This is a genomic window from Bradyrhizobium sp. 215_C5_N1_1 (genome assembly GCF_052075935.1).
GTDB classification, from domain to species: domain Bacteria; phylum Pseudomonadota; class Alphaproteobacteria; order Rhizobiales; family Xanthobacteraceae; genus Bradyrhizobium; species Bradyrhizobium barranii.
In genome coordinates this window covers 6,226,311-6,336,246 of the sequence record NZ_CP197228.1, presented here as the reverse complement: position 1 = coordinate 6,336,246, position 109,936 = coordinate 6,226,311, and the positions used below count along the sequence as shown (strand labels likewise).

At 64.9% G+C, this 109,936-nt stretch carries 119 protein-coding genes, 3 pseudogenes and 1 riboswitch (2 of these 123 only partly in view); of the genes and pseudogenes, 74 read left to right on the top strand and 48 right to left on the bottom strand.

Translation table 11 applies throughout. The features are described from left to right. The 16 genes from AB7G19_RS30545 to AB7G19_RS30470 form a co-directional block, all read right to left on the bottom strand. On the bottom strand, positions 1-238 hold the 5' portion of the coding sequence (locus tag AB7G19_RS30545; RefSeq protein WP_063984604.1) for a TIGR03808 family TAT-translocated repetitive protein. It extends 1,133 nt beyond the left edge of the window; only the first 238 of its 1,371 coding nucleotides appear in the window; its start codon is at positions 236-238; its stop codon lies off the left edge, out of view. Positions 239-469: 231 nt separating this feature from the next. Next, the gene (locus tag AB7G19_RS30540; RefSeq protein ID WP_085403860.1) at positions 470-1,126 is read right to left on the bottom strand and encodes a pyroglutamyl-peptidase I; all 657 of its coding nucleotides are present in this window, start codon (positions 1,124-1,126) and stop codon (positions 470-472) included. Further along, positions 1,123-2,112 carry a methylmalonyl Co-A mutase-associated GTPase MeaB gene (meaB, locus tag AB7G19_RS30535; protein WP_085403859.1) on the bottom strand — a complete coding sequence of 330 codons (990 nt, stop codon included), beginning with the start codon at positions 2,110-2,112 and terminating at the stop codon, positions 1,123-1,125. Before meaB ends, AB7G19_RS30540 begins: the two co-directional genes overlap by 4 nt. Before the next feature lie 51 nt (positions 2,113-2,163). After that, complete coding sequence (locus tag AB7G19_RS30530; protein WP_085403858.1) at positions 2,164-3,675, bottom strand: tripartite tricarboxylate transporter permease; 1,512 nt, start codon at positions 3,673-3,675, stop codon at positions 2,164-2,166. 4 nt (positions 3,676-3,679) lie between these two features. Then, on the bottom strand, positions 3,680-4,174 hold the full coding sequence (locus AB7G19_RS30525; RefSeq protein WP_039151132.1) for a tripartite tricarboxylate transporter TctB family protein: 495 nt from the start codon (positions 4,172-4,174) through the stop codon (positions 3,680-3,682). Positions 4,175-4,365: 191 nt separating this feature from the next. Further along, positions 4,366-5,358, bottom strand: coding sequence for a tripartite tricarboxylate transporter substrate binding protein (locus AB7G19_RS30520; RefSeq protein ID WP_028146998.1), 993 nt, complete (start codon positions 5,356-5,358; stop codon positions 4,366-4,368). 131 nt (positions 5,359-5,489) lie between these two features. Then, positions 5,490-6,263 (bottom strand): RsiV family protein, encoded by a 774-nt coding sequence (locus tag AB7G19_RS30515; RefSeq protein WP_085402697.1) that lies wholly within the window; start codon positions 6,261-6,263, stop codon positions 5,490-5,492. Positions 6,264-6,295: 32 nt separating this feature from the next. Next, on the bottom strand, positions 6,296-6,592 hold the full coding sequence (locus AB7G19_RS30510) for a nucleotidyltransferase family protein (RefSeq protein ID WP_085402698.1): 297 nt from the start codon (positions 6,590-6,592) through the stop codon (positions 6,296-6,298). A 37-nt stretch (positions 6,593-6,629) separates the two neighbouring features. Continuing rightward, positions 6,630-8,786 (bottom strand): methylmalonyl-CoA mutase, encoded by a 2,157-nt coding sequence (scpA, locus tag AB7G19_RS30505; RefSeq protein ID WP_085402784.1) that lies wholly within the window; start codon positions 8,784-8,786, stop codon positions 6,630-6,632. A 24-nt stretch (positions 8,787-8,810) separates the two neighbouring features. After that, a complete protein-coding gene (locus AB7G19_RS30500; protein ID WP_085402699.1) occupies positions 8,811-9,275 on the bottom strand; it encodes a GFA family protein in 465 nt (154 codons plus the stop codon). Continuing rightward, a complete protein-coding gene (locus AB7G19_RS30495) occupies positions 9,272-11,143 on the bottom strand; it encodes a methylmalonyl-CoA mutase family protein (RefSeq protein ID WP_441268718.1) in 1,872 nt (623 codons plus the stop codon). The genes AB7G19_RS30500 and AB7G19_RS30495 overlap by 4 nt, the downstream gene beginning before the upstream one ends. A gap of 81 nt (positions 11,144-11,224) precedes the next feature. Continuing rightward, a complete protein-coding gene (gene folK / locus AB7G19_RS30490) occupies positions 11,225-11,716 on the bottom strand; it encodes a 2-amino-4-hydroxy-6-hydroxymethyldihydropteridine diphosphokinase (protein ID WP_085402701.1) in 492 nt (163 codons plus the stop codon). Between the two features lies 1 nt (position 11,717). Next, positions 11,718-12,086, bottom strand: a complete 369-nt coding sequence (gene folB, locus AB7G19_RS30485; RefSeq protein WP_008553485.1) for a dihydroneopterin aldolase — start codon at positions 12,084-12,086, stop codon at positions 11,718-11,720. Then, positions 12,083-12,943: a dihydropteroate synthase gene (gene folP, locus AB7G19_RS30480; protein ID WP_135214856.1), complete on the bottom strand. Its 861-nt coding sequence runs from the start codon at positions 12,941-12,943 to the stop codon at positions 12,083-12,085. Before folP ends, folB begins: the two co-directional genes overlap by 4 nt. A 231-nt stretch (positions 12,944-13,174) precedes the next feature. Next, positions 13,175-13,582 carry a DUF4332 domain-containing protein gene (locus AB7G19_RS30475; RefSeq protein WP_071915663.1) on the bottom strand — a complete coding sequence of 136 codons (408 nt, stop codon included), beginning with the start codon at positions 13,580-13,582 and terminating at the stop codon, positions 13,175-13,177. Positions 13,583-13,606: 24 nt separating this feature from the next. Continuing rightward, positions 13,607-13,972: a hypothetical protein gene (locus AB7G19_RS30470; RefSeq protein ID WP_063984593.1), complete on the bottom strand. Its 366-nt coding sequence runs from the start codon at positions 13,970-13,972 to the stop codon at positions 13,607-13,609. 348 nt (positions 13,973-14,320) lie between these two features. Here AB7G19_RS30470 and AB7G19_RS30465 point away from each other — a divergent pair, with 348 nt between their 5' ends. From AB7G19_RS30465 to AB7G19_RS30455, 3 genes are all read left to right on the top strand, one after another. Then, the gene (locus tag AB7G19_RS30465; RefSeq protein WP_085402703.1) at positions 14,321-15,946 is read left to right on the top strand and encodes a helicase HerA-like domain-containing protein; all 1,626 of its coding nucleotides are present in this window, start codon (positions 14,321-14,323) and stop codon (positions 15,944-15,946) included. A 189-nt stretch (positions 15,947-16,135) separates the two neighbouring features. Next, positions 16,136-17,464, top strand: coding sequence for a glycosyltransferase family 87 protein (locus tag AB7G19_RS30460; RefSeq protein ID WP_167768053.1), 1,329 nt, complete (start codon positions 16,136-16,138; stop codon positions 17,462-17,464). Between the two features lie 24 nt (positions 17,465-17,488). Next, positions 17,489-18,883, top strand: coding sequence for a M20/M25/M40 family metallo-hydrolase (locus AB7G19_RS30455; protein ID WP_085402705.1), 1,395 nt, complete (start codon positions 17,489-17,491; stop codon positions 18,881-18,883). Positions 18,884-19,206: 323 nt separating this feature from the next. On the opposite strand, the gene AB7G19_RS30450 is transcribed toward AB7G19_RS30455, so the two are convergent. Both AB7G19_RS30450 and AB7G19_RS30445 read right to left on the bottom strand, forming a co-directional pair. Further along, complete coding sequence (locus tag AB7G19_RS30450) at positions 19,207-19,986, bottom strand: class II aldolase/adducin family protein (RefSeq protein WP_028153549.1); 780 nt, start codon at positions 19,984-19,986, stop codon at positions 19,207-19,209. Between the two features lie 176 nt (positions 19,987-20,162). Next, positions 20,163-21,812 (bottom strand): glycosyltransferase family 39 protein, encoded by a 1,650-nt coding sequence (locus tag AB7G19_RS30445; protein ID WP_085402706.1) that lies wholly within the window; start codon positions 21,810-21,812, stop codon positions 20,163-20,165. Between the two features lie 312 nt (positions 21,813-22,124). Here AB7G19_RS30445 and AB7G19_RS30440 point away from each other — a divergent pair, with 312 nt between their 5' ends. Together AB7G19_RS30440 and AB7G19_RS30435 are read left to right on the top strand one after the other, a co-directional pair. After that, positions 22,125-22,982: a hypothetical protein gene (locus AB7G19_RS30440; protein WP_085402707.1), complete on the top strand. Its 858-nt coding sequence runs from the start codon at positions 22,125-22,127 to the stop codon at positions 22,980-22,982. A 158-nt stretch (positions 22,983-23,140) separates the two neighbouring features. Next, positions 23,141-23,557: a MucR family transcriptional regulator gene (locus tag AB7G19_RS30435; RefSeq protein ID WP_063984587.1), complete on the top strand. Its 417-nt coding sequence runs from the start codon at positions 23,141-23,143 to the stop codon at positions 23,555-23,557. A gap of 5 nt (positions 23,558-23,562) precedes the next feature. On the opposite strand, the gene AB7G19_RS30430 is transcribed toward AB7G19_RS30435, so the two are convergent. After that, entirely contained in the window at positions 23,563-23,991 is a 429-nt protein-coding gene (locus AB7G19_RS30430; protein WP_028149946.1) for a SufE family protein, read from the bottom strand. Between the two features lie 68 nt (positions 23,992-24,059). Beyond that, positions 24,060-24,485 (bottom strand): DUF5330 domain-containing protein, encoded by a 426-nt coding sequence (locus tag AB7G19_RS30425; RefSeq protein WP_063984586.1) that lies wholly within the window; start codon positions 24,483-24,485, stop codon positions 24,060-24,062. Between the two features lie 409 nt (positions 24,486-24,894). Between AB7G19_RS30425 and AB7G19_RS30420 the strand changes: the two genes are divergently transcribed. The 3 genes from AB7G19_RS30420 to AB7G19_RS30410 are packed head-to-tail and all read left to right on the top strand — an operon-like array spanning position 24,895 to position 27,877. After that, positions 24,895-26,766, top strand: a complete 1,872-nt coding sequence (locus AB7G19_RS30420; protein WP_085402708.1) for a PAS domain-containing sensor histidine kinase — start codon at positions 24,895-24,897, stop codon at positions 26,764-26,766. Next, complete coding sequence (locus AB7G19_RS30415) at positions 26,759-27,475, top strand: peptidoglycan-binding domain-containing protein (protein ID WP_085402709.1); 717 nt, start codon at positions 26,759-26,761, stop codon at positions 27,473-27,475. The genes AB7G19_RS30420 and AB7G19_RS30415 overlap by 8 nt, the downstream gene beginning before the upstream one ends. A gap of 57 nt (positions 27,476-27,532) precedes the next feature. Further along, positions 27,533-27,877, top strand: coding sequence for a DUF1491 family protein (locus AB7G19_RS30410; RefSeq protein WP_063986550.1), 345 nt, complete (start codon positions 27,533-27,535; stop codon positions 27,875-27,877). On the opposite strand, the gene AB7G19_RS30405 is transcribed toward AB7G19_RS30410, so the two are convergent. Next, positions 27,874-28,848, bottom strand: a complete 975-nt coding sequence (locus AB7G19_RS30405; RefSeq protein ID WP_085402710.1) for a DUF2336 domain-containing protein — start codon at positions 28,846-28,848, stop codon at positions 27,874-27,876. The two genes, AB7G19_RS30410 and AB7G19_RS30405, sit on opposite strands and share 4 nt — an antisense overlap. A 255-nt stretch (positions 28,849-29,103) precedes the next feature. On the opposite strand from AB7G19_RS30405, the gene AB7G19_RS30400 reads away from it, so the two are divergent. After that, a complete protein-coding gene (locus tag AB7G19_RS30400) occupies positions 29,104-29,292 on the top strand; it encodes a hypothetical protein (RefSeq protein WP_014496746.1) in 189 nt (62 codons plus the stop codon). 15 nt (positions 29,293-29,307) lie between these two features. After that, positions 29,308-30,069: a hypothetical protein gene (locus AB7G19_RS30395; RefSeq protein WP_085402711.1), complete on the top strand. Its 762-nt coding sequence runs from the start codon at positions 29,308-29,310 to the stop codon at positions 30,067-30,069. On the opposite strand, the gene AB7G19_RS30390 is transcribed toward AB7G19_RS30395, so the two are convergent. Further along, the gene (locus AB7G19_RS30390) at positions 30,066-30,929 is read right to left on the bottom strand and encodes a LysR family transcriptional regulator (protein WP_441268717.1); all 864 of its coding nucleotides are present in this window, start codon (positions 30,927-30,929) and stop codon (positions 30,066-30,068) included. The two genes, AB7G19_RS30395 and AB7G19_RS30390, sit on opposite strands and share 4 nt — an antisense overlap. Positions 30,930-31,024: 95 nt before the next feature. On the opposite strand from AB7G19_RS30390, the gene AB7G19_RS30385 reads away from it, so the two are divergent. Next, positions 31,025-31,852, top strand: a complete 828-nt coding sequence (locus tag AB7G19_RS30385; RefSeq protein WP_135214853.1) for an MBL fold metallo-hydrolase — start codon at positions 31,025-31,027, stop codon at positions 31,850-31,852. Positions 31,853-31,874: 22 nt separating this feature from the next. On the opposite strand, the gene AB7G19_RS30380 is transcribed toward AB7G19_RS30385, so the two are convergent. From AB7G19_RS30380 to AB7G19_RS30370, 3 genes are all read right to left on the bottom strand, one after another. Continuing rightward, the gene (locus AB7G19_RS30380) at positions 31,875-32,954 is read right to left on the bottom strand and encodes a Cj0069 family protein (protein ID WP_085402714.1); all 1,080 of its coding nucleotides are present in this window, start codon (positions 32,952-32,954) and stop codon (positions 31,875-31,877) included. A gap of 160 nt (positions 32,955-33,114) precedes the next feature. Continuing rightward, complete coding sequence (locus AB7G19_RS30375) at positions 33,115-33,522, bottom strand: GFA family protein (protein WP_085402715.1); 408 nt, start codon at positions 33,520-33,522, stop codon at positions 33,115-33,117. Positions 33,523-33,660: 138 nt separating this feature from the next. Further along, positions 33,661-36,009, bottom strand: coding sequence for a TonB-dependent receptor (locus tag AB7G19_RS30370; RefSeq protein ID WP_244623169.1), 2,349 nt, complete (start codon positions 36,007-36,009; stop codon positions 33,661-33,663). 200 nt (positions 36,010-36,209) lie between these two features. Beyond that, positions 36,210-36,417, bottom strand: a riboswitch (cobalamin riboswitch). Between the two features lie 231 nt (positions 36,418-36,648). On the opposite strand from AB7G19_RS30370, the gene AB7G19_RS30365 reads away from it, so the two are divergent. The 4 genes from AB7G19_RS30365 (at position 36,649) to AB7G19_RS30350 (ending at position 42,194) form a co-directional block, all read left to right on the top strand. Continuing rightward, the gene (locus tag AB7G19_RS30365) at positions 36,649-37,014 is read left to right on the top strand and encodes a hypothetical protein (RefSeq protein ID WP_085402716.1); all 366 of its coding nucleotides are present in this window, start codon (positions 36,649-36,651) and stop codon (positions 37,012-37,014) included. Between the two features lie 102 nt (positions 37,015-37,116). Continuing rightward, positions 37,117-37,509, top strand: a complete 393-nt coding sequence (locus AB7G19_RS30360; RefSeq protein WP_085402717.1) for a FixH family protein — start codon at positions 37,117-37,119, stop codon at positions 37,507-37,509. Between the two features lie 84 nt (positions 37,510-37,593). Next, positions 37,594-39,027, top strand: coding sequence for an efflux RND transporter periplasmic adaptor subunit (locus AB7G19_RS30355; RefSeq protein ID WP_085402718.1), 1,434 nt, complete (start codon positions 37,594-37,596; stop codon positions 39,025-39,027). Further along, on the top strand, positions 39,024-42,194 hold the full coding sequence (locus AB7G19_RS30350; RefSeq protein WP_085402719.1) for an efflux RND transporter permease subunit: 3,171 nt from the start codon (positions 39,024-39,026) through the stop codon (positions 42,192-42,194). The genes AB7G19_RS30355 and AB7G19_RS30350 overlap by 4 nt, the downstream gene beginning before the upstream one ends. 81 nt (positions 42,195-42,275) lie before the next feature. Here AB7G19_RS30350 and arsC read toward each other — a convergent pair whose 3' ends face one another. The 4 genes and pseudogenes from arsC to AB7G19_RS30330 form a co-directional block, all read right to left on the bottom strand. Then, positions 42,276-42,695: an arsenate reductase (glutaredoxin) gene (gene arsC, locus AB7G19_RS30345; protein ID WP_071915639.1), complete on the bottom strand. Its 420-nt coding sequence runs from the start codon at positions 42,693-42,695 to the stop codon at positions 42,276-42,278. Then, entirely contained in the window at positions 42,692-43,393 is a 702-nt protein-coding gene (locus AB7G19_RS30340) for an aquaporin (protein ID WP_085402720.1), read from the bottom strand. Before AB7G19_RS30340 ends, arsC begins: the two co-directional genes overlap by 4 nt. Then, a pseudogene (locus AB7G19_RS30335) lies at positions 43,393-43,912 on the bottom strand (arsenate reductase ArsC). The gene AB7G19_RS30340 and the pseudogene AB7G19_RS30335 overlap by 1 nt, the downstream one beginning before the upstream one ends. Further along, positions 43,905-44,267, bottom strand: a complete 363-nt coding sequence (locus AB7G19_RS30330; RefSeq protein WP_063984569.1) for an ArsR/SmtB family transcription factor — start codon at positions 44,265-44,267, stop codon at positions 43,905-43,907. Before AB7G19_RS30330 ends, AB7G19_RS30335 begins: the two are co-directional and overlap by 8 nt. 98 nt (positions 44,268-44,365) lie before the next feature. Here AB7G19_RS30330 and AB7G19_RS30325 point away from each other — a divergent pair, with 98 nt between their 5' ends. The 5 genes and pseudogenes from AB7G19_RS30325 to AB7G19_RS30305 all read left to right on the top strand — a co-directional run bounded on the left by AB7G19_RS30325 (position 44,366) and on the right by AB7G19_RS30305 (position 48,814). Further along, entirely contained in the window at positions 44,366-44,566 is a 201-nt protein-coding gene (locus AB7G19_RS30325) for a GDCCVxC domain-containing (seleno)protein (RefSeq protein WP_080586512.1), read from the top strand. 90 nt (positions 44,567-44,656) lie between these two features. Further along, positions 44,657-44,974: an ArsR/SmtB family transcription factor gene (locus AB7G19_RS30320; protein ID WP_085402786.1), complete on the top strand. Its 318-nt coding sequence runs from the start codon at positions 44,657-44,659 to the stop codon at positions 44,972-44,974. A gap of 50 nt (positions 44,975-45,024) precedes the next feature. Then, positions 45,025-46,395 (top strand): NAD(P)-binding domain-containing protein, encoded by a 1,371-nt coding sequence (locus AB7G19_RS30315; protein WP_085402722.1) that lies wholly within the window; start codon positions 45,025-45,027, stop codon positions 46,393-46,395. Next, positions 46,392-47,612, top strand: a complete 1,221-nt coding sequence (locus AB7G19_RS30310; RefSeq protein ID WP_167768055.1) for an MFS transporter — start codon at positions 46,392-46,394, stop codon at positions 47,610-47,612. The genes AB7G19_RS30315 and AB7G19_RS30310 overlap by 4 nt, the downstream gene beginning before the upstream one ends. Positions 47,613-47,640: 28 nt before the next feature. Beyond that, positions 47,641-48,814 (top strand): annotated as a pseudogene (locus AB7G19_RS30305) (MFS transporter). A 7-nt stretch (positions 48,815-48,821) separates the two neighbouring features. On the opposite strand, the gene AB7G19_RS30300 reads toward AB7G19_RS30305, so the two are convergent. Then, positions 48,822-49,604: a sulfite exporter TauE/SafE family protein gene (locus AB7G19_RS30300; RefSeq protein ID WP_049831723.1), complete on the bottom strand. Its 783-nt coding sequence runs from the start codon at positions 49,602-49,604 to the stop codon at positions 48,822-48,824. A gap of 712 nt (positions 49,605-50,316) precedes the next feature. On the opposite strand from AB7G19_RS30300, the gene AB7G19_RS30295 reads away from it, so the two are divergent. The 3 genes from AB7G19_RS30295 to AB7G19_RS30285 all read left to right on the top strand — a co-directional run bounded on the left by AB7G19_RS30295 (position 50,317) and on the right by AB7G19_RS30285 (position 52,713). Next, positions 50,317-51,213 (top strand): DUF1259 domain-containing protein, encoded by an 897-nt coding sequence (locus tag AB7G19_RS30295; RefSeq protein ID WP_085402723.1) that lies wholly within the window; start codon positions 50,317-50,319, stop codon positions 51,211-51,213. 27 nt (positions 51,214-51,240) lie between these two features. Next, positions 51,241-51,837, top strand: coding sequence for a superoxide dismutase (locus AB7G19_RS30290; RefSeq protein ID WP_441268716.1), 597 nt, complete (start codon positions 51,241-51,243; stop codon positions 51,835-51,837). 129 nt (positions 51,838-51,966) lie between these two features. Next, positions 51,967-52,713, top strand: a complete 747-nt coding sequence (locus AB7G19_RS30285; RefSeq protein WP_085402725.1) for a sulfite exporter TauE/SafE family protein — start codon at positions 51,967-51,969, stop codon at positions 52,711-52,713. Positions 52,714-52,786: 73 nt separating this feature from the next. On the opposite strand, the gene AB7G19_RS30280 is transcribed toward AB7G19_RS30285, so the two are convergent. Further along, positions 52,787-53,725 (bottom strand): transcriptional regulator GcvA, encoded by a 939-nt coding sequence (locus AB7G19_RS30280; protein WP_085402726.1) that lies wholly within the window; start codon positions 53,723-53,725, stop codon positions 52,787-52,789. A 207-nt stretch (positions 53,726-53,932) separates the two neighbouring features. Beyond that, positions 53,933-54,145: a hypothetical protein gene (locus tag AB7G19_RS30275; RefSeq protein WP_161495875.1), complete on the bottom strand. Its 213-nt coding sequence runs from the start codon at positions 54,143-54,145 to the stop codon at positions 53,933-53,935. On the opposite strand from AB7G19_RS30275, the gene AB7G19_RS30270 reads away from it, so the two are divergent. After that, positions 54,132-54,824 carry a glutathione S-transferase family protein gene (locus AB7G19_RS30270; protein WP_085402727.1) on the top strand — a complete coding sequence of 231 codons (693 nt, stop codon included), beginning with the start codon at positions 54,132-54,134 and terminating at the stop codon, positions 54,822-54,824. The genes AB7G19_RS30275 and AB7G19_RS30270 overlap by 14 nt on opposite strands. Before the next feature lie 347 nt (positions 54,825-55,171). On the opposite strand, the gene AB7G19_RS30265 is transcribed toward AB7G19_RS30270, so the two are convergent. The 3 genes from AB7G19_RS30265 to AB7G19_RS30255 are packed head-to-tail and all read right to left on the bottom strand — an operon-like array spanning position 55,172 to position 58,626. Then, entirely contained in the window at positions 55,172-55,756 is a 585-nt protein-coding gene (locus AB7G19_RS30265; protein ID WP_063984559.1) for a DUF1254 domain-containing protein, read from the bottom strand. Next, on the bottom strand, positions 55,753-56,331 hold the full coding sequence (locus AB7G19_RS30260) for a DUF1214 domain-containing protein (protein WP_028149914.1): 579 nt from the start codon (positions 56,329-56,331) through the stop codon (positions 55,753-55,755). Before AB7G19_RS30260 ends, AB7G19_RS30265 begins: the two co-directional genes overlap by 4 nt. A 9-nt stretch (positions 56,332-56,340) precedes the next feature. Further along, the gene (locus tag AB7G19_RS30255; RefSeq protein ID WP_135214850.1) at positions 56,341-58,626 is read right to left on the bottom strand and encodes a transglycosylase domain-containing protein; all 2,286 of its coding nucleotides are present in this window, start codon (positions 58,624-58,626) and stop codon (positions 56,341-56,343) included. Between the two features lie 292 nt (positions 58,627-58,918). Here AB7G19_RS30255 and AB7G19_RS30250 point away from each other — a divergent pair, with 292 nt between their 5' ends. Beyond that, a complete protein-coding gene (locus AB7G19_RS30250) occupies positions 58,919-59,434 on the top strand; it encodes a YcgN family cysteine cluster protein (RefSeq protein ID WP_085402729.1) in 516 nt (171 codons plus the stop codon). 156 nt (positions 59,435-59,590) lie between these two features. After that, positions 59,591-61,174, top strand: a complete 1,584-nt coding sequence (locus AB7G19_RS30245) for an MDR family MFS transporter (RefSeq protein ID WP_441268715.1) — start codon at positions 59,591-59,593, stop codon at positions 61,172-61,174. A 3-nt stretch (positions 61,175-61,177) separates the two neighbouring features. Here the strand turns inward: AB7G19_RS30245 and AB7G19_RS30240 are convergent, their stop codons facing one another. The 8 genes and pseudogenes from AB7G19_RS30240 to ku form a co-directional block, all read right to left on the bottom strand. Further along, a complete protein-coding gene (locus tag AB7G19_RS30240) occupies positions 61,178-62,878 on the bottom strand; it encodes an alpha/beta hydrolase (RefSeq protein WP_441268714.1) in 1,701 nt (566 codons plus the stop codon). Positions 62,879-62,899: 21 nt separating this feature from the next. Next, a complete protein-coding gene (locus AB7G19_RS30235; RefSeq protein WP_085402732.1) occupies positions 62,900-65,416 on the bottom strand; it encodes a GAF domain-containing protein in 2,517 nt (838 codons plus the stop codon). Positions 65,417-65,518: 102 nt separating this feature from the next. Next, positions 65,519-67,162: pseudogene (locus tag AB7G19_RS30230) on the bottom strand (thiamine pyrophosphate-requiring protein); the annotation flags it as partial. A 191-nt stretch (positions 67,163-67,353) separates the two neighbouring features. Further along, positions 67,354-67,788 (bottom strand): hypothetical protein, encoded by a 435-nt coding sequence (locus AB7G19_RS30225; RefSeq protein ID WP_085402734.1) that lies wholly within the window; start codon positions 67,786-67,788, stop codon positions 67,354-67,356. 350 nt (positions 67,789-68,138) lie between these two features. Then, the gene (locus AB7G19_RS30220) at positions 68,139-68,303 is read right to left on the bottom strand and encodes a Flp family type IVb pilin (protein WP_014496710.1); all 165 of its coding nucleotides are present in this window, start codon (positions 68,301-68,303) and stop codon (positions 68,139-68,141) included. A 217-nt stretch (positions 68,304-68,520) separates the two neighbouring features. Then, a complete protein-coding gene (locus AB7G19_RS30215) occupies positions 68,521-68,706 on the bottom strand; it encodes a hypothetical protein (RefSeq protein WP_085402735.1) in 186 nt (61 codons plus the stop codon). Between the two features lie 198 nt (positions 68,707-68,904). After that, on the bottom strand, positions 68,905-69,141 hold the full coding sequence (locus tag AB7G19_RS30210; protein ID WP_085402736.1) for a hypothetical protein: 237 nt from the start codon (positions 69,139-69,141) through the stop codon (positions 68,905-68,907). A 60-nt stretch (positions 69,142-69,201) separates the two neighbouring features. Continuing rightward, the gene (gene ku, locus AB7G19_RS30205; protein WP_085402737.1) at positions 69,202-70,188 is read right to left on the bottom strand and encodes a non-homologous end joining protein Ku; all 987 of its coding nucleotides are present in this window, start codon (positions 70,186-70,188) and stop codon (positions 69,202-69,204) included. A gap of 235 nt (positions 70,189-70,423) precedes the next feature. Here ku and AB7G19_RS30200 point away from each other — a divergent pair, with 235 nt between their 5' ends. The 13 genes from AB7G19_RS30200 to AB7G19_RS30140 all read left to right on the top strand — a co-directional run bounded on the left by AB7G19_RS30200 (position 70,424) and on the right by AB7G19_RS30140 (position 83,830). After that, positions 70,424-70,579, top strand: coding sequence for a hypothetical protein (locus tag AB7G19_RS30200; protein WP_166351390.1), 156 nt, complete (start codon positions 70,424-70,426; stop codon positions 70,577-70,579). A gap of 235 nt (positions 70,580-70,814) precedes the next feature. Further along, on the top strand, positions 70,815-71,489 hold the full coding sequence (locus tag AB7G19_RS30195) for a response regulator transcription factor (RefSeq protein WP_014496705.1): 675 nt from the start codon (positions 70,815-70,817) through the stop codon (positions 71,487-71,489). A gap of 92 nt (positions 71,490-71,581) precedes the next feature. After that, positions 71,582-72,958 (top strand): sensor histidine kinase, encoded by a 1,377-nt coding sequence (locus tag AB7G19_RS30190; protein WP_085402738.1) that lies wholly within the window; start codon positions 71,582-71,584, stop codon positions 72,956-72,958. A gap of 161 nt (positions 72,959-73,119) precedes the next feature. Continuing rightward, a complete protein-coding gene (locus AB7G19_RS30185; RefSeq protein ID WP_085402739.1) occupies positions 73,120-74,523 on the top strand; it encodes a hypothetical protein in 1,404 nt (467 codons plus the stop codon). Positions 74,524-74,622: 99 nt separating this feature from the next. Beyond that, positions 74,623-74,892 (top strand): hypothetical protein, encoded by a 270-nt coding sequence (locus tag AB7G19_RS30180; RefSeq protein WP_085402740.1) that lies wholly within the window; start codon positions 74,623-74,625, stop codon positions 74,890-74,892. Positions 74,893-75,023: 131 nt separating this feature from the next. Next, on the top strand, positions 75,024-76,133 hold the full coding sequence (ccmI, locus tag AB7G19_RS30175) for a c-type cytochrome biogenesis protein CcmI (protein ID WP_441268713.1): 1,110 nt from the start codon (positions 75,024-75,026) through the stop codon (positions 76,131-76,133). Positions 76,134-76,170: 37 nt separating this feature from the next. After that, positions 76,171-76,680: a cytochrome c maturation protein CcmE gene (gene ccmE, locus AB7G19_RS30170; protein ID WP_085402741.1), complete on the top strand. Its 510-nt coding sequence runs from the start codon at positions 76,171-76,173 to the stop codon at positions 76,678-76,680. Further along, positions 76,677-78,656, top strand: coding sequence for a heme lyase CcmF/NrfE family subunit (locus AB7G19_RS30165; protein WP_441268712.1), 1,980 nt, complete (start codon positions 76,677-76,679; stop codon positions 78,654-78,656). The genes ccmE and AB7G19_RS30165 overlap by 4 nt, the downstream gene beginning before the upstream one ends. A gap of 4 nt (positions 78,657-78,660) precedes the next feature. Further along, positions 78,661-79,143: a cytochrome c-type biogenesis protein gene (locus AB7G19_RS30160; RefSeq protein WP_135214846.1), complete on the top strand. Its 483-nt coding sequence runs from the start codon at positions 78,661-78,663 to the stop codon at positions 79,141-79,143. A gap of 108 nt (positions 79,144-79,251) precedes the next feature. Further along, positions 79,252-80,595 (top strand): methyl-accepting chemotaxis protein, encoded by a 1,344-nt coding sequence (locus tag AB7G19_RS30155; protein ID WP_085402744.1) that lies wholly within the window; start codon positions 79,252-79,254, stop codon positions 80,593-80,595. Positions 80,596-80,814: 219 nt separating this feature from the next. Continuing rightward, positions 80,815-82,392, top strand: coding sequence for a Do family serine endopeptidase (locus AB7G19_RS30150; protein WP_028149896.1), 1,578 nt, complete (start codon positions 80,815-80,817; stop codon positions 82,390-82,392). A gap of 274 nt (positions 82,393-82,666) precedes the next feature. Next, the gene (locus AB7G19_RS30145; RefSeq protein WP_063986547.1) at positions 82,667-83,347 is read left to right on the top strand and encodes a response regulator transcription factor; all 681 of its coding nucleotides are present in this window, start codon (positions 82,667-82,669) and stop codon (positions 83,345-83,347) included. A gap of 144 nt (positions 83,348-83,491) precedes the next feature. Continuing rightward, on the top strand, positions 83,492-83,830 hold the full coding sequence (locus AB7G19_RS30140; protein WP_439034364.1) for a helix-turn-helix domain-containing protein: 339 nt from the start codon (positions 83,492-83,494) through the stop codon (positions 83,828-83,830). A gap of 35 nt (positions 83,831-83,865) precedes the next feature. Here AB7G19_RS30140 and AB7G19_RS30135 read toward each other — a convergent pair whose 3' ends face one another. The 4 genes from AB7G19_RS30135 to AB7G19_RS30120 form a co-directional block, all read right to left on the bottom strand. Continuing rightward, positions 83,866-84,093, bottom strand: coding sequence for a helix-turn-helix domain-containing protein (locus AB7G19_RS30135; RefSeq protein ID WP_441268711.1), 228 nt, complete (start codon positions 84,091-84,093; stop codon positions 83,866-83,868). Positions 84,094-84,201: 108 nt separating this feature from the next. Beyond that, positions 84,202-84,396 (bottom strand): hypothetical protein, encoded by a 195-nt coding sequence (locus tag AB7G19_RS30130; RefSeq protein WP_441268710.1) that lies wholly within the window; start codon positions 84,394-84,396, stop codon positions 84,202-84,204. A gap of 196 nt (positions 84,397-84,592) precedes the next feature. Further along, entirely contained in the window at positions 84,593-85,066 is a 474-nt protein-coding gene (locus tag AB7G19_RS30125; protein ID WP_441268709.1) for a phospholipase, read from the bottom strand. 93 nt (positions 85,067-85,159) lie between these two features. Next, complete coding sequence (locus AB7G19_RS30120) at positions 85,160-85,786, bottom strand: S24 family peptidase (protein WP_441268708.1); 627 nt, start codon at positions 85,784-85,786, stop codon at positions 85,160-85,162. Between the two features lie 57 nt (positions 85,787-85,843). On the opposite strand from AB7G19_RS30120, the gene AB7G19_RS30115 reads away from it, so the two are divergent. The 12 genes from AB7G19_RS30115 (at position 85,844) to AB7G19_RS30060 (ending at position 91,913) form a co-directional block, all read left to right on the top strand. Next, entirely contained in the window at positions 85,844-86,125 is a 282-nt protein-coding gene (locus AB7G19_RS30115) for a hypothetical protein (protein WP_441268707.1), read from the top strand. Between the two features lie 165 nt (positions 86,126-86,290). Next, positions 86,291-86,455 carry a hypothetical protein gene (locus AB7G19_RS30110; protein ID WP_441268706.1) on the top strand — a complete coding sequence of 55 codons (165 nt, stop codon included), beginning with the start codon at positions 86,291-86,293 and terminating at the stop codon, positions 86,453-86,455. Next, on the top strand, positions 86,452-86,742 hold the full coding sequence (locus tag AB7G19_RS30105) for a hypothetical protein (protein WP_441268705.1): 291 nt from the start codon (positions 86,452-86,454) through the stop codon (positions 86,740-86,742). Before AB7G19_RS30110 ends, AB7G19_RS30105 begins: the two co-directional genes overlap by 4 nt. Beyond that, on the top strand, positions 86,742-86,939 hold the full coding sequence (locus AB7G19_RS30100) for a hypothetical protein (RefSeq protein WP_441268704.1): 198 nt from the start codon (positions 86,742-86,744) through the stop codon (positions 86,937-86,939). The genes AB7G19_RS30105 and AB7G19_RS30100 overlap by 1 nt, the downstream gene beginning before the upstream one ends. Then, positions 86,936-87,133: a hypothetical protein gene (locus AB7G19_RS30095; protein WP_441268703.1), complete on the top strand. Its 198-nt coding sequence runs from the start codon at positions 86,936-86,938 to the stop codon at positions 87,131-87,133. The genes AB7G19_RS30100 and AB7G19_RS30095 overlap by 4 nt, the downstream gene beginning before the upstream one ends. Next, entirely contained in the window at positions 87,130-87,390 is a 261-nt protein-coding gene (locus AB7G19_RS30090) for a DUF2312 domain-containing protein (protein WP_441268702.1), read from the top strand. Before AB7G19_RS30095 ends, AB7G19_RS30090 begins: the two co-directional genes overlap by 4 nt. Then, complete coding sequence (locus AB7G19_RS30085; protein ID WP_441268701.1) at positions 87,390-87,899, top strand: HNH endonuclease; 510 nt, start codon at positions 87,390-87,392, stop codon at positions 87,897-87,899. The genes AB7G19_RS30090 and AB7G19_RS30085 overlap by 1 nt, the downstream gene beginning before the upstream one ends. Beyond that, complete coding sequence (locus AB7G19_RS30080; protein WP_441268700.1) at positions 87,892-90,192, top strand: hypothetical protein; 2,301 nt, start codon at positions 87,892-87,894, stop codon at positions 90,190-90,192. Before AB7G19_RS30085 ends, AB7G19_RS30080 begins: the two co-directional genes overlap by 8 nt. Then, complete coding sequence (locus AB7G19_RS30075) at positions 90,189-90,719, top strand: phosphohydrolase (protein WP_441268699.1); 531 nt, start codon at positions 90,189-90,191, stop codon at positions 90,717-90,719. The genes AB7G19_RS30080 and AB7G19_RS30075 overlap by 4 nt, the downstream gene beginning before the upstream one ends. Then, complete coding sequence (locus AB7G19_RS30070; RefSeq protein WP_441268698.1) at positions 90,716-90,919, top strand: hypothetical protein; 204 nt, start codon at positions 90,716-90,718, stop codon at positions 90,917-90,919. Before AB7G19_RS30075 ends, AB7G19_RS30070 begins: the two co-directional genes overlap by 4 nt. Beyond that, the gene (locus tag AB7G19_RS30065; protein ID WP_441268697.1) at positions 90,916-91,704 is read left to right on the top strand and encodes a DNA cytosine methyltransferase; all 789 of its coding nucleotides are present in this window, start codon (positions 90,916-90,918) and stop codon (positions 91,702-91,704) included. Before AB7G19_RS30070 ends, AB7G19_RS30065 begins: the two co-directional genes overlap by 4 nt. Beyond that, positions 91,701-91,913, top strand: a complete 213-nt coding sequence (locus AB7G19_RS30060; RefSeq protein ID WP_441268696.1) for a cytochrome C — start codon at positions 91,701-91,703, stop codon at positions 91,911-91,913. Before AB7G19_RS30065 ends, AB7G19_RS30060 begins: the two co-directional genes overlap by 4 nt. A 14-nt stretch (positions 91,914-91,927) precedes the next feature. On the opposite strand, the gene AB7G19_RS30055 is transcribed toward AB7G19_RS30060, so the two are convergent. Continuing rightward, positions 91,928-92,518, bottom strand: coding sequence for a hypothetical protein (locus AB7G19_RS30055; protein ID WP_441268695.1), 591 nt, complete (start codon positions 92,516-92,518; stop codon positions 91,928-91,930). 133 nt (positions 92,519-92,651) lie between these two features. Here AB7G19_RS30055 and AB7G19_RS30050 point away from each other — a divergent pair, with 133 nt between their 5' ends. The 23 genes from AB7G19_RS30050 to AB7G19_RS29940 form a co-directional block, all read left to right on the top strand. Next, positions 92,652-93,800 (top strand): helix-turn-helix domain-containing protein, encoded by a 1,149-nt coding sequence (locus tag AB7G19_RS30050; RefSeq protein WP_441268694.1) that lies wholly within the window; start codon positions 92,652-92,654, stop codon positions 93,798-93,800. After that, positions 93,797-94,471 (top strand): transcription termination/antitermination protein NusG, encoded by a 675-nt coding sequence (gene nusG / locus AB7G19_RS30045; protein WP_441268693.1) that lies wholly within the window; start codon positions 93,797-93,799, stop codon positions 94,469-94,471. Before AB7G19_RS30050 ends, nusG begins: the two co-directional genes overlap by 4 nt. Positions 94,472-95,135: 664 nt before the next feature. Further along, a complete protein-coding gene (locus AB7G19_RS30040) occupies positions 95,136-95,807 on the top strand; it encodes a P27 family phage terminase small subunit (RefSeq protein ID WP_441268692.1) in 672 nt (223 codons plus the stop codon). Positions 95,808-95,813: 6 nt separating this feature from the next. Further along, positions 95,814-97,580, top strand: coding sequence for a terminase TerL endonuclease subunit (locus tag AB7G19_RS30035; protein WP_441268691.1), 1,767 nt, complete (start codon positions 95,814-95,816; stop codon positions 97,578-97,580). Then, complete coding sequence (locus tag AB7G19_RS30030) at positions 97,577-98,914, top strand: phage portal protein (RefSeq protein ID WP_441268690.1); 1,338 nt, start codon at positions 97,577-97,579, stop codon at positions 98,912-98,914. Before AB7G19_RS30035 ends, AB7G19_RS30030 begins: the two co-directional genes overlap by 4 nt. Then, entirely contained in the window at positions 98,911-99,717 is an 807-nt protein-coding gene (locus AB7G19_RS30025) for a head maturation protease, ClpP-related (RefSeq protein WP_441268689.1), read from the top strand. The genes AB7G19_RS30030 and AB7G19_RS30025 overlap by 4 nt, the downstream gene beginning before the upstream one ends. Before the next feature lie 80 nt (positions 99,718-99,797). Then, complete coding sequence (locus AB7G19_RS30020) at positions 99,798-101,045, top strand: phage major capsid protein (RefSeq protein WP_441268688.1); 1,248 nt, start codon at positions 99,798-99,800, stop codon at positions 101,043-101,045. A 91-nt stretch (positions 101,046-101,136) separates the two neighbouring features. Beyond that, positions 101,137-101,493 (top strand): hypothetical protein, encoded by a 357-nt coding sequence (locus AB7G19_RS30015; RefSeq protein WP_441268687.1) that lies wholly within the window; start codon positions 101,137-101,139, stop codon positions 101,491-101,493. Positions 101,494-101,524: 31 nt separating this feature from the next. Next, positions 101,525-102,229 carry a head-tail connector protein gene (locus tag AB7G19_RS30010; RefSeq protein ID WP_441268686.1) on the top strand — a complete coding sequence of 235 codons (705 nt, stop codon included), beginning with the start codon at positions 101,525-101,527 and terminating at the stop codon, positions 102,227-102,229. Then, on the top strand, positions 102,229-102,540 hold the full coding sequence (locus AB7G19_RS30005) for a phage fiber-tail adaptor protein (RefSeq protein WP_441268685.1): 312 nt from the start codon (positions 102,229-102,231) through the stop codon (positions 102,538-102,540). Before AB7G19_RS30010 ends, AB7G19_RS30005 begins: the two co-directional genes overlap by 1 nt. A 4-nt stretch (positions 102,541-102,544) precedes the next feature. After that, positions 102,545-102,958 carry a hypothetical protein gene (locus tag AB7G19_RS30000; protein WP_441268684.1) on the top strand — a complete coding sequence of 138 codons (414 nt, stop codon included), beginning with the start codon at positions 102,545-102,547 and terminating at the stop codon, positions 102,956-102,958. Between the two features lie 6 nt (positions 102,959-102,964). Continuing rightward, a complete protein-coding gene (locus tag AB7G19_RS29995; RefSeq protein WP_441268683.1) occupies positions 102,965-103,339 on the top strand; it encodes a hypothetical protein in 375 nt (124 codons plus the stop codon). After that, complete coding sequence (locus AB7G19_RS29990) at positions 103,339-103,755, top strand: DUF3168 domain-containing protein (RefSeq protein WP_441268682.1); 417 nt, start codon at positions 103,339-103,341, stop codon at positions 103,753-103,755. The genes AB7G19_RS29995 and AB7G19_RS29990 overlap by 1 nt, the downstream gene beginning before the upstream one ends. A 47-nt stretch (positions 103,756-103,802) precedes the next feature. Next, positions 103,803-104,303: a hypothetical protein gene (locus AB7G19_RS29985; RefSeq protein WP_441268681.1), complete on the top strand. Its 501-nt coding sequence runs from the start codon at positions 103,803-103,805 to the stop codon at positions 104,301-104,303. A 59-nt stretch (positions 104,304-104,362) separates the two neighbouring features. Beyond that, entirely contained in the window at positions 104,363-104,785 is a 423-nt protein-coding gene (locus AB7G19_RS29980; protein WP_354099643.1) for a phage tail tube protein, read from the top strand. Next, positions 104,785-105,177, top strand: a complete 393-nt coding sequence (locus AB7G19_RS29975) for a hypothetical protein (RefSeq protein ID WP_441268680.1) — start codon at positions 104,785-104,787, stop codon at positions 105,175-105,177. Before AB7G19_RS29980 ends, AB7G19_RS29975 begins: the two co-directional genes overlap by 1 nt. A gap of 3 nt (positions 105,178-105,180) precedes the next feature. Further along, the gene (locus tag AB7G19_RS29970; protein ID WP_441268679.1) at positions 105,181-105,330 is read left to right on the top strand and encodes a hypothetical protein; all 150 of its coding nucleotides are present in this window, start codon (positions 105,181-105,183) and stop codon (positions 105,328-105,330) included. Next, positions 105,327-105,788 (top strand): gene transfer agent family protein, encoded by a 462-nt coding sequence (locus AB7G19_RS29965; protein ID WP_441268678.1) that lies wholly within the window; start codon positions 105,327-105,329, stop codon positions 105,786-105,788. The genes AB7G19_RS29970 and AB7G19_RS29965 overlap by 4 nt, the downstream gene beginning before the upstream one ends. Before the next feature lie 127 nt (positions 105,789-105,915). Beyond that, positions 105,916-107,979, top strand: coding sequence for a hypothetical protein (locus tag AB7G19_RS29960; protein ID WP_441268677.1), 2,064 nt, complete (start codon positions 105,916-105,918; stop codon positions 107,977-107,979). Then, positions 107,979-108,701 carry a hypothetical protein gene (locus tag AB7G19_RS29955; RefSeq protein WP_441268676.1) on the top strand — a complete coding sequence of 241 codons (723 nt, stop codon included), beginning with the start codon at positions 107,979-107,981 and terminating at the stop codon, positions 108,699-108,701. The genes AB7G19_RS29960 and AB7G19_RS29955 overlap by 1 nt, the downstream gene beginning before the upstream one ends. Before the next feature lie 7 nt (positions 108,702-108,708). Beyond that, the gene (locus AB7G19_RS29950) at positions 108,709-109,317 is read left to right on the top strand and encodes a hypothetical protein (protein WP_441268675.1); all 609 of its coding nucleotides are present in this window, start codon (positions 108,709-108,711) and stop codon (positions 109,315-109,317) included. After that, positions 109,314-109,739, top strand: a complete 426-nt coding sequence (locus AB7G19_RS29945) for a DUF6950 family protein (protein ID WP_441268674.1) — start codon at positions 109,314-109,316, stop codon at positions 109,737-109,739. Before AB7G19_RS29950 ends, AB7G19_RS29945 begins: the two co-directional genes overlap by 4 nt. Beyond that, positions 109,732-109,936 carry the 5' end (the start) of a hypothetical protein gene (locus AB7G19_RS29940; RefSeq protein WP_441268673.1) on the top strand. 1,337 nt of this gene lie beyond the right edge of the window, so the window shows 205 of its 1,542 coding nt (coding positions 1-205); the start codon lies at positions 109,732-109,734; its stop codon lies beyond the right edge, outside the window. The genes AB7G19_RS29945 and AB7G19_RS29940 overlap by 8 nt, the downstream gene beginning before the upstream one ends.

Here is a 109,936-nt window from a genome sequence, read left to right as displayed (position 1 = left end):
TGCGGTAGATGCCGGGTGGCAGCGCCAGCGGCATCTGTGCCCGCGCAGCGTCGTCGATGGCGCGCTGGAGCACGCGGGTCTGGTCCTCGCTGCTGCCGGGCCGCACGCCGTATTGCGTGGCATCGCGGCCGAGCAGGGACGTCAGCGGCGCCGCGCGCGCGGCGTCGGCCGGCATGGCGAGGGCGCCCGCGATGCCTGCGGTCGAAGCTCCGATGAGATGACGGCGATTGAGGTCCATGACGCATCCTTCGGCGGACGCGGGAGGTCCGCGACCGACTAGGTAGCGCAGGGTGGCTGGGGCAGTGAGGATTGTTCGCGGTAGGGTTAAATGTTTACCGCAAAGACGGTGCCGTAGGGTGGGCAAAGCGACTTGTCCGCCGTAGCTCGAAGAGCGAAGGCGGAAGCGTGCCCACCATTGTTACACGAATGCGGATGTATGGTGGGCACGGCGCGACGCGCCTTTGCCACCCTACGAAATCTGAGTGTTCCGCTGCTTCCTTGCCAGCCCCACCAGCTCCATCAGCATCGCTTCCCCCGCGTCCACCAGCTCCTCCAGCGTAATCCGGGCTGCGCCCTTGCGCCGCACCGCGCCGCTGCGGGCGAGCAGGGGAATGTGGATGAACGCCGCAAGCTGCGGTCCGCCCGCCCTCACATTCTCGATCGCGCGCCAGCTGAGATAGTTGCAGAGATAGGCGCCGGCATCGCGCGAGGCGCGCGCGTCGATGCCGGTGAGGCGCGCGGCGCGCAGCAGTCTTGCCGTGTGCGGACCGAACGTCATCGCGTCCGCATGGCCGGCGATCCCGCGCTTGCTGGAGCGGGTGTTGGCGGCATCGGGCCAGAGCATGGTGACGGCATTGCGTGCGCGGGTCTCGATGCGGAGGTAAGGCGTACGCGAGGCGAGGCCGAACATCAGCAGCGCGTCGGGCTGTTCCTTCGCGAGCACATCAGGCAATTGCCGGTCGACCGCGGCATAGGTGACCGGGAAGATGTGGCTCGCGAGCGCGACATCGTCGAGCGCCGGACGGCGCAATTGCGCCAGCCGCGCCACCAGTGGCTGGGTCGGGTTATAGGGCGCGCCGGGAAACGGTCCGAAGCCGGTGAGGAGAATGCGGAGCTTTTCGCTCATTGCAGCAACTCCAGAATCTGCTCGGCGGCGAGTGCCGGCGTGAGATGGCCTTCGGCCACCTCAGCCTCGATCTTCCTGACCTTGGTCCGCACCGACGCCTCGCTGCGCAGCCGCGCCAGCATGCGCTGCTCCAGCATCGACCACATCCATTTCACCTGCTGCTCGCGCCGCCGTGCGGCGAAATCACCGGACGCGTTCATCGCCTTGCGGTGATCCAGAACCTTCTGCCAGAGTTTTGCGATCCCGTCGCCGGTCAGCGCCGAATAGGTCTCGACCGGCGGGTGCCAATGCTCGGATCGCGGCGCCAAAATATGCAGCGCGCCGCGATAGTCGGCGGCGGTGATGTTGGCGCGCTTGAGATTGTCGCCGTCGGCCTTGTTGATCGCGATCATGTCGGCGAGCTCGACCAGGCCCTTCTTAATGCCTTGCAGCTCGTCGCCGCCGCCCGGCAGCATCAGCGCGAGGAAGAAGTCGGTCATGTCACAAACTGCGGTCTCGGACTGGCCGATGCCGACGGTCTCGACCAGCACGACGTCGAAGCCGGCGGCCTCGCACAACAGCATGGCCTCGCGCGTCTTGGCGGCGACGCCGCCGAGCGTGCCTGACGATGGCGAGGGACGGATGAAGGCGTCATTGGAGGCCGACAGCCGCGCCATCCGCGTCTTGTCGCCGAGGATCGAGCCGCCGCTGCGCGCCGAGGACGGATCGACCGCGAGTACCGCGACCTTGTTTCCCTGCTCGATGAGATACGTCCCGAGCACGTCGATGGTGGTGGACTTGCCGACGCCGGGCGAGCCGGTGATGCCGACGCGAACCGCCTTGCCGGTGTCGGGCAGCAGCATCTGCACCAGCTCGCGCGCCAGCGCCTGATGGTCGCCGCGCCGGCTTTCCACCAGCGTGATCGCGCGGGCGAGGGCTGCGCGACTGCCGGAGCGCAAGTCGCGGGCGAGGGTTTTGATGTCCAGCGAGGCCTTCTTCTCAGTCATGCCCTGCTTTACAACGCCCCGGCGGGGCAGGCGAGGGCCGCTCGCCCGATATCACCGAGTCGTTGCCGCCGCTGTCTGCACCGGCTTCACCTTGCGCCAGACCCACACCAGCACCGGCCAGAGCAGCGCGCCGATCGCCATGGCGGCGAGGATCGCCGCGACGGGCCGCTCGAAGAACGGCAGGATGCTGCCGTCCGACTTGATCAGCGAGGTCACGAAAGCCTGCTCGACCATGGTGCCCATGACGATGCCGAGCACCATCGCGGCCACCGGATAGCCGTTCGCCTCCATGACATAGCCGATGATGCCGAAGGCGGCGACGGTGACGACGCCGAACATGTTGTTGCCGATCGCGAATGAGCCGACCGCACAGCACAGCATGATGATCGGCATGATGGCGGAGCGCGGTGCCAGCAGGATGTAGGCGGCGATCCGGATCATGGCGATGCCGAGCGGGATCATCAGGATGTTCGCGATGATGAACATCAGATAGATCGCGTACATGCTCGACGCCTTCTCGGTGAACAGCGTCGGGCCGGGATTGAGGCCCTTCATGTAGAGCACGCCGATCGCGATCGCGGCGATGGTGTCGCCGGGGATGCCGAACAGCAGCGAGGGCACCCAGCCCGAGGCGATGCTGGCATTGTTGCTCGCGCCGGCCTCGACCAGGCCCTCGACGTGGCCGGTGCCGAATTTCTCCGGCTCCTTGGAGAAGCGTTTCGACATCGCATAGGAGACCCAGGCGGCCATGTCGGCGCCGGCGCCGGGCAGCACGCCGATGATGATGCCGATGATGTTTCCACGCGTCATCTGCCAGTGATATTTCTTGGTCAGCTTCCACTGGCCGGCCATGATGCTTCCGAATTTTCGCCGCGGCAGCGGCGGCGGCTCGGGCGTCAGCATCGCGCGCATCACCTGCGCCACCGCGAACACGCCGACCAGCGCCGGGATCGGCTCGATGCCGCCGAACAAATCGGTGATGCCGAAGGTGAAGCGCGGCACGCCGCCCGGATTCTCGATACCGATGCAGGACACCAGCAAGCCGAGGAACATGCCCGCGATCGCCTTCACCGGCGAGGAGCGCGCAACCAAAGTGGCGCACATCAGGCCGAGCAGCGCCAGCCAGAAATATTCGAAGGTCGAGAACGAGAGCGCGATCTCGGCGAGCGGCGGCGCCAGGATCATCAGCGACAGCACACCGGCAATGCCGCCGACGGCGGAGAACCAGACGCCGGCCCCCAGCGCCAGCTCAGCCTGGCCCTTGCGCGTCATGGCGTAGGCCTCGTCGGCATAGGCTGCCGAGGCGGGGGTGCCGGGAATGCGCAGCAGCGCGCCGGGGATGTCGCCCGAGAAGATCGCCATCGAGGAGGCTGCGACAATGGTTGCGATCGCCGCGATCGGCGAGAGGTAGAAGGTGACGGGGACGAGCAGGGCGGTCGCCATCGTCGCCGACAGGCCCGGCAGCGAACCGATGACGAGGCCGTACACGGAGGCTGCGAACATCGCGATGATGACCTCCCAGGTGGAGATCAGCGCGAATGCTTCAATGAGGGTCTTGAGCATGGGATCACCAGGGCGTCGGCAACAGGCCAGCGGGGAGCGGCACGCGCAGCAGCTTGCCGAAGATGAGGTGGATGGCGAACGGCGACAGCGCCGCGAGCGGCAGTGCCAGCTTCCACTTCGCCCCGAGCGCGGTCGAGGTGACGTAGACCATGATCGCCGCGGTGATGATGAAGCCGAGCCGGTCGGCGGCGGCGACGTAGAACAGCAGCAGCGCCGGCGGCAGCAGGGCGCGCAGGCCGTAGAGCTTGCCCTGCGGCGGCGGTGCGGCCGCCACCTGGCCGTCCTCGAGCGGGACCAGCTCTTCCTCCTCCTCGAAGGAATGGCCGATGCCGAACACGATCGCGAGCCCGCACAGCGCGAGCCCGATGCCGATCACGAGCGGAAATACGTTGGGGCCGACCGGCTGCCCCGGCACCGGCGGCAGGATCCAGCCGCCATAGGCAGCCGCCGCGCCGAGCACGACGAGAAACGATCCCGTGACGGAGTCGGGAAGACGCATGTGAGAATCCTATGCGAGGTATTCTCCCTCTCCCCGCGCGCGGGGAGAGGGTTGGGGTGAGGGGGGCTCTCCGCGGGGGAGGTGAGAATTGGACTCGTAGAGAGTCCCCCTCACCCGAAACCCGCGCTTCGCGCGAATTCCGGCCTCTCCCCGCAAGCGGGGGGAGGCGATCAGAGCATCGCAGGTCCGGATCACGCCTTGCTCAGGCCGGCGGCCTTCATCGCCTCGCCCATCTGGGCGTCGCCCTTGTCCATGAAGCTTGCGAACTGACCGGCATCGCCCCACACCGTACCGAAGCCGCGGTTGCTCATGAAGTCCTTGAACTCGGCGGAGTCGTAGACCTTCTTCAGCGCTGCGGTGAGCTTCGTTGCGATCTCCGGCGGCAGGTTCTTCGGTGCGCCGATGCCGCGCCAGGCGCCGGTTGCGTAGTCGATGCCCATCGCCTCCTTCAGCGTCGGCACGTCCTTGAAGATCGGGTTGCGCGCCGGCGCCATGATGGCAAGGCTCCTTGCCTTGCCCGCCTCGATGATGGCGCGCGCCTCCGGCACCGAGCACGTCGTGAGGTCGAGGCCGCCGGCGGCGAGATCCTGCATCGCGGGCGCAGCGCCATTCGACGGCACCCAGGCGACCTGGTTGGCGGGCAGGCCCATCGCCTGCATCCAGCCGACCAGCGCGAGATGCCAGATGCCGCCCTGACCGGTGCCCGACGCCTTGAACTTGCCGGGAGGCGCCGCCTTGATGGCTTCGGCGAGCTCCTTGACGGTCTTGTAGGGCGAGGAGGAGGAGACCTGGATGCCGGGCGGGTCCTCGTTCATCAGCGCCAGCGGCGTGTAGCTCTTCGGCGTCAGCTCGGTGAGGCCCTGCCAGTGCATCATCGAGATTTCGACGGTGAGCATGCCGATCGTGTAGCCGTCCGGCTGCGCGGTCGCGATCGCGCTATGGCCGACCACGCCTGAACCGCCGGTGCGGTTGACGACGTTGAAGGGCTGGCCGAGATCCTTTTCCAGGAGGGCTGCGACAATGCGCGCAGTCGCGTCGGTGCCGCCACCGGCGCCCCAGGGCACGATCACGGTGACCGGCCGGGCCGGATACGCCTGTGCGCGTGCGGGTGTGAGACCGAATGCGGCGGATGCGGCAATCGCGGCGGAAGAGGCCGCAAAAGTGCGGCGCGAAATCTTGGACATCAATGCCTCCCAGCGGCGCCCGTGACACCGGGCGCTCTTGTCAATGAAGGCATTCTAGTCGGCTTTGCGGCGCCGCTGCAAGGTAGCGCTACCACAGCGTTGTGAGCAATGTGTCGCTGCTCAAAACATCATCACTGCGGCTCCGCCGCGTCGCCCTTCGGTCGCGCACCGCCGAAGATACGCATGCCTTCCGCCGTGAGATAGGTCTTCAGCGTTTCCCACGTCACGAAGGCGACATATTCGCCCTCGGCGTAGGGGCCGACCGCGTAAGGCGGATAGTGGAAGGTGAGCCCGGAACTCTTGCCCGTTTCGGTTGACGGCGCGAGCGTCACCGCGCCGATCTTGAGCAGGCTCGGCTCGACGCTCTTGAACCACTCGTCGGTCGCGGTCTCGCTGGTGTCGCGCTTCTTCTTCTCGACTCTCAGCGAAGCGATCACGGCCTTCACCATCGCCTTCATAGTTGCCCCGTTGTCGGTGGTCTCGGTGAAGAACGGGCGGATCGAGATGCGCTTGCCCTCGCTCTTGTCCCACAGGATCGTGTTCACGTCCGAGTTGGGATGGGCGCCATGAGTGTCCATGTAGTCGTTGCGCAGGACGCTGACATAGCGATCTGCAACAACGGAGCGGATCGCATATTTGCGCTCGAAATCCCAGCCGCCGTCCTTGAAGAACTGCGGATCTTCCTTGCGCGAGGCGGCGGCCTCGGCCGCGTTCTTGTCGAGCCACTTCCTGCCTTCGGCCAGGCAATCCGCCGCGAGCGCCGCATCCGCCTTGATCCTGTCGTCGAGGAAGACGCGGGCGTCGATGCTCTTGGTCTTGATGATGGCGTCGGGCTTGGGGTCCGCGGCGAGGGCGGAGATCACGCACGTTGCGCTAAGCGCCATGGCGACGCTCAAACCGATCATGAACTTCAATGGGAGTGCTCCTTACGTGAGCGTCAGAATATTTCGAGGATGTGGTCTGCGATCTGCTGCGCAGAGTGGGGGGAGGCGGAGCGCCGGACAGTCGCCTGCGCCTGCAAGCCGGTCGCATCCTCGATGATCTGCTCGACGTCGATCAGGTTGAGCAGCGAGAAAGAGGCCTCCGGTTCGACCTCGACCAGGACATCGATGTCGCTGTGCGGGTGATAATCGTCGCCGTCCCGCGTGCCGAGGATGGCGAGCTTCGAGACGCCCTTGGCTTTGATGGCATCAGCGTTCTGGCGTATCGCAGCGATGACCTCATCACGTGTCATGGAGACAATCCGGCCGGTGATACGGCCAGCGTACCATCTACTCCGCCGCCTCGCTATGCCCGAGCCGGGCATTCAGCTTGCGGATCAGCTCCTCGGCGGCTTCCGCGATCACCGTGCCCGGCGGGAAGATGGCTTCGGCGCCGGCCGCATAGAGCGCGTCGTAATCCTGCGGCGGCACCACGCCGCCGATGATGATCATGATGTCGTCGCGGCCCTGTTTCTTCAGCGCGGCCTTGAGTTCAGGCACTGCGGTGAGATGGGCGGCGGCGAGCGAGGAGACGCCGAGGATGTGCACGTCGTTCTCGACCGCCTGCCGCGCAGCTTCATCGGCAGTTGCAAACAGCGGCCCGATGTCGACGTCGAAGCCGATGTCGGCGAAGGCCGAGGCAATCACCTTCTGGCCGCGGTCGTGGCCATCCTGGCCGATCTTGGCGACCAGGATGCGCGGCCGGCGGCCTTCCGCCTCCTCGAAGGCGTCGATCAGCGCCTGAACCTTCTCGACCTGGTTACCCATGCTGGACGCCTCCCGCTTGTAGACGCCGGTGATGGACCTGATCTCGGCGCGGTGCCGGCCGAACACCTTTTCCATCGCGTCCGAGATTTCGCCGACGGTCGCCTTCGCCCGTGCTGCGTCGATCGCGAGCGCGAGCAGATTGCCGTTGCCTTCGCCGGCCGAGCGCGTCAGCGCGGCAAGCGCCGCGTCGACGTCGGTCTGGTTGCGCTCGGATTTCAGCCGCGTCAGCTTGTCGATCTGGAGGCGGCGGACATTGGTGTTGTCGACCTTGAGGATGTCGATGGGAGCCTCATCCGTCGGCTTGTACTTGTTGACGCCGATCACCGCCTGCTTGCCGGCATCGATCCGGGCTTGCGTCTTGGCCGAGGCCTCCTCGATGCGCAGCTTGGGCACGCCGGCCTCGATCGCCTTGGCCATGCCGCCGAGCTCCTCGACCTCCTGGATGTGGCTCCAGGCCTTCGCCGCGAGGTCGCGCGTCAGCCGCTCGACATAATACGAGCCGCCCCAGGGATCGATGATGCGGGTGGTGCCGCTCTCCTGCTGCAGGAACAGCTGGGTGTTGCGGGCGATGCGGGCCGAGAAGTCGGTCGGCAGCGCTAAGGCCTCGTCGAGCGCGTTGGTGTGCAGCGACTGGGTGTGGCCCTGGGTGGCCGCCATCGCCTCCACCGTCGTGCGCATCACATTGTTGAACACGTCCTGTGCGGTCAAAGACCAGCCCGAAGTCTGGCAATGCGTGCGCAGCGACAGCGAGCGCGGGTCTTTCGGGTTAAAGGGCTTCAGCAGCTTCGCCCAGAGCAGGCGCGCGGCGCGCATCTTGGCGACTTCCATGAAGAAGTTCATGCCGATCGCCCAGAAGAACGACAGGCGCGGCGCGAAGCGGTCGACGTCGAGGCCCGCGGCAAGACCGGCGCGCAGATATTCGACGCCGTCGGCGAGCGTATAGGCGAGCTCGAGGTCCTGCGTCGCGCCGGCCTCCTGCATGTGATAGCCGGAGATCGAGATCGAATTGTATTTCGGCATCTTCGTGGAGGTATAGGCGAAGATGTCCGAAATGATCCGCATCGAGGGCGCGGGCGGATAGATATAGGTGTTGCGCACCATGAACTCTTTCAGAATGTCGTTCTGAATGGTGCCCGAGAGCTTTTCCGGCGGCACGCCCTGTTCGCCGGCGGCGGCGACATAGAGCGCGAGGATCGGCAGCACCGCGCCGTTCATGGTCATCGACACGCTCATCTGGTCGAGCGGAATGCCTGCGAACAGCGTGCGCATGTCGTAGATGGAATCGATGGCAACACCGGCCATGCCGACGTCGCCGCCGACGCGCGGATGGTCGCTGTCATAGCCGCGATGGGTGGCGAGGTCGAAGGCGACCGAGAGGCCCTTCTGTCCGGCCGCGAGGTTGCGGCGGTAGAATGCGTTGGAATCCTCCGCCGTGGAGAAGCCGGCATATTGCCGGACGGTCCAGGGCTGATTGACATACATGGTCGGGTAGGGGCCGCGCAGGTACGGCGCGATGCCCGGATAGGTCTCGAGGAAATCGAGCCCGGCGAGATCGGCCTCGCCATAGGCGGGCTTCACCAGAATGCCCTCGGGCGTCAGCCACGGCTCGGCGCTGCCTGACGGCGCGGCGGTAGCGATGCGCTCGAAGGCGACGTCGGCGAAATCAGGAATGCGGCTCATGGTTTCAACCATATCATTAGACGCTCAATCATGATCCGGATGCTGATGGCTGACGATGGTCGCCATCTTCTCCGGTCCGTAATTCTGTTGCGTGGTCTGGCTCGGCAAATTGGAGATTCCGACCACCCAGCCGAGCCGGGATTCGGATCCGTATTGGCGCGTCGGCACCAGCTGGTCGGGGCGGTCAAAGGCGCCGGTCATGATCTCGATCCGGTCGCCGTCGATGCGGCCAAAGCTCAGCGGCGTGCCGCAGGCGGCGCAATAGCCGCGATCAGCGATCGAGGAGGAGCGGAAGAACGCCGGCTGCCCCTTGCTCCAGGCGAAGTCCGTCCGGTTGATGTCGGCGAAGGACGCGAACGGCGCGCCGCTCGCCTTCTGGCACATACGGCAATGGCAGATCGAAACCCTGTTGGGGGTTGCCGAAATCGCAAAGCGCACCGCGCCGCATTGGCAACCGCCGGTGAAAACTGGTTTGCCCGCCTCGCTCATGCCTGCTCCATCCGTCGGTAGGCGTCTTGCAGTGTCGCAAGCGCATCGCCTCCGGCGAAGACAAAACCCGTGACGCCGGCCGCACGGAGTGCCGCCTCGGCATCGGTCGGACGGCCTGCCAGATAGATATGTCGCGCGCCCGCCGTTTGCAGGGCCTTCGCCGCGGCGTCGGCGTGTTCCGGATAGACCTTGTCGCTGGAACAAAGACAGGCGAGCTCGGCGCCGGAGGCCTTGAATGCGGCGGCCAATTTGGCCGGATCGGCAAAGCCCTCGCTGTCGACGGCCTGGATGCCGCCGGCCTCGAACAAGCTCTTGGCAAAGGTCGCCCGCGCCGTGAAATCGGCGGGCGTGCCGAGATTGGCCAGAAACACCTTTGGCCGCGCACCGCGCGCCTTCAGCGCCGCATCGGATTTGTCGCGCAACGCCTCGAACGGTTCCGCCAGCCGGATCGGCGGCAGCGCATCGAACTTGTATTTCTGCTCGCCGTAGGGAGCGAGCTTGACCGGCGTCGCCGTCAGCACCGCCGTCTCGCGCTCATGCAGGTTGGGAAACTCGCTGGCGCCTGTCAGCACGTCGCGGCGCTTTGCGATGTTGGCGTCGCGGGCCTTTCGCGCGGCCGCGACCTTGCTTTGGAACAGGCCTTGCTGAAGCGCGGCGAAGGCGCCGCCGGCTTTCTCGCTGTCCTGGAACAGCGCCCAGGCGGCGTCGCAAAGCTGCGCCGTCAATGTCTCGATGCCGCCCGCGCCGGCGGCGGGATCGCTGACCTTGGCGAGGTTGCTTTCTTCCAGAAGCAGGGCTTGCGTATTGCGCGCCACGCGCCGCGCGAATGGATCAGGTAGCCCGAGCGCCAGCGTATGCGGCAGCACGGTGATCGCATTGGCGCCGGCGAGCCCGGCCGCGAATGTCGCGATGGTCGCGCGCAGCATGTTCACGTAAGGGTCACGCTGGATCAGCATGCGCCAGGCCGTATCGGCGGCAATGAACAGCGGCTTCGGCGTCAGCCCGCACGCCGTCTCGATGCGCGCCCACAGCAGCCGCAGTGCGCGGAATTTTGCCATGGTCAAAAACTGGTCGGCATCCGCAGAGAGCCGCGCATAGATCATGTCCTGCGCCTGCTCCAGTGGAACGCCGGCGCCCTCGATCGCGCGCAGATAGGCGACGCCGCAGGCCAGCACGAACGCGAGCTCCTGCACCTCGGAGCCGCCGGCATCGTGGATCACGCGCCCGTCGGCGGACGCGAACGGTCCCTTGAAGCCGAGCGCGGCGAGCCCCTTGATGGCGCCAGTGACGGCCGGAACGATCTCGTCCCATGTGTAGGGGCTGTGACCCCACACCGCGCCGGCCGCAAGCGGATCGAGCCCGAAGCGGATGTTGCAGGCGGCGGGATCGAGGCCGTTGCTCTTCACATATTCCGCGACATGGATCGCCGCCATCCGCGATTGCGGACCGATCTGGAGCTCGATGCCGATGCCGGCATCGAGATGAATATCCTTGAAAACCTTGGCGACCGCATCGGCCGAAGGTTCCAGCCCGAACCCGTGAGCGCCACTGCCGCCGGCGAACACCAGCGCGAGCCCCGTCGCGCCATTTTCGAGATCGGTCAGCGCCTGCGCATTCGCGAGCGCCGCATCGGGATGGTCGATCCGCTGCATGATCTGCCACGGCGCGGCGGCAGGCCGTCCCACCACGGGCGCAACGCCCCGGGCGCGCGGATAGAGAGGGTCGATCTTGAGGCCGTCATAAGTCTTGCCGACCAGCTTCTCGAACGGCGCGCCCTTCAGCACGCCGTCGACCAGCTTGCGCCAGTCGTTGACCGTGGCCTTGGGGAAATCCGCCGCCAGCGGCAGGTCGTCAGTCACGGAGGTCATACGGCCAAGGGCTCCCAAAAATCTTGTTGTTCGCGGGCGAAATTGCCACGGCCGGCCGTCGCTGCAAACGGTTGTTTTTGGTTAACCGGTATCCGGAAGCCGCTCAATGCCTTGCGTCGAGGCGCTGGCAAGCCCGTCACGCACACGAATGCCTGAGATCACGCGGTCGGGCGCGATTTCGGCCAGCGGCACCAGCACGAAGGCGCGCTCGAACAAGCGCGGATGCGGCAAGGTCAGGTCGGGTTTCTGCAAGCTGACATCGTCATAGGCGATCATGTCGAGATCGAGCGTGCGCGGGCCCCATTGCCTCTCCTTGTTCCGTGTGCGGCCGAATTTCTGCTCGACCTTATGCATCACGAACAAGAGCGCATGCGGATCGAGGCTGGTTTCGATCTCGACGCAGGCATTGATGAAGGGATCCTGGTCCTCGTCACCCCAGGGCGGCGTCGCATAGTCCGAGGAGCGCGCGATCAGCGCAGCTTGCGCCATGCCGCAGATGTGCGAGATCGCCTTCCGGAACGTCGCGCGGACATCGCCGACATTGCCGCCGAGTGCGATCAGCACGCTCGCCATCTTACGGATGCCGCGAGCGCGTCAGCATGATGCCGACGTCGTCGAAGATTGCGGCGATCGGCGCATGCGGCTTGTGCACGGTGATCTTCACGGCGCGGATGCGCGGGAAGTGCGACAGGATGGCATCGGCGACCGCGCCGGCCGCTCGCTCCAGCAGCTTGTAATTTGTATTCTTGAACGCCGCCGTCGTGGTCGCCACGACTTCGGCGTAGGACACGGTGTCGGCGAGCCGGTCGCTACGCGACGGCTCCGACAAATCGGTATAGAGCTCGAGATCGATGACGAAGCGCTGGCCGACTTCGGTCTCGTGATCCATCACGCCGTGGCGGGCGTGGATCGACAGGCCGGTGACGAAGATCGTATCGGTCATTGCTTGCTCTCGATTGCATTCGCGACCCGCAGGGCCTGCAAGGTCTCGGCGACGTCATGGGTGCGGATGATCTTGGCGCCGCGCTGTGCGGCGATCAGATGCGCGGCGATCGAGCCGGCGAGCCGTTCCTTCGGCTCCGAGGGCGACACCGAGGCGATGAAGCGCTTGCGCGAAGCGCCGACCAGGATCGGCAGGCCGAACGTGTCGAATTCGCGCAGCCGCGCCAGCGCGGTCATGCTCTGCTCGGCCGTCTTGCCGAAGCCGATGCCGGGATCGAGCACAATCTTGTCGCGCGCGATGCCGGCCTTGGCGGCGATATCGAGCGAGCGCAGGAAGAACGCTTTCATGTCCGCGACGATGTCGATGGCGGAATCGACGGCCTCGCGGTTGTGCATGACGATGACGGGGACGCCGCGCGCGGCGATAAGCTGTGCCATGCCAGTGTCGCGCTGCAGGCCCCAGACGTCGTTGGCGATCGCAGCGCCCTGGTCGAGCGCAAAGGCCACCACCTCAGCCTTCATGCTGTCGATCGACACGGGAACGCCCAACGCCACCACGCCTGACAGCACCGGCTTCAGCCGGGCCAGCTCGTCCGCCGCCGTCACCGGCCGGGCGCCCGTGTAGGGCCGGGTGGACTCGGCACCGATGTCGATGATGTCGACGCCGGCCTCGATCATCGCCCGCACCCGCGCAAGCGCCAGCTCGGGCGCGATGAACTCACCGCCATCGGAGAAGGAATCCGGGGTGACGTTGAGCACGCCCATCACTGCCGGAATCGGCCGCTCCAGCAGCGTCCGCAGCACGTCGGGCCCGGCCGAGCCGGCCGGCGGGACGGATGGGGAGGGCGAGGCATTCATGCGGCCCGCTTTAGCGGTCGGGGAGGGGGGATTCAAGGTGGGATTGGGGGCGAATGTCGATGTGTTCGCGGAGCATCGATCGCCTCCGCTGTCATCGCCCGCGAAAGCGGGCAATCCAGTATTCCGAGGCCGTGCGGTGATATGGAGGAGCCGCTGCGTACTGGATACCCCGCCTTCGCGGGGTATGACACCGAGAGCTAACGCGGCAGGTCGTATGCCGAGGGAGATGCCCTAATACGTAATCTTCGGCGGCAGCTTCTTCGCCTTGGCGATGATGTCGCCGACCGATTTTTCCGAGGGCAGGATGCGGACGAGCTTCTTCTTCACGTTGGCTTCCCGCATGCTCTGGGCCAGCCGTGCCGGATTCCGATAGGCGAGCTCGCGCACGGTGGTGACGCCGGCGGCGCGGACGAGGCCGACCTTGGCCCGGCCCATCCCGGGAATGCGCATGTAGTCGGAGACGTTGGCCCATTCCAGCAACTGCTGCTCGCTGATGCCGGTCTTGGCGGCGAGCGCCTTGCGACCCTTCACGGTCGAGGCCGCCTCGAGCAGCGCGTCGGTCGTGCGGATTCCTTGCGCCTTCAATTTGTTGGCGGCAAAGGCTGGCAGGCCCTCAATCTCGGAGATCGGATATGTCATGATACTCGATATGAAAAGCGTCGCTCAGGCGAACTGGCTGAGGCCCGGCGTCCCCGCGATGATCTTGCCCATCTGATCCGCTCCGATTTTGTCTCGGCCGTAGCGGAAAAGTTCACGGGCAACGTTCTGAATCTCGGACATGCCAAGTCCCAGGCCCATCAGGCGCGTGCCGACGGCCATCAGGCCGCCGCCCATCAGCCGCGACAGTCCGCCGCCGCTCCTGGACGCTTCTATCGCCGCTTCTGCACCGGGAATCTGATCGATCAGCGCTTCGACGTTCTCGGAAGGACCTTCGCTGCGGAGGAAGCCCAGGATAATGCCGACGGTCTTTTCAGCCACAGCACCATCTATGCTGGCGTTCGACGCCAGCCGCCCGATCAGCTCGTCCATAAGGCCCGCCCCTCAGCCGGTTTGCATGCCCGAGTATTGCTTCCGAAATGATCTTGATCCGGAGCGATGTGAAATACAAGCGATGAACGTACGCAAGGTTCCGATTCACTCTCGAAGGCGCGAAAAGTGTTGCAACGATGCAAGAGCGGAGATGGATTCAGCGAAAAATTGCCGCGGTGCGAACGCGTCATTCCTACTTTCGGCTGATGTCGGCGGTATGTTTCCGACAATGTCGCATGCTCGGGGCGCGTTGAACGGTTTTAATCCGCACGCGACATGCGTTAAACTACGGAGCAGGTGCATTCGAGTTTCAATAGGCGAAACACGGCAGAGAGATCAGAGAGAAGCATGACCGCACAGGACAGCAAGCTCGGCGACACCGACGACAAGATCTTCGTCGGCAAGGGAGACGAGCAGGCATGGCTGACGCTGGCGCTTGCCAATCGCCACGGCCTCGTCACGGGTGCAACCGGGACCGGTAAGACGGTATCGCTGCAAGTCATGGCGGAAGGATTTGCGCGCGCCGGCGTTCCGGTCTTCGCATCCGACATCAAAGGCGACCTCTCCGGCATCTCCGAGGTCGGCGAGGCCAGGGATTTCATTGTCAAGCGTGCCACCGAGATGGGGCTGACGTTCCAGCCCGACCAGTTCTCGACAGTGTTCTGGGACGTGTTCGGCGAACAGGGCCATCCGGTGCGGGCGACCGTCACGGAGATGGGGCCGCTTCTGCTTGCGCGCATGCTCGACCTGAACGACGTGCAGGAAGGCGTGCTCAACGTCGCCTTCCGCGTCGCCGACGACAACGGGCTGACCCTCATCGACATGAAGGATCTGCGCGCGCTGCTCGATGCCATCGTGCCGGATGCCGGCAAGAAGGGGGCGGACGCCGAGGAAGGCCCGCTTGCCGACATCAAGAAGGAGGCTCAGGGTTTTGGCAACGTCACCAAGGCCACCGTCGGCACCATCCAGCGCCAGCTTCTGGTGCTGGAAAACCAGGGCGGCACCAAATTCTTCGGCGAGCCGGCGCTGACGCTGAAGGACTTCCTGAAGACCGACCGCGACGGCCGCGGCATGGTCAACATCCTTGTTGCCGACAAGCTGCTGCAGAGTCCACGGCTTTACGCGACATTCCTGCTGTGGATGCTGTCAGAATTGTTCGAGGAGCTGCCCGAGGCCGGCGACCTGCCGAAGCCGAAGCTGGTGTTCTTCTTCGACGAGGCACATCTGTTGTTCAACGACGCGCCGAAGGCGCTGATGGACAAGATCGAGCAGGTGGTGCGTTTGATCCGATCCAAGGGCGTCGGCGTCTATTTCGTGACGCAAAACCCCGTCGACGTGCCCGACCGTGTGCTCGGGCAATTGGGCAACCGTGTCCAGCATGCGCTGCGTGCCTTCACCCCGCGCGACCAGAAGGCGGTCGCCGCCGCGGCCCAGACCTTCCGGCCCAACCCGAAGCTCGACACCGCCAAGGTGATCATGGAGCTCGGCAAGGGCGAGGCGCTGGTGTCCTTCCTCGAAGGCAACGGCACGCCGACGATGGTCGAGCGTGTCATGATCCGGCCGCCATCGGCCCGCATCGGATCGATCACGCCGGAAGAGCGCAAGGCGATCATGGATGCGAGCCCGGTGAAGGGCAAATACGACACCGCTGTCGATGCCGAATCCGCCTACGAGATGATCCAGAAGCGGATTGCCGGCACGGCTGCGACTGCCGATGCCGGTGCGGCCGACGGAGGTGGCGGCGGCATCCTCGGCCAGATCGGCTCGATGGTCGGCACCATCTTCGGCACCAACGTCAAGCGCGGCCGCCTGTCGGCGGGCCAGGTCATTGCGCGCGACGTGACGCGATCGGTCACCAACCAGGTGATCGGGGGGATGGCGGCCAATCTCGGCAAGTCGGTCGCCGGCCAGCTCGGTGGCTCGATCGGCCGCACCCTGGTGCGAGGCGCGCTCGGCGGGCTGCTGCGAAGGTAGGCAGGGAAGCCGGATTTGAGGCACTAAAGCCTCCACTGCGTCAAGCCCGGGCATGACGAAATCTCGCGAGTATTTGGATGCGATTGCCCCGCACGCCGGGCGAGGCCGAACACCATAAATTCAGGTGAGGGGGGTTCTCCAAGCGTCCGTCGGTCTGCTACGTGCTATTTGTTTCCGACGGGACATAATGTGACATCACCGAATCTATCAGACAAACTCGGCCCGCACAGAGCCTTGTCGCTGCGCGCGCCGCTCGATCTGCTCTTCCTGTTCTGCTGCGTCCTCCTGACCGCCGACGTGCTCGTTCCCGAGATCTTCGGCCACGGCAAGACCAAGGATTATGGGCTGTGGTACTGGGCCGGGCAGCAGGTGCTGCACGGTGGATCGCTCTATCCCGACGAGATCGGCGAGTATTTCGAATTCATTTATCCACCGCTGCCGGCGATCCTGCTGGCGATCCCGAGCTGGTTCGGCAAGATCCCGCTCTATGTCGTGCTGTCGATCCTGAACGTGGTGGCATGGTGGTACACGGGCAACTTCTCCAATGCCATGACGGGATCGGGCCGCAGGCCCGGCCCGTGGCTCGAAGCGCTGCCGGCCATCGTCACCGTGACCTTCGTGTTCGACATGTTCGACCTCGGCCAGCCGAACCTCGTCCTGCTGGCGATGATGCTGTGGGGCTTCTGGTTGTTGCAGCGTCAGCGGTCCTGGCTCGCGGGCTTCCTGTTCGCGCTCGCTACCGCCATCAAGGTGTTTCCGATCGCGGTGCTGCCCTATCTGATCTGGCGCAGGAAGTGGGCGGCCACCGTCGCGACGGTCGCTTTCACCGGCATCCTTCTTTATGTCGTGCCGGCACCGATCCGCGGCTTCGAGCGCAACGCGGCCGAGCTCAAGACCTGGTACCAGGGCATGGTCGGCACGAGCTCGGAAAAGGGCTTTGGCCAGCGCGACGAGCAGAACTGGTCGTGGGTCAACCAGTCCCTCATTGCCGTCACGCACCGTCTGGTCCGGCCGATCAACTACAATCAGGAAGATCCCAGCAAGTCACCGCGCACGATGAATGTCATCGACGTCGACTACAAGACGGCGAACTTGATCGTGCTGGCGTTGTCGGCGTTGCTCGGGCTCGGCTTCCTCGCGGTGATGCCGTCGCAAGCGCGGCGAACGGCGCGCTCGGATGCGGAGGAGCTCGGCATCCTGTTCTGCCTGATGACGGTGGCATCGCCGCTGGCGCGGCAATACTACTTCATGTGGCTGTTCTTCCCGATGACGGTGCTGATGCATCGCGCCGCTTTCGACGCGCGACCGAGCGTGCGGCTGGGAACCTGGCTCGCGCTGGGCGCTGCCGGCATCCTCATGCTGCTGTCGCTGCCGTGGTTTCCCAATGTCATCCAGGCCTGGGGCAATAACCTTGTCGCGACCGCCATTCTTGCAGGTAGCCTCGCATGGCACATCCGGCATCCGCCGGTTGCGGCTGGCTCCGAGGCGGCGGCGGCGCTAAAACCCGGTACCTCTTGAGACTCACAAGTCAGGAATACGACCATGGCCAATGCGCAGCTTCAATCGGTGCTCGATCACATTGACAAGGATTTCGACAACAGCCTGGAGCGTCTGTTCTCGCTGTTGCGGATCAAGTCGATCTCTGCGGATCCGGCCTTTGCCGCCGACTGCAAGGCTGCGGCCGAGCATCTCGCCAAGGACATCGCGAGCCTCGGTGTCGCCACTGAAGTCCGCCCGACCGCCGGCCATCCCGCCATCGTCGGCAAGACCGGGGCGGGCGGACGGCCGCATGTGATTTTCTACGGCCATTACGACGTGCAGCCGGTCGATCCGCTCGATCTCTGGCACCGTCCGCCGTTCGAGCCTGTCGTCACCGACCATGCCGACGGCCGCAAGATCATCGTCGCGCGCGGCGCCGAGGACGACAAGGGCCAGGTCATGACCTTCGTCGAGGCCTGTCGCGCCTGGAAGAAAGTGACGGGCTCGCTGCCGATCGACATCACCTTCCTGATCGAAGGCGAGGAGGAGGTCGGCTCGAAGAACTTTGTCCCTTTCATCGAGGCCAACAAGGACGAATTCAAAGCGGACTACGTGCTGGTCTGCGACACCGGCATGTGGGACCGCAACACGCCCGCGATCACGACGTCGCTGCGCGGCCTGCTCTATGAAGAGCTGAAGATCACCGCCGCCAATCGCGATCTGCATTCCGGCGTGTTCGGCGGCAGCGCGATGAACCCGATCCGGGTGCTGACGAAAATCCTGGGCGGCCTGTTCGACGACGACAACCGCATCACCATCCCCGGCTTCTATGACGGCGTGAAGGATCTGCCGCCTGATATCCTGGAGCAGTGGAAGAAGCTCAACCTCACGCCGGAGATGTTCCTCAAGCCGATCGGTCTGTCGATCCCCGCCGGCGAGAAGGGCCGGCTGCTGATCGAGCAGGCCTCCTCGCGTCCGACCTGCGACGTCAACGGCATCTGGGGCGGCTATATCGGCGAAGGCTCCAAGACGGTGATCCCGTCGCATGCCTCGGCCAAGGTCTCGTTCCGCCTGGTCGAAGGGCAGGACCCCCAGAAGATCCGCAAGGCTTTTCGCGACTACGTGACGGCGCGTATCCCCGGCGACTGCAAGGTCGAGTTCGGCGATCACTCCGCCGCGCCCGCGGTGGCGCTCGACTGGAACATGAAACCGCTCGCGGCCGCCAGCAAGGCGCTGACCGAGGAGTGGGGCAAGGAGACCGTGCTGATGGGCTCGGGCGCCTCGATCCCGATCGTCGCCGATTTCAAGCGGACGCTTGGGCTCGACTCGCTGCTGGTCGGCTTCGGATTGGACGACGACAACATCCATTCGCCGAACGAGAAATACGACCTCCGCAGTTTCCAGAAGGGTATCCGCTCCTGGGCGCGGATCCTCGCGGCGCTCGCGGACGTGAAATAGGCGCGGTGCCGTAGGGTGGGCAAAGGCGGTGCCCACCATCTCTCCGCGATCGCGATGGAAGAGGTGGGCACGCTTCCGCCTTCGCTCTTCGAGCTACGGCGGACAAGTCGCTTTGCCGACCCTACGAAGACTCTCTCCTCGTCATTGCGAGCGTAGCGAAGCAACCCAGAATCCCTCCACGGGCACAGTCTGGATTGCTTCGTCGCTTCGCTCCTCGCAATGACGGCGGGGCCAAATAAAAACGCCGCCCGGAATTGGGCGGCGTTTCATTCCGAAACGTGTAGAGGGTGTTGAGACCTACCCTACACGAAATCCAGAAAATCTCAAGACCGGTAGCCCGGCAGCTCGCGGTCGAGCTTGCGCAGCAGCGGCGGCCAGACCAGGTTGGTGGCGCGCAGCTCGGCGCGGTCGCGGTTGGCGAGCAGCTCGGTGTTCTTCTCGATCGCAATCTCCTCGACCGGATAGACCGGCGTGCCCAGCGCGCGCGTGCGCACCTGCATCGAGCAGGCGCGCTCGAGGTGGTACATGCGCTCGAACGCGGAGGCGACCGAGCGGCCGACCGTCAGCGTGCCGTGGTTACGCAGCAGCATGTGGTTGTGGTCGCCGAGGTCCTTCTGCAGCCGCGGCCGCTCGTCGTGGTCGAGTGCGATGCCCTCATAGTCGTGATAGGCGAGGTCGTGGGTGACGAGCTGGGCGGTCTGGTTGAGCGGCAGCAGCCCTTCCGCGCTGCTCGACACCGCGGTGCCGTCGAGCGTGTGGAGATGCAGCACGCAGATTGCGTCCTCGCGCACCTCGTGGATCGCCGAATGGATGGTGAAGCCGGCCGGGTTGATGCTGTACTCGCTCTCGGAGAGCTGGTTGCCGTGCAGGTCGACCTTGACGAGGCTCGATGCCGTGATCTCGTCGAACATCAGCCCGTAGGGGTTGATGAGGAAGTGATGGTCGGGGCCGGGCACGCGCGCCGAAATGTGGGTGTCGACCAGATCGTCCCAGCCATACAGCGAGACGAGGCGGTAGCAGGCGGCGAGATTGACCCGTTGCTGCCACTCCGCCTCCGTCATGTTCGACGGCACTTCCTTCAGGCGCGCTTCCGCTGGCGACATGGCTTATCTCTCCGAACATCGTTGTTGCGGGGAGGGAGCGTAGTCGCGGGTGAGGCTGGCGGCAAGGCGGTCAAATCGCAGCAGCCACGCGTAGCCCGCATGGAGCGCAACGTAATGCGGGGGCCGCTGTCCCCGGATTTCGCTTCGCTCCATCCGGGCTACAAGGGAGAAGAATTTTACGGCGCCGGGATCGACAGCAGGCTGGAAATGCTGCGGCCGCGGATGTCGTAGACGCGGGCGAACACCACGTCGTCGCGCTTGATCTCGACCATCACGGGCGCAGTGAGGCCCTTGCAGTAGAACTCGCCGAGCGTCATCGCGAAATCGGCCGCGTTGGAATCCCAGCCGATGGTGAAGTCGGGCCCGAGCGCGACCTGGGCCGGGCGCTGCGGACCGCACACCGCGACCTTCCATTTGCGGTTGCCCGGCGCCACTTCCTGCCGCTCGACGATCTGCTCGCGCAATTCGTCCGAGGCCTGCTTCAGCGCAAGGCCCCAATAGTCCAGCATGAAGCGGTCGTCGGCGCCGCGCACGGTGCCGGCGATGTGGTTGAAGTGCGTGTACTGATAGGGATGCAGCCGGATCATCTCGGCCAGCGAGAGCGCGAGGCCGAAGCAGAAGGTCGCGAGCACGACGGGCTGCCAGGTGCGGTGGTTGGTGCGCAGGCGCTCCATGGCCCAGGCAAAGGCGACGCCGCCGAGCACCGCCATCGGCGGGATCACGAAGACGAAGTGGCGGATGCCGTTGTACAGCGCCGGCCGCTTCACCATCGCGATCGCGAGCGGCAGGGTCGCCGCCAGCGTCAGCATCAGGAGGATGGTCTTGCGGCGCGCCGGAACCTCGCGGCGCGGCAGCATCGCGAAGGTGCTGACCACGGCGCCGCCCATCAGCACCAGCATGACCTCGGGAAGCTGCAGCGCGAACAGCGTCGGCAGATAGGACCAGGGCATGTCGGGCACGGACACAATCGCGCCGTCGAACATCTCCTTCCAGGGCTTCTCGAAGAAATGCGAGAAATAGGTCAGGGCCTCGAAGGGATTGCCGGGCTCCATGATCGACCACGGCCAGATCAGGCCCATCACGAGATAGCCGAACACGAGGCCGGGCAGCAGCACGTAGACGACATGGGCGAAGCGGCGGGCTGCTTCGCGGGCGCCTTCGGTGCGCAGCTCCTCCAGGAACAGCGGCATGAAGCCGATCATGGCGTAGACCAGCGCGAGGCCGCCGAGGACGCGGCAGCCGAGCGAGAGGCCGGCACCCAGGCCGACAATCAGGATCGTGCGCGGCGACGGCTGCGGATATTCCTCGGCGAGGCGGACGAGGCCCAGCATCAGGATGATCATGGCCACCGCGAAGGGCGCATCCTTCGGGTTCATGAACATGTGGCCATAGAAGATCGGGCAGAGCGCGAGCAGCAGGAGTGCGGCAAGACCGGCAAGGGGCCCGCCGATGCGGCGGCCGAGCCGCCACGTCACCGCAAGCCCGATCACGCCGACCGTGGCGCCGAGCAGGCGTCGCGTCTCGAACAGCTCGAGCGGAATGACCTTGTGCAGGAGAGCCGCGACCATGTCGAAGCCGCCGCCATACATGTAGAGATTCGCGAAGGAGAGCGCCGCGGTGTCCCTGAAGCCGGAACCGAACATGCGCAGCAGCAGGTCGGCATATTCAGCGTGGGTGTAATCGTCCCAGCCGAGCCCGTAGTCGCGGAAGGTCAAGCCTGCAATGACGGCGACCGCAGCCAGCACCAGCATGGCGAGATCGTCGCAAGTCCGTTCAACCGAGCGCCGCAGAGGCGTGTCGATCGCCGAAGTCGTGATGGATGTCATGGCTATTGGTGACCCGGAATCCCCTCTTGGCCCTGCTGGTGCCCGCGGGCCACTTCCCCGGAATCCCTATAGCGCAGTTCCATTACCAAGTAATTGGGCATTATGGCTAAAATCCTGATGCGACGCAGCAAATCCAGACAGTTGAGAGCAAGTTAGAAGTAGCGGGCCGTAGCTGAAGGGAATGTGAATAAGTCCCTGATATCCTTCCCTTTAGGAACGCAGGCTCTAATTCGCCGTTGGCGTGGAACACCGTATGACGGTATCGTGGCGCAACGGGTGTCGCGCACGGCTGCGCGACCAGGGGTGAGTTCGATGAGCTTGGCATTGTTGATTGTGGGGATTTTCGCCGTCCTGGCGGGCCTCCTTACGATCCTGTTCGGCTTCACCGTTAGGGAGGCCAGCCTCGGCAGCACCCTCATAATCTCCGGCACCATTGGCGTCTGCTCCGGAATGTTACTGGCCGGCCTCTACGTCGTGGTCGTGGAACTGAAGGGCATCGCCCGCCGGTTGGCCGGATCGGCCGCGCCGGGCGAGGTTCGGGTCAGGCCCGTGCTGCCAGGCCTCGCGGTGCCTGGCGTGCCAGTGTCCGAGCCGTTCCCGGCATCGGCGACGAAAACCGAGCCACCACCGGCCGCGGGTCTGCCGCCGTGGCAGAGCGAGGCCGCCGCGCGCGAGCGTCCGCGCGCCGAACCGCCGCCGGAGCCGGAAGCTCCGACACCGCCTGCGGCTCCGGAAGCGCCGCGCCGCCGCAACCTGTTGTTCGCATCGTCCTCCCGCAAGGAGCGCGAGCGCGCGGAGGCGAAGGCGACAGAGAGCTTGCCGCCGCAGCCTCATGACGAGCCCACGGAACCGGCCGGCCCGGAGAGTCAGCCGGCGAGCTTCGACGATGCCTGGCCGAGGCCGGACCGTATGCGGCCACCGGAACCGCCGGCCGCCGGGCGTCGCCCGCCGCCGCGCTCGCCGTCGATCTTTACCGAGCCCGGCCCGCCGCCTCCGCCCGAACCGACGCCGGTCGAGCAGGCGCCCGTGACCGTGCTCAAATCGGGTATCGTCGACGGCATGGCCTATTCGCTCTATTCCGATGGATCGATCGAAGCGCAGATGCCGGAAGGCATGATGCGCTTCGCCTCGATCGACGAACTGCGCGCCCATCTCGACCAGCGGTCCTGAGGCCGCTGCGTCCAAGTAGAGCGCCATCGTTCTTGTCACTTCGTCAGTAATCAGCTCATATTCGTCAGTCGTCTTATTTCGGCCGAATGTATTGTTGACACGAAATACTTCGGCGTCGTCAATCCGGCGAGACGCAAGGTCAGGGAGAGGTCGGGCCCATGTCGGATAACGGGGCTAAGAATTTCATCGAGCTAACGGCGAGCATCGTGTCCGCCTATGTCGGCAACAATCCGACGCCGGCGGCCGATATCCCGAACCTGATCAGCCAGGTGCATGGCGCCTTGGTGCGCGTCTCGTCAGGCCGCACCGAGACCGCGCCGCTCGAGCCGGCCAAACCGGCGGTGTCGCTGAAGAAGTCGATCGCGCCGGACTATCTGGTCTGTCTGGAAGACGGCAAGCGCTTCAAGTCGCTGAAGCGCCATCTGCGCACCCAGTACAACATGACGCCGGAGCAATATCGCGAGAAATGGGGCCTGCCGGCCGACTATCCCATGGTCGCGCCGAACTACGCGGTGGCGCGCTCGCAACTGGCAAAGCAGATGGGACTGGGACAGCAGCAGCGGAAGCGGAAGTAACCGCTTCAGGTGGCTTCCGCGAGCGCCTCTTTCGCGTCGGTCTTGATGCGCTCGACCATCGAGCGCAGGCCGTTGGAACGCTGCGGCGTCAGATGATCGCGAAAGCCGAACTCGTTGAACACCGCGATCGCGTCGGTCGCAAGGATCTGCTGCGGCGTGCGGCCGGAGTAAAGCGAGAGCACGATCGCGACCAGCCCGCGCACGATGTGGGCGTCACTGTCGCCGCGATATTTCAGGATCGGGGCGCCGCCATCGCGATCGACCAGCTTCTGGAGCCAGACCTGGCTGACGCAGCCATTCACCTTGTTCTCGGCCGAATGCTCGGATTCGGGCATCGGTTCCAGGGTGCGGCCGAGCTCGATGACGTACCGGTAGCGGTCGTCCCACTCGTCCAGAAGCTCGAAATTGTCCCTGATTTCGTCGATCGTCGTCATGCTGGCCCAATGTTTCCGTTCAGGCCAATATAAGGATGCGAGGAGGCGAAATCGATAGGGTTTGGGCGCTAATTCGCCGGCGCCGCCGCAGGGCCGCGCCATTCCAGCGCGAGGTCGTCCTGGCTCAGGGTGTCGCGCGGCGCCTCGCCCGAGGCGGCATCGCCTTCGCCGGCCAGCGCGATCGAGCCGGTATGATCGGGCGCCTTCTTGTCGGTCTTCTCGAGCTGCTCTTTCTTGTCGTTGATGATCTGGTAGATCTTCTTCGCGCCGTCCTGGGCGCGCTGGCCGATGATGGTCGCGGCCTGGCCGCCGACCTCGCAGGCCGCCGGCTGGCGCTTGCAGAACTGGGTCACGTCGGAGACGGCCGCGGTCGCAGCCTGCACCGCATCGGCGGCGCCGATCTGCGGCAGCTTCTCCGATTCGGGCGTCTTGTCCCGCGGCAGGAGCACCAGCACCAGCCCGAGCCAGAATGTGATGCGGAGCAGAAAGCGCATCTTATCGACCTGTATGTTAGATCCCGCCGCGGCGATGCCCGCGAGGCGCCGGACCTAGCAACTCTCGATAAATCGCAAGTGATTGCCTTCCGCTTAATTCGCGGAAAATCTGCGCAAGAATCTTCCCGAACCGCCACGTCGTAAATTTTCGATTGACGCCGGAGCCCCGTGATTCCGCCGGCGCCGCTTGTCCACCAATTCGAAACCATGCGGGGACTGGTGAAACCCTGTGTTCACCATCCCCGATGATGACGTGGTCAAATCGCTTAAAAATCTCCGCGATGACACAGTGTCCGGCGGCGGGCCGCATTGCCTTAGCACTCGTTTAAGGTCGCTCTGACACGGTGGCTCAACGATAAGGAGGCGTTCCGGCACGTCTTCTCGACGAGTGGGCCGAAGCGCGAGACCCGTGACAGTTTTGAGTATCATCCGCGATTGTCTCGATGCACTGCTGCATCCCTCCGCGCGTTACGACGCGCTGACGCGAGCGCGCCATCGTGCCTTCATGGCGCCGCGGCTGCTCGGCAGCCTGGCCGCGTTTGCCGCATTCCCGGTCTATCTCGCCACGCGCGGTGCGCCGAGCGCGATCGAGGTCGCCGCCTTCGCGTGGCTGATCGCCCCCATTCTCCTGTCATGGTTCCTGTCGCGCACCGGCCGCTATGAAGGCGCCCATGTGCTGTCGTCGCTGGCGCTCGCCGGCCTGATCATGGCGGTTGCCGGCACCACCGGCGGCATCGAATCATTCGCCGCGATCTGGCTGGTCGTGGTTCCCCTGGAAGCCGCGTTGTCGGCCTCGCGCCGCGTCGCGGCCTTCGCCTCCCTGCTTGCGCTGTCCTGCGCCGGCGTCCTGATCCTTGCCGGCCAGCTCGGCTGGCTGCCGGCCGGAGACGCCAGCTCCGCACAACGCGGCGTGCTGATGGCGTTCGGCGTCGCCTCGGCGACGCTCTATGCCGCGGGCCTCGCCTTCGGCGCGGAATCGCTCGCGCGCACCAGCGTTGCGCTGCTGTTGCGCGAGGAAGAGCGCTATCGCCTGCTGGCGCGCAACATGAGCGACGTGATCTCGCGGCATCGGCGCAACGGCGCGGTGCAGTTCATCTCGCCGGCGGTGGAAGCCATGCTCGGCATGCCTGTCGCGCAGCTGCTCGGCCACGGCCTGTTCGACCGCGTCCATGTCGCCGATCGTCCGGCCTATCTCACCGCGCTCTCCGATGCCGCGCGCGGCGACGTGCGCAGCGTCGAGTTCCGACTGCGGCGGGAGCCGGCCGGATCGGAGCGTGGCCAGGTCGATTTCATCTGGGTCGAGATGCGCTGCCGGCCGCTCGACCAGGATATCGGCCGCCAGGATATTGACGGTGACGCCACGCGCGAGGCGGAAGTCGTCGGCGTGATGCGCGACGTTACCGATCGCAAGCTCGCGGAGCAGGCGCTCGATCAGGCACGCAGCGCCGCGGAAACGGCCGATGCCGCCAAGACGCGCTTCCTCGCCACCATGAGCCACGAGCTGCGCACGCCGCTCAACGCCATCATCGGTTTCTCCGAGATGATCGCGCAGGAGCAGACCCTGATGCTGGGTGCGGCCCAGCGCAAGGAATATGCCCAGCTCATCAACGATTCCGGCCAGCATCTGCTGTCGGTCGTCAACGGCATCCTCGACATGTCGAAGATGGAATCGGGCAATTTCGAGATTGCGTCGGAACCGTTCGCGCCGCGCGCATCTCTGATGCATTGCTGCAATCTGCTGGCGCTGAAGGCGCGGGAGAACGGCATCGACCTCATCACCGATGCGCCGCAGGACCTGCCTGTCATGACCGGCGATCCGCGCGCCTTCAAGCAGATCGTGCTCAATCTCGTCGCCAACGCCATCAAGTTCACCGAGCGCGGTGGTCAGGTCACCGTATCGGCCGCGGTGTCCGGATCGCAGCTCGCGCTGCGCATCAGCGACACCGGTGTCGGCATTGCGGCGGATGATCTCAAGCGCATCGGCGCGCCGTTCTTCCAGGCCGGAAAGACTTATCAGCGCCGTCACGAAGGCACGGGTCTCGGGCTTTCGATCGTCAAGAGTCTGGTGGCGTTGCATCTCGGCGAATTGACTGTACAAAGCAGGCTCGGCGAGGGCACCTCCGTCACCGTCAGATTGCCGCTCGTCTACACGCCGCCGCAGGCCAAGACGTCCGATAGAATGGCGGCCGAGAGCAAGATCGCGACGCTGACACCGGTGCCGCGCCAGGAGCTTCAGGACCAATCTCACGACCAACCCGCTCTGGTGAAGAAAAGTGCCTAAGAAGTCTGCCAAGGACGAAGCCGCTCCGCGCCGCCGTGGCGCCAAGGCCGCGGTCATCGATGTCGAGACCGAGCGCAATCTTGCGATGCGCATCCTGCTGCACAGTCCCAAGGACACGCTGGCCGGTCTCGTCGGCGTCGCCGCAGTCAGCGCGATCGTTGCGAATGCGCTGTTCCTTCAGACCGGCCGGCATCCGGCGCCGATGTTCGGCACCGTGATCAATCTTCCCGCGCCGTCGTCCGTGCCGCTGTCGAACCCCTTGCCGCGTCCGCGCCCCGTCGGCGCGGATACCTCGCCGCTGGAGCCGAGAGCGACGGAATTCCGCGCCGAGCCCAAGCCTGTCGAGCGCGCCGCCGAGAAGGCCCCCGAGAAGCCGGTCGAGGCGACGGCATCGACGCCGCGCGCGGGCGATCCGATGACCAATCTGGTCAAGCAAACGACGTCGGCGCCGCCGCAATCCGTCGCCATCGCGCGTCCGCCGGCGCCGATTCCCGTCGCGCAGAGTCCGGCCGCGCGGCGTATCGCCGGCGTGCAGCGCGCGCTGTCCGAATACGGCTATGGCAATTTGAAGATCACGGGCACGATGGGCGCAGAGACGCAGTCCGCGATCCAGAAATTCGAGCGCGAGCACAAGATGCAGGTGACGGGTCAGGTCTCCGACCGCCTGCTGCGCGAGCTCGGAGCCGCGATCGGCCACCCCGTCGAATAAGCGTCATTGTTGTGCGAAGGCTGGTGCTGATTGCAGCACTGGCCTATCGTGCTCTTCATGCGTTTGAAATCAAACATTTGGGTTTCCGCCTACCTGCGCCGGTGCCAGACCGAAGGCGTGTTCGGGGCGGTGCGTCGTCGCGGTGCCGAGGAGGCGGGCGCGGTATTCGTGAAGGTGTCGCTGCTCGACGGCAACGCGATGCTGTACGTACCGGCGCCGCAGACCGTCTATGACGACGGCCGGCCGGTCGATCGCTTCTTCGTGCCACTTGCCGCGCAGCCGATGCCTGAGCCAGCGGTCGAGGAGCGCCTCACCAAGGAAATCCGCTTCGATCCGGACGCCTGGATCGTCGAGACCGAGGACCGCAAAGGTCGTCACTTCCTCGAATTGGCGAAGACCTAGCGGTCCGATCCGTCGGTGCCCGTCCGCACCGCGGGCGCGGAGCCCGGCTGCACGCCCGGCCGGGTCTGATTGGCGCCCGCACGCGCGCGCTGGCGTTCGCTCTCATGCAGCGACGACTGGTATTTTGCGCGCGTGACTGCGAGCGTCGAGCCGCGCCAGGCCGCCAGCATCACCAGCGCGGAGCGGTCGCTGAGCCGGTCGTAGAGCCGTGACAACCGGTACACCGCATCGACCGACGTGCCGATCTCCGGCTTGAAGAACAGGAGGATGCGCTGGAAGTTCGGGCTCGGCATGTCGAGCGCGCGCGCGGCGACCGCGAGCGCTTCGCCGCCGGCATCGTCGACGATCTGCGCTGCGACGCGCGAGGGCAGGATCAGGCTGTCGCCGAGCTCGTAGGTGAAATTCTCGACATCGTTGGCGATTGCCGCCATCTCCAGGATCTGGATCGCGCGCTTGGCACGCACGGTCGGAATCCGCGGCGCGGCCCTCAGCGGGGTCTGCCCCAGATTGTGCAGGACCAGCGCGCGCTGGGTCGCATCGGCGCGGAAGAACATCTCGTGGATCTCGGCCGCTTCCTTCGGCTGCATCGCCATGTTGGCGGCCATGCGCAACTCGGCGTCGGTCGGCGTGCGAGCAGGCGAAGCCGCCTGCTGCGAGCTGCGAATTTCGCGCGCGAGCGGAACCCTGCGGCCTTCCTGGGTCGCGACCAGCCCGAGTTTCTGCAGGACCGGGACGGGCGTCTGCGGATAGATCGCAAGCTTCGCCTTGACGGCCGCGCGCGTCGCATCGTCGACCTGGTCGATCAGCCGCGTCGCAAGCTCGATGAACTGGCGCTGCTCGTCGTCGCTGTGGGTGGGCGCCTGGACATAGAGGTCCGTCAGCACGCGCAGCAGCGTCGGGCGAACATCAACGCCTTCGCGACGGGAGAGGCTCATCAGCCCGTCGAATCCGGGAAACAGCGACTTGGTCATGGAGAGATACGCGACCTGGAAGAGATACTCGTCCGCGAGCCTAACGCAGGTTCCTTTAAAGGCTCGTTAAGGAAAACGAGGCGTGAAGTCGACCCCATCATTTCAGGTGTTGTCGTCCCGCAACGGGACGCGGGAGGCCGCCCGTGAAGTTACGGTCCGGCAGGCGCGTTTACACCCCGTTAACCATGAACTGATCTTAATGAACGCACGTTGCACCAGCGCGCTCGGTCGCGCGGCAATTGATAGAGAGCTGATATGGGGACCATTATCGAATTTCCGGCCGGTCGCCGGGCAGGCTCGTCGGGGGATGCCACGCCGCGTACGGAAACGGGAACGATTCTGATCCTCCCCGTGATCCGCATCGAGCGCCAGACGGAAGAAACCAGCGGCGATCGCGGGCCGGAGCAGGGCACAGCACCGGGGCGCCGTCGTCGTCGCCGCTAGCGTCCGGCTTTTGCAATGCCGGATGCCATCCGCCAGATTCGGCCTGTCGTAACGGCCGTCCTGCTCGCACTCGTCGGTGCGACGCTCGGCGCGTGCAGCGGCGGCGATTTCGGCCGCACCCGCGCTGACATGCGCAGCGACGACATGCATCGCTGGCTCGGGGCCGAGGCCACCGGCAGCGTTGGCCTGAAGTCGTCACAATTCCAGCTCACCGACGCGGAGCGCCAGCTTCGCGATCTTGCCTATCCCATGATCGAGCCGCCGCTGTCGCGGCCCGCCTGGAAGAGCGTATTCGGCGACTACAAGGCGCTGCCGTCGCCCTGGCAGCAGAAGGTCGTGTTCGACCGCACTATGTATGGGCGCACGCTGATCGACGAGCCGCATCGCTCGCATTCCTCGCGCTATGCGCAGCTGATCGAGGACGTGCGCAACGACATCACCCGTTTCGAGCCGTTCTTCGGCTCCGCGATCCGCGTCATCGATCTCGACAGGAAGCGCGATGCGACCATGGCGCGCGTCTCCGAGCTCTCGCCAAGGGAGAGGGAGGATGCGGTCGCGCGCATGCGGGAGAACTCGCTGATCATCCAGTGGGTGCAGCTGTGCCTCGAGCAGCGCGTCTCGTCCTATCGCTGGGCGCTGGAGCGTCTGGTGATCCAGGCGCCCGACGGCATGGCCGCCGATGCCGACCGCCTGATCGGCGAACTCGCAGCCCAGACCGCCAATCCGCCGGTTGCGGCCCAGCCGCCCTATGGCCGCGCAGTCATCTCGAAGGGCTAGGACTTCCTGCGTTTGTTGCGCCGTGGGCCGGTCGGATCCGGCTTGCGCCGCTGCTTCTGAAGTTTCCCGACAAAATCCTTCAGCGCATCCGCCAGCGGCTCTGAGGCGCGGTAGGCAAGCCCGACCTCGCGTTTGACCCTGACCTCGATCTCGCGCACCGCGACATCGGGATTGCCGCGCGCCACGCCTTCCGGGACGATCGCAATGCCGACGCCGGCCGCGACCAGCGCCATCGCCCAATCCTCCGATTGCGCGATCGCCGCGGTCTGCCTTCGTTGTGAACTCCGGCCGAAGAATTCGCTTTGCTCGCAATGGCAGCGGTCGATCAGGGGGACGCCGGCGAGATCGGCAGCCCGCAGCTTCTCCTTCAGCGTCAGCGGATGCGAGGGCGGAAGTGCGGCGACATAGCGCTCGCTCCACAGCGCGACGAAATGCTCGTCGGCGCGGAGCATGCTCTTTGAGATGATCCCCGCATCGGCGCCTTCGTCGCTGCCGACGAGGCGGAGCGCGATGTCGGTGCGCGCCGTCAGCGGCTTCAGCAGCGCGATCGTTCGGGGTATGTCGAGCGTGCGCATCAGTCCCAGCGTGACGGTGGTCTTCGTATTCGGCTTCCTGAAGAGGCTGCGTGCGGCGTCCGCCTCGTCGATGATGCGGCGGGCCAGCGCATGAAACTGCTCGGCCGAGGCGGTCGGCGCGACGCCCTTCTTGTGCCGGATGAACAGCGTGGTGCCGAGTTCGGCCTCCAGATGGGTGATCGCGGTCGAGATCGACGGCTGCGACACGAAGCAAGCGCGTGCCGCCGCGGTCAGTTTGCGCTCGCGATACACGGCGGCGAAGTAGCGAAGCTCGCGGATGTCCATAGGTTATGCCTAGAGATAGTATCAATATTCAATATTTTACTTATGGATTGCCCGGTGGCAAGCAGCGCCCTGCTCACAACAGGCAGGGAAGCGCCATGAAGATCCACCACCTCAACACCGGCACGATGTGCCCCATGGGCCGCCGCCTTGTGAACGGCACCGGCGGCCTGTTCCAGCGCGCCCGCCTGGTCTGCCATTGCCTGCTGGTCGAGACGAGGGACGGACTCGCTCTGGTCGACACCGGCATCGGTCTCGGCGATATCGCAACGCCCAATCGGCTGGGTGGCCGATGGCTGCGCCAGACCGCGCCGAGGCTGGACCCGGCGGAGACGGCGGTCGAGCAGGTGAAGGCGCTCGGCTACTCACCCGGCGATGTGCGCCACGTGCTCCTGACGCATCTCGACCGCGACCACGCCGGCGGCGTGCCGGACTTTCCCCATGCCGCGATCCACGTCCACCGCGCCGAATACGACATGGCGGTGCTACGCAAGCCCGCGCCGCCCGAAGGGCGCTATGTCACGGGGCAGTGGAGCCATGGGCCGGGCTGGACCTTCTATGGCGAGGCCGGCCAGGACTGGTTCGGCTTCAAGGGCGTGCGCGCGCTCGGCGACAAGGAAGCCGACATCCTGATGATCCCGCTCGCCGGCCACACGCTCGGCCATTGCGGCATCGCGGTGCGATCAGGTGACAAATGGCTGTTGCATGCCGGCGACAGCTATTTCCACCACGCCCAGCTCGACCCATCGCCGCGCGTGCCGTTGATGCTGGGTTATTTCCAGCGCCGCGGCGACATGGATCGCAAGATGCGGATCGCCAACCAGGCGCGGCTGCGCGCGCTGAAGCTCAACCACGGCGACCGCGTGAGCATCGTCAATAGCCACGATCCCGTCGCCTATGAAAGCTGCCGCTGCGCTGCGCATTAGGGTGTCGAAGCCAGGCCGCCGGTTATACGCCCGAACGCACTGCTTGAGTCCGGAGCAGGCGGTGCTTCACCGTTCGGGCGATTGCCGCCGGCGCGTCGTCGGGAATCGCGAAGCATGAGCTCGCGTTGATTTCGCACAGGACGTAGGTGTCGGTGCCGGCGGCGTCGCGGGGCCCGTACAGGAAGTCGGCGTCCCAGATCACCGGCAGCGACGGCTCGTCGATGCCGAGCGTGCCCATCAGCTGCGGCGTCCATTCGTCCTCCATCGCTCTTCGGAGCGCCTGGAATTGCGAAGCAGCGGGTCCGTGCATGATCCGTGGGCCCGGCTGAGCCTCGGGTGCGTCGGGGCCTTCCGGCGGCGGCGGGATCAGGGCCTTGATCAATTGATGCCCGAAGCCCGCGACCTTGGCGCCGCTCATGTAGCAGCGGATCATGCCGTCGGGTAGGCGGGGTTGGAACGCCTGGTCGATGATGCAGCCGCCCCATCCGAAATACGGTTCGCAGCGGGCGAGCAAGGCATCGAGCGGAATGTCCTCGGGTAGACTGCCGCGTTGGGCATGCAGCACGCGAACCATGGCGTCCACGTTGGGCAGGGCCTCCACCTTCCACACCCCCTGGCCACCATTGCCGCGATTTTGCTTGAGCACGCGCGGACCATTCGCCTGAAGGCGCGAAGGAAATTCGGCGCGGAAGCTTGCGGCGGTGTCATAGCGGTGCGTGTCGGCTCCCCAGCCGAGGTGACGCGTTCGGTAGAGCACGTCCTTGACGCCCATCTTCAGGATCACGTCGGGATGGGCGCTTACCCACGGCCCTTGCGCCGCAACGTCGCGAAGCAGCGGGTCGAGGGCCTCGCGCGTCTTGCCTTGATGGATCGGATCGACCCAGACGAGCACGCCATCGACGGCGAGCAGTTGATCGCGCGCGGCGTCGGCGAAAATCTCGTCGTAGATCACCGGCCGGGCTTCGATGCCGACCGCGGCGAGTGCTTCGAAAACGCGAACGAAGCGGCTGTTTTGCGCCGTCGCGTCCCGGCGCGCGGCTGCATCGCCGCGGGAGAGGATGGCAACGGTATGGCGGAGAGGAGGGTGGCGTTCGGTATCCATGCGCAAGCTCCACGAATGGCGTGCTGCGCAGAGCTTGGACCGAGGTCTCACGGGGAGTCTGCTTCGTCCCCACGCCGATGAATGTACGTGAAATCGTCCGGTCGTTGCAAGATGGTGCTTGTGCGGTTCCATCTAGACGGCGAACGCTTCGCGCGCGCCGCTACGGTGGCGGAGGATAGCGGTCGAATGTCGGCAGTTCGTGCGCGCGCTCCATCCATCGAAGGCGCTCTGCGACCTGGATGTGCATCGTCGCCGGTACGGCATCGGGATCGTCGTAGGTCGCGCTCTGGACGTCGATGACCCCGGGCAACATGTCGGCATTGACATAAAACAGGCCGGTTCCGCAGTCGCCGCAAAAGTGCCGCCGGGCATTTTCCGAGGAGTGATACACCTTGGGCTCGCCCTTGGTCACCTTGACGGCATCGTCCGCGTACATCGTCCAGCCGACGACGGGAGCGCCCGCGTGAAGCCTGCAATCGCGGCAGTGACACAGCGCGTGCACGATCGCTTCGCCCTCGACCTGATAGCGGATCGCGCCGCAGTGACAACCGCCGGTGATGGTGCTCATGCGTTCCTCCCGATGGAAGACAGGTCTCGTTGATCGATAGCTCTCGAGACCTGCGGCTTCAACGGCGCAATCGATTTGCGATTGCGTCCTACTGTCGCGTGACAACTCCTGCCACGGCGCGGGCGAGGTGATCCGCGACTACCACTTGAACGAAGCCGCGATCTCGTAGCTGCGCGGCGCGCCCAGGATGATCTGGTCGGTGTAACCCGGATCGCCCCAGGCCGCGTAGAGCTTGTTGGTCAGGTTCCTCACGCGAAAGCTGATCCGGGTCTGGTCGACGCCCGGGAAATAGGCTTTTGGAATATCGACGAACGCGTATGCGTCGAAGATCGTGTAGGCGTCCATCGTGACCAGATTGTCCTGGAAGTTGAAGCGGTCGCCGACGTGACGGACGAGGCCGCCGATCTCGACCGGCAGCTTCGTGTCGAAGCGATAGGAGGCGCCGGCGTTGGCGATGAAGTTGGGAACGTTGGGCGGCGTCTTGCCCGAATAGGACTGGAAGTCGCCATTGCCGTCGACATAGGTGAAGTCGATGAAGCGCGACTGCACGAAGGCGACGTTGCCCCATAGTTTCAGGCCCGCGACCGGATTGACCGCGGCGGCGATCTCGACGCCCTTGGAGGCCATCTTGCCGGCGACGTTGAAGAGGATGCCGCTTTCGGGGACGTAGACGTTCTTGCGCTCGATGTCGAAGGCCGAGAACGTGGCCTCCGCGCGCCTGTCGGCCGACAGCAGCTTCACGCCGGTCTCGTAGGTCCGCGACGTCGTGAGCAGCAGCGGCGTCGTGGGCCTGAGGATGAAGATGTTCGCCACCGTCGGGTCGGCTGCCGTCGCGTACTGGCTGTAAAGCATCACGCCGGGCGCGATGTCCCAGGTGTAGCCGATGCGTCCGGTGACCGGATTGAACGTCTTCGAGAAAGGATAGTTGGCTTTCAGGAGGCCATTCTCGTCGAAGCGGGTCCGCGACAGCTCGATATTCTCAAAACGGATGCCGCCGATCAGCGCAAAGGTCGAGGTCAGCTTGAGCCGGTCCTCGAACGACAGCGAGGCGGTGTCGAGATGGGTGTAGATCTTCTCGTCGCTGCGCGGGCCGTAGAGGCCGCGGTCCGGATTGAGGAGGTCGACGTAGTCATTGAAGAACAGCGTGTCCTGCGAGACGTTGAACTGGTTGCTGCTCGCCGCCACGGTGGCGACGAAGCGATTGTCCATTCCGCCGAGATTGGAATTGACGGTGAGGTCGGTGATGTTGCCGTAGAGCCGCTGCGCGTGATCGAGCGCCAGGCGCTCGCGGTAGATGCTCTGCGCGCCTGCGAAATTGCCTACGGTCTGGTCAAACGACGAGATCTCGTTGTTGAACCAGTGCCGGTGGGCGTCATAGCCATAGACCAGGCTCTTCAGCGAGATGTTGTTGGTGATGTCCCATTGAAAGCCGCTGCGCAGCCAGAGCTCGTTGGCGCCGCTGTGATTGTCGAGCACGTTGTAGTTCGTGGTCAGCGTGCGCGCGTCGATGGTGACCGGGACCGGCGTGCCGCCGCCGAGGTAATAGTTGCTCCAGAGGCCGGAGACGACGCCATACGTCGGCACGATGCCCGGCGCGTTCGCCGGCACCAGCGGCGTCCCCCAGTAGAAGCGGTCGTTGTCCTGCCTGTATTCGGTCGCGCCCCAGATCCTCAGGTTCTCGTTGACGCGATAGTTCAGCTGGCCCGAGACGTTGCTGAGCTTCGAATAGGTGTCGTCGATAAAGCCCTTGTTGTTGAAATGGCTGATGTCGAAGCGGTAGTCGAGGCCGTTGATCAGCGTGCTGCCGCCCGATCCGTAACCGGCGCGATAGCCGTTGAAGGAATCGTAGGAAGTGAAGGCGTCGTTGACGATTGGTCCGGTGTGCGGCGCCTTGTTCACGTAGTTGATGGCGCCGCCGGTCGCACCGAGGCCCGCCACCAGCGAGTCCGGTCCCTTGATGATCTCGACCTGCTGGAGACCAGCCACGTCCATGGGACGGCCGGTCATGGTCGACGGCCCGATCGGGATTCCGTTGTAGAGCGTGGAGATCTGGTCGCCGGAAAAGCCACGCATCGAGAAGATGGCGGGCGCGCCGGGCGCATCGCCGCCGGTGACGCCGACTGCAGCCTTGGCGACGTCGGTCGTGGTCCGGATGCCCAGGTTCTGCATCGTCTGTTGACCGATGACCTCGACGGTCGCCGGCATCTCGCGCGCCGTGATGCCGAGCCGGGAGCCGACGTCGGTGACGGCTGCCGTATTGAGCGGCGTCTGTACCGGCCCGCTCGGAGCTTGCGCGGCCGGAACGGCGACAGCAGGGGCGCCACGATTGCGTCCCGCGGCGCGCCGGGCCGCGCGCTGCTTCTGAGTGCCGGGGCTGACGGCAGGAGCCTGTCGCGGCGCAGGCGGCGACACGATCACCGGGCCGACCTCCCGGGAGCGGTTGTCCTGCGCCGCGCTTTGCGCGAGCGCCGCGGACGACAAGGACACCGACGAGAGCAGAGTAATCAGGAAAGCACGCGATAACGCTGGCCTTGCGCCAGCACGGAAATGAAGATTTTGCACGACAACGCTCTGCGGCGACGCAAACAAACCGTCACCGCGGTTGCCTTAGTCATCCACCTTCGCCCCAGGCGGCGGATGCACCGGCTACTTGTCCGACATCAGGGCACCCCGCCCAATGCGTTCGCGCGTGACCATGGCTGGTAGCAGGTTTCCTGGCTCGCGGGTCATCGCCTTCGACCACCTTCCCAGAGGCCCAAGCGGGGCTCCAGTGGTTCGTTTGGTCGTCGGCTATCCGCCTACAGTTGCGGGGGCAGCCGCGGAATTGCCCACTGAGGTGGACGCACCGCATTCCCTTGAAGAGTCCTTGCGGACACTACCGATCACGAAACTGGCATCAGGGGATGAGCGCGTCAACATCCGCGCGGGCTGCTGGACGGGCCGGTCGGTCGATGGTGGCCTTGTGTTGCTGTTTTGCACGATAGTCCGAAGGACCGCGTCGAAACGTCCAACCCGGCCTCCGGACGAGCCTGGGTAACGAACGCTTGACCACGATCAATAACTGCCTTTGGTGTCCGAGTATGCTACTGAGGCCGAGTTCCGGCCCGACAAGGTAAGTCGATATTGATGCAGTTCGTCCGTACCATCCTGGCAGTCGCCATCGCCATATCCTTGGCGATGCTGCCGGTTGGCGCGTCCGCGGCGAACCTCGCAATGTCGTCGGATGGCATGCAGACGGCCATGCACATGAGCGGCGACGCCGACATGTCGATGGACGATTGTTGTCCCGACATGAAGGGAACGGGCTCCCATAGCGGCGGCTACAAGTGCGGGATGGGCTTCTGCTGCGTCGGTGGGATCATCGCGCTCGGTGATGTCAGGCCCGTGGCGTTCGAACGTCTCGCCGTCATGGCCAGCACGATGGCTATTCCCCCGGATCAGGTCGTTTCCTTCCGCGGCGGCAGTCCTCCTTTCCGACCTCCTCGAATCTGATCTCGCAAAGCCCGAGACGCGAGCGGCGTGCCTGCTCGCGACGACGACTGACGTGCGCGCTTCACGCGCCACGGCGAAAGATCAATTCATGAGGACAGGACAATGCTTTCCAAAATCAGCACCGCGGCTCTCGCCGCCACCCTTTCGCTTGCCGCTTCCGCCGCGATGGCGGGCGCGGGCGACTACGCCTTCGAGCCCGTCACTCCGCAGATGAAGAAGGGCGAAGACGTCACGCTCGCCGTTCGCCTGACGAACAAGCAGACCGGCAAGCCGATACCGGACGCAGTCATCTTCAAAAGCCGCCTCGACATGGCCCCGGACGGGATGGCCGAGATGGAATCGGCGGTCGCGCCGCTGCCGTCCAGGGAGCCGGGTGTGTACGCCTTCAAGACGGACCTGCCGATGGCTGGACGCTACCAGATGACGCTGTCCGTGAAGGTGCAGGGCGAACCGGAGACCGTCACCGGCAAGGTGATCGTCACGGCGGTCAAGTGAGCGTTCGGGCGCTGCCCGGCGGCGCCCGACATTCCCCTTTTTCCTTCACACGGACGCGCGCTCCCGGGCGCGCGGATACACCATATGAAAACGCTGCGTCTCCTGACGGCTCTTGCGCTGGGCGGTGGCCTGGTCCTGGCCGGCTACTACTGGCATTCGAACGGTGCGGGCTGGCTCGCTGAGGCCGACATATCATCGGCTGCGGCTGGCGCGGAGCGAACGCCGCTTTACTACCGCGATCCAAGCGGTGCGCCGCTCTGGTCTGCGGGTCAGAAGAAGGACGACCGCGGGCGGGACTATGTGCCGGTCTACGACGACGATGGAGCGGCCGTCGCGCCGGCGCTACCGAAGGCGCAAGCGGCTTCGCCGCGAAAAATCCTCTACTACCGCAATCCGATGGGGCTGCCCGACACGTCGCCCGTCCCAAAGAAGGATCCGATGGGGATGGACTATGTCGCCGTTTACGAAGGCGACGACACCGACGACGGCACGGTGAAGCTGTCGCCCGGCAAGATCCAGCGCGCGGGCGTGAAGTCCGAGCCCGTCGCGCGGCGCCCGATCCGGGTCTCGGTGAAGGCGCCCGGCACGATCCAGCTCGATGAACGCCGCGTGTCGGTGATCGCGATGCGCGCCGAGAGCTTCGTGCAGAAGGTCGCCGACGTGACGACCGGCACGCGCGTGAAGGCCGGCCAGCCGCTGATGGAAATCTACAGTTCGGCGGTGGCGTCCGCGGCGGCGGAATATCTCGCGACGATCACCTCCAGGACGGTCGGCGGTGTCGAGATGTACGGCCGCGGCTCGCGGCAGCGGCTGGTCAATCTCGACGTTCCCGAGTCCGTCATCGCGGAGATGGACAAGACGCACACCGCGCCCGTGGCCATACGCTGGTCTGCGTCGCGCGACGGGGTCGTGCTCGAACGCAACGCGATCGAAGGCATGCGGGCCAATCCCGGCGACGTCCTGTTCCGGATCGCGGACACCTCGGTGGTCTGGGCGCTGGTCGACGTGGCCGAGCGCGATCTCGGCAACATCGCGGTGGGGCAGTCAGTCGCGGTGCGCGCGCGCAGTTTCCCCGGCCGAACCTTCACCGGGACAATCGCCGTCGTCTATCCGCAGGTGAACCGCGACACGCGAACCGTTCGCATCAGGATCGAGCTTGCCAATCCGGACGCGGTGCTGCTGCCCGACATGTACGTCGATGCCGATATCGACACGGCCGATGCCGCGCCCGTCCTGGCGATACAGGACAGCGCGGTGCTCGACACCGGCAGCCGGCAGGCCGTCCTCGTCGACAAGGGGGAAGGGCGTTTCGAACCGCGGGAAGTCAAGCTCGGCCGTCGCGGCGGCGGCTATGTCGAGGTGCGCCATGGTCTCGCGGACGGCGAGGCGGTGGTGACCTCCGCCAACTTCCTGATCGATGCGGAAAGCAACCTGAAGGCGGCGCTGAAGGGGTTTGGCGAGGCGGCATCCCAGGCCACCGACGCCGGCCCTGGCAATGCAACGGGAGATCACAAATGATCGCCCGCATCATCGCCTGGTCGGCGCGCAATCTGCTGCTCGTGCTGTTCGGGACCGGCTTCGCGGCCGCCGCCGGCCTCTATGCCCTGGTTCACCTTCCGCTGGATGCGATCCCGGATCTCTCGGATACGCAGGTCATCGTCTACACCGAGTATCCCGGCCAGGCGCCGCAGGTGATCGAGGATCAGGTCACCTATCCGCTGACGACGGCGATGCTCACGGTGCCGAAATCGAAGGTCGTACGCGGCTTCTCGTTCTTCGGCGTTTCCTTCGTCTACGTGATCTTCGAGGACGGCACCGACATCTATTGGGCGAGGTCGCGCGTCATGGAATTCCTGAACGGCGCGGCGTCCAGGCTTCCCGCCGGCGTCACCCCGACCATCGGACCCGACGCGACCGGCGTCGGCTGGGTCTACCAATACGCCGTGGTATCGAAGGAATTGAACCTGGCGGACACGCGCACGATCCAGGACTGGAATCTGAAATTCGCGCTGGCCAAGGCCGAAGGCGTCGCCGAGGTCGCCAGCGTCGGCGGCTTCGTCAAGCAGTACAACGTGGTCCTCGACCCGCAGCGGATGCGCGACCGCGGCATCAGCATGCAGAAAATACGTGAGGCGATCCGCGCCAGCAACGCCGACGTCGGCGGCCGCACCGTCGAGCTCTCCGAGTTCGAATACGTCATCCGCGGCAAGGGCTACATCAAGAGCATCAACGATCTCGGCAACATCGTGCTGAAGACGAGCAACGGCACGCCGGTGTTGTTGCGGGACGTCGCCAGCGTCGAGCTCGGGCCCGACGAGCGGCGCGGCATCGCCGAATTGAATGGCGAGGGCGAGGTTGCGAGCGGCATCGTGCTGCAGCGGTTCGGCGTCAATGCCCTCGACGTCATCGAAAACGTCAAGAAGCGCTTCAGGGAGATCGCGAGCAGCCTGCCGAAATCGGTCGAGATCGTGCCGGTCTACGACCGGTCGAACCTGATCTACGCGGCCATCGATACCCTCAAGCATACCCTGTTCGAGGAGAGCATCGTCGTCGGGCTCGTCTGCATCGTGTTCCTTCTGCATGTCCGCAGCGCACTCGTCGCGATCCTGATGTTGCCGGTCGGCGTGTTGATGGCGTTTGGCGCCATGAAGCTGCTCGGGCTGGGGTCGAACATCATGAGCCTCGGCGGTATCGCGATTGCGATCGGCGCCATGGTGGACGCCGCCATCGTCATGATCGAGAACGCACACAAGCACCTGGAACGGGCGAGGCCCGATCAGTCGCGCGTGCAGGTTCTGATCGACGCGGCATCCGAAGTCGGCCCCGCGCTCTTCTTCAGCCTGTTGATCATCACCGTGTCGTTCATGCCGATCTTCACGCTGGAATCGCAGGAGGGCCGATTGTTCAGCCCGCTGGCGTTCACGAAGACCTTCTCGATGGCCGCCGCGGCGTTGCTGTCCGTCACCCTGGTGCCGGCGCTGATGGTGATCTTCGTCCGCGGCAGGATCGTCCCCGAGAGCAGGAACGTCATCAATCGCGTCCTGATCTGGATCTACCGTCCCGTGATCAAGGGGGTTCTGCGCGCCAAGACGCTGGTCATCCTGGCTTCGCTCGTCGTGCTTGCGGTGACGATCTGGCCGGCGCGCCAGCTTGGCACCGAGTTCATGCCGGCGCTGAACGAGGGAACGCTGCTCTACATGCCAACGACGCTGCCCGGCATTTCGGTCACCAAGGCGGCCGAGCTGATGCAGATGCAGGACCGCATCATCAAGTCGTTTCCGGAGGTCGCTTCGGTCTACGGCAAGGCGGGACGAGCCGCTACTGCGACCGATCCCGCTCCGACCGAGATGTTTGAGACGATCGTCAACCTGAAGCCGAAGGAGCAGTGGCGTTCCGGCGTAACCGTCGACAGTCTCATCGCCGAGATGGACAAGGCGTTGCAGTTTCCGGGTGTCTCCAATGCCTGGACCATGCCGATCAAGGCACGTATCGACATGCTCTCGACCGGAATCCGCACGCCGGTCGGCGTCAAGGTCATGGGCAATGACCTCGCCGAGATCGACCAACTCGCGAAGCAGATCGAACGCGTCATCAAGACCGTACCCGGCACCTCGTCGGCCTACGCCGAGCGCGGCATCGGCGGCTATTATCTCGAGATCGTTCCCGACCGTGAGGCGCTCGCCCGTTACGGCATCCTGATCCAGGACGTCCAGGACACCATCGCGGCCGCGCTCGGCGGTCAGACGGTCACGACGACCGTGGAGGGACGGCAGCGGTTCACCGTGAACATGCGCTATCCGCGCGACCTTCGCGACAACCCCAAGGCCATCGCCAGCGACATCCTGGTGCCGATGCCGTCGGGCGGCGCCGTGCCGCTCGGCGAGGTGGCGAAGGTCGAGCCCGCGCGCGGGCCGACGTCGATCCGGACGGAGAACGGCCAGCTTGCGACCTACATTTACGTCGACATCCGGGATCGCGACATCGGAAGCTACGTCGCTGACGCGCAACGCGCCGTGACGGAGAGCATCCGGTTTCCCGCCGGCACCTACGTCGTGTGGAGCGGCCAGTACGAATATCTGCAGCGCGCCGCCGCCCGTCTGAAGATCGTCGTGCCCGTGACGCTCACGATCATCTTCCTGCTGCTGTACCTGAACTTCCGGGCGATGACCGAGACCCTGATCGTGATGCTGTCACTGCCGTTCGCGCTGGTCGGCGGCATCTGGATGATGTGGTGGCTCGGCTTCAACCTGTCCGTCGCCGTCGCGGTCGGCTTCATCGCGCTCGCAGGCGTCGCCGCCGAGACGGGTGTCGTCATGCTGATCTACCTTGACCATGCGCTGGCCGAGGTGAAAGCCAGGTGCAGCGCCGAAGGGAGGCCACTGACGCGCCGGGATCTCCACGACGCCATCATGGTGGGCGCGGTCGAGCGCGTGCGGCCCAAGATGATGACGGTGGTTGCCATCATGGCCGGTCTGCTGCCGATCATGTGGAGCACCGGGGCCGGATCGGAGATCATGCAGCGCATTGCGGTGCCGATGATCGGCGGCATGACGTCATCGACACTGCTGACGCTGGTCGTGATCCCCGCAATTTTCGGCTTGGTGAAGGGACGGGGGCTTCCATCGGGCGAGCGATCGGCTCCTGCCGACGAATGGACCGTGCGCGCGTCGCAAGCCGCCGAATAGGCGGGCCAGCGGAGATCGTCTTTCATGGCGACCGCCGCTCCGGCGTGAAAAAAAACCGCGGCGGATTTCGACTGAGGAGCGTTAGGGGCGGTGAGTTGCCTGGCGCGCTTCGACCACCTCGCCATCTTCCTTCGTGAACCGGCCGACCGGATTGTCGAGGAGATCGACGACGGCTTCGGAAGGGCGGCACAAGCGCGTGCCCTTCGAGGTCACGACGATCGGGCGGTTGATGAGAATGGGATGCGCGAGCATCTGGTCGATCAACTGGTCGTCGGTCCATTTGGGGTCGGCGAGGCCGAGTTCCTTGTACGGCGTGCCCTTCTCGCGCAGCAATGCGCGAACCGGAATGCCCATCGCTGCAATCAGCTGCTTGAGCGTCTCGCGCGATGGCGGGGTCTTGAGATATTCGATGACAGTGGGCTCCGCGCCGCTCTGCCGGATCATCGCCAGCGTGTTGCGCGAGGTGCCGCAATCGGGGTTGTGGTAGATCGTAACGTTCATCGGGTCGTCTCCGCAATTGGGACAGGGCCGCGCGACTTCGACTGTCCGAGCAGCCAGTTCATCAACAGCATGCCGGCGAATGCTCCGCAGAGCTCCGCAAGGATGAATCCGGGCAGGTCGGTCGGACGAATGCCCGAGAACGTGTTCGTCAGCGACCGCGCGATGGCCACCGCCGGATTTGCAAACGACGTGGAGGCCGTGAACCAATAGGCTGCCGTGATGTAGAGGCCCACCAGCCAGGGAACCGCGGTCCGCTGAAATCGGATGCCGGCCAGGATCGTCGCGACCAGACCGAAGGCGGCGACCGCTTCGGCGAACCATTGCGGCCCGCCCGTTCGAACCTTCGTCGAGAGATCGAGCAGGGGAAGTCCGAACATCAGATGCGCGGCCATCGTTCCCGCGATGCCGCCGGCGATCTGCGCGACCGCGTAGAGCACGGCTTCGTTGACCGGAAGCTCGCGCTTGCCGGCGAAGACGAGGGTCACCGCGGGATTGAAATGCGCGCCGGAGATCGGACCGAGCACGGTGATCAGGACAACCAGAATGGCTCCGGTCGGCAGGGTATTGCACAGAAGCGCCAGCGCCACGTCCTTGGTCAGCGTCTCGGCCATGATGCCGGAGCCGACGACGGTGGCGACGAGAATGCCGGTGCCGAGCGCTTCGGCTGCGAGGCGCCGTGGAAGATCGAAATTGTCCATCAGCCGGCCTTCGGCGTTGAATGTGTTGCGCCCTGGGAGCGTCCGATCTCGCGCAGCTTGGTGCCGAGGGAGAGCTTGTCGATGCTCCTGAGCGGCAGGCTCACAAAGGTGTCGATCCGATTCTTGAGGTAGCGGAATGCGGTGACTAACGCTGCCTGTTTCTCCAGATCGGTACCTTCGGCTGCGGCGGGGTCCTCGATACCCCAATGTGCGGTCATCGGCTGTCCCGGCCAGATGGGGCAGGATTCACCGGCCGCATCGTCACAAACGGTGAAGACGAAATCCATCACCGGCGCATCGGAAGCGGCGAACTCCAGCCAGCTCTTCGAGCGCATTCCGTCGGCGGGGTAGTCCATGCTTTCCAGCGTGCGCAGCGCGAGCGGGTGGACCGTCGGTGCTGCCGGCGGAGAAGGACTGAAAGCGGGCGGCTCCGTCCTTGCGAAGGATCGACTCGGCGAGGACCGAGCGCGCCGAATTGCCGGTGCACAGGAACAAAACATTGTACATCTGGTCAGGCACGGCTTCGCTCCTTTCGCTTTGGCGAGCAGCAGGCTTGAAGGCTCTCGACGACCGGTTCGCAAACCTCGGGCCGGCCGCCGCAGCAATCCCGAAGCAGGAAAACCGCGACGTCCCTGAACTCCGCAAGGTTGGCGCGATAGACGATCGAACGGCTGTGTCGCTCGGAGGTGACGAGGCGGGCACGCGTCAGGATCGAGAGATGAGCCGAAAGCGTATTCGGGGGGACTTCCAGCAGACGTGCGAGGTCGCCGGCCGCAAGGCCATCGGGCTCGTGTCGGACCAGCGTCCGGAAGGCCTCCAGACGGGTCGATTGTGACAGGGCAGCGAGCGCGAGGACTGCTTCTTCAGTTTCCATATATCCAGATTTATAGAAATGATGATAAAGCGTCAATTGAATTTCCGAACTGGGCGCGTTTAGAATGCATCCTGTCTTGCGATCGAGGAAAGCCGGCAATGCAAACCCAATCGGTCATTACGTGTCCGGTCTGTCATCACGCGTCAGCCGAAACCATGCCGACCGACGCCTGTCAGTTCTTCTACGATTGCAAGGGATGCGGGACCCGGCTCAAGCCGACGAGCGGCGATTGCTGCGTCTTCTGTTCGTACGGATCGGTCCCTTGTCCGCCGATCCAGCAGAACGGAAAGTGCTGCTGAAGCCGCCCCGCCGGGGGGCGGTCTCTCCCATATTTCCAATATTCTAGAAATATGGTTGACGGCGAGGGCGGATCGGCGCATCTTATGGTCATGAAGATCGACGACGCAGCAGCACGCTTGGAAGCCCTGGGTAACCGGACACGGCTTCAGATCTATCGGGCCCTGGTCCGCGCTGGCCGATCGGGCATGCCCGTCGGCCGCTTGCAGGACAAGCTGAAGATCCCGGCATCGACGCTATCTCATCACATCAAGTCTCTGGTTGCGGTCGGGCTGATTAGTCAGGTCCGCGAATCCACGACCCTGGTCTGCCACGCGAACTACGACGGGATGCGGGGCCTGGTGGATTTCCTGGTGTCGGAGTGCTGTGCGGACGAAACCGAATGCAAGGATGCCAAGACGGCGGCCTGATTTTTTTGTGCCGAATTATTCGATGATTCTAGAACAATCGGAGTAGCGAAATGAGCGGCGGAAAGACAGTTGCCATTATCGGGGCAGGACCGGTCGGCCTGGCTGCGGCCGCGCACGTGCTCGAGCGCGGCATGTCTCCCATTGTGCTCGAGGCCGGACCCGAAGCCGGACACGCCGTCCGCCAGTGGCAGCAGGTCCAGCTCTTCTCGCCGTGGGAGTACAATGTCGACAAGGCCGCCGCGCGCTTGCTTGCACCGACGGGATGGAATTCGCCGGACCCGCAATCCTATCCGACCGGCGGCGAACTGCTCGATCGATACCTGACGCCGCTTGCGACGCGAACGTCGCTGCGCGATGTGATCCGGACCTCCAGCCGCGTCTCGGCCATCAGCCGCGTCGGCTTCGACAAGGCGAAGACCAGGGGGCGCGAGCAGGCGCCTTTTGAAATCCGCTACCAGAACGGCAGGGGGCCCGAGGTTCTGCGTGCAGATGCCGTGATCGATACCTCAGGCACATGGTTCTCCCCCAATCCGGCCGGCCGCAATGGCTTGCCGGCGATCGGCGAGCCCGAATACGGCGACCGTGTCGCCTATGGCATGCCGGATGTCCGGGGTGTCGCTCGTTCCAGATATGCTGGCAAGACCGTTGCTGTCTTGGGCGCGGGCCACTCCGCGGTTGGTACTCTCATTGATCTCGTGTATCTCGCCGGCGAAGTGCCGGGTACGCAGCCTGTCTGGCTGTTGCGCGGCGCCGATCCCGCGAAGGCTTTTGGCGGCGGCCGTAACGATAAACTCGCGGCACGCGGCGAACTCGGCAGTGCCTTCGCCGCACTTGTGGCCTCCGGGAAGATCAAGGTCGAAACCGAATTCGGCGTCACGCACCTCTCGGACTCCGAAGGTCGCCTCAAGATCGCGGCAGGGTCCTGTTGCGGTGGGCGAAGCGTGGTCGTGGACGAACTGATCGTGTCGACGGGTTTCCGTCCAGACTTCTCCTTTCTGTCTGAACTGCGTCTGCGGCTCGATCCCGCCATCGAGGCACCGGTCGCTCTGGCGCCGCTGATCGATCCCAACGAGCATAGCTGCGGGACGGTGCGTCCACACGGCGCGCGCGAGCTCGCGCATGATGAAGCGGGCTTCTTCATGGCTGGCATGAAGTCCTACGGCCGCGCTCCGACCTTCCTGATGATGACGGGTTATGAGCAGGTTCGCTCGATTGCGGCCGATCTCGCTGGCGACAAGGAGGCGGCGGCGAGGGTGGAGCTTGTGCTGCCGGAGACCGGCGTCTGCACACGTGGCGGTGTCGAGGCCGCCGGGACCGCATCGGGATGTTGCGGCGGGCCGGCGAAGGAGGATTTGTCCGCCTGCTGTTCTGCCGACGAAACAGCCAAGAAGGCCGGCGGTTCGGGGTGTGGTTGTTCATGAAGCGAGTTCTCGCGGGCCAAGCCCGAGGCCCGCTCGGCGTCGTCGCCGCGCTCGGCACCGCGCAAACGGTTGCATGGGCGTCGAGCTATTATCTCCCGGCCATCCTGGCTGCGCCGATTGCGCGCGATCTCGGTCTCGCGCCGACTTACGTGTTCGGCGCGCTGTCGGGAGCGCTCGTCATCTCTGGCCTGCTCGGCCCGCGCGTGGGGCATGCCATCGATACGTTTGGCGGGCGCAGCCTGCTCGCAATCTCGAACCTCGTGTTTGTGGCAGGCTTGCTCCTGCTGTCCGTGGCCCATGGCATGGCGGTGCTGATTGCGGCCTGGGCGCTGCTGGGGATCGGCATGGGGATGGGCCTCTATGAGGCGGCCTTTGCGACGCTTGCGCGCATCTACGGTACCAATGCACGACGAACCATCACCGGCATCACGCTGATCGCCGGTTTCGCCAGCACGCTCGGCTGGCCCCTCACGACCTGGCTCGCGTCGGAGTACGGCTGGCGCGTCGCCTGTCAGATATGGGCGGCGATCCATATCGCTGTTGCGTTGCCGCTCAATCTCTCGCTGCCGCGCGCCGTCCCATTGGACCAGCAGGCTCGACCGGGGCCGGGTGCAATCCAGCAATCCGGACGCCAGAGCGAGACCTTCGCGATGGTGCTGCTGGCTTACATGTTCGCGGCAGCTAGCTTCGTCAGTTCGGGCATCTCGGCCATTCTGCCGACCATGCTGGTTGCGTTCGGCGCGACACCGGCTCAGGCCCTGCTCGCGGGCGCGCTGGTCGGGCCTGCACAAGTCGGCGCGCGTCTGCTGGAAGCAGGATGGCTCGCCCGGTTTCACCCGCTGCTGTCGGCGAGGCTGGCCATGCTGATGAATCCGATCGGCGTCGTTGCGCTGGTGATGGGCGGACCCTTGCTCGCGTCGACCTTCACGGTGCTGTACGGAGCGGGCAACGGCATCATCACCATTGCCCGTGGGACGCTTCCATTGGCGCTGTTTGGGCCGGCCGGATTCGGCAAGCGGGTCGGCATGATCTCGCTGCCTTCTAGACTGACGGGTGCCGCCGCGCCGCTCGCACTGGGGCTGATGGTGGAGCACTTCGGCAGCAGTGCGCTGTGGATCAGCGCGCTCGTCTCGGTCTCGGCCTTCTTCGCTCTCTTGCTGCTTCGTACGGAGCGGGCAAACTCAGCGCCGCTTCAGGTGGGAGAACAAAATTCGTAAGCTCGGCGGCCGGTCTCTGATTGCGGTGATGTGCATAGGGCAGGTCGGCAACCTGTTGCCGCATGTGACGTTGTCCGCAAATCTGGCGCAGCACCTGATGCCTGAGTGGGGACTGTCGGCGGCCGAAGGCGGCTTGATGGCAAGCGGTTATGCATTCGGCTACATGCTCGCGGTGCCCGTGCTGACGACGTTGACCGACCGGATCGACGCGCGGATTGTCCTGCTCTGGGGCTCGATCGTCAGCGGGCTCGCGACCGCAGCGTTCGGAATCTTCGCGCAAGGGTTCTGGTCGGCGACCGCGATCTGGTCCCTTGCAGGACTTGGTTTTGCCGGCGCCTACATGCCGGGATTGAAGGCGCTGACGGACCGGCTTCCCGCCGGCGACACCTCGCGCGCCGTTACTCTCTATACGTCGAGCTTCTCCGTCGGCGTCGGCCTCTCGTTCCTGGTCGCGCAACTGATCGCCGACCGCTGGGGTTGGCGGATCGCCTTCCTCGTCACTGGCTTCGGCCCCGTCGCCATGGTCATCGCGTGCCTTCTGATGCGGGAGCAGCGGCCCGCGCCGAAGGCGGGGCGTCTGCTCAACTTCGCGCCCGTCTTCGCCAACCGCGAGGCGCTCGGTTACATCCTCGGCTACGGCGCGCACTGCTTCGAGCTTTACGGCATCCGCACCTGGCTGGTCGGGTTCTGGACGTTCGTCGTTGCGCACCAGGGCGCGCCGTCTTGGTTGAGTCCCGTCGTGCTGAGCTTCTGCTTCGCGGTGATCTCGATGCCCGCAAGCATCCTCGGCAACGAGGCCGCGCTGAAATTCGGCCGCCATCGGGCGATCACGGTCGTCATGATCGCATCGGCCTGTGTCGCACTTATCATCGGGCTCAGCGCGACGGCGCCGGCATGGGTGCTCGCACTGCTGCTGCTCGCCTATGGCCTGACCGTGCCCGCCGATTCAGGTGCGTTGACTGCCGGCATGTCTGCCGCTGCGATTTCCGAACATCGCGGCGCGACCCTGGCCTTGCATTCGACGGTCGGCTTCGGTCTGTCGGCGGTCGGAGCCTGGGGAACCGGCGCCGCGCTCGACGCCGCCGGCGGCCCACAGAGCGCGACCGGCCTGGCTGCTGGCGTTCGTCGTTCTTGCGGCCGGCATTGCGCTCGGTCCGTTCGCGCTGCTCTGGGCGCGGATGGATCGAACGCATCACGGCTGAGCCAGCTCTACTCGTGCCGCCATATCTCCACGGCTGAGATGACCAGGATCGCAGCCAATCCCGGCAAAAGAATCGAATTCGGGACAACGCCGAGCAGCAAGCCGCCGATGAATGTACCGACGATCGATCCGATCGCCATTGCAAGCATGAACTGCCAGTTGGCGCGGAGCACTGAAAAATTCTGATCGCGGCTATAGCGCGCGAAGCCCACCAGCATCGTCGGAAGGCTTACCGCGAGTGAGAGGCTGCCTGCCAGCTTGACGTCCGCGCCGAACAGCAGGATCAGGGTGGGGATCAGGAACTCTCCACCGGCAACGCCGAGCAACGACGCCACGATGCCAATCACGAAGCCTGCCGCTACGCCCGCGATAATCAGGTACATGCCAGTCAGCGCCGGGGCGGGTGCTGCCGCAGTGCTGTGTGCGAACAGAAGCACACCTGCGATCAGCAGCAACAAGACGGCTATGACCTTGTAGAGCGTTTCGGACTTGAGGCGCGTCGCCCAGGATGCTCCGGCATAGGCGCCAACAAGGCTGCCCGCCAGCAGATTCAGGATGACCGGCCAATGCGCATATATTTCGGCAAAGGGAACGGCGCGGGCACGAAATGGCAGCGCGCTGGCCACCACGATCAGGCTCGTCGCCTTGTTGAGGACCACGGCTTCAAGACCGCGAAACCTGAACAAGCTGATGAGTAGCGGCAGACGAAATTCGGCGCCCCCGAGGCCGATGAGGCCGCCCAAGGTACCGATGATTGCGCCCGAGCCGAACGCGGCGGAATTGTTTCGCATGGTCACGACGGAAAAAATGCGCTGGTGCGCGAAACTAGACTTGCCCGTAATCCGTCGTGGCGGGGAGCTTCACACCTGCTTACGGCAGGGCGTGGGGCTGAAGAACAGGCTAGTCTAGAATCTTGGGCGTTGCAAACTTACGTCCAATCGGCTTCGAGCGGCAGGAGACGATGACGATCCTTCGATCATGGCTCGCTTTGCTCCGACATGAAAAAAACCGCGACGGATTGCTCCGCGCGGGTGTTACGAACTTTAGATGCTGCCGGTATGCCGGTCTTTTGCTCGACGTGCCAAAGGTTCCAAACCGTCGGCGCAATCCTCGTGACGTGCCTCCGATGACTTCTGCATTCCCCGACTTAAGCAGGTTGACAGTTCGGCCATCCGGGTTTTAATTCGCCGCTACGGGGATGTGCGATCTCCCCGTGAGGCGACATGCCCAAGTATCGCGTCCTTAATCACCAAGGGCGCAGCATGTCAGCATCATACATCCCCATTTCTTCCGGCAGATTATCTAGACTGATCGGCACGGCGAATACGCCGGCGCTTATCGATGCGCGCATTGACGGGGACGTCTCAGCCGACCCCCGCCTGATACCCGGCGCCGGGCGACGCTCGCGCGACGTCCAGGATTGGGCCTCCCGCTTGATGGACCGATGCGATCGATCTCGGGGCGTGATTAGCCGCAGCTGCTTCAAGACCTAGGAGCACATCAATGAGAAACACACTCTTCGCGTTCATCGGTCTCGGCGCCTGCCTCCTTGGCTCGGTCTCGACGGCTCAAGCGCAGAACATCGACTGGCAGAAGGTTGACGAGACGCTGGGCCGCAAGCCCGCCGTTTCGGACGACGTCCACCGCTACGGCTTTCCCCGCAGCGATCTCTCCGTGACGCTGGACGGGGTGACGATCAAGCCGGCGCTGGCGCTCGGCGGCTGGGTTGCGTTCAAGCCTGGGCACGGCGGCGCCATGGTCATGGGCGACCTCGTGCTGCTCGAAACCGAGATCAATCCTGTGATGGCGAAGATGATCGCGAACGGCCTCGAGATCACGGCCATCCACAATCATCTGCTGCGCGCGAGTCCGGCGACGTTCTACATGCATGTTGCCGGGCACGGGGACCCGGTCAAGCTCGCCGCTGCGATCCACGATGCACTCGCCGAAAGCAAGACTCCATTGACCGTCGCAGCGCCGGCGAGCCCGCCGCCGGCCGTGGACCTCGACACCGCGAAGCTCGACCAGATTATCGGCAGCAAGGGACAGGCCAACGGAGGCGTCTACCAATTCAACGTGAAGCGACGTGATCCGATCACGCAAGACGGCATGCCATTGACCCCCGTCGCTCCAATGGGCGTTGCGATCGGTATCAACTTCCAGCCGACCGAGGGCGGGAAGGCGGCCATCACGGGCGACTTCGTACTGACGGGCAACGAGGTCAACCCTGTCATTCTGGCGCTGCGCGCGCACGGCATCGAGGTGACCGCGCTGCATAGCCACATGCTGGATGAGCAGCCGCGGCTTTTCTTCATGCACTTCTGGGCGAACGACGATGCTGTGAAGCTCGCCGAAGGCTTGCGCGCGGCCTTGGACAAGACTGCCAGCACGAAGAGTTGAGCCAAAGATCGAGGGAGGAGACGCCCGATGCGTTACGAACCCAAGCCGATGCCGTTCGATCCAAAGTCGATCAGCGGCATCTCCGAAAAGGTGCTCGTCAGCCACTACGAGAACAACTACGGCGGAGCCGTGAAGTGGCTCAACGCGATTGGCGCTCAGCTCGCAGAGCTCGATTTCGCCAAGGCGCCGAACTTTCTCATCAACGGCCTGAAGCGCGAGGAGTTGATCGCAACGAACTCGATGATCCTGCACGAGATCTACTTCGACGGTCTTGGTGGATCCGAGAGGCCGAGCGGCGCTCTCGCCGATGCGATTGCGCGCGACTTTGGCAGCATCGAGCGCTGGCGTACGGAATTCGCAGCCATGGGCAAGGCCGAAGGCGGCGGCTCGGGGTGGGTGATCCTTGCCTATTCACCCCGTGACGGGTGGCTCATCAATCAATGGGCCGCAGATCATACCACAACGCTCGCCGGCGGTCGGCCGGTGCTGGTGCTCGACATGTATGAGCACGCCTATCACATGGATTTCGGCGCTGCCGCCGCCCGCTATGTCGACGTCTACATGGAGGCCATTCGCTGGGAGAACGCCGCCAAATTGTACGATCGATACGCCGGGGAATCCTGAAAGAGGCGGGAGGGGGATAGGACGCCGAGGTATTGCCAAACGAGCGATCGACTGCGGGGACCCGCGACCTCCCCATCAGATGGATATCCATCCAAGTGCTCGCCTGCATTGTTCTTGGGGAGACGAGCTATGGAAGGACCTGTCTTCGCTCTCTTCGCTCTTGCCGCGCTCGCTGGCGGCTTCGTCAGCGGCTTTTCCGGATTCGCCATGGGCCTCGTGGTGTCGGGCGTATGGCTGCACATCATCACGCCGATGCAGACCGCTACCTTGATCGCGGGCTACGGCTTGCTCACGCAGGGCTACGGCATCTTCAAGCTGCGACGTCTCCTCGACCTTCGGAAGGCTTGGCCGCTCGCGCTCGGAACTGTCATCGGCATCCCGATCGGCGTCAGCATTCTCGCTTACCTGAACCCCAGCTACCTCCGATTTGGTGTGGGGGTCCTGCTGGTGCTCTACGCAATCTACGGCCTGACGAAGCCCGTATTCGCTCCGGTAAAGATCGGAGTCGGGGCCGATATCGCCATTGGCGTCTCCAACGGCTTGCTTGGCGGCCTGACAGGGCTCGGCGGCGTCATCTCGACGATTTCCTGCCAATGGCGTGGCTGGCCCAAGGACGTGCAGCGCGCGGTATTTCAGCCGGTGTTGTTCGTGGCGTTCGTTGTCATCTCGAGCTCTCAGGCCGTAGCCGGTACCATTACCAGGGAGACGCTGGTGCTCTATGCGCTCGGCGTTCCCTTCATGGTCGCCGGCCTTTGGTCCGGTTTCAAATTGTTCGGCAAGATCAACGATGAGAACTTCCGCAGGACCGTGCTGGCGCTTCTGCTGCTCGCGGGATTGTCGCTGATCGCATCGGTGCTGTCGTTCGGACTGCGTTGATATCAGCCGAATCCCCGGCGGCTTACCACCTCGGACTATTCTCCGCGGACGAGAAAATCGCCGGAAAGAGGCCTTATCGCCGCCTCGCTGCCTTTGGTGTTCCGGTGACGGATTTAAGCAGGCGCAGGTCGCTCGACGCCTCCGCGAGCAGCCAGTCACGAAATGTCGCAATCTTCGGAAGTGACGCGGTCGCCTTGGGGCAGACGATCCAATAGCTCTTCGACAATGGCACCGACTCCGGGAAGGGCAGCGCCAGCCGTCCATTGATCAGGTCCCAGGCGCCTAATGTCGTGCGGGCCAGGGCGATGCCCTGGCCGTTGATTGCGGCATCGATGACCATGCTGGCGCGATTGAGCACCGGACCATGCGTGACATCGGCGTCGTCAATGCCGACGCCACGTAGCCAATCTGCCCAGTCGGATCTGCTGTCGAGGTGGATCAGGGGAAATCTCAGGATATCCGCGACCCCGCCGATGCGGCGGCGTCCCGACAGCAGCTTGGGACTGCATACGGCGAAGAGCCGTTCCGTGCAGAGCCTTGTGGCATCGAGGCCCGGCCAGTTTCCATCGCCATGGCGGACCGCAAGATCGACCTCCTCACGCGCAAAATCGACGTGATGCATCGTTGCCGAGACGCGGAGATCGATTCCCGAATGCGCTTCCGCGAAATGGCCGAGGCGATGCACCAGCCATTTGGCGGCAAAATCCGGGGACGTGCTGACCGTGAGCACGCCTGCGTTCTGTCGCTGCAACAGCCGCTCCGTTCCGGTGGCAATTCGATCCAGCGCATCGCGTATCACCGCGAGATAGTCGCGGCCCGCTTCCGTGATGATCAGGCGCTGGCGCTCGCGGCTGAACAGCTTGATGGCGAGCTCCGTTTCCAACGCCTTGACCTGATGGCTCACCGCACCTTGCGTGACGCACAGCTCTTCGGCGGCCCGCGTGAAGCTCTCGTGGCGGGCTGCGGCTTCGAAGGCCTTTAGTGCGTTCAGCGGTGGCAAACGCGGGCGCATGACGCACCTTCCTGAGGGACTTCATGAGAAAAATTGGGGCTGGCCCGAGAAACGATGCTTTGCGGACTTTGCCCTGCCGGCCCTATGCAGGCGGCCACGACACGAAATCATGGGATTTGGAGGCAATAAATGTCAATACCTATTGCCGATCGCGGTTTTCCGGCGCGAGTTCGACGCAGCGCGACGGCTGCGGATCATAAGCAAAATTCATGGCAGGCGTTGATCGGCGGATGGCTTGCCCGCATCGAGCGGGTAAATCAGCGCGACGATCTTCGCGCGATTGCCGACAATCCCCATCTCCTTGCCGATCTCGGGCTCACTCGGGAAGAGGCCTTGGAGCAAGCGAACAAGCCGTTCTGGCGCTGATCGAGCCCGATCGACGGCAAGCGAACCGGGAGGAGAAAAGATGTCCGAGACCATCGTTTACGGCTTTCCCCGCAGCACGTTCGTCAACATCGTGCGGCTCGTCCTCACCCACAAGGACGTGGCCTACCGCTTCGAGGACCTCGAGCCCGTGATGGGCAGGAGCGAGCATCTCGCGCTCCATCCGTTCAACCGCGTTCCGATCTTCCGGCACGGCGACTTCACCGTCTACGAGACGCGCGCCATCGTCGGCTACATCGACGAGGTGTTCGCGGGAGCACGGCTGACGCCGCAGAACCCGCACGCGCGGGCTCGCATGAATCAATGGATCGGTGTCGTCGATTCCTACGTCTATCCCTACATGATCTACCATGTGACCCACGAGCGGCTGGTGTTTCCCGAGCTCGGGATTGCATCCGACGAGAAGGTGGTGGCGCACGCACTGCCGAAGGTCGAGAACGCACTCGTGGCCATCGAGCGCGAGCTCGCCGATGGTCGGGACTACCTCCTCGGTCCAGAACTCTCGATCGCGGATTTCTACCTGTTGCCAAGCACCTTTGCGTTCAGCCTGACGGAGGAAGGCAAGGCCATGTACCCGAAATATCCGGCGTTCTGTCTATGGCGGGAGCGCATGGAGAGCCTGCCGACGACGCAGAAGCTGCGCGCGATCCTGCCGCCGCGCGCGCCCATTGCGCATGCCCGCGAGTGGGCGCACTCGCACCGCCCGAGATATTGAGCTAGGTGGACTGACACTGGGGGCAGGGACTTTCCGCCAGGTACCCGACGCAGTGGATTGCGTTTTCGAGCGGCGGGGGACGACGGTGATCCTTAGATCACGGCAACCTGTGCTACGACATGAAAAAAACGCGGCGGATTGCTCCGCCGCGGGTGTTACGAACTTTCGATGTTGCCATCATGCCAGTGTTTTGCCCGACGTGTCAAAGGCGGCCAAAATGGTCTCGCCGCTGAGGTCGCGCTGCTGCTGATCGGTCGTTCAGATTAGCTAACAGTTTCAACGCCCCCGCTACTGTGCATGGGGTTGTTTTTCAGTTCTTGTTTTGAGGGCGCCGAAATGGCCGCGTTTCAGCGCCGCCCGCGCGGCGCTTCCGCCTTGGCCGGCGCTTCTGTCTGCGGCGCGCAGGTCGCAGCCTGAAGCGAGTTTTGCGCCTGCTGCATCAGGCCGGGCTCGGCGGCGAGCGCCTTCATCACGATCAGGCCGGTGGTAGCAGGGGAATCGATGATCAGGCGGTCGGCCGCGGTGATCTCTTCGTCCTCGGGCAGCTCGTTATGCTGCGGCTCGGTCATGAGGTCGAGCTCGATCACCTTCTTGCCGGCGGAGCGGTCGTTGATGGCGTAATAGGCGATCTCGTTGCGGGTGTAGAACGACACCGAGGTGTAGGCCTGGCTCACCGGCACCGTAAGCTTGAGCGGCCCGCCGGTGAGATCATAGCGGCAGATCGCGATCGCGAAGGCCGGGTCCATGAACGGCATCGGCGAATTGTTGGGATCGGCGAGGGGAAGCTGCGTCACGGCGTTGAGCTTCGTCATCGGCGTCAGCCGCGAATAGGCGTCCTGTGTCGCGATCCGCGGCAGCGCCAGCACGCTGACGAGATGGACCACGAGGCCCAGCACCACGCCCGCGACGATGGTGAACATCAGGCGGATCATGAGCAGCCCACCGTCTTGATCGTGGGCATCGGCGCATCGCGCTGGGTGCGCGTCGCAACGCCGACAGGGGTGTCGTAGAGGCGCAGCATCAGCGCGTAACGCTCGATGCCGCCGGTCGGCAGCCAGTTGCCGGCGCGCGAGCGCGAGGCGATGCGGATCTCGAACGTCCCGTCGGACTGCCGCACGATCTCCTGGCTGGTGAAGCCATAGCGCTGCAGCGAATTGGCGACGAGGTGGCCCTTGCGGTCGTACAGCGTCAGCGTCCAGAACCGCGCCGGCGGCGTCACGCCGGAGACGACGACGTCGCAGCGGCCGTCGAGCGCCTTCTTCTTCTCGTCGGCGGTCGCCGTGAAGGCGACGCCGTCACCGGTGCCGATCGGCAGCTCGCCATTGCGCACGATGGTGGCGCGCGAATAGGGATCGACGTCGGCGGTGCCGGTGCGCGGGCGGGCGGTCCAGGGGCCGATGGTCAGCGCGCCGATCTCGGTGCCGCGCGTCGTCGTCATCCAGGTCGCGCCGACGCCGACCACGCTCGCGAGCAGAAGGGCCGTCAATGTGATCAGGATCAGCCGCACGGGTTTCGATCAGTTCTTGCGCGGGACGGATGCATTCGCATTCTCTTCCGCATAGTTCTGCGGGAAGGCGAGCGCGCTCGTCGACGAGGCCGGCTTGGCCAGCTTGTCGTCGTCGGCAGCCGCCTTGGTCGCGGTCCTGGCGGCGTCATCGAGCAGCTTCTCGACGCGCACCAGCACGTCGGCGCCGCGCTTGGTCAGCACGGGCGGCGGGCCGGGCTTGGTCTCCAGCACCTTCGGTGCCGCATTGGCCTGCGCTGCCATCGGCTGCGGCGGCAGCTTCTGGCCCATGCCGATGCCGGGGATTTCCCGGACCTCGACGCCCTGATGCGCGGTGACCATGATGTCGTGCCAGGTCTGCGCCGGCAGCGAGCCGCCGGTCATGCGGTTGGTCGGCGAATAGTCGTCATTGCCGTACCACACCGCGCAGGTGAAATTGCCGGTGTATCCGACGAACCAGGCGTCGCGATACGCATTGGTCGTGCCGGTCTTGCCGGCGGTCGGAATGCCGTCGAGCGCGGCGCGGCGCGCGGTGCCTTCGCTGACGACGTGGCTCATCATGCCGGCCATGTCGGCGGCAACGGAGGCCGGGATCGCCTGTCGCGGCTTCGGACCGTCGCGGTCCCAGCGCCAGACCGGATCACCGGCACCGGTGCGCACTTCCAGCACCGAATGCGGCGTCACCGCCTTGCCGCGGTTGGGGAAGGTGGCGTAGGCGACGGCGTGCTCGATCACGGTGACTTCGTCCGAGCCGATCGGCAGCGACGGCGTGTCGGGCAGCGGTGCCTTGAGGCCGAAGCGGCGGGCGACCTCGACGATCTTGGCGCGGCCGAGCTTGGCCGGGTTCGGCGCCTTCGGCTGTTCCTTCTGGCCGATGGCAATGGACAGCTTGACGGGCACGACGTTGATCGAGCGCGTGATCGCCTGCGTCAGCGTCACCGAGCCGGAATAGGAATGGCCATAGTTCTGCGGACACCAATTGCCGATGCAGACCGGACCGTCGACCACGATCGAGTTCGGCGTGAAGCCGTTGAGGAGCGCGGTGGTGTAGACGTAAGGCTTGAACGACGAGCCTGGCTGGCGATAGGCGTCGGTGGCGCGGTTGAACTGGCTCGCGCCGTAGTCGCGGCCGCCGACCATGGCGCGGATGCCGCCGTCGAGGTCGGAGACGACGGTCGCGGCCTGGGTCGCGTGATAATCGCGGCCAAACTGGCGCAGCTGGTTCTCGATGGCGTCTTCCGCGGCCTTCTGCACGTTGGTGTCGATCGCGAGGCGCACCACGAAGACGCGCTCGGTGTACGACTTCGGGAAGGTGTCGACCAGCTTGCGCATCTCGTCGAAGGCGTAGTCGAGATAGTAGTTCGGCGAGGCCTCGTCGCGGCGATCGACCGCGAAGGCCGGGTTGCGGCGGGCGCCGAACACCTGGCCCTCGGTCATGAAGCCGGCATCGACGAGATTGTCGAGCACGACGTTGGCGCGGGCACGCGCCGCGGGCAGGTTGATGTGGGGTGCGTATTTGGTCGGCGCCTTGAACAGGCCGGCGAGCATCGCGGCTTCTGCCAGCGTCACGTCGCGCGCGGATTTGTTGAAGTAGAAGTGGGCTGCGCCGTCGACGCCGAAGGTGCCGCCGCCCATATAGGCGCGGTCGAGATAGAGCTTGAGAATCTCGTTCTTGGTCAGGCGCCATTCCAGCCAGACCGCGAGGAAGGCCTCGTTGACCTTGCGCTCGATGGTGCGCTCGTTGCTCAAGAACAGGTTCTTGGCGAGCTGCTGGGTGATCGAGGAGCCGCCCTGGCGGACGCCGCCGGCCTGGGCGTTGGTGACGAGCGCGCGCGCGGTGCCGGCGATGTCGATGCCGAAATGCTCGTAGAAGCGGCGGTCTTCGGTGGCGAGCGTCGCCTTGATCAGCACGTCCGGAAAGTCTTCCAGCGGGATCGAGTCGTTGTGCTTGATGCCGCGGCTGCCGATCGGGTTGCCGTAGCGATCGAGGAACGACACCGCGAGGTCGGACTTCTTCAGCCAGTCCTCGTCCGCGGTCTCGCGGAAGGCGGGGATGGCCAGGGTGAGCATCACCACCAGGCCGCCGAGGCCCAGTGTCGCGGCCTCCGACAGCGGCTCGATGAACACCCAGCGCTTCCACCGCCCGACATAGAAGCGGTCCATGAAGGTCGAGTAGCGCTCGTAGAGCTCGCGGATGCCCTTGGCGGAGGAGAACAGCGAGGAATCGATGCGCGCGTCGAGGTCCAGAAAGAAATTCCGGATGCGGCTCTTCCAGTTGGATGGTGTGTTCTGGACCACCTAGAACCCTTGAGGCTCGGTTCGACAGCGTTCAGGCACCCGGCCGGGCGGCACCGAGACGTCTTGAGGGAATGTTACGGCAAACCCAAGGCGCCGGTTTCGCGTCCGAGGGGACTTGCTGTTCCTTCTAGCCGAGCAGGGCCCATAAACCAATGGTCAGGCTCGCGATTTTGAACAACAGGCCTAATTGACCCCGGTTCATTACGGGCCTCAATTGGGCGTTGCTTGCAGCGTCCCGGCCGCACGCCGTAGATGAACGAGCCGTAGCTCTTTCGAACCCTTGTTGAGGCGCATGACCGCAGCTCCCAAACGACCTTCAGGCCAGGAAGGATTCTTCTGGAAAACCAAGACGTTGGAAGAGCTGTCGACGGCCGAATGGGAGAGCCTGTGCGACGGTTGCGGCCGCTGCTGCCTGAACAAGCTCGAGGACGAGGATACCGGCGATATCTATTTCACCCATGTCGGCTGCAAGCTGCTCGATGCCGGGACCTGCGGCTGCAAGGACTATCGGAATCGCTCCGCCAAGGTTCCCGATTGCGTCCGCCTGACCCCGGCCAATGTCCGCACCCTGAACTGGCTGCCGCCGAGCTGCGGCTACAAGCTGGTCGCCGAAGGGCGCGACCTCTATTGGTGGCATCCGCTGGTCTCGGGCGATCCCAACACCGTTCATGAAGCCGGCGTCTCCGTCCGCGGCCGGGTCGAGGGCAGCGAGGAGGAGATCCCGGACGAGGAGCTCGAGGACCACATCGTGCAATGGCCGGCGCAGCTGCCGAAACGGGCACGCCTGAAGCGACGTCCGAAGGACTGACCCGCCTGCGACGTCGAATCACGTCATCGCGATGACCCCGCGGCGGGATGCACCCATGCGCCGCGGTGCCTGCCTGAGAAGAACTTTCCTCTCTACATTGCCTGCATAGAACGAATCCTCCGCGGCGTTTGCGCCTCCTCACGGCTTCCGATCGAGATGAACAAGTTCGACCGGCAGAGCAGTTCTGCCGACATTCAGGCTTTGCCTGACGACATTGCCGAAGAGCTGTCCCGCCTTCCCAGCGAGGTCTTGAGCGTCGACGACGCGCCTTCGCTCGCGCCGCCGGCGCCGTTGTCGCAGGACGAGGTCCGGACCATCGTGATCAGCCTGATGCTGACGATGTTCCTGGCTGCGCTCGACCAGACCATCGTCGCGACCGCGCTGCCGACCATCGGGCGCCAGTTTAACGACGTCTCCAACCTCTCCTGGGTCATCACCGCCTATCTGCTCGCCTCGACCGCGGTCGCACCGGTGTTCGGGACGCTGAGCGATATCTACGGCCGCCGCGTGATGATCATCATTTCGCTCAGCCTGTTCGTCGCCGGCTCCGTGCTGTGCGCGATCGCGCCGAACATGCCGATGCTGATCCTGGCGCGCGGCCTTCAGGGCCTCGGCGGCGGCGGCATCATGCCGGTCGTGCAGACCGTGATCTCCGACGTCGTCTCCCCGCGCGAGCGCGGCCAGTACCAGGCCTATTTCTCCAGCGTCTGGATGGTCGGCGGCATTTTGGGCCCGGTCATCGGCGGCGTGTTCGCCGAGCATCTGCACTGGTCGATGATCTTCTGGATCAATCTCCCGCTCGCGGCCGCCGCCATCGCGATGCTGCTGCCGAAGATGAAGAAGATCCCGGTGTTCCACCGCAAGCGCAAGGTCGACTGGCTCGGCGGCGTGCTGCTGATGGCCTCTGCGGTCGTCTTCATGCTGGTGCTGACCTGGGGCGGCACGCGTTATCCGTGGCTCTCGCCGACGGTGCTTGCGATGGTGGGCGGCGCTGTCGCGCTCGCGGTCACCTTCGTGTGGCACGCGCGGCGGGCCGACGAGCCGTTCCTGCCGTTGAAGCTATTGACGGGTTCGGTGGCGCCTTTCGCCATGACGGCCGGTGGCTGCGGGCTCGGTGCGATCACGGGCCTCACCGTGCAGCTGCCGCTCTATTACGAGTCGGTCTACCATCTCAGCGCCAGCGAGGCGGGGCTCGCATTGATTCCGCTCGCGGCGGTCTCGACCTGCGGCGCGGCGATTGCCGGCCGCACCATGGCGCGCGCAAAACACTACAAGCGCGTTGCCATCATCGGCACGTCCTGGGCCGCGCTGTGTGGCCTCGCGCTCACGGTCACCACCTTGCCGCTGTGGGGCTTGCTGATGCTGATGGCCGCGTTTGCGCTCGGCCTCGGCACGACCTTTCCGGTCTGCGTGGTCTCGCTGCAGAATTCGGTCGCGCGCCCGCAAGTCGGCACCATCACCGGCGCGATGAACTTCTTCCGCTCGCTGATGTCCTCGTTCACGGTCGCAGCGTTCGCGGCGATCCTGCTGATCGCGCTCGGCACCGACGTTCCGCTGGCCGGCGAGCATCACGCCGCGGGTGCCATCGCAATTCCCGCCGACGACATGCGCCACGCCTTCCGCTACGTCTTCGGCGCCGCCACCGCGCTGATGACCACCGCCGCGCTCTGCCTGATCATGATGGAGGAGCGGCCACTCGCCGGCCCCTCCGTCAGGCAGCAGGTGGAGATGGCGGAGTAGGGGTTAGCCGCCGCGATCGGGATCGTCGTCGGCATCACCTGCGCTCGTCTTTCGCGCCTTCGCCGCGAGCTGTTCCTTGAGCTTCGCGAGTGCTTCGGCGGACCAATCATTCACATCTGTCACCGCAACCCAGGCATCGACGTAATGCTCGGGCGCGTAGACATGGCCAAAGCCCATCGGCGTCGCGGTCGCGACCGCCATGTCGAGGGCGAGCTGCAGCATCGTCACGACAGGATACCATCGCAGCTCCGGCGACACGTCCGGCCCGCGCGGTGCATTCATCCAGTCCGGCGCCTGATAGGCGTCGCGGTAGGCGAAGAAGGTGATCGCGTCGCTGGCATATTGCAGATAGACGACGCGCATCGGCCCCCAGGGCGTATCCGGCGGCACCGTCGGTCCATTCTGGTTCATGAAGCGGACGAGGCGGCCGTCGCGGAATTCCGGGAGCCAGGCCGGCGATCCCGGATTGCGGTTCGCAGTGACCGAGCGCCAGATGCGGCTCTCGAATGGCGCCCCGCTCCACAGCGCGCCGCCAATGGGATCCCCGATCGTCTCGAACAGCTCCGCGGATTTCTCCGAGTTCATGGCGCCGAGGCTCAGTCCGTGCAAATACAGCATCGGCCGCTTGTCCTTCGGCAGCGTCGTCCAGCAGCCGTAGATCTCCGCGAACAACGCGCGCGACGCCTCTGCGCCGTATTCGGGCTGAAACAGCAGCGACAGCGGGCTGTTGAGATAGGAGTACTGCATCGCGACGCTCGCGACATCGCCATGGTGGAGATATTCGACCGTATCCATCGCGGCCGGATCGATCCAGCCAGTGCCGGTCGGCGTGATGACGATCAGGATTTTGCGGTCGAAGCCGTGCTGGCGCTTGAGCTCCTCGAGCGCGAGCCTGGCGCGCGCTTGCGCGGTGTTGCGGCTGCCGAGCCCCACATAGACGCGCACGGGATTCTGCGCGGGCCTTTCCGTGACGGCGCTGATCTCGGCTGCGGTCGGGCTTGAGGCGATGAACCGGCGCCCCATGCGCCCGAGCTCCGTCCACTTCACCAGCGATGCCGGGCTTCCCGTCCGGTCGGCTGCGGTTGGCTGCGGCCGCTCCGGCTCGAACAGAACATCGAGTTCGCGGAAGGAGGAATCGAGTGCGTTGAACGCCGTGCGGATCAGGACATTGCTGGCGATCGACCAGAACAGCAGGGCTGCGACGAGCACGCCGATCACGTTCGCGACCTTCCGCGGAACGAGGCGTCGTGTGCGCGCGGCGAGAAAGCGGGCGACAAGCGCGAACAGCCGCCCCAGCGCCAATAGCACGACGAACGTGATCAGGGCGATGGCGCAGACCTTGAGCGGATGGGCGGTCTCCACCGGCGCCATCTTCATCACGGTGCGGATCGAGTTCTGCCATTCGGCGGTGCGCGCGAGGGCGAGGATGACGACGAGCAAGCACCCGACTGCGACAAGCGCATTCGCAACTGATCTTGCGCGCGCCGAAGGCTCGGGCAGTTCGAGATAGTGCCACAGCCGGCGCCACAGGATTCCGGCGAAATAGCCGATCGCAAAGCAACCGCCGGCGAGGGCGCCTTGCGTGAGATAGCTGCGCGGGATCAGCGTCGGCGTCAGCGCGGCAGCGAAGAACAGCGCACCCAGCATGAGGCCGACGCCGGACAGCGACAGCAATTGTCGCCGAATGAACCGAGCTGGATTCATGAAAGCACCTCCCGAGCCACGCTATCCTCCGGTCGTGTCCGGAAAGCTGCTCTTTCGCGGCAACAGGATCGTGAACTCCGTGAACGCGCCGGGCTCTGTCGTGACGTCGATCGTGCCGCCGTGCTGCTTCACGATGATGTCGTGGCTCATCGACAGCCCGAGACCGGTACCTTCGCCGGCCGGCTTGGTGGTGAAGAACGGATTAAACATCTTCGCCTTCACGTCTTCCGGAATGCCGGTGCCGTTGTCGCGGATGCGGATCTCGATGCTGTCGCCGCGGTCGCGGGTCGCGGCGATCACCACCGGCTCGTAACCGGCGGCGCCGCTGCCCATCTGGCGCCTGGTCACCGCATAGAACCCGTTCGAGATCAGGTTCAAGAGCACCCGGGAAATCTCCTGCGGAAACACCTCCGCCGAACCTGCCGCCGGGTCGAGCTCGCTCTTCAGCGTCACGTCGAAGAGCGGCTTCTCGGCACGCGCGCCGTGATAGGCGAGGTTGAGACTCTCCTCGACCAGCGCGTTGATGTCGCTGAGCCGATGCTCGCCGCCGCCCTCGCGCGAATGCAGCAGCATGTTCTTGACGATGGAATCGGCGCGCCTTCCGTGCTGCACGACCTTTCCAAGATTGTCCCTCAGCAGCCCGGTCAGCTCGTCCACCTCCGCGCGCAGATCGTCGGCGAGCGGGACGGGCGCAAGCACCTCGTTCAGCTCGTCGGTCAGCTCGGCCGAGAGCGAGGCGAAATTGTTGACGAAGTTGAGCGGGTTCTTGATCTCGTGCGCGATGCCGGCGGTGAGCTGGCCGAGCGAGGCCAGCTTTTCGGTCTGGACCAGACGGTCTTGCGCCGCGCGCAAATCGTCGAGCGATCTGGCGAGCTCCCGCGTGCGGTCCTGCACTTCGTTGAACAGGCGGGTGTTCTCGACCGCGATCACGGCCTGGTCGGCAAAGGTCTTGAGCAGGCTGATCGCCTTGTCCGGGAAAGGGCCGGCCTCGCGGCGCGTCACGCCGATGGTTCCGATCGCAATGCCATCGCGCAACATCGGAATCACGAGGATGCTGCGATAGCCGCGCGTCCGCGCCAGCTCCCGCATGGCCTCCGTGAGGTCGGGCTCGTTCTGCATGTCGCTACGGAAGGCGTAGTCACCACTCGTCGCCACCCGGCTGTGAATGCCGGATGCCGCAAGCGGCGCCGGGAACGAGCTACGCAGCTCCGCGTTGCCGGCCTCGTTGTCGGTGGTGAAGGCGGCCAGATGCAGCATGCCGTTGATGACGCGGGTGACGGTGGAGGAATGTCCGCCGACCAGCGCCTTGGCACTGTCGGAGATGGCCTGGAACACCGGCGTGACGTCGGCGGGCGAGGCCGCGATCACCTTGAGGATGTCCGCGGTCGCGGTCTGCCGCTCCAGCGCTTCCCGGGTGGCGTTGAACAGGCTGACATTCTTGACCGCGATCACCGCCTGGTCGGCGAAAGTCTGCAGCAGCCGCACATGATGCTCGGCGAATGCGCCGGTCGTCCGCCGCGTGGCGATGATGACGCCTTTGGCCTCGCCCTCGCTCATCAGCGGCGTGAACAGCATGCTGCGAAAGCCGCGGGCGCGCGCGATGTCGCGTGCCGCCGGCTCGAGCTCGGTATCCGGCAGCTGCGCCGATTCACCATGGGCCGTGAGCTGGTACGCCGGGAACTGCGCGAACGGCACCGGAAACGAGGCCTGGAGCACGCGGTCGCCGGCCGGATCGCCCGGCGTGAATGCCACGAGGTGCGCGGCGCCGTCGACATAGCGCAGCACCGCGGTGGAGAAGCCGCCGATCAGCCGGTTGGCGTTGGCGGCGACGGCGTCGAACACCGGCTGCACGTCGGAGGGCGAACTCGCCAGCACTTTCAGAATGTCGGCGGTCGCGGTCTGCCGTTCCAGTGATTCCCGCGTCTCGTTGAACAGGCGCGCGTTCTCGATCGCGATCGCGGCCTGGTCGGCAAAGCTCTGTTGCAGCGCCATCTCATCATCGGTGAAGGGCGCGAGGCGGTCGCGGTAGACGATTAACGCGCCGATCGCCTTGCCTTCAAGCCGCAGCGGCGAGCCGGACATCGAACGCGTGCCGGCGGCGCGAGCGTGAGGCATGCCGGGCCAGTCGGCGATGGCCGGATCGACATTGTCGAGATCGGGAACATGAACCTGCCGGTTCTCGGCCACGATGGTGCCGGGCATGTTGCGGCCGCCGATCTTGAGCTGGGCGAGCGGCACGCCGGCGCCGACGCGCATGGAGCTGTCGCCGACCCGGATCACCCTGGACCACCCGTCGCCTTCCGCAATGTGAATGGTGGCGCTCGGCGCGCCGAACAGATGCATGGTCGCTTCCGCGATCTGTTGCAGCGAGCTCTCCGCATCGCCCGAGGAGTTGGCGATGGTGCGCAGGATCTCCATGCTGGCGTTCTGGCGGTCGCGCGCAATGGCAAGCTCGGCTCGCAGGCGGGCATTCTCGCCCGCTTGGGATCGCAATTGCCGTTCGAGCTCGGCGGCCTTGTCCTGGGGAGGCGCGGTCATTGATAATCCGGCTAAGCGCCGCGACGTACGCGGTACCAAGCCCGATTATCACATCTCCTGCGGCCGGAGCCAGCGCCGTGCCCCCGCCTTGGTGCAAACGGCTCACGTGCCCGGCCGCGACACCTCGGTCTCCTTGCTGGTGATGAACTCCAGCAGCACCGGCACGCCTTCCTTCGTCTTCTGGATGCCGCGCTTGATCGCGGGGATGATGTCCTCCGGCCGCGTCACCCGCTCGCCATGGCCGCCAAAGGCGCGCGCCATTGCGGCATAGTCGCCGGAGATGTCGGTCGAGCGATATTTCTCGGTCGAGATCGGCATCACCTTCAGTTCGATCGCCATCGAGAAATTGTTCAGCAGGATCGACATGATCGGGATGCGCTCGCGCACCGCGGTCTCGAAATCCATGCCGGTGAAACCGATGGCCGCGTCGCCCCAGACATTGATGCAGAGCTTGTCGGGCTTTGCGAGTTTTGCGCCCATCGCGAGCCCAAGGCCGTAGCCGAGCTGCGTCGTCTTGCCCCAGCCGAGATAGGTGAGGGGCTCGACCGCCTTCCAGAACGGCGAGAGCTGGTCGCGCGGACTGCCGGCATCGTGGGTGATGATGGTGTTCTTGATATCGACGGTGTGCTGGAGGTCCCAGAGCACGCGATAGGGGCTGAGCGGCGCGTCATTGCTGGTGAGTTTTGGCATCCATTTCGCCAGCCACTCCTTGTGCGAAGCGGCGATCTCGGCCGCGACCGCTGATGCATCGCGATCCTTCGTGACGGTCTTGCCGATCTCCTCCAGCAGCGCATCGAGCACGAGGCCGGCATCGCCGACGAGGCCGACCTTGGCTTCCACATCCTTGTTGAGATGGTTCGGATCGAGCGTGGAGTGGATGATGGTCTTGCCCTTCGGCATCGCGACGCCGAAACTGGTTTCCGTGAACGAGCAGCCGATGCCGAAGATGACGTCGGCCTCAGCGAGGAATTTGGGGACCGCGCGCGGCACCGCGAGGCCGCCCGAGCCGAGCGATAGCGGATGCGTTTCCGGGAACGATGATTTGCCCCCTAAACTGGTGGTGACGGGAATGGCGAGCCGCTCGGCGAGCCGCTTCAATTGCGGCCAGGCCTGCGCGTAGTGCACGCCCTGGCCGGCATAGATCACGGGACGCTTCGCGTTGACGAGCAGAGCTGCTGCCTCCTTCACATGAACAGGATCGGCGCCGTAGCGCGTGCGCAGCACCGGCGTGTAGTTCAGCGGCTCCGGCACCTCCTCGTTCCACATGTCGGCGGGGATCTCGACGATGACGGGCCCGCCGCGGCCGTTCTTGAGCTTGGTGAAGGCACGGCGAAAAATGTTGGTGACCTCCGCAGCCAGGATGATCGGCTCGGACGATTTCGAAAACGCCTTCATCGCCTCGCTGGAATTGAAGTTCGGCTCGATATGCGCAAGCCTGCGCTGATAGCCCATCGGCAGCACCAGCACGGGCACGGATTCGCCGTAGCATTGCGCAACGCCGCCCATCGCGTTTTCGGCGCCCGGCCCGTGCTGCATGCAGAACGCGCCGATCGATCGCCCCGACGTCACCCGCGAGATCGCGTCCGCCATGTGCACCCCGACGCGCTCCTGCCGCACCATCACCGGCCGGATCTCGGCCTTGGCCGCGTGCTCGATCAGATGGTTGACCGGATAGCCGCAGAGGATCTCGATCCCCTCGCGCTTCATGATTTCCGCAATGGCGGTGCCGAGCTTCATGGCGTCTCTCTCCTCAGGCTTGGCCGGTTGCTCCGGCCGATTGGGGAGAGAGGATCAGGAATTTGCAGGAGGGTAAAGCACGGGTGGGCGACGGGCGCGGTAGGTCAGCCATGCAGCGAGCTGCCGTAGCCTGGATAGGGCGACTTGTCCGCCGTAGCTCGAAGAGCGAAGGCGGAAGCGCAATCCGGGCTACAAACGTCCTACTTGCAGTTTTTGCAGATCGTCAGCTTTCGTTTCAGCGCCTCGTCTTCCTGATCGACCGATGACTGGCCGCCGAGGCCATTTGTATCGGGATTGGACGTGGAATTGGACTTGGCGCCCTTTGCTGCGCGTGACCTCACGGGCGGCGTCACCTGGCTTGAGGCGTCATTGTCGTCGACGGTGCCTACGCTGAAGCCATCGTAGTCGGCGGCCGGATTAGGCATCGGCGGAGGCCCGCCGATCACAGGGGGCGAAGCCTCCCTGCCGGATGTCGCCGGCGGAATTCTGGAAGTTTTGGCGCTCGCGCGCGGTGGCGATGCATTGGGCGGGGCAAGCGAAACCGGAGGCGCGACCGAAGTCTGTCCTCTCGCGCTGTCGTGCGACCAGGCGCCGACAAACATGAGGCTGAGAGCCAAGACCGTCGCGCTTCTCATCCGAATCCTTCAAATCGCTCTGGCCCAATGATTGAGCATGGCCCGTCGAACCACGCCGGGCCGAAGACTATCAGGACTCAAAAGGCCGTCAAAGCGCGGGAGCGCGAGGATGTGGTTGCTTGAAGGACGTTGCGTAGCGTCCGGGACACGATTTTGAGTGCTTTACGGGCCACCCACCGTCATTGCGAGCGCAGCGAGGTAATCCAGAATTCCTCCGCGGGAGGACTCTGGATTGCTTCGCTGCGCTCGCAATGACGAGATCGCGGAAGGAGCATGCGCCGACGGCCGCACCCGAGCCGGCGCGTGCAGGGACGTCGCCTCAGGCCAGGGCGGCCGTTACGAGGCGGCCGTTACTTCAGCGACGAGCTGATCGAGTTGAACTTGTTGTTGAGGAGCTGGCTGCCCGTGTTGTTCACGACGGTCACGATCGCCAGCGCAATGCCGGCGGCAATCAGGCCGTATTCGATGGCGGTTGCGCCAGTCTCATCGGCAAGGAAAGACCTAAGCAAAGTCATTGCCAACTCCTCTTCATCCGATCCAATGTGTGGCAGCGTCGTTTTCGGACTGGTAAATAGATCGAATAGATTTTTCTGCGCGACGGAAGAATGAAGCCCGGGCGGCCGCGCCTCCGTCACATACGATGGCATCCATTAAATTAAGGTTCCATCGATCCATCCAAATGGATTCAAATCGACCGCCCTCCGCAAGGACGCGCGGAAGCCGCGGTGTCTGTCAGGGCGTGATGGTCGGGCCCGGTGCGGCGGGGAGGCGGCGCTTCAGCACGGTCGCGAGACGGCCGACGAAGTCCTTCATCGTGCCCGGCTGCGGCTGCGGCCGCGGCGCGGTGCTCGCCGCCTGCTCGTGATCAGGCGCGTCGTTCACGATGCTGATGTAGTTCTTTCTGACGTCCTGCTGCACGGGGGCACGCGAACCTTGGCTCGATCGGAGCCGGAACCATGCTGCGCATAAGGGGAACCAACGGTTAATTTTGTCGCCCGTAGGAATACCCTGTCGTGCTGGACACGAGGGCGCCGATTAACGGTTTGTTGAGCCTGTTCGTCACGGTCGGCACGGATGCCTGCCCGGGATGACTACCAGGGACGACAACCAAGGCGCTCATCGGCCGCGGCCGTCCGCATTCAGCGCCCGCAACATCGCGATGCGGGCGAACATTACCCAGCCGCCGCCTGTCTCGGCTGCGTTGATCAAGGTCTCGATGGCGGTCTGCCAGTGCGTCTCGTGCTGCAAGTCTTCAGGCAGCTGCATGATGTAGTCCGCCGCGTCTTGCAGCGTCAGCAGCTTGCGCTTGTGGCTTACGCGAACAGGATCGTCGAACGCCGTCGACCAGGGCATGTCAGGCCGGCCGATCGGCGAGGGGAGACATCACGGCGCGATGGCAGACGCGGATTGCGTCTAACCGGCCTTCTTCGCCCGCGCCGGCGCGCGCACCGGCTTGTCGGCCTTCTTGGGCGGCGCTTCCTTGGCTGCTGCAGTCTTGCCGCCCTTGCCGGTGATCGGCAGCAGCATCTCGCGCTGGCCCTCGACGCGCTTCTTCGGCTTCTTGCCCTTGACGGTCTCCCTGACGGGCTCCTTGGCGGCCTTGGCCGCGGGCGCCATGTCCTTCTCGCTGGCGATGCTCTTCTTCAGCGCGTCCATCAGGTTGATGACGTTGCCGCCGGTCTTCGGCGCGGCCTTCGCCGCGATCGGTGCACCGCTGCGCTTCTTGTTGATGAGGTCGATCAGCGCCGTCTCGTAATGGTCCTCGAACAGCTCGGGCTCGAACGCGCCGGATTTCTTTTCGACGATGTGCTTGGCAAGGTCGAGCATGTCCCTGGTCAGCTTCACGTCCTGGATGTCGTCGAAATATTCCTTCTCGCTGCGGACCTCGTAGGGATAGCGGAGCAGCGTGCCCATCAGGCCGCTCTCGAGCGGCTCCAGCGCGATGATGTGCTCGCGGTTGGTCAGCACGACGCGGCCGATCGCGACCTTGTCCATGCTGCGGATGGTCTCGCGGATCACCGCGAAGGCGTCGTGGCCGACCTTGCCGTCAGGCACGAGATAGTAAGGGCGGATCAAATAGCGGCTGTCGATATCGGTCTTCGGCACGAACTCGTCGATCTCGATCGTGTGCGTGGAGTCCAGCGCGATGTCGTCGAGTTCGTCCTTGGTGACCTCGATATAGGTGTCGGTGTCGACCTTGTAGCCCTTGACGATGTCCTCGGAGGTCACCTCGTCGCCGGTCTCGGCGTCGACCTTGAGGTACTTGATCCGGTGGCCGGTCTTGCGGTTGATCTGGTTGAACGAGACCTTCTCGGTATCCGAAGTGGCCGGATACAGCGCGACCGGGCAGGTCACGAGCGACAGACGCAGAAAACCCTTCCAATTGGCGCGGGGGGCCATGGGCTACTCCAAACGCAACGGGGACAGAGGACGAGGATACCATCGGGGAACAACGAATCATAGCAAGGCGGATTGCGGAATCTTGCAACTGCGTTAACCGGCCGCCCGGCGCGCGGTTGCAGCCCGATGCAGCGGCAAAAACCGGAACATCATATCCAATCACGCGTTGGCTCAAGACATCAGGCCGCGAGGAGGTCGCGACCACCGCAGCCGACATCCAGAGATTGAGGGCATTATGGCAGCCACGCGAGAGCACGATCAGATCGTCGAAACCGCCACCGAGGCGCGTCAGGGCGAACCCGGGCCGTCAGTGGCGGCGCTGCTTACCATCTCGACCGGGCTCGCGATCCTGATCCTTGCCGTCATCTGGTTCGTGTTCTTCCGGACCTGACGGCCGATCGACGGGACGGTTCGGACCTTCCGACTCGCCGCGTAACGCGGCACATTGCGCCCGCCACGCCCGCCGGCTCGTCCGGTGGCGGCCTGGCGGGCGCCGTCGCGTCGGCGCTTGAGAAGCTCTATATGACCAAAAAGTAACGCGGCCGGTTCCCCGTGTTCATATTCAGTTCACGCCGGAATTGCTCATCTCTGGCGATCGATTGTGCAGTCTATTTCTGGAGAGAAGCGTGCGCCTGCTTGTTGTTGAGGACGACCCCGATCTCAATCGGCAGCTCACCAAGGCGCTGACCGACGCCGGCTACGTCGTCGACCGTGCCTTCGACGGCGAGGAGGGGCATTATCTCGGCGATAATGAGCCCTACGATGCCGTTGTGCTCGACATCGGCCTGCCGAAGAAGGACGGCATCTCGGTGCTGGAAGCCTGGCGCCGCAACGGCCGCACCATGCCGGTCCTGATCCTCACCGCGCGTGACCGCTGGAGCGACAAGGTCCAGGGGTTCGATGCCGGCGCCGACGATTACGTGCCGAAGCCGTTCCATCTGGAGGAGGTGCTGGCGCGCATCCGCGCGCTGCTGCGCCGCTCCACCGGCCATGCCCAGAGCGAATTGAGTTGCGGCCCCGTCACGCTCGACACCAGGACCGGGCGGGTCAGCGTCTCCGGCAATCCCGTCAAGATGACCTCGCACGAATATCGGCTTCTGGCCTACCTGATGCACCATTCGGGGCGCGTCGTGTCCCGCACCGAGCTGGTCGAGCACCTCTACGACCAGGACTTCGACCGCGACTCCAACACCATCGAGGTTTTCGTCGGCCGCATCCGCAAGAAGCTCGACGTCGACATCATCCAGACCGTCCGCGGCCTCGGCTATCTCCTGACCCCGCCGCCTGCTCCCGGCGCTTGAGGCGTCAGGACTTGACGGCCGGCCGAACAGGGGCCTTGGTCCGGTCATGACGTCCGACGCCCCGCCCCCCTGCGCCTGCCGGGATCCTTCCGATGGCCGCTAGCTCGCTTGCCAATCGCCTGTTCCTGTCGGCGACGGCGTGGCTCGTGGTGATCCTGGCCATCACCGGGGTGGTGCTGTCGTCGGTCTACAAGAGCGCCACCGAGCGCGCCTTCGACCGCCGGCTCAATCTCTATCTGCGCACCCTCATCGCCGAGGTCGCAACCCCCGACGAGCCGCCGGATCGTCAGTTCCAGTCGCTCGGCGAGCCCCTGTTCGAGCTGCCGCTGTCGGGCTGGTACTGGCAGATCACGCGGACCGATACCGAGAAGCCGGAGGTGCGCTCGTCGCGCTCGCTCTGGGACAAGAAGCTGCCGAAGCTGGAGGAGCAGGGCACCGAGCTCACCGCCGCCGGCATTCGCCTCGCCTATGTCGACGGGCCGGAGGGACAGAATCTCCGCATGGTGGAGCGGCCGGTCGATCTCGGCGCGGACGGCAAATATCTGGTCAGCGTCGCCGGCGACGACACCGAGATTTTCGACGAGACGCGGAGCTTCGACTACTACCTCGGCGGCACCTTCACCGCGCTCGGCATCGTGCTGCTGCTGACCACGGTGTTCCAGGTGAGGTTCGGTCTTGCGCCGCTCAAGCGCATCTCGGAATCTATCGCCGACATCCGCTCGGGGCGGGCGGAGCGGCTCGAAGGTGAATTCCCGGTCGAGATCGCGCCGTTGGCGCGCGAGACCAACGCGCTGATCGATGCCAATCGCGAGATCGTCGAGCGCGCGCGCACCCATGTCGGCAATCTCGCCCATGCGATCAAGACGCCGCTCTCGGTGATCGTGAATGAGGCCGGCACGCACGCCACCGAGCCGTTCGCAGCCAAGGTGATGGAGCAGGCGGACGTGATGCGCGACCAGCTCGCCCATCATCTGGAGCGCGCGCGCATCGCGGCGCGCGTCTCGGTGGTGGCGACCGTGACGGAGGTCGCGCCCGTCATCGAGGCGCTGCGGCGGACCATGGAGAAGATCCATCGCGATCGCGACATCGTGGTCGAGGCCAAGGCCGATCCGTCCGCAAAATTTCGCGGCGAGCGGCAAGATCTGGAGGAGATGGTCGGCAATCTCGTCGACAATGCCTGCAAATGGGCGGCCTCGCAGGTCTTCATCGAGGTTCTGGTGGAAGCGCCGCACCAGACGGGCGCCGGCCCGCGCCTGCGGATCATCGTCGACGACGATGGCCGCGGCCTGTCGGAGGCCGAGCGCGCCCAGGTCTCCCGGCGCGGCCAGCGGCTCGACGAGTCCAAGCCCGGCTCGGGGCTCGGCCTGTCCATCGTGACCGACCTCGCCGCGCTCTATGGCGGCAGCCTCTCGCTCGCGGGCGCCCCGACCGGTGGCCTGCGGGCGGAGCTGGTCCTCCCCGGAATATAATCCTTTGTTCCGGCACGACTATTTGGCTGGTCCGGTACCGATCCGGACCAAACCGGAGCTATTTCGGAGCGACTTCCTAAACGGCTTCTTAAGTGGGCCCCATCTATGATCGCGCAGGACGCATCCCACGTCTGCCATTTTATCGTGCATCACCCGGGCGCATGAGCCAGACATCGATCGAGCGGCTGAGGGAATATCTCGCGCAGCTCCCGCCGCAGTCGCAGGCGCTGCTGATGCGGGAGTTCGAGCGCGCGCTCGAGCGCGGCCAGGACACGGCGGTGGCGACGCTCGTGCTAGAGCAGCTGCGCAAGATCGTCCGCAAGACCGAAGTCGACGAGGCTGCGCCGCCGCGCACGGACGATCTGTCGCGGCTGTTGTTCCAGGTGCTGGAACCGTTCCTGGTCGAGACGGGCGCCCCTGTCAGGGTCGGCCAGATCCGTCGCTCCTCATTGCATCCGATCTGGCAATGGCTCGGCCGCGATGGCGCCCCCGACAAGGTCAACGAATTCGAGGCGGCGCTGGCGCGCATGCCGGCTTCAGACAGTGCAGGGCAGGTCGAAGCCCTCGCGGCGAGGCTCCAGGCCGTGGCCGCGGATGCCATCTTCGGGTTGACGGGTCCCGGCGGCGGCGACAAGTCGCGCGCGCTCGCCCGTGTCGGCCCGCCCAACGTGATCGAGGACCTCTATTCGATCGGAGCGGTGCTTCAGGTCCGGGAAGCCATCGCTACGCTGAACGAGAAGCTGCCGCGCTTCCTGCGTACCTTCGGCGAAGCCCAGATCGCATCTGTGACGTCCACACTCAACATCCCCGCGCTCCAGACGCCGCAGATGCTGGCCTTCGCGCTGTCGATGGTCGTGCAGCGGATGACCGCGCCGTGGCAGATCATCCGCCTCGCCATCAAGATTGCCGCGTCCGACGACGAGATCCGCGTCGCGGCCACGCCCTACGGTGTGGCCGTCACGATCGCCCTGCATGATTTGTCCTGCGTTGCCGCGATCCTGCGCATGGACATCAAGCGCGGCCATTTCGAGAACGTCGCCGACAATCTCAAGGCGCTGCATGACGGCGTGCGCGGTCTTCGCACGGAGCTCGATCTGCGCAACGATTCCGTCTGGGGCAAGCAGCTGACCTCGATCCGGGCCGACATCTCCAATGCGCTGCAATCGGAGATCGACAGCGTTCCCGGCCGCGTTCGCCGCATCCTGCGCCAGCGCGCCGAGAAGGACATTCCGCCGGGGGCGCGGATCGACAGCACCGAGGTCGAGGAAACCGCGGCGCTGATCGATTTCGTCGCGACCTGCCGCAACTACGCGAGCGAGCTTGCGATCAACGAGGTGACGTTGCGCACCTATTCCGATCTCCAGCAATATGTCGAACGCTCGACCGAGCAGTTGGTGCAGTCGCTGCGAGCGGCCGATCACAAGGTCCGCACCTATCGGCAGCAGCAGGTGCAGGCCGCGATCCGCTTCTGCCAGGTGCTGTTCGGCGATGATTACGCGTCGCTGATGAGCCGCGCCGCAGAGAACGCGGCCACGGGCGAGCGCAAATCGTCGCGGGCAAGCTGATCAAGCGCATTTTTTTGTGATCACAATTTGTGGTTGACGGTGCCGGTGGCGGGCCCTACGGTCGCCGTGCAAGATTTTGGAATTTCTATCTGTGGGCGCATGAAACCCCTTATCAGCTCCATCGAAATTGAAAACCGCGTCATTGTCGCCAAATACCAAAGGCTGATGGTTGGCGCGAAGGTGGTGCTGATCGAGAAGGCAAGCGGCCGCCAACTGCCTGAGACCGTCACCAGGGTCGCATCGACCGTTCCCGTCGGGGCGTTGCGCATCAGATTGCCTGAAGCAATCGAGCCGGGAACATACTTCCTGAGGGCCTTCAACGGGCACGGCGAGGACGCCGCTCAAAGCGCGGACTTCGAGATCCGTTAAGCCGTTGGATTTTCACAGTTTCGGGACTGTGTGCGGTCGCGCCGAATTGACAATTGTCAATTGCCGCATCGTCCGGCCGTGGTGTAAAGCCACCTATGGGCGCGGTTCGCGCGCCGCCGGAAGCTTGCCTGATGACGCTATGGTTCGTGTTCGCGCTGATGACGGTCGCGGCGAGTTTCGCCGTGCTTCTGCCGCTCGGCCGCAGCGGACGCGCGCAAAATCAGGGGAGCGAGGTCGCGGTTTACAAGGACCAGCTGGCCGAGATCGAGCGTGATCTCGCCGCAGGACTGATCGCCGCGCCGGAAGCCGAGGCCGCACGTGTCGAGATCAGCCGCAGGCTGCTTGCCGCGGCCGGGAGCGAGCCTGTATCGGAACCGACATCGAGCCTCAAATGGCGCCGCGCGGCGGCTGTGCTGGCGCTTGCCGGCCTGCCGCTCATTGCGATCGGCGTCTACATGCCGCTCGGCTCGCCCAGGCTCCAGGACTTTCCCCTGGCGCAGCGGGAGCGCGGGGCCGGGTCCGGCATGGCGCTCGAGAATCTCGTCGTGCAGGTCGAGCAGCATCTGGAAAAGAATCCGACCGACGGGCGCGGCTGGAACGTGCTCGCGCCGGTGCTGGTGCGGCTCGGCCGCTTCGACGATGCGGTGCGCGCCTATCGCAACTCGCTTACCTACAATGGCGAGAGTTCGGAGCGCCGGGCCGATCTAGGCGAGGCGATCGCGGCTGCTGCCGGCGGCGTGGTGACTGCCGAGGCCAAGACCGAATTCGAGCGCGCGCATGGCCTGAACGCGGACGATCCCAAGGCGAACTATTTCCTCGGGCTTGCCGCCGAGCAGGATGGCCGCAAGGACGATGCCGCCAACATCTGGCGCGCACTGCTGGCGAAAGCGCCGGCGGATGCGCCGTGGCGCCCTCTGGTGCAGACCTCGCTGGCGCGGGTCGGCGGCGGTGGCGCTACGATGCCGGCGCTGTCTGACGAGACGATCGCAGCCTCCAAGGACATGAACGAGGGCGATCGCAACGCGATGGTGCGCGGCATGGTCGAACGCCTGGCCACCCGGCTGAAGCAGAACGGCGATGATGTCGAGGGTTGGCTGCGCCTGGTGCGCGCCTATCTCGTGATGGGCGATCGTGACAGGGCAATGGGCGCTTCGACCGACGCCCGACAGGCTGTCGCCAACGATGCCGCGCGGCTGCGCCAGCTCAACGAAGGCCTCAAGACTCTCGGGCTCGACGGATGACGATGTCGGGACGAGGCGAGCGGAGAACGGATACGCGATGACGCGCAAGCAGCGACGTATGACCATCATCGGCGGCTCCCTCGCGGTGCTCGCGCTTGCAGCCGCGCTGGTGCTCAACGCTCTGCGCGACTCCATCGTGTTCTTCTCGACGCCGACGATGGTCGCCGAAAAGCACGTCGAGCCCGGCAAGCGGTTTCGTCTCGGCGGCCTAGTGCAGCCCGGCTCGCTCCAGCGCGGCGATAATCTCGCCGTGACCTTCGAGGTTGCCGATGGCGGCGCCAAGCTGCCGGTCGCCTACAAGGGCATCCTGCCCGACCTGTTCCGTGAAGGGCAGGGCGTGGTGGCCGAAGGCGCGCTCGACGCCAATGGCGTGTTCAAGGCCGACACCGTGCTTGCCAAGCACGACGAGACCTACATGCCCAAGGAAGTCGCCGATGCCCTGAAGAAGCAGGGGCATTGGAAGGACGATTACGGCGCCAAGGCTTCTGATAGCGTCAAACCCGCGGCGACGACCGCGCAGGGCAACTCGCAGGGAGCAGTGCGTTGATCGCGGAATCCGGACACTACGCGCTGGTGCTGGCCCTCGGCCTGGCGCTGATCCAGTCCATCGTGCCGCTGATCGGTGCGCGTCTGCGCGATGCCGCGCTGATGAACGTGGCGCGCTCCGCCGCGCTGGCGCAACTCCTGTTCGTCGGTGCGTCGTTCATCGCGCTCGTGATGCTTCACGTGAACTCGGATTTCTCCGTCGCCAACGTCTACGAGAACTCCCATTCGATGAAGCCGCTGATCTACAAGATCACCGGCGTGTGGGGGAACCATGAAGGCTCGATGCTGCTGTGGGTGTCGATCCTGGCGCTGTTCGGCGGAATGGTCGCCGCCTTCGGTAACAATCTGCCGCTGTCGCTGCGCGCGCATGTGCTGGCCGTGCAGGCCTGGATCGCCAGCGCCTTCTATCTCTTCATCCTGGTGACATCGAACCCGTTCCTGCGCATCGCCAATCCGCCGATCGAGGGACGCGATCTCAATCCGGTGCTCCAGGACATCGGCCTCGCCGTGCATCCGCCGATGCTCTATCTCGGCTATGTCGGCTTCTCGATCTCGTTCTCCTTCGCCATCGCGGCGCTGATGGAGGGGCGGATCGACGCGGCCTGGGCGCGCTGGGTGCGGCCGTGGACGCTGGTGGCCTGGATCTTCCTGACCCTCGGCATCGCGATGGGGTCGTACTGGGCCTATTACGAGCTCGGCTGGGGCGGCTGGTGGTTCTGGGATCCGGTCGAGAACGCCTCGCTGATGCCGTGGCTCGCCGGCACGGCGCTGCTGCACTCGGCGCTGGTGATGGAGAAGCGCAACGCGCTGAAGGTCTGGACCATCCTGCTGTCGATCCTGACCTTCTCGCTGTCGCTGCTCGGCACCTTCCTGGTGCGTTCGGGCGTCATCACCTCCGTGCACGCTTTTGCCACCGATCCGACGCGCGGCGTGTTCATTCTGCTGATCCTCTGCCTGTTCATCGGCGGCAGCCTCTCGCTGTTTGCAGCGCGCGCGACCTCGTTGAAGCAGGGCGGCCTGTTCGCGCCGATCTCGCGCGAGGGCGCGCTGGTGTTGAACAATCTTCTGCTCAGCGTGGCCTGCGCGGTCGTGCTGTTCGGCACGCTCTATCCGCTGGCGACGGAAGCGCTCGACTTCAAGATATCGGTCGGCGCGCCCTTCTACAATCTCACCTTCGCCCCGCTATTCGCGTTGCTGCTGCTCGCGGTGCCGTTCGGGCCGATGCTGGCGTGGAAGCGCGGCGATCTGCTCGGCGTCACCCAGCGGCTGCTTGCGGCGGGCGTTGCCGCGTTCGTTGTGATCGCCATCGTCTGGGCCTGGACCCGTGGTGGCAGTGCGCTGGCACCATTGGCAATTGGGCTTGGAGTCTTCGTCATCGCCGGTGCCGTGACCGATCTGTCCGAACGGACCGGTTTGTTCCGCCTGCCGTTCGCAACGACGCTGCACCGGGCCCGCGGCCTGCCGCGTTCGGCCTGGGGTTCTGTGTTTGCCCATGCGGGCCTCGGCGTCGCGCTGATCGGGATCGTCTGCGAGACCACCTGGAACAGCGAGTATATCGCGACCATGAAGCAGAACGACGTTGCACACGTCGCCGGCTATGATCTCAAGCTCGACGGCCTGTCCCAGCGTCAGGGGCCGAACTTCCGCGAGATGATCGCCGAGTTCAACGTCAGCCGCGACGGTGAGAAGATCAGCGTCATGACGCCGTCCAAGCGCAACTTCACGACGCGCGGGTCCTCGACCACCGAGGCCGCATTGCTGACGCGCGGCGCGAGCCAGCTCTACGTTTCCCTCGGCGACGCGACTGCCGATGGCGCCATTGCGGTGCGCATCTATCACAAGCCGCTGGTGCTGCTGATCTGGTGGGGACCGGTGCTCATGGCCTTTGGCGGCATGCTGTCGCTGTCCGACCGGCGCCTGCGGGTCGGCGCACCGAAGCCGGCGCGGGCCAAGCAGCGCCTTCAGCCGGCGGAGTGATCCGATGCGGCGGATGATGGTCACGATCGTTGCGCTCATGCTGCTGGCTTTGCCCGCCGCCCACGCCGTGCAGCCCGACGAGATCATGTCGGATCCCGTGAAGGAGGCACGCGCCCGCGACTTGTCGCGCGAGCTGCGCTGCATGGTCTGCCAGAACCAGTCGATCGACGATTCCGACGCGCCGCTGGCGCGCGATTTGCGGCTGCTGGTGCGCGAGCGGATCGCTGCCGGCGACAGCAATTCGCAGGTGCTCGACTTCCTGGTCGCGCGCTATGGCGAGTTCGTGCTGCTCAAGCCGCGCTTCGAGCGGCAGACCATGCTGTTGTGGCTGCTCGCGCCGCTGCTGCTGATCAGCGGCGGCCTGGCGCTCTGGCTGCAAATCCGCCGGCGCGCGCGAAGCGGTGCAGACCTACCAGCTCCGCCGCTCACTGCGGATGAAGAGTCGCAGCTCGCCGCCTTGATGTCGGACGAGACGAAGTCGTCCTAGGCTACGTAATGATACGTAGGCCGTCTGCCACAGCGTGTTTCATGCTCTGTTGACCTTTGTCTGGAAGCTTGTCGCGAAATTCAATTCCAGATTTTTGAGTCCTCAGCGATGTTCACGAACAGCAATCTGACGATCCGCTTCCTGATCGGCGCCGTCGTCGCTGCATTATTGTTCCTGCTGGGCATCGGCGGCGGCACCGGCTTCGTCGCGGTGCTCTACCTCAACAACGAGATCACCAGCCTGTCGTCGGATTTCGCCGCGCTGAGCGGCCCCGCGCGCGAGCATGCAATGCTGATCTACCAGCAGGCGCAGGCGGCATTCTCCTATTTCCTGATCGCCTGCGGCGTGATCACGGTGGTCGCTGTCGCGATCTGCCTCACTACCTGGTTCGCTGTGCGCAACGGCATCCTCAATCCGCTGGCGGCGATTGTGCACGCCATGCGTGAGGTCGCCGATCAGAAATTCGAGACGCCTGTTCCGGGCCTCGGCGTTACCAACGAGATCGGCCTGCTCGCCGGTGCACTGGAAGTGTTCAAGACAAACGGCTTGGAGCGGCGGCGCCTCACCGAGCAGCAATTACACGAAGCGCAGCATCAGGCCGAGCGGTCGAAATTCCTGGACGCCCGGATCAAGCGCTTCAACGATCTCGTTGCCAGCGTGGTCGACAGCGTGGCGTCCTCGGCCGCGCACCTGAAGAGCAATGCCGAAACGCTGTCACGGACGGCCAACGACACCAGCTCCAAGGCCAATGCGGTCGCGAGCGCGGCGAACCACGCCAGCGCCAGCGTGCAGATCGTCGCGGGCTCGGCCGAGGAGATGACGAACTCGATCGGCACGATCAGCCGCCGCGTCACCGACGCGACGCAGCGTGCCGAAGGCGCGGCGACGCAGGCCGAGAAGAGCCGCGACACCATCCACACGCTGTCGGATGCCGCCGACAAGATCGGCGAGGTCGTGCAGCTCGTGCAGGCGATCGCCTCGCAGACCAACCTGCTGGCGCTCAACGCCACCATCGAGGCGGCGCGGGCAGGGGACGCCGGCAAGGGTTTTGCCGTGGTTGCCTCCGAAGTGAAGAGCCTCGCGCACCAGACCAGCAAGGCGACGGAGGAGATCACCTCGCACGTCGCCAGCATCCAGGGCATCACCGCGGAGACGCGCGGCGCGATCGACGGCATCTCGAAGACGCTGTCGGAGATCTCGTCGATCATGTCGGGCATCGAGGTCGACACCGCCCAGCAGCGCAACGCCACGCAGGACATCACCCGCAGCGCGCAGGATGCCGCGCATGGAACGCTGGACGTCTCCAACCACATCGTCCAGATCACCTCGACGTCGGCGGAGACCGGCCGCATGGCGGCCGAAGCGCGCGATTCCGCCGTCGATCTGTCGCAGCAGGCCGAAACCCTGAAGCGTGAAGTCGACGAATTCATCGTCAGCGTGAGGGCGAGCTGATCTCGCCAAAGGCGTGGTCTACGCTCGTCAGGGGAACTCGATTAAGTTCCTGTAAGGCCACGACTTTCGGCGTGCGATAAACTGCCGCAACGGCGCGACCCTTCATTACAAAAGTTTAACCCCGCCGCCAGCGCACGGTAAGGCGGGAGCCCCCATCTTCATGTCCGTAACGTGCTGCCATCCGGCACCGAAAGAATTCAAGGCCTTGGAGATTCCTGCATGACCGACCGTCCCGACCTCACGAACCTTCCGTCCTACCGGCCGCCCCGCCGGTCGGTTTTCTCCGCGCGCAGGATCGCGCTGATGGCTTCGGTCGTCGCTGGCCTCGGGATTGCCGTCCACGGCTTCAGCCCGTCGACCTCGCCGAGCGAGCTGTTCTCCAGCCCGGCGCATGCGCAGGTCAACAACGAGGTCCGGAAGGTTGAGCGTCCGGTCGGATTCGCCGACATCGTCGAGCGCGTGAAACCGTCGGTGATCTCGGTGAAGGTCAATATCAAGGAGAAGACCGCGAGCAACGACGATGGCGATGATTCCTCCTCGCCGTTCCAGCCGGGCTCGCCGATGGAGCGCTTCTTCCGCCGCTTCGGCGGTCCGGATGGTTTCCCGGGCCAGAAGGGTGGCCGCGGCCGCGTTGTGCAGGGCCAGGGCTCCGGCTTCTTCATCTCCGCCGACGGTTTTGCCGTGACCAACAACCACGTGGTCGACGGCGCCGACAAGGTCGAGGTCACGACCGACGACGGCAAGACCTATACAGCCAAGGTGATCGGCACCGACCAGCGCACTGACCTCGCCCTCATCAAGGTCGAGGGCAGCTCGAACTTCCCGTTCGCCAAGCTCGCCGACAGCAAGCCGCGGATCGGCGACTGGGTGCTCGCGGTCGGCAATCCCTTCGGCCTCGGCGGTACCGTGACTGCGGGCATCGTGTCGGCCAGCGGCCGCGACATCGGCAACGGTCCCTATGACGATTTCATCCAGATCGATGCGCCCGTGAACAAGGGCAATTCCGGTGGTCCCGCTTTCGACACCAACGGCGAGGTGATGGGCGTCAATACCGCGATCTACTCGCCCTCCGGCGGCAGCGTCGGCATCGCGTTCTCGATTCCCGCGAGCACCGTGAAGAGCGTGGTGGCCCAGCTCAAGGACAAGGGCTCGGTCAGCCGCGGCTGGATCGGCGTCCAGATCCAGCCTGTCACCTCCGACATCGCCGACAGCCTCGGCATGAAGAAGGCCGAAGGCGCGCTGGTTGCTGAGCCGCAGGCGAACGGTCCGGCGGCCAAGGCCGGCATCGAGTCCGGTGACGTGATCACCTCGGTCAACGGTGAATCCGTCAAGGATGCCCGTGAGCTTGCCCGCACCATCGGCGGCATGGCGCCCGGCGCGACCGTGAAGCTCAACGTGCTGCACAAGGGCCAGGACAAGGTCGTGAACCTCACCCTCGGCCAGCTGCCGAACACGATCGAGGCCAAGGCCGACACCGACAAGGATAGCGGCAAGGGTGCGAGCCGTGGCACCGACGTGCCCAAGCTCGGCATGACCGTCGCGCCCGCCGACTCAGTGGCTGGCGCCGGCAAGGAAGGTGTCGTGGTCACCGAAGTCGATCCGAAGAGCGCCGCGGCCGAACGCGGCTTCAAGGAAGGCGACGTCATTCTCGAAGTCGGCGGCAAGAGCGTGAGCACCGCCGGCGAAGTCCGCGACGCCATCAACACGGCGCGGACCGACAACAAGAACAGCGTCCTGATGCGCGTGAAGAGCGGCGGCCAGTCGCGCTTCGTCGCCGTGCCCATCGCCAAGGGCTAAGCCTTCAGGAGGTCTACGAGATGAGGGGTGTCGCCGGCATCAGTCGCCCCCGCCGCCGACGCCCTTCGGGGGAGCAGCGTAAGGCCCGCTCCCCCAGCCTACCTTCCGGTGGAATTACGCCCCCCTCCGTCGGAAGGCCTAGGGCGGTGAGGTCCCCCCAGCTTCACCGCCCGCCTTTTTGCCTACCCAAGTCCCGTTTGCTTGGCTTGCATGCGATTGCCGCTCGCGCCATGTTCAGAGAAGGTTGACCCCCTTGACCGCCGCCGAACGCACGATGCGCCTCCTCATCATCGAAGACGACCGCGAATCCGCCGACTATCTCGTGAAGGCGTTTCGTGAAGTCGGACACATTGCCGACCACGCCGCCGACGGTGAGGAAGGCCTCGCCATGGCCGAGAGCGGCGATTACGACGTGCTGGTGGTCGACCGCATGCTGCCCAAGCGTGACGGCCTGTCCCTGATCGGCGCGTTGCGCGACAAGGGCGACTCGTCGCCGGTGCTGATTCTCTCCGCGCTCGGGCAGGTCGACGATCGCATCAAGGGTCTGCGCGCCGGCGGCGACGACTATCTGCCGAAGCCTTATTCCTTTGCCGAGCTGCTGGCCCGGGTCGAAGTGCTGTCACGGCGCCGCGGCGGTCCGGCCGAGGACACGCTCTACCGCGTCGGCGATCTCGAGCTCGACCGGCTGTCCCATCGCGTCGCCCGCGGCAAGGACGAGCTGACGCTCCAGCCGCGCGAATTCCGCCTGCTCGAATACCTCATGAAGCATGCCGGCCAGGTGGTGACGCGCACCATGCTGCTGGAGAACGTCTGGGACTACCATTTCGATCCGCAGACCAACGTGATCGACGTGCACATTTCGCGGCTGCGCTCCAAGATCGACAAGGGTTTTGAGCGGCCGCTGCTGCACACGATCCGCGGCGCCGGATACATGATCCGTGACGGCATCAGATAAAGCGAAGAAACATCAATCGCTTCGCTCCAAGGCCCGCTTGTGGCTTACCGTTTTCTTACCGGCCCGCAAGGGTGTGCCAGATATCAAACGTTCACGACTCGCGCTTACTTCGGACAGGCGAGATTCTGGCCGGAGAGGACCATCATGGGTGGCAAGAGGCATGCCTCGGAGGAGATTTCGGCCAAGCTGGCCCAAGCCAAAGAACTTGTAGCCAAGGGAAAGACCCAGCGCGAGATATCGAAGGCGCTTGGTGTCAGCATCATGACCTACCATCGCTGGAAGAAGATGCCTGGTTCGTCGGTGCCGGTTGATGGCCGGCGCGGGGAGGCCGAACGCCGGCCATCCGGTCTCAATGAGGCCAGCACCATGGAGACAATCAAGCGGTTAGAGCTAGAGAACGCGCAATTGCGACGTCTCGTGACCGACATGCTGCTGGAAAAGCTGAAATACGAAGAGGAGCTTCGGGCGCGCCAGACTTCCTGAATTTGCATCGCCAAGCCCATTCGCGCGGGCCTGTCTTATGCCGCGTCCTCATGCTTTGCATCGGGCAAGCTATCAAGCCAGGCCTTGATCTCAGCGGGCAGCACTAGGACGCGCCGGCCGTGCTTCTTGGCCTTTAACACGCCACCGCTGATCGCCTCGCGCACCGATGTAAGACCGATACCCGTTAGAGCGCTGGTTTCCTCGGGAGAGAGGGATAACCGCTCTGCAAGCGGCACTTTATCCCTTTGTCCAAAAGCGTTCATCTACCTTTGATCTCCTGATTGATCGGCTTCGGCTGAATTATGAGACCACCGCTGCCCGCGAGACGTAGGGTTTGCGCTCGCAGACGCATGGCGTGACGCGATGCGCCCTCATGTCGCCTCCGTCGCGTGTAGTTGCTCACCCCGGATCTCCGCGCGGCCGCTGGCGATCAGCCTGGCGACGACGCTGTCACCAATGCGTCGCGTGCCGAACCGCCAGCCGCCGCGCGGCGCCCGCTCAAAGGGGCTGAATTTGAGCAGGCGAAGGAAATAGGATTCGCTGTTCGTGTTGGCGCGTGTGCCCATCGTCACGCGCTCCGGATGACGGGCGTTGCGGCGAGTGGCGCCTCGATCGCGACGGCAACGAAATGCCGGCAAGCGAGCAGATCACGCCAGCGTGCTGCACGCGGTGTGGTCGCGGCGGGCAGTGGCAAGGGCGGTTCGCCGTCGCGACAATCAGGGCAGCCGCAAATGGATAGGAGGTCGGGGAAATAGATGCACATCAGGCTAGCGCCCCGTCCTGGCGCGCATAGGCCAGCGTTCGCGCGGCGTCGATGTGCTCGAACACCTGAGAGCGGCGCCAGCCCTTGCGGACCAGGTCGACGAGCGCGACGCCTTCGCTGGTCGTGGTGATGTCGATGAGGTCGGTTGCAAGCTGCGCGATGGCCGGGGCGCCCTCCAGCGTGGTGCGGGCCGCAGGCAGGACCGGCGGGGCAATCAGCGCGGCGGTACGCTCGCGCTCCATCTGGACGGCTTCGGCGGCGGCGGCTGCATCCTGGCGCACCTTGCGGGCGGCGAGCAGGGCGTCGAGCGTGGCCTGGCGGTTGACGCGCTTGCCACGCATCACGGCGTCCGTGCGCGGGCAGCCCTTGGCGCGGACGTCGGCGAAGCGATTCTCGGTGCGGATATAGAAAAAGCCGTGCAGCTTCAGCTGCTGGTCAAAGGCAGCGGCGGTGAGGTCCGTTAGGTGTTGCACGGCGACGATCTCCCGTGATCTTTTTCACGGGAAACATATCGTCGGAAATTTCCTACCGTCAACACCAAAAGTCGGAAACGTCCGACTTTTGTCCTAGAGGTCCAAAATCGTCCGCTTAACCCGGCCGATCACCTCGAGGTCGCGCGGCTTGAAAAACAGGGGCTTATTGAGGGGATTGGTCGAAAACGGGGCGAGGTGCGGGTTGGTGCCGCCTTGCCACATCTTGTAGGTCGTCTCGCCCTTGATCGAAAAGACGTAACAGCGGCCGTTGACCAGGCTGCGCTCGGCGCGGTTGACGACGATGATCGAGCCTTCCGGCGAATAGCGGTCCATTGAATCGCCGTCGACCGTCAGGGCAAAGAACTCGCCGCGGCCTAGATCGGCAAAAGCCAAGAGGGGGACGTCATCGATTGGAATTTGGCTCGCCGGGCTTCGCAATCTTCCGGCTGTCACACGATCGAGGAGGGGGACCATCGCAAGTTTGGGCGCGCCGGGGCTGGTGCGCCGAGGGGGCGGCCCCACTAGGTCGGCCACAGTCCATTGCAACGCCGCGGCCACCAGAGGCTGCTTGCCAGCACTGAATGATTGCTTCTTACCTTCCAAAAAATCCCGGATGAAATTCCGCTCAAGGCCCGGAATGGCTTTCGCAGCCTCGATCGGGCTGAGGTCAAGCTCGGCAAGCCGCGTCTTAATCCTTTGGCGCAGTTCGTTTTTCTCCATGGCGGATTTATCCGACGCGCCTTGTCCAAAGGCGAATGGGATCTTTCCGACGCATGAATGTCGACGAATCGGAAATTTCCGACTATCCGTCGAATCATGGAGCAGGAGCTGATTCGCAATTTGAAGGCCGTGGCTGATGCCTTCCGCGTCGCGCGGCCTCTCGCGTTTGGCACTCTGGGGCGGCTCGCGGCGGGTGATTGGCGCTTCTTCGATCATCTCGGCTCCAAGACGTTCACGGCTCGTAAGTACGACCAGGTGATCGCCTGGTTCTCGGCCAACTGGCCGGCGGCAGCGGTGTGGCCTGATGATGTGGCCCGACCGGAAGAGGTCGAGCCATGAACGCATGCCGGTTCCCAGACTGGAGGTCGAGCGCGGGCTGCGCTGAAACGGCCAATTTTTATCTCTGTGGAAGGTCACACATCGGGCTCGGCGCGCCCTGTGGACGCGTGTGGAAAACACGCTCTGGCACTGCATTTCAAGGGGTTTTCACAATGGGGGGGGGACATGGCGGACACGCTTGCGCGCATCGCAGATCCTGACGATCTGCGCTTTCTCGTCATGCTGGCGGCTGTACTGGTCATCGGCGTGCTGGCGGTCGCTGCCGGCGCGCAGATGCTGCCGCGGGACGCCGATAGCGGTTTCGGCTTTCGCTGGGCGAGGCGCCCATGAGCCGTCGTCGCCAAAAGGCTTCCGCTTTCGCCAAGGCTTCGGCGGACAAGTCGCCGGGCAAACGGGGCCGCATCCGTGCCGAACGGGTGGAGGTGCGCTGGCTCGACGGCGCGAAAAGCTTCGCGACGCTGACCATCGACGAGATGTCGCCCGAGATCCTGATGATCGACGGCGAGCCGTTCGTGCGTGCGGAGTTCTGCGGCGTCGCCGTCGAGCAGGGGCGATCGCCGCTCTATCTCCAGGTCAAGCCCTACCGCGTCGACGCAGGCCTCTTGGAGGGCGCGTGATGGGGGCGCTCATTCGTCACCGGGTGCCGAATGCCGCGGACGTCTCGCGGCAGCAGCTCAAGCGCTATCGCGAGGTCATCACGCTCTGGCTGCACAAGCGCGACACCTGGGAAATTTCCCAGGAGCTGAACCTGCCGGAAAGTCTCGTCGCGGGCTGGGTCGCCAATTTTCGCGAGCTGGTGAGGGCTCAGCGATGACCGGCCGTGCCTTCGCTTCCGTCAGGATGATCGAGGCCGCAGCGGCCCGCGCGCTCGCCAACGGCCACGACCTCAAGACCTGGACGGCGCACCGCATCGCGCATGACCTGATGCGGTACGACGCCGATTTCGAGGGCTGCGATTACACGCAGCTGGTCTCGGTCGCGCAGCTCTGGCGGAAGGGGTTGTCGTGAGCAGGGAAGCCAAGACCAGCGCAGAAAAGATCGCCAAGGATCAGCTGAAATCGATCATCGAGCGCGTCGAGCGGCTGCTCGAGGAAAAGAAGGCGATCGGCGATGACGTCGCCGCCGTCTACGCCGAGGCCAAGGCCAATGGCTACGACACCAAGGCGATCAAGACCATCGTCAGAATGCGCGCGCAGGACCCGAACGAGCGTGCGGAATTCGAGACCATCCTCGAAGTCTACATGCAGGCGCTGGGGATGCTGTGATGATGCAGGCGCCCGTCAACATCAGCGAGGCCCGCGCGGTCGCCTTCGATCTGCCGGATCTGCCCGACCTGTCGCTGACGCCGTGTCGGCGGATCTGGCTGTCGCAGCGCGAGCCGGTCTGGACGTTGGTCGATGCCGTCGACTTCGCCTGGCTCTCGGAGAACATGTGGAACGTCTGGCACGCCGGCAACGGCCGCGGCGACAGCTGGATGCTCTACGCCAAGCGCAATGTCGGCGAGCGGCGCTCCACCGTGCGGATGCATCGCGAGATCATGATCGCGACTGACCCCGGCCGCGACGACGCGTTCCTCGCCGCCCATGTCGTCGATCACATCAACGGCCAGACGCTCGATAACCGCCGCTGCAATCTGCGCTGGGCAACCAAGCGCGACAACGCCATCAGCCGCCGCACGCGCGGCACGGCGCCGAAGCTCGACGCCATCGTGCGCCAGATCATGGCCGATACGCTCGCGGGCTCCCGCCAGCTGGAGGAGATCCCCTTTGACTGAGCTGGTCCGATACGAAGCGGCGCGCAAGGCGCTCGCCGAGGCGGTCGCGGTCGACGAGGTCGTCGACATCCGCAGCAAGGCCGAGGCGATGCGGGTCTACGCGCGCCAGGCCAGCGACAAAGGGCTTGAGATCCAGGCCGCGCAGATCCGTTTCCGGGCCGAGCGGCGGCTCGGCGAGCTGATCGTCGCGCAAAAGGAAACGGTCGGCCTCAACACGGGGTCTCGCGGCCAGCTGCAGGGCAAGAGCGATTCTGGCGGTGCCGTTGTGGAACAGCCAGAAGATGAGCGGCCGCGCCTCGCCGACATTGGCGTCGACCGCAAACTGTCCTCGAAAGCGCAAAAACTGGCCGCGATGGACATGGCCGAATTCGAGCGTGCGCTTGCCCGGCACAAGGAGGAAATGGAATCCGGCGCCGGCCGCGTCGCAATGGATCTGCTCAAGATCGATGCCGAGGAGAAGGGGCGCGTTCACCGGCGCGATCTGTCCTCGGCGCTAGCCTCGGCCTCGGCGCTGACGCCGTCCGGCAAGAAGTATCCGGCGAGCTACAGCGATCCGCCGTGGGTGCGAAAGGCCGGCGTCGGCAATCGCGCCTATGAAAACCACTACGCGACCATGCCTTGGCCGGAGATCCTCAAATATCTGGAGCGGGTCGCTGAGGCGATGCAACCTGATGCCTGGCACTGGATGTGGATTCCGCGCGCGCATCTGCTCGCCAGGGTGCCGTACAAGATCGAGGTGATGCTCGCCGATGGCGAGGTCGTGATGGCGACGGCTGACCTGCCGCTCGCCTATGCCTGTCAGCTCGCGCTCGGCATGGATAGCTACTCGACCTGTTACGTCTGGACCAAGACCGACGAGGACCATCCGGACGAAAGCGGTACCGGCCTGCTGGTGTGGGATCAGGACGAGCTGCTGCTGCAGTTCAAGCGCGGCCGTGGCCTGCCCAAACCCGCCAGCGACGAAAAGTTCGGCTCCAACCATCGCGAGCGGAAGCGCGAGCACTCGCGCAAGCCCGACCATTACCGTCACATGATCGCGACCATGGTCGGCAAGGATAGCGATGGCGCGCCGCTGCCCGTGCTCGAGCTGTTCGCCCGCGTCGATGCCGAGCATCCGCTGCCGGCGAATTGGGACGCGTGGGGCAATCAGGCCGGCGTGAGCATCGCGGCGGCGACAAGTTCTGACGGAGGCGGGGAAGCGACGGCTACGGCCGAAGGACCCGCAGGCACTGGCGACCATCCTGCAGGGCACGACAGTGGTCCGCTCGATCCGGAGCGTTCAACACCGACCCTTGACGCCAGCCGAGACCCTCACTGCGCCAGCGACTGCGGCCATGCGGGCGATGGACGCGTAAGAAAGGAAGCCGGCTTAGCGCCCGGCCCGTCAGAACCTCTCTACGACCATCCTGCCATCGCTGGCGGCCACGTCGTCACCATGACGCGGGACTACCGGGATAGCGTCTCCTTTAGCGTTGCGACCTGCCAATGCGGTTGGACGTTTCGGCTGGAAACGTCCGAGGAGAATTGCCGGCGGATCGACGACGCCGTCGACGCGCATTGGCTCGAAGTCATCTCAAAACATGAATCCGGCCGCGCTGCAGAGTTGCCTGCAGTCGGGGGCGGCGTCGCCGTGGCGGACACCTCGTCTGAAAGGGCCAGCCCCGCTGTGTCCGCCACGGACGATCGCGCGCCCTATGATGGTGTCGACGTCATCACCATCGACCAGCTGGCGGGCTCCGAGTGGCTCGCGCCGGCGCCGTTCGATCCCGCTTCGCTCGGCGAGCGCGAGGGGCTGACGATCCTCTCCGACTTCTGCCACCAACGCCGCGACATCGCGCCGGATCTCGGCGAGTTCTACCGCGCGCGCGGCTTCTCCTATTTCGGCGGCAAGGAATGGTCGCTGACCGGCAAGGGCTGGGACCGCTTGCGCGAGCTGCAGACGGAGGCGACGCCGCAAGGCCCGCGCGTCGAGCTGACCGAGCCCTTCCGCGCGCCGCAGATGAGCCTGTTCGACGCCGCGCGCCAGCTGGAAGACGCGCCGCCAGCCGAGGTCGTCGACGGCGCCCTGCAGACGCGCCTGCCGGTCGATGCCGACGAGCTCGCCGAGCAGCTCGCGCTGCTCGCCGTGGATGCGGATGGATCGATCGACGGCGACATGGCCCGGCATCTGGTCGGCAAGGACTTCCTGTTCGCCACGACCAAGGCGCTCAAGATCACTGGGACTGGTCGCGCCTTCCTGGCTCAGCTGGTCGGGCCGGCAGCAGTTCAACAGCAGGGGGAAGTCACGCCATGAAGCTCGCCGGTTGGATTCAAACTTACACAGGAAAAAAGTTTTGGCCGCTCGATCCGCGGCCTGAGGATGTCGATATCGAGGACATCGCGCACGCCCTGGCAATGCAGTGTCGTTTCGGCGGTCATTGCCTGCGGTTCTACTCGAACGCCGAGCATTCGATCCTCGTGTCGCGCTTCTGTGGTGACGATGCGCTCGCGGGCCTGCTGCACGACGGCAGCGAGGCGTACCTGCTCGACATGCTGTCCCCGATCAAACAGTTCATGCCGGATTACAAGGCGGCGGAGAAGCGCTGCCAGGAAGCTGTTTACAAGGCGTTCGGCCTCCCGCCCGAGACGCCGCCCTCGGTGAAACTTGCCGACCGGCGCGTGCTGCGAACCGAGCGGCTGCGGATCATGCGCGACACCGGCGACGCGTGGGTCGTTGACGATGAGCAGCCGATCGACGCCGAGATCGTCGGCTGGCAGCCGCTGCATGCGCGCGGGCTTTTCCTCCAGCGGTTCGCCGAGCTGGCGCAGGTCGCGGCATGATCACCATCAGCGTCAATGTCGCGGTCGGCGCGGGCTCGATACTGGTCTTTGCCGGCTTCATGCTCGGTTACGCCATCGCATGGTGGCAGCGCGGCCGATACGACGCGCGCTCGCTTGCGGAGGTGATGCAGTCCGCGCCGGAGGTGACCACGCTCGTCATCGGCGACCTCGAGACCCGTTTCCGGAGGTCGCAGCGGTGACGCGAAAGATCCTCGTCGCCGATCTCTTCTGCGGTGCCGGCGGCTCCTCGACGGGCGCCGAGCGTGCGCTGGCGCGGCTTGGCCTCGACATGGAGCTGGTCTGCGTCAACCATTGGGGCACGGCGCTGGAAACGCACCAGCGCAACCATCCGCGGGCGCGGCACTATTGCGCCGACATCTCGCAGGTCCGGCCGCACCAGGTCGTGCCGGAAGGCTACCTCGACCTCCTGATGGCCTCGCCGACCTGCAAGGCGCGCTTTGGCCTCGTCGTTCCGGTGACGCATACGCGGGGCGGCAACGCCGCGCGGGATGTCGGCGCGCCGCTGCCGACGCTGACAACGGCGAAGAGCGGGGAATTGGCCGTCGTGATGCCGCTGACGCACCACGACCGCTCCGACCGCTCGCGCGACGCCTCCGAGCCGCTGCCGACGGTCACCGGTGCCAACCGCGGCGAGCTGGCGTTCATCGCCGCGCAGTTCGGCGAGCGTCCAGGGCAGGCGCCGCGTGTTCACGACCTCGGCGAGCCTGCCCCTGCTGTCTGCGCAAGCGGCCACGTCAACCTCGTCGAGCCCGGACTCGAGTACGACATCCTGTTCCGCATGCTGGCGCCGCACGAGCTCGCCGCAGCGATGGGCTTTGATCGCTCCTACCATTTCGCCGGGACCAAGACCGACCAGGTCAAGCAGATCGGCAACGCCGTCTCGGTCGAGCAGATGGAGGCGAACGTCTTCGCCATCATGCAGGACGAGGCCGTCGCGCCGGAATTCCTGGAGGCGGCGGAATGAAGCACAAGTGGAGCGAAAAGACGCGCCAGCCGAATGGCGACTCCCGCAAGATCTGCACGCGCGAGGGCTGCGAGATCGTCTGCGTGTCGCGCCACGAAACCGACGAACGCGGCTGGCCGCAGCACTGGAAGGAATGGTTTTGCGGCACCAAGAAAATCCAGGTCGGCGGCAACACGCCAGCGTGCAACGCCGTCGAGGTCGAAGTATGATTGGTGTCGCCCCGCTAGACGATACGGCCGCTGCTGCGCTCATCCAAGCGCCCGCGTATGGCCGCAATTTCGGCTTCGAGCGCCTTGTCCAGTTGGCTCCCGTGATAGGCGATTTCTTTCGCTACGCTAATCAATGCGTTCACCTGAAACTTGGGCCAGCGTTCCTTTTCCTCGCGGGGATTGGCACACACATATTCAAACCGGTCGAGGTGGTCCCTAAATGCGTCCAGCGAATCTATGGCCGCAACTGGTACGGCATCGACGTGTTGCCACGCCTCGTCAAGCTCGGGAGGCGTCTTAGGCCATCTCGTCATCTGATCGTCGATCTCTTTAAGCGCAACCTCGACTTCCTCATGTTTGAGCCAGTCAACAATAAATTGCGCTTGTCTCACGAGCGGCCGGGTTCGCAACATGAGTCGCGTACAGAGAGAAATTCGCGCACGCAATCGCGCGATGTCTGCGACCTCCTTGTCATAGGCAATACGCTGCGCGACTCCCCGATAGGCAAAGAACGCCGCAGCGAGTGCCACCATCGCGGCCACAGTCGGCTGGAAGTCCTTCGCCAACTCATAAGCGAGGTTATGGGCCGATGTCGGATCTGTCATGTCGCAATCTTAACGTGTGTCTCCAGCCTTGTCGAGGTGCAGGTCCGCATCATGCTGGTGGGGCCGCGATAGCAAAACCAATCCAGTGCAGTTGCTTACCGCGTCCAGTTGACTCCATTCCTCAAGGCAACACGTGTCCAATCCTCGTCTGTCGATCATTCCCGCGGGTGCGGTGACTGATCGCTCGCTCGAACCGCGCGACCTGCAAACGCTATGTCTGCTCGGCCGTCATATCGATCGCGCCGGCTGGTGCACGCGTAGCCAGGTGCGCATGGCGGCCGAGCTGGGCTGCGGCCGCGCCACGCTGCAGCGCTCGCTCGATCGGCTCTATGAGGCCGGCTGGGTGGAGAAGCGGCGGCGCGATGTCTGGCGTCCCGAGGATTCGACGCCGTCGTCGAGCTATGCGTATCGCGTGAAGCTCGACCGCGACGATTTCGACCTGAAAAGCCTCGCGCGCGACGCTGACGATGATCTCGACGAGAGCCATGCAGAAAACGCGGAAGTACCGGAGAATGGGGAGGGGGTGCCCGTTGGTGGGCAGGGGTGCCCGCCAGCGGGCACGGGTGCCCATCCATGCGTGGGCACGGGTGCCCACACATACGCGGGCACCAATAACGACCCCTTAGAACGTCCCCTTAAAACGATAGAGAGAGACGCGGGGGCGCGCGCGAGGGATCGAAAGGAACGGTTCAAGGGTGAGTTCCGCAAGCGATGGCCGACAGCTGTCGTCGACGATCGCCAGCGAACCGACTATGCCGCCGATGCGCTCAATGCCGACGAGGAAAAGTCGGCGCTCGATGGCGTCGAGCCGTTCCTCGAGGAGCTGAAGCGGCAGGGCCGCAAGACCGTGATCGCGGGCTGGCGCTACCTCGAGGAAAAGCGCTGGACCTTGCTGCGGCAAGGCGAAGGGGCTGCCGAGGGTCGCGTTCGGCGAGCGGCATTCGCTCAAGGCGGCACCGAGCATCGCGCGCTCGATGCGCTCTATGCGGTTGCCAAGGCGCGGCTGTTCGTCAACCACGGGGACGTGATCTATCCCGGCAGCATCACGCCGCAGGTGCTGGCTTTTGCGGATGTCGCCGACAAGGCGTCCTGGCGATGGATCGTCGATCGACAGCAGATTGCGGCATGGCAGGCGTTCCTGTCGTCGCATGTGTTCGGCGTCAGATCGCCGCTGCTCGAGCAGCGCGGCGATGCAATGGGCTTCTTCGCTCCGGCGCCGTGGCCGCCGCGCAAGGACGGAACGTGGTCAGACGAAGCATCACAGGCAGGGGGAGACGAATGAATATGCACTACGAAATCGGGCAGTTCGTGGGCTATGTTCCGACCGAGCAGCCGCTCGCTGTGCCTGTCACGCCGGAGCGCTGGTTTATGCTCAGCGTCACGCCTGGCCGCGACTCGCGTGTCGTCAGGCGCTTGCTGGAGCGTGGCATCTGCGCCTATTCGCCGATCGTCGTCCGCTACATCAACCGGCGGACGAAACAGGAAACGCGCAAGCCTCATCTCGGCAAGCGGGTCGAGCGGCCGTTCCTCGCCGGCATTGTGTTCGTGCCCGACTTCGACGCTGGCAACCCTGCGATCAAGCGGGTTGACGATGTCGGCGAGTGGCTGACTGTCGACGAAGGGCGCCGAGCAGCGTTAAAGCCTGCCGACATGGTCGTCGTGCGCGGCATCGTTGCTGCGATGAACAAGCCTTTCGGCGAGCGTGATTATGCGGTCAACCAGATGGTGGAGATCGTCGACGGTCCGCTCGCTGGTTTCGTGGGGCAGGTGAAGCGCCTTGACTCAAGGGACCGACTCACCGTCTTTGTCGACGCGTTGCGCGGCGCCTCTGTCCAGTTAACCGAGGCGCAGATCGAACCGGCCGCTGCAGGCACACCTGCACCCACGGATCGACGTCAGAAGCGGAAACGCTCTGAGCGGCACCTGCCACAAGGCAGGCGTGCGAAGCATTAGCTTCGGAAAATCGTTTCACATGAAATAAGCCCGGCCGTCGCGCCGGGCTTTTGCACGCGTAGGGTGTGCGGTAGCGCGCCTGTGCGTCACCGCTGCCCTCCTTGGGCGTTTCCTCCCTAGACTGGGCCGCTTGTGGCAACGCAAGCGGCCCTTCCTTTTGTAGATGCCATCACGCCCTCAACAGTTCCGCGCCCGTCCTGCGCCAACCCGCGCAGAGCAGAATGCCGCGGTTGACGCTGAGCGTGGTTCGTCACGTGAGCGTGGGTACAGCGCGCAGTGGGACAACGCTTCGCGGCTGTTCCGTCTGCATCATCCCATCTGCAAGGGATGTGAGGCTGTGGGGTTGGTGAGGCCGACCGAGGTGACCGATCACGTTGAGCCGCACAAGGGTGATCGCGATCGCTTCTGGGATAGGGCCATGTGGCAGGCCGCCTGCGCGTGGCACCATGACGTGATCAAGCAGAAGCTAGAGGCCATGTACGCCAGGGGTGAGATCGTGACCACGGATCTCTGGCTCGACAGTCAGGTCGCCATGCGCCTGACCTTGGCCGAGCTGCCCGTCGACGTAGGGGTGGGGGGTGGCCAAAAGTCTAGAGGCCCGTCTCCGGGACCGGCACTCTAGAACCGTATTTTTTGCCGCGAAATTCCTGAGATTTTATTTTTTATGGGCCGTCATCCCGACAATCCGCTTGATCAGGCTGCCAAGGGGTATCCTGGCAAGCGAAAGACCAAGACCGAGAAAGCGATCCTCGAGGCCGAGCGCCTCGCGGGCCTGCTGGTCGCGGTGCGGACGCAGACGCCGTCGGAGAACAAGCCCGGCTATCTGCAGGATCTGCGGCTGAAGGGTGCGAGCGTCATGTGGGACGATTACGCGCCGCGGCTCGACCGGCTGCATCTGCTCTCGCAGCTCGACCTGCACCTGTTCGCGATGTTCTGCATCTACGCCGCCGAATTCGTCGCCGCGAACGAGGAAATCCTGACCAAGGGCTACTCGGTCATGGTCAAGACGATCTCCGGCGACAAGATGCCCCGCGAAAATCCTGCAGTGGGGCGCCGCGACCACGCCGCCAAGATGACGATCGACCTGTCGAGCAAGTTCGGCCTTTCGCCGCAGGATCGTCACCGGCTGCTCGCCGCCGGCGCGATGCATTTCGACGACGACACGCTGTTCGGCCGCGCCGTGCAGCGTCCGGCCGCTACGCCGGCCACGCCGGAAGACGTGGCCAGCGAGAGCGCGCCGGCCGCGGAGCCCATCCCGGCGCCGGTCGCGGAAGGGTCCGCGATCGGCTCGCTCTCGGCGTTTGACTCGGTCCCGCCAGGCACAAAGCCGAACTGACGATGCATGCAGGACTCAAAGCTGCAGACGGAAGCGTCCGCGCTCGCGATCGCGGTGATCGCGGGGCCGCAGCTCCATCCGGAGCCGGAATGGCTGACGCATGCCGTCGAGGAACTGGGCTATTCGTGGGCGCGGATAGCGTGGCAGCGCGCGGCCGCGGTGCCGGGCGCCTGGTACGATGCGACCAAGGCGCAGGCCGTGGTCGACCGCTGGCCGACCTGGTTCAAGCTGACGGTTGGCCGCTTCGCGGGCCTGCCGTTTCGGTTGTCGCCGTGGCAAGAGATCATCGTCCGGCTGCTGATCGGCTGGAAGGCTCCGACCGAGATCCTCGATCCGGAGACCATGCAGCCGACGCAGGTTCACGTCCGGCTGTTCTGCGAGTTGCGGCTGTGGGTGCCGCGCAAAAACGGCAAGAGCGAGTTTCTCGCCGCGCTGGCGCTGCTGTTCTGGGCGATCGAGGGGCAGCGCCGCGGCGCGGGCTTCTGCTTCGCGCACGACGAGAGCCAGGCGCGCGAGGTCTTCGACAAGATGGGCGACATGATCGGCTATGCGCCGGGCGTGTTTCGTTCACCGACGACCGGCGAGTCGATCAAGGTCTTTGCCAAGCAGCTCTGGAATGCGGAGCTGCGCTCGGCGTTCCGGCTGATGCCGGGCAAGGCCAAGGGCAAGCACGGGCGCGCGCCGTTCGTCACGGTCGGCGACGAGATGCACGAATGGGTGTCGACCGAGCTGGCCGACACGCTGCGCCAGGGCGAGGGCGCCTCGCTGCAGCCGATCCGGCTCTATGCCTCGACCGCGGGCCTGAAGTCGCAAAAGACCGGCTTCAAGCTGTGGGAGGAGTCGCAGAAGATCCTCGACGGCCGGATCGACGACCCGACCACGCTGGTCGTGATCTTTGCGGCGGACGAGGACGCCGACTGGCGCGATCCGAAGGCGCACGCTGCGGCAAATCCATCGCTTGGCCTGTCGCCGACCAAGGCGTTTCTGGCGCGCGAGATCTCCAAGGCCGTGACGCCGGCGGGCGAGGCGGCGTTCCGGCGCTACCATCTCAATCAGTGGGTCGAGGATTTCGCGCGCTGGATCTCGGTGCGCAAATGGGATGCGGCGAGCCCGGATCGCGAGGCGTGGAAGCGGCTCGGCGACGAGCTGAAGGGTCGCGAGTGCGTCCTCAGCTTCGACTCGACCAAGAGCTTCGACCTGGCGTCGATGTGCCTGCGTTTTCCGCCAATCGCCAAGGGCGAGCGCACCAAGTTCATCTGGCATTTCTGGTTGCCGAGCGAAACGATCGAGAAGCGCGTCGCGGCCGAGCGCACGCCGTTCGATCAATGGGTGCGCGACGGCGCGATCGTGTCAATTCCCGGCGGCGTGTTTGAGCTCGACTATGCCGTCAACGCCGCGCTGAAGGCCTGCGCCGACTACCGCGTCACCAAGATCGGCTGGGACAGCTGGAACGCTTTGGAATTCTACAATCGCATGGCGAAGGCGGGCCAGCCGGAGGATCTCTTCGTCGAGATGCGGTTCGGCACAAAGTCGCTCGGTCTCGGCACGCGGGAATTCGAGCGCAAGGTTTTCGGCTCGGAAATGGATCACGGCGGCAATCCTGTCGCGCGCTGGATGGTGGGGCACTGCAACGTGCGCTTTGACGAAAACATGAACTACGTGCCTGCGAAAAAGCGCAGCGAGGACTCGATCGACGGCGTCGTCGCCGCGGTGATGACCGAGGCGCTCGCCATGGCGCCGGAAGCGCCGACCGCTGGCCTGGTGTTGTTATGAGCTGGCTTTCCGATGCTCTCGGTACCTCGGCGCCCGCTATCCGCGTGCCGGATGATTTCGAGCCGCCGAAAAACGCGACGCAGATGGTGCCGCTGACCGATATCGTCCGCGGTTCGCAAGCCTGGGCCGACCTGTTCGGGCCGAATTGGGGCGGCGGGCTTCCGGCGTTGACCGAGCATTCTGCGGCCACGGTGACGTCGATCTATGCCTGCTGGTCGCTGATCTCTGGCGCGATCCAGACGTTGCCGGTCAACATGATGAGCGTCGACATCCCAAGCGGCGAGCGCTCGCGGATCTTCGACGATCCGCTGTTGTGGGTGCTCAATGAGGAGATGTCGGTTCGCTGGCCGGCGCCGATCGGCTGGGAATTCCTGACCAAGTCGATCCTGGCCGAGGGTGACGCCTTCGCAATCATCCACCGTGACCGGATGTTCAAGCCTGTCGGGCTCGAGCCGGTCCATCCGCTGCGCGTCGTCAACGGCATCGTGCCTGAGACGGGCCGGATGGTGTATCGGATTTCGCCGGAGTACCTCGCCAATGGCCAGGTGATCGGCCAGACCCGCGCCTTCGACCAGGACGATATCATCCACGTTCCGGGGTTCGGCTTCGATGGCCTGCGCGGCATGACGCCGCTGCGCTACTCGCTGCGCAATGCCGGCGGCGTCGCAATCGCCGCGCAGGAATATGCGGCGCGGTTCTTCACCAACGGCGCGCGGCCCGATTACGCACTCTCAACCGAGCAGCAGCTCGGCGAACCGAAGATCAAGGAGCTGCAGGGCCTGATCGACGAGCGTCATCGCTCGGTTGAGAATGCGCATCGGCCGATGTTGTTGCATTCCGGCCTCAAGATGACGTCGCTGCAGATATCCGCCAGCGACATGCAGCTGCTCGGCCAGCGGCAATTCCAGATCGAGGAGATCGCGCGCGCCTATGGCGTGCCGCCCTTCATGATCGGCCACAACGAAAAGACGACGTCCTGGGGCTCCGGCGTCGAGGCGATGTCGATCGGCTTCGTGCGCTACACGCTGCGGCCGTATCTCAACAAGATCGAGCGCGAGCTGGACCGCAAGCTGTTCCGGACGCGCTCGCGGTTGACGGTATTCGACACTTCCGATCTCGAGCAGGCCGACACCAAGACGCTCTACGAATCCCTGCGTGTCGCGGTCGGTCGCGCCGGCGAACCGCGTTTCATGAAGCCGAACGAGGCACGCGCCAAGCTGCGGTTGCCGCGGGACAAGGATGCGGATGCCGACAAGCTCGGCGTCAACGCCGGCGCGGCGCCGCCGGCGGCGAGTGATCAGGGCTCAACCGAACCGAAGGACGCTGCAGCATGAAAGACCGTCGCTTGTTCAACCTGCTCGCCGCTAACACCAAGCGAGGCACGTTCCGCGCGGATGCGGCCAGCAACACGATCGAGCTCTATGACCTGATCGTGTCGAGCGAGATCGAGGCCGAGTGGTATGGCGGCGTCTCGCTGCAGGGCTTTGCCAAGACGCTGCGCGGGATGTCCGGCACGGTGCATCTGCGCATCAACTCGCCGGGCGGTGATGTCTTCGCCGGCGTCGGCATCGCGCAGATCATGCGCGAATATGACGGCGAGATCATCGCTCATGTCGACGGCTACGCTGCCTCGGCGGCCTCGGTCGTTGCGATCGCCGCGAGCAAGGTGATCATGGCGCCGGCGTCGATGATGATGATCCATAAGGCCTGGACGTGGGGCATCGGCAATGCCGACGACCTGATGGCGACGGCCGAGTTGCTCGAAAAGATCGACGGCCAGCTCGCCGACACTTACGCCGCGCGCGGCAGCAAGGATGCCGCGACCTTCATGAGCTTGATGGCTGCCGAGACCTGGCTGACGCCGCAGGAGGCGATCGATTGCGGGCTCGCCGATGAGCTGGCCGGCGACAAGGACAAGGCCGCGACCAATGCGCGGGCGCGCTGGGACGTCTCGGCGTTCGAGCGGGCGCCGGCGCCGCCGGCGGCGCAGACGGATGACAAGATTCACGCCGCGGTCGATGCGGCGCTCGCCGAGCGCGATCGCCTCGACGGCGAGAAGGCCGCGACGATCGCGGCCGCCGAACATGAGCGGGGGCAGCGCCAGCGTCGCGCGCACCTGCTCGCACGAACTGCCTAAGCGCGCCGCGCCGAGCAGGACAAGCGCCGCGGCCATCCGGGCCGAGGCGGTTTCTAGCCATGCCAAAAAAGGGGTTCAGAATGGCTTCACTACAGGAACTGAGAGCGCAGGGCGCGGCCATCGTGGCCGTCATGCAGACGATGGCGGATAAGCCCGCCGACAAGTGGAATGCCGCCGTCGACGGCCCGGAATGGGACAAGCTCGACGCGCAGCTCGTCGAGATCCAGGCCAACATCAAGCGCAACGAGCGCGTGATCCAGGCGGCTGCCGACAATCTGCAGCGCGACCTGGTCGTCGATGCCGCGCTGCGCGTCGGCCAGGACCGGAAGTCGGAGGCCTCGACGCTGTTCGCCAAGTGGGTGCGTGACCCGAACGCTCTGTCGACCGAGGACTGGACCAAGATCCGGGCCACGATGTCGACCACGACGGGCAGCCAGGGCGGCTACACGGTCCAGACCGAGGTGCAGAAAACGGTTCTCGATGCGCTCAAGGCCTATGGTGGCATGCGCGCCGTCGCGACCGTGTTCCAGACGTCTCAGGGCAACCCGATGAATTACCCGACCTCGGACGGCACGTCCGAGACGGGCGAGATCATCGGCCAGAACACGACCGCGACCGGGGCCGATCCTACGTTCAGCTTCGTCCCGCTGAACGTCTACAAGTTCTCGTCCAAGATCATCGCGGTCCCGTTCGAGTTGCTGCAGGATAGCGAGGTTGACGTCGAGGGGTTCGTGATCAAGCGCTCGACCACGCGCCTCGGCCGCATCACCAACACCAAGTTCACGATTGGGCTTGGCGATGGCTCGAACGAGCCGAACGGCCTCGTCACGGCGGCTTCGGCCGGCGTGACTGCCGGCAACGGCACCAGCCAGGTCACGGCGATCATTTATGACAGCCTGATCGACATGCAGCATTCGGTCGATCCGGCCTATCGCGAGACCGGCGAGTGCAAGTGGATGATGCACGACTCCAGCGTCAAGGTGATCCGCAAGATCAAGGACGGCCAGCAGCGCCCGATCTTCGTGCCGGGCTGGGATTTCGCTATCCCGACCGGCGGCAAGGCCGGCAAGATCCCCGACTCGCTGCTCGGCGATCCGATCCAGGTCAACCAGGACATGGCGGTGATGGCCGCGAGCGCCAAGTCGATCGCTTACGGTAAGCTCAACGAATACAACATCCGCGACGTGATGGATGTGACCATGTTCCGCTTCACGGACTCCGCTTACACCAAACTCGGCCAGGTCGGTTTCCTCGCCTGGATGCGCTCCGGCGGCAACCTGATCGACGTCGGCGGAGCAGTGAAGCTGTTCGTTAACGCGGCGTCCTGATCGCCTTCAGGACGTGTCGGGGGAGAAGGGCCGGGACAGTTTCCCGGCCCTTTTTATGTAAGCCCCATTTTTTCCCGAGGAGGTGAGAACGATGCGAGTGATTATGACGTCATACCACACACTTGCCGATGGCACGGAATTGAAGCCGGGCGATCCGCACGATCACGAGGAAGCCGAGGCGCGGCGCCTGGTCGGCGTTGGCGGGGCTCGCTTTCCGACCAAGGGCGACGAGGCTCGCTTCGAGGCGCATGCGCGCGAGCAGGCGAAGGCCGACGTCCGGATGCAGCTCGAGTCCTCGACCGTTGACGAGCTGAAGGCCGGCGCCGAACAGCGCGGCATCGACCTGAAGGGCGCGACCAAGAAAGCCGAGATCATCGCGGCGATCGTCGCATGGATGGATGAGCGCGAAGCGGCGGAACGCGAAGCCGCTGCCAAGGCGCAGCAGTAACCATCTCCGGCCGCCGTCGAGGATCTCGCGCATGTTCCGAAACAACGACATCAGCGATGGCGGCCGTGCGGTTCTGATCGAACCGCCGACCGAGGATGTGGTCACACTGGCCGACTGCAAGGCGATGCTCGGCATCGCGGGGGCGGACCAAGACCTCAGTATTCAGGCGGCGATCTATGCCGCGGTCGACAATCTCGACGCAGCTTCCGGGTGGCTTGGCCGCGCCCTGCGCGAGCAGACATGGGAGCTGCAGCTGCGCTCCTTCAATGACCGGCGCCGCAAGGTCGCGCCCTACAACAATCCCTTGGCGATCCCGCTGCCTTATGCGCCGCTTCTGTCGATCGTCTCGGTCAAGTATTTCGATGCGAGCGGCGTCGACCAGACGCTGGTGCTTGGGACCGGCTATCGCATTCTCGGCCTCGGCGCGCCGCTCGAACGCCAGGCGATCGCGCCGGTTTTTCAGGGCAATTGGCCGGTTGCGCGCGTCGATGACGCCTCGGTCCGCATCCGCTTTACCTGCGGATATGACGAGGTCCAGAACATCATGCCGCGGCAATTGACGCAGGCGGTTTGCCTCGCCGTGCGGGATCTGTTGCCGCTGATGACCCGTGACCAGATGGTTTTCGAGGATCGCGTCGAGGGTGTGGGTTCGCAGCGCTACCAAAACAACCCCGAATTTGCCGCAGTGACGCGCAATGCGATCGCCGGGCTTCTTTCCAACCTGTCGCTATACTGATGGCCGTCCGCACCTTCGTCCTGCCGCAAGGCCTTGTCCGCGCCGTCTGGCCGGCGAAGCTGGCCGATGAAACCGTCGACTTCTCTGTCGACTGGTCGGCGCGCCTGGCCGCCGGCGACGCGATCGCGTCATCGACCTTTGCGCTGCCGTCCGGCTTGATCTCGCCGAAGTCGGAGAATTCCGACAAAGTCGCGACCGTCTGGATCTCCGGAGGCGAGGCGGGGCAGGCTTACGGTGTCGTCAACCGCGTGACGACCAGGACGGGCACCGTGCTCGAGCAGACGATCCTGCTGCGGGTCAAGACGCGGTGACGGCGTGGATGTCGCCGCGCTGGTCCTTATTGCGCACAAGCGGTTGCGGCTGCGTCGACTTCTGGTCGCGATCGAGCGCGATCCGTCAATTCTGGAGGGCTTGGACATGAATCGTTCCATCAAGCGGCCGATCGAGCTGGCCGGCTTCTCCTCGCGCCTGGCGCGGGCGGAGAAGCAAGAGGCCGATCTCGCGGTCACTGGCAAGCGTTACGACACCGTGCTTGACGATATCGATGACCAGCATGCCGCGCTGGTCTCGCATGTCGGCTCGCTGGAGAACCAGCGCGCGGCGCTCGACAAGGTTATCGACCGCATGACGGCGCGGAGTAATGGCGACCCAAACGATGGTGGGGGCTCGTCGCAAGACTCGAGCGGCGAGACCGGGCAGGTCATCACGTCGCGGACCGGTGAGGGCTGACCGGCCATGATGTCTGCGGCCGCTGCGATCGCGCAGCTCGACCGCTTCCTGGCTGCCTACGGCCAGGACGTGGTCCTGACGCGCGAGGATGACGACAACAGCGTCGTCGCGACCGTCACCTGCCGCGCCCGCGTCGACCGGACCAAGTCGGACGATGCGGCGGCCGGCATTAAGCCGTCGGGCTTTACCCTGATCCTGTCGCCGACGTCTCTGCTCGCGGGCGGCTGGCCAGACGGCGATCCCGCCAACATTGTCCCGCGCGAGAACGAGGGCGACAAGGTCGCGCTCGATGGCGAGGAGGCTCGGCGCACGGTGGTATGGGTCGACGCGAAAAAGATCGGCAACCAGGTGGTGCGGATCGATATGCGGATTTCGGGCTGATGGCGTTCACTGATCCGGCGGCCGATCTGCGCGCGGCGCTCGAGGCGAAGCTCAAGGCGACGCCTGCGCTGACGGCGCTTATCGGGGATCGCATCTATGATCGCGTGCCGGCAAAGCCGGATTATCCGCTGGTCACGATCGGCAACATGCAGGTCATCCCGGAATCGGCCGACGGCGTCGATGCGGCCGAAACCTCGGTCACGATCCACGTCTGGGATCAGTTCAAGCAGGCCGACAAGTCGCGCAAGGTTGGCGGCGTCGTCGTCAGCGCCCTGCACGAGGAGGAGCTGCGTACCGTCGACAGCGGCACGCAGTCCGTCCTGCTCGAAAGCGCCAGCTATCTGCGCGATCCCGACGGCGTCACCAACCATGCCGTGTTGACCTTCTCGATCCTGACCGACGCCGCGGCGGTCTAGCGCGTTCTTTCCCGCGTCCCTCACCACCCCAAGCAGCAGGAGCTGTCATGACTTCGCTCAACACCATCGTGCGTGCCTCGATCGCGGCCACCAACCGGAAGACCCTCGACGGCCGCGATGTCGTCGACCGGATGCCGGATGCGGCCGATGTCCAGCTCGCCAGCGGCACCGGTTACGGCAAGGCCGATATCGCCTTCATGGACACCCGCACGCTGGCGGCCTCGACCTCCGAGAACCTCGATCTGGCCGGCGCGCTGCTCGACGCCTTCGGCGCCACCATCAATGCCGCCAAGGTCAAGGCGATCATGATCGAGAACCCGGAGGCCTCGCTCTCGACCCTGACGGTCGGCGCCGCGGCGTCGAACACCTTCAACGGGCCGTTCTCCGGCGCGACGCATTCGGTCGATCTCAAGCCCGGCGATCGCGCGCTGTTCGTCAGCCGCACCGGCTGGACGGTGACCGCTGCGACCGGTGACCTTCTCAAGGTCGCCAACGGCGCCGGCGGCAGCGTCAATTACAATATCGAGATCATTGCGGCGTCGGCGTAAGCCGGCGTCGCATCTTGCTTCCCTGTTGGCTGCCCTGATCGGCGAAAGGAAAAGGTTCGATGGCAAAGGCCCAAACTCTCACGTTTTCAAAATTTCTGGTGTCGCTCGGTAATGGAGCGACGCCGGAAGTCTTTGCTGCTCCGTGCGGGCTCAACTCGCGCAGCTTCAATCGCACGGCGGCAACAAATGAGACCAACGTGCCGGACTGCGATGATCCCGACGCGCCATCGTGGCTTGAACGAGACATCGTCTCTCTGTCTGCGTCCATCTCAGGGGCAGGCGTTGTCGCCGACGAAGACTTCGACACTTGGAACGCCTGGTTTGAAAGCGGCGACAGCAAGAATGTCCAGATCAAGCTCGGCACGACGCGCACCTGGACCGGCCCCTACAAGCTGACCAAGCTCAATATCACCGGTCAGCGTGGCAGTCGCACGACGTTCGATGTGACCCTCGACAGCGACGGCGAAACCGTCCTGCAGTAATGGCCTCGCCCGATGACCAGCTGCAGGACTGGTTTTCGGGCCTGTCCTACAAGACCAAACGCAAGCTTGCCGGCGATCTCAAGGATATCGCCGGCGGCGCAGCCGGCAAGATCCAGGACGCGGCGCCGGAGCTGTCCGGCAGGCTGAAGGGAACCGTCAAGGTTCGCCGCAAGCGCAACGATCTCGATCTCGAGATCACAGCCGGCGGGCCAGAGACGACAAAGGAAATCCGCGAGGGCTCCGGCGTCGAGTACGACTACGCGCTGGCGAGTGAATACGGCACCGTCCACGAAGAGGCGCAGCCGTGGTTTTTCCCGACCTGGCGGGAGATCCAGGGCGATGTTCGGCAGGAAATCGAGGACGCCGTCAATGACGCTATCGATCAGGGGTAGGGGATGACTGACATCCAAAAGCATAATTTCAGGCTCTTGCGCCAGCGGCTGCGCGGTGTGTCGCGGACCGAGCGTCTGCGGACGTATCTGATCCTGCGCTCACCCCTGCTTGCGCCGCTCGCGCTGGCTGTTCTCGATGGCGAGGTCGCATGAGCGCGCCCGGAACGCGAACCATCATCTGGGCCAATGGCGAGGATCAATTCTGCCTGTCCAAGGTGGGGCTGATCCTCGACCTTGAGTCCAAATGCAACGCCGGCATTGCCGTCATTCTCAAACGGATTGCCGAGAAGGATTTTTATCTTTCCGATATCCGGGAGACGATCCGGCTCGGCTTGATCGGCGGTGGCAAGTCGCCAGAGGCTGCCATGGCGGCGGTCAAGCATCATGTTGACCTCAATGCGCATGGCCTCGCGCCGTCGGTGATGGTCGCTTATGCCGTGCTCGAGGCCGTATTAATCGGCGTGCCGGAAGACCCCTTGGGAAAAGCGGGGCCGGTGGCAGATCAGACAACGGCCGGCAACTCTTCCTCGACGACGGACGCCTCTGCCGCTCCGAAGTCATCGGCCTCGGAGCCGGCCTCGGCTGGACGCCGCGCGAAACCGAAGGCGTAGCCCTCTGGGAGATCGTCGCCGCGGTCGAGGGCCATAACCGCGTCCATGGCGGTGATGAGACCAAGGTCACCCCGATGAGCGATGACGATTTCGACGATCTGCTCGAAACCAACGGATTGCTGAACTGATGCCGGCGCCCGCCTTACGTATCCCTGTCTCGCTGAACATGGACGAATTCGACAAGGGCGTCGAGCGCGCCAAGACCGGCACGCGCCAGGCGACGCAGTTCGTTCTCAAGCAGTTTGCGGAGATGAATGCCTCGCTCGGCGGCCCTGCTGCCGCGGGGCTGTTTGCCGGCGTCGGCGCGTCCGCGCTGCAGTTGGTCGGCATCTTCGGCGCCGTGGTGACGGCGGCGAAGCTCGTCGGGATGGCGATCGACGGCGTGCGCGGCGATCTCGAGGAGATGGTCAAGGTCGCCGAGGGCGCGCAGCGCACCGGCCTGACGCCGCAGTTCTTCCAGGCCTTCATTGCCGGCGCCAAGGGCGCCGAGGCGGAAGTCGAGACCTTCACGGCGGCGCTGGACAAGGCGTTCCAAGCCACCAAGCCGACGCTTAATCCCGATTGGTCGGTGTGGGATCAGGGCGTCACCAAGGTCAATGCCGTCGAGAAGGCGCTGACCGAGATGCGCGAGATGTTCTCGACCAGCGACAAGTTCACGGCGCTGGACCTGTTTCGCCAGTCCGGCAGTCAGGACGACCGCATCCGCGCCGTCATCACCGGCATGAAGGAATTGAACGCGATCGGCCAGCAGGTCGCCGCGCTCGATCTCGGCGAGAAGATGTTCGGCGCCAAGTTTGTCGACGGACTGCGGCAGGGCAAGACGTCGATCGACGACATCGCGCGCACGATCGAGACCAAGCTGCAGGCCTCGGACATCATTTCCAACGCCAGCGCGATGCGCGCCAAGGAAATCGACGACCGGCTCAACGATGCCTGGAACACGATCACCAACAACCTCAAGCCGAGCTGGCAGGATCTCGACGGCATCGCGCTCAAGATCAAGGACACATGGGCCTCGATCGTCGGGCTGATCGCCGAGGCGTCGGCGGCAGGCCCGCGGGCGCGCGACCGCGTGCAGCAGCTGCAGGATCAGGCCAGCTCGGTCGAGTCTCAGTTGAACGATCCGGAAAGCGCCGTGTTCGTCAATCCGAACCTGCTGCGCCAGCGTCAGCGCATGCTGGCTGCGCGCGGCCAGCCGTTCTCGGCGGCGCCGTCCGGCATGTTCTCGGAGTTCACCGACTTTCCCGGCATCCCGAAGGACGAGGAGCTGTTTCCGCGTGCACGCAATGGTGCTGCGCTGCTGCCGCGGCCGCGACCGAGCGACGCTCCGAAGCCGCCGGAGGAAAAGGCGGAGCAGCGCGATCAGTTCGACGTGTCGATCGACGCCATCAACAAGCACATCGCGACGCTGAATGCCGACACCGCGGCGATGTTCCAGAACAACGCCAGCCGGGCGCAGCTGCGGGCCGAATTCCAGGCGCTGACGGCGATCGTGCGCGACGAGGGCGAGGTCACGCAGGAGCAGATCGACAAATATGAAAAGCTACGGCAGTCGATGTCGGCGCAGCAGGCGCTCGAGGCGGCCGGCATCCAGCTGACCAAAGAGCACTCCGACGCGTTCCTCGCGGCGTCGCGCAACATCAGGCAGGCCGCGGATCAGCATGATCAGGCCGCGTTGAGCCTGCAGAGGCTCAATAGCGCGTCGGCCTCGATCGGCGGCGCGCTGGAAACCGCGTTCGCCGACGCCGTGGTCGAGGGCAAGGACCTTAATGCGGTCCTGGTCAGCCTTGAGAAGCAGTTAGCCAAGATGGCGATCAACTCTGTGTTTTCGTCGTTCTTCAATGCGCCAGCGACCGGTGGGCTATCGACATTTGGCTCGATACTCAAGGGCATCGGCATTCCCGGCTTTGCTGATGGCACCTCCAGCGCGCCCGGCGGGCTCGCATGGGTCGGCGAGCGCGGTCCGGAGCTTATGAACGTGCCGAAAGGCGCGCAAATCCTGCCGGCGGACATCTCCCGCCAGGTCGCCGGCGGCTCGACCCTGCACATCACCAACCAGATCGCGGGCGAGATCAACCCGGCGACGATCGAGCGGATGAACCAGGCCCAGATCGCGACGCAGCGCAAGCTCGGTGAGATTTCCAAGGTGCTGATTTCGACGGAGCGCATGCAGGCGACGGGGGTCGGCTAATGCCGCAAATCTATTTCCCCCGCGCGTTGCTGCGCGAGAAAGCCCACAGCTGGAACCTGCTTGGCGTCGCCGCGACGCCGGGCATCACCATGCAGTCAACCTCGACTTACGTCCGAACCGATGGCGGCGGGTTTTGGTCCTGCGTCATGTCGGATGTCAGCCTTTCGGGTCCCGGCAAGGGCCGGGAGCGGCAACGCCGGTCGACGCTGCTCTGGCGCGCGGTGCGCCAGGTCTGCGACGGCGGCGTCAACGCCATCGTGGTGCCGCGCAATGATGCGCTGTTCATTCCCTATCCGTCCGGCATCGCGCGCGTCATGACCGTGCCGCACAGCGACGGTTCGACCTTCAGCGACGGCACCAGCTATTATCAGCCGATGATCGACATCGTCTGTGACGGGGGTGCGGATCTGCGCGCGACCACCATGGCGATCGACATTCGCATGGCGGCAGAGCTCGTCGGCGGTGAGAGCTTTTCGGTGCGCCATCCGACCGTCGGATGGCGGCTCTATGAGATCGCGACCGTCGTCTATGACGACGACGCGCATGCGACCATCACCTTCAATCCGCCGCTGCGCGAGGCGGTCGAGGACGGCGAGCAGCTCGAATTCGATCGGCCGTGTTGCACGATGCGGCTCGCCAAGCCGGAGTCGATGAATTTATCGGTCCAGCCCTGGACCTTCAATTCGGCCGGCGTCGATTTCATCGAAGCGCCCGTGAACTGATCTCGTCATGCTGACTTTTAACGATGCAGAGCTTGCTGTGCTCGATTCCGGCGCGTTCCGTCTCGGCGTGTTCTTCCGGCTTGAGACCGATCCGGTCGTCCGCCTCTGGCTCGGATTTGGCAACATCGCGCCAGGCGTCAACGCCTACGATGCGGATGGTGCGGTCTATCGGGGGCTCGGCGAGCTGCAGAACGTGCCGGCGATCAATCAGCTGATCAACGGCGCGGCCGAGCGCGTCGAATTCGTGATGTCGGGTGTCAGCGGCGAAGTGCTCCAGATCTCGCAGGGCGATGACGCAGAGGCGATCCAGGGTGCACGCGCCGACGTCGGGATCGGTCTGATGGGGCAGGATTGGGGCTTGCTCGGCAGCCTGCACTGGATGGCGAGTTACGTCGCCGACATTCTCTCGGGGCAGCAACAGCCGGCGCGTCCGGGCGATCCGATCATCCGCCTGGTTTCGCTATCGGCGGGGACGCGCTTCACGCGCCGGCGCCGGCCCAGCCTGTCTTATTTTACGGAGCAGGATCAGAAGCGGCGCTTTCCTGGCGATCGGGCCTGCGATCTAGTGACCAACTACGCGCACGGCTTCAACAAAACCTGGCCTGTGTTCTCGTGATCCGTCTTTCTGACTATCTCGCGCGGGTCTCTGATCGAGCTTTCGCCTATGGCGTGCTCGATTGCTGCACCTTCATGGCGGATTGGCTGGTCGGCCGCGGGTTCGCCGATCCGATGGCCGATCGCCGCGGCTGCTATGCCAGTCGCGGCGAGTACGAGGCCCAAATGCAGGAGGAAGGCGGCATTGTCAGATCGTGCAGCCAGCGGTTTCGTGCGATCGGCCTCGGTCGTGTCAAGGATGCGCGCGCCGGCGACGTTTGCCTGGTCAGGGTGCCTGTGCTGATGGGCGATGGCGCGACCGCGCTCGGCGCGACCGGCTCGATCTGTGTTTCGGATCGGCTCCGTGCCGTGGTCACGCCGGATGCAGGCCTGGTGCTGGCTCGGCTGCCGGACGTTTGCGCCTGGGGGGCGCCTGATGCCTGAGACCGTGGGTCTGTTGATCCTCTCGACGATCGGCGCGACGACATCTGTCACCGGCATCGGCACGGCCGCGGTGACGCTCGAGATTGCCGGCGCGACTTTCAGCGCCGCGTCGATCGTCGGCAGCGCGGCTATCATCGGCGCGTCGATCGGTTTGCAATACGCGCTCAGCAATCCGGACGTTCCAAAGCCTGAGAACG

Coding starts and splice junctions, on each gene's coding strand:
- AB7G19_RS30070 (WP_441268698.1), top strand. CDS start 90,716: ATGATCACCATCAGCGTCAATGTCGCGGTCGGCGCGGGCTCGATACTG.
- AB7G19_RS30510 (WP_085402698.1), bottom strand. CDS start 6,592: ATGACACGTGATGAGGTCATCGCTGCGATACGCCAGAACGCTGATGCC.
- AB7G19_RS30450 (WP_028153549.1), bottom strand. CDS start 19,986: ATGTCGCCAGCGGAAGCGCGCCTGAAGGAAGTGCCGTCGAACATGACG.
- AB7G19_RS30160 (WP_135214846.1), top strand. CDS start 78,661: ATGCGGCGGATGATGGTCACGATCGTTGCGCTCATGCTGCTGGCTTTG.
- folB (WP_008553485.1), bottom strand. CDS start 12,086: ATGACCGATACGATCTTCGTCACCGGCCTGTCGATCCACGCCCGCCAC.
- AB7G19_RS30040 (WP_441268692.1), top strand. CDS start 95,136: ATGGGCCGTCATCCCGACAATCCGCTTGATCAGGCTGCCAAGGGGTAT.
- AB7G19_RS30055 (WP_441268695.1), bottom strand. CDS start 92,518: ATGACAGATCCGACATCGGCCCATAACCTCGCTTATGAGTTGGCGAAG.
- AB7G19_RS29995 (WP_441268683.1), top strand. CDS start 102,965: ATGATGTCTGCGGCCGCTGCGATCGCGCAGCTCGACCGCTTCCTGGCT.
- AB7G19_RS29980 (WP_354099643.1), top strand. CDS start 104,363: ATGGCAAAGGCCCAAACTCTCACGTTTTCAAAATTTCTGGTGTCGCTC.
- AB7G19_RS30075 (WP_441268699.1), top strand. CDS start 90,189: ATGAAGCTCGCCGGTTGGATTCAAACTTACACAGGAAAAAAGTTTTGG.
- AB7G19_RS29990 (WP_441268682.1), top strand. CDS start 103,339: ATGGCGTTCACTGATCCGGCGGCCGATCTGCGCGCGGCGCTCGAGGCG.
- AB7G19_RS30385 (WP_135214853.1), top strand. CDS start 31,025: ATGAAGATCCACCACCTCAACACCGGCACGATGTGCCCCATGGGCCGC.
- arsC (WP_071915639.1), bottom strand. CDS start 42,695: ATGAACGTTACGATCTACCACAACCCCGATTGCGGCACCTCGCGCAAC.
- AB7G19_RS30025 (WP_441268689.1), top strand. CDS start 98,911: ATGAAAGACCGTCGCTTGTTCAACCTGCTCGCCGCTAACACCAAGCGA.
- AB7G19_RS30130 (WP_441268710.1), bottom strand. CDS start 84,396: ATGGGCACACGCGCCAACACGAACAGCGAATCCTATTTCCTTCGCCTG.
- AB7G19_RS30355 (WP_085402718.1), top strand. CDS start 37,594: ATGAAAACGCTGCGTCTCCTGACGGCTCTTGCGCTGGGCGGTGGCCTG.
- AB7G19_RS30250 (WP_085402729.1), top strand. CDS start 58,919: ATGACCGCAGCTCCCAAACGACCTTCAGGCCAGGAAGGATTCTTCTGG.
- AB7G19_RS29975 (WP_441268680.1), top strand. CDS start 104,785: ATGGCCTCGCCCGATGACCAGCTGCAGGACTGGTTTTCGGGCCTGTCC.
- AB7G19_RS30435 (WP_063984587.1), top strand. CDS start 23,141: ATGTCGGATAACGGGGCTAAGAATTTCATCGAGCTAACGGCGAGCATC.
- AB7G19_RS30470 (WP_063984593.1), bottom strand. CDS start 13,972: ATGGACGAGCTGATCGGGCGGCTGGCGTCGAACGCCAGCATAGATGGT.
- AB7G19_RS30525 (WP_039151132.1), bottom strand. CDS start 4,174: ATGCGTCTTCCCGACTCCGTCACGGGATCGTTTCTCGTCGTGCTCGGC.
- AB7G19_RS30200 (WP_166351390.1), top strand. CDS start 70,424: ATGGCAGCCACGCGAGAGCACGATCAGATCGTCGAAACCGCCACCGAG.
- AB7G19_RS30245 (WP_441268715.1), top strand. CDS start 59,591: ATGAACAAGTTCGACCGGCAGAGCAGTTCTGCCGACATTCAGGCTTTG.
- AB7G19_RS30010 (WP_441268686.1), top strand. CDS start 101,525: ATGTTCCGAAACAACGACATCAGCGATGGCGGCCGTGCGGTTCTGATC.
- AB7G19_RS30275 (WP_161495875.1), bottom strand. CDS start 54,145: ATGGTCTCGGACATCTTTTCTCCTCCCGGTTCGCTTGCCGTCGATCGG.
- AB7G19_RS30515 (WP_085402697.1), bottom strand. CDS start 6,263: ATGATCGGTTTGAGCGTCGCCATGGCGCTTAGCGCAACGTGCGTGATC.
- AB7G19_RS30020 (WP_441268688.1), top strand. CDS start 99,798: ATGGCTTCACTACAGGAACTGAGAGCGCAGGGCGCGGCCATCGTGGCC.
- AB7G19_RS30150 (WP_028149896.1), top strand. CDS start 80,815: ATGACCGACCGTCCCGACCTCACGAACCTTCCGTCCTACCGGCCGCCC.
- AB7G19_RS29960 (WP_441268677.1), top strand. CDS start 105,916: ATGCCGGCGCCCGCCTTACGTATCCCTGTCTCGCTGAACATGGACGAA.
- AB7G19_RS30180 (WP_085402740.1), top strand. CDS start 74,623: ATGAAACCCCTTATCAGCTCCATCGAAATTGAAAACCGCGTCATTGTC.
- AB7G19_RS29950 (WP_441268675.1), top strand. CDS start 108,709: ATGCTGACTTTTAACGATGCAGAGCTTGCTGTGCTCGATTCCGGCGCG.
- AB7G19_RS30135 (WP_441268711.1), bottom strand. CDS start 84,093: ATGAACGCTTTTGGACAAAGGGATAAAGTGCCGCTTGCAGAGCGGTTA.
- AB7G19_RS30455 (WP_085402705.1), top strand. CDS start 17,489: ATGGCCAATGCGCAGCTTCAATCGGTGCTCGATCACATTGACAAGGAT.
- AB7G19_RS30145 (WP_063986547.1), top strand. CDS start 82,667: ATGCGCCTCCTCATCATCGAAGACGACCGCGAATCCGCCGACTATCTC.
- AB7G19_RS30185 (WP_085402739.1), top strand. CDS start 73,120: ATGAGCCAGACATCGATCGAGCGGCTGAGGGAATATCTCGCGCAGCTC.
- ccmI (WP_441268713.1), top strand. CDS start 75,024: ATGACGCTATGGTTCGTGTTCGCGCTGATGACGGTCGCGGCGAGTTTC.
- AB7G19_RS30270 (WP_085402727.1), top strand. CDS start 54,132: ATGTCCGAGACCATCGTTTACGGCTTTCCCCGCAGCACGTTCGTCAAC.
- AB7G19_RS30235 (WP_085402732.1), bottom strand. CDS start 65,416: ATGACCGCGCCTCCCCAGGACAAGGCCGCCGAGCTCGAACGGCAATTG.
- AB7G19_RS30265 (WP_063984559.1), bottom strand. CDS start 55,756: ATGATCCGCCTGATGTTCACCATCGTCGCGGGCGTGGTGCTGGGCCTC.
- AB7G19_RS30315 (WP_085402722.1), top strand. CDS start 45,025: ATGAGCGGCGGAAAGACAGTTGCCATTATCGGGGCAGGACCGGTCGGC.
- AB7G19_RS30155 (WP_085402744.1), top strand. CDS start 79,252: ATGTTCACGAACAGCAATCTGACGATCCGCTTCCTGATCGGCGCCGTC.
- AB7G19_RS30310 (WP_167768055.1), top strand. CDS start 46,392: ATGAAGCGAGTTCTCGCGGGCCAAGCCCGAGGCCCGCTCGGCGTCGTC.
- AB7G19_RS30225 (WP_085402734.1), bottom strand. CDS start 67,788: ATGAGAAGCGCGACGGTCTTGGCTCTCAGCCTCATGTTTGTCGGCGCC.
- AB7G19_RS30320 (WP_085402786.1), top strand. CDS start 44,657: ATGAAGATCGACGACGCAGCAGCACGCTTGGAAGCCCTGGGTAACCGG.
- AB7G19_RS30465 (WP_085402703.1), top strand. CDS start 14,321: ATGACCGCACAGGACAGCAAGCTCGGCGACACCGACGACAAGATCTTC.
- AB7G19_RS30395 (WP_085402711.1), top strand. CDS start 29,308: ATGCCGGATGCCATCCGCCAGATTCGGCCTGTCGTAACGGCCGTCCTG.
- AB7G19_RS30295 (WP_085402723.1), top strand. CDS start 50,317: ATGAGAAACACACTCTTCGCGTTCATCGGTCTCGGCGCCTGCCTCCTT.
- AB7G19_RS30120 (WP_441268708.1), bottom strand. CDS start 85,786: ATGGAGAAAAACGAACTGCGCCAAAGGATTAAGACGCGGCTTGCCGAG.
- AB7G19_RS30210 (WP_085402736.1), bottom strand. CDS start 69,141: ATGCCCTGGTCGACGGCGTTCGACGATCCTGTTCGCGTAAGCCACAAG.
- meaB (WP_085403859.1), bottom strand. CDS start 2,112: ATGACTGAGAAGAAGGCCTCGCTGGACATCAAAACCCTCGCCCGCGAC.
- AB7G19_RS30530 (WP_085403858.1), bottom strand. CDS start 3,675: ATGCTCAAGACCCTCATTGAAGCATTCGCGCTGATCTCCACCTGGGAG.
- AB7G19_RS29970 (WP_441268679.1), top strand. CDS start 105,181: ATGACTGACATCCAAAAGCATAATTTCAGGCTCTTGCGCCAGCGGCTG.
- folK (WP_085402701.1), bottom strand. CDS start 11,716: ATGGCGAGCGTGCTGATCGCACTCGGCGGCAATGTCGGCGATGTCCGC.
- folP (WP_135214856.1), bottom strand. CDS start 12,943: ATGAATGCCTCGCCCTCCCCATCCGTCCCGCCGGCCGGCTCGGCCGGG.
- AB7G19_RS30405 (WP_085402710.1), bottom strand. CDS start 28,848: ATGACCAAGTCGCTGTTTCCCGGATTCGACGGGCTGATGAGCCTCTCC.
- AB7G19_RS30400 (WP_014496746.1), top strand. CDS start 29,104: ATGGGGACCATTATCGAATTTCCGGCCGGTCGCCGGGCAGGCTCGTCG.
- AB7G19_RS30425 (WP_063984586.1), bottom strand. CDS start 24,485: ATGCGCTTTCTGCTCCGCATCACATTCTGGCTCGGGCTGGTGCTGGTG.
- AB7G19_RS30300 (WP_049831723.1), bottom strand. CDS start 49,604: ATGCGAAACAATTCCGCCGCGTTCGGCTCGGGCGCAATCATCGGTACC.
- AB7G19_RS30105 (WP_441268705.1), top strand. CDS start 86,452: ATGAGCCGTCGTCGCCAAAAGGCTTCCGCTTTCGCCAAGGCTTCGGCG.
- ku (WP_085402737.1), bottom strand. CDS start 70,188: ATGGCCCCCCGCGCCAATTGGAAGGGTTTTCTGCGTCTGTCGCTCGTG.
- AB7G19_RS30280 (WP_085402726.1), bottom strand. CDS start 53,725: ATGCGCCCGCGTTTGCCACCGCTGAACGCACTAAAGGCCTTCGAAGCC.
- AB7G19_RS30495 (WP_441268718.1), bottom strand. CDS start 11,143: ATGACCTCCGTGACTGACGACCTGCCGCTGGCGGCGGATTTCCCCAAG.
- AB7G19_RS30410 (WP_063986550.1), top strand. CDS start 27,533: ATGCGTTTGAAATCAAACATTTGGGTTTCCGCCTACCTGCGCCGGTGC.
- AB7G19_RS29955 (WP_441268676.1), top strand. CDS start 107,979: ATGCCGCAAATCTATTTCCCCCGCGCGTTGCTGCGCGAGAAAGCCCAC.
- AB7G19_RS30220 (WP_014496710.1), bottom strand. CDS start 68,303: ATGACTTTGCTTAGGTCTTTCCTTGCCGATGAGACTGGCGCAACCGCC.
- scpA (WP_085402784.1), bottom strand. CDS start 8,786: ATGAGCCGCATTCCTGATTTCGCCGACGTCGCCTTCGAGCGCATCGCT.
- AB7G19_RS29965 (WP_441268678.1), top strand. CDS start 105,327: ATGAGCGCGCCCGGAACGCGAACCATCATCTGGGCCAATGGCGAGGAT.
- AB7G19_RS30375 (WP_085402715.1), bottom strand. CDS start 33,522: ATGAGCACCATCACCGGCGGTTGTCACTGCGGCGCGATCCGCTATCAG.
- AB7G19_RS30015 (WP_441268687.1), top strand. CDS start 101,137: ATGCGAGTGATTATGACGTCATACCACACACTTGCCGATGGCACGGAA.
- AB7G19_RS30475 (WP_071915663.1), bottom strand. CDS start 13,582: ATGACATATCCGATCTCCGAGATTGAGGGCCTGCCAGCCTTTGCCGCC.
- AB7G19_RS30540 (WP_085403860.1), bottom strand. CDS start 1,126: ATGAGCGAAAAGCTCCGCATTCTCCTCACCGGCTTCGGACCGTTTCCC.
- AB7G19_RS30005 (WP_441268685.1), top strand. CDS start 102,229: ATGGCCGTCCGCACCTTCGTCCTGCCGCAAGGCCTTGTCCGCGCCGTC.
- ccmE (WP_085402741.1), top strand. CDS start 76,171: ATGACGCGCAAGCAGCGACGTATGACCATCATCGGCGGCTCCCTCGCG.
- AB7G19_RS30330 (WP_063984569.1), bottom strand. CDS start 44,267: ATGGAAACTGAAGAAGCAGTCCTCGCGCTCGCTGCCCTGTCACAATCG.
- AB7G19_RS29985 (WP_441268681.1), top strand. CDS start 103,803: ATGACTTCGCTCAACACCATCGTGCGTGCCTCGATCGCGGCCACCAAC.
- AB7G19_RS30190 (WP_085402738.1), top strand. CDS start 71,582: ATGGCCGCTAGCTCGCTTGCCAATCGCCTGTTCCTGTCGGCGACGGCG.
- AB7G19_RS30060 (WP_441268696.1), top strand. CDS start 91,701: ATGAAGCACAAGTGGAGCGAAAAGACGCGCCAGCCGAATGGCGACTCC.
- AB7G19_RS30445 (WP_085402706.1), bottom strand. CDS start 21,812: ATGACATCCATCACGACTTCGGCGATCGACACGCCTCTGCGGCGCTCG.
- AB7G19_RS30350 (WP_085402719.1), top strand. CDS start 39,024: ATGATCGCCCGCATCATCGCCTGGTCGGCGCGCAATCTGCTGCTCGTG.
- AB7G19_RS30115 (WP_441268707.1), top strand. CDS start 85,844: ATGTCGACGAATCGGAAATTTCCGACTATCCGTCGAATCATGGAGCAG.
- AB7G19_RS30360 (WP_085402717.1), top strand. CDS start 37,117: ATGCTTTCCAAAATCAGCACCGCGGCTCTCGCCGCCACCCTTTCGCTT.
- AB7G19_RS30085 (WP_441268701.1), top strand. CDS start 87,390: ATGATGCAGGCGCCCGTCAACATCAGCGAGGCCCGCGCGGTCGCCTTC.
- AB7G19_RS30365 (WP_085402716.1), top strand. CDS start 36,649: ATGCAGTTCGTCCGTACCATCCTGGCAGTCGCCATCGCCATATCCTTG.
- AB7G19_RS30285 (WP_085402725.1), top strand. CDS start 51,967: ATGGAAGGACCTGTCTTCGCTCTCTTCGCTCTTGCCGCGCTCGCTGGC.
- AB7G19_RS30500 (WP_085402699.1), bottom strand. CDS start 9,275: ATGAGCGAGGCGGGCAAACCAGTTTTCACCGGCGGTTGCCAATGCGGC.
- AB7G19_RS30240 (WP_441268714.1), bottom strand. CDS start 62,878: ATGAATCCAGCTCGGTTCATTCGGCGACAATTGCTGTCGCTGTCCGGC.
- AB7G19_RS30430 (WP_028149946.1), bottom strand. CDS start 23,991: ATGACGACGATCGACGAAATCAGGGACAATTTCGAGCTTCTGGACGAG.
- AB7G19_RS30520 (WP_028146998.1), bottom strand. CDS start 5,358: ATGTCCAAGATTTCGCGCCGCACTTTTGCGGCCTCTTCCGCCGCGATT.
- AB7G19_RS30380 (WP_085402714.1), bottom strand. CDS start 32,954: ATGGATACCGAACGCCACCCTCCTCTCCGCCATACCGTTGCCATCCTC.
- AB7G19_RS30440 (WP_085402707.1), top strand. CDS start 22,125: ATGAGCTTGGCATTGTTGATTGTGGGGATTTTCGCCGTCCTGGCGGGC.
- AB7G19_RS30325 (WP_080586512.1), top strand. CDS start 44,366: ATGCAAACCCAATCGGTCATTACGTGTCCGGTCTGTCATCACGCGTCA.
- AB7G19_RS30340 (WP_085402720.1), bottom strand. CDS start 43,393: ATGGACAATTTCGATCTTCCACGGCGCCTCGCAGCCGAAGCGCTCGGC.
- AB7G19_RS30030 (WP_441268690.1), top strand. CDS start 97,577: ATGAGCTGGCTTTCCGATGCTCTCGGTACCTCGGCGCCCGCTATCCGC.
- AB7G19_RS30035 (WP_441268691.1), top strand. CDS start 95,814: ATGCAGGACTCAAAGCTGCAGACGGAAGCGTCCGCGCTCGCGATCGCG.
- AB7G19_RS30095 (WP_441268703.1), top strand. CDS start 86,936: ATGACCGGCCGTGCCTTCGCTTCCGTCAGGATGATCGAGGCCGCAGCG.
- AB7G19_RS30390 (WP_441268717.1), bottom strand. CDS start 30,929: ATGGACATCCGCGAGCTTCGCTACTTCGCCGCCGTGTATCGCGAGCGC.
- AB7G19_RS30140 (WP_439034364.1), top strand. CDS start 83,492: ATGGGTGGCAAGAGGCATGCCTCGGAGGAGATTTCGGCCAAGCTGGCC.
- nusG (WP_441268693.1), top strand. CDS start 93,797: ATGAATATGCACTACGAAATCGGGCAGTTCGTGGGCTATGTTCCGACC.
- AB7G19_RS30100 (WP_441268704.1), top strand. CDS start 86,742: ATGGGGGCGCTCATTCGTCACCGGGTGCCGAATGCCGCGGACGTCTCG.
- AB7G19_RS30110 (WP_441268706.1), top strand. CDS start 86,291: ATGGCGGACACGCTTGCGCGCATCGCAGATCCTGACGATCTGCGCTTT.
- AB7G19_RS30290 (WP_441268716.1), top strand. CDS start 51,241: ATGCGTTACGAACCCAAGCCGATGCCGTTCGATCCAAAGTCGATCAGC.